The organism is Pseudomonas sp. Irchel s3b2, from assembly GCF_900187445.1.
Classification (GTDB): Bacteria; Pseudomonadota; Gammaproteobacteria; order Pseudomonadales; family Pseudomonadaceae; genus Aquipseudomonas.
Map to the genome: position 1 here is coordinate 57,672 of NZ_FYEB01000005.1, position 114,404 is coordinate 172,075.

General features: G+C 60.1%; 103 protein-coding genes and 2 pseudogenes (2 of these 105 cut by a window edge). 49 read left to right on the plus strand and 56 right to left on the minus strand.

From position 1 onward, the window contains the following. From CKW20_RS13650 to CKW20_RS13685, 8 genes and pseudogenes are all read right to left on the minus strand, one after another. Positions 1–303, minus strand: the 5' end (the start) of a protein-coding gene (locus CKW20_RS13650) for an L-tyrosine/L-tryptophan isonitrile synthase family protein (protein WP_095053373.1). 1,458 nt of this gene lie to the left of the window's left edge; the window shows 303 of its 1,761 coding nt (coding positions 1–303); it begins with the start codon at positions 301–303; its stop codon lies off the left edge, out of view. 27 nt (positions 304–330) lie between these two features. Beyond that, positions 331–1,047: an HAD-IA family hydrolase gene (locus CKW20_RS13655; RefSeq protein ID WP_095053649.1), complete on the minus strand. Its 717-nt coding sequence runs from the start codon at positions 1,045–1,047 to the stop codon at positions 331–333. Beyond that, positions 1,047–2,042 carry an isocyanide synthase family protein gene (locus CKW20_RS13660; protein ID WP_095053374.1) on the minus strand — a complete coding sequence of 332 codons (996 nt, stop codon included), beginning with the start codon at positions 2,040–2,042 and terminating at the stop codon, positions 1,047–1,049. The genes CKW20_RS13655 and CKW20_RS13660 overlap by 1 nt, the downstream gene beginning before the upstream one ends. 175 nt (positions 2,043–2,217) lie before the next feature. Then, positions 2,218–2,679: pseudogene (locus CKW20_RS13665) on the minus strand (GNAT family N-acetyltransferase); the annotation flags it as partial. Positions 2,680–2,979: 300 nt separating this feature from the next. Next, on the minus strand, positions 2,980–3,528 hold the full coding sequence (locus CKW20_RS13670; protein WP_007895886.1) for a cupin domain-containing protein: 549 nt from the start codon (positions 3,526–3,528) through the stop codon (positions 2,980–2,982). A 277-nt stretch (positions 3,529–3,805) separates the two neighbouring features. Next, positions 3,806–5,089 (minus strand): FAD-binding oxidoreductase, encoded by a 1,284-nt coding sequence (locus CKW20_RS13675; protein WP_095053376.1) that lies wholly within the window; start codon positions 5,087–5,089, stop codon positions 3,806–3,808. A gap of 52 nt (positions 5,090–5,141) precedes the next feature. Next, complete coding sequence (locus tag CKW20_RS13680; RefSeq protein ID WP_095053377.1) at positions 5,142–6,632, minus strand: aldehyde dehydrogenase; 1,491 nt, start codon at positions 6,630–6,632, stop codon at positions 5,142–5,144. Between the two features lie 193 nt (positions 6,633–6,825). Continuing rightward, entirely contained in the window at positions 6,826–8,202 is a 1,377-nt protein-coding gene (locus CKW20_RS13685; protein WP_050681361.1) for a glutamine synthetase family protein, read from the minus strand. A gap of 280 nt (positions 8,203–8,482) precedes the next feature. On the opposite strand from CKW20_RS13685, the gene CKW20_RS13690 reads away from it, so the two are divergent. The 5 genes from CKW20_RS13690 (at position 8,483) to CKW20_RS13710 (ending at position 13,778) form a co-directional block, all read left to right on the plus strand. Next, complete coding sequence (locus CKW20_RS13690; protein ID WP_095053378.1) at positions 8,483–9,244, plus strand: gamma-glutamyl-gamma-aminobutyrate hydrolase family protein; 762 nt, start codon at positions 8,483–8,485, stop codon at positions 9,242–9,244. 351 nt (positions 9,245–9,595) lie between these two features. Continuing rightward, on the plus strand, positions 9,596–10,738 hold the full coding sequence (gene potA, locus CKW20_RS13695; RefSeq protein ID WP_008068177.1) for a polyamine ABC transporter ATP-binding protein: 1,143 nt from the start codon (positions 9,596–9,598) through the stop codon (positions 10,736–10,738). A 29-nt stretch (positions 10,739–10,767) separates the two neighbouring features. Then, a complete protein-coding gene (locus CKW20_RS13700; protein ID WP_176466902.1) occupies positions 10,768–11,649 on the plus strand; it encodes an ABC transporter permease subunit in 882 nt (293 codons plus the stop codon). Continuing rightward, positions 11,646–12,530 carry an ABC transporter permease subunit gene (locus CKW20_RS13705; RefSeq protein WP_095053379.1) on the plus strand — a complete coding sequence of 295 codons (885 nt, stop codon included), beginning with the start codon at positions 11,646–11,648 and terminating at the stop codon, positions 12,528–12,530. Before CKW20_RS13700 ends, CKW20_RS13705 begins: the two co-directional genes overlap by 4 nt. 150 nt (positions 12,531–12,680) lie before the next feature. Next, positions 12,681–13,778, plus strand: a complete 1,098-nt coding sequence (locus CKW20_RS13710; protein WP_095053380.1) for a polyamine ABC transporter substrate-binding protein — start codon at positions 12,681–12,683, stop codon at positions 13,776–13,778. Between the two features lie 192 nt (positions 13,779–13,970). On the opposite strand, the gene thpR is transcribed toward CKW20_RS13710, so the two are convergent. Beyond that, entirely contained in the window at positions 13,971–14,510 is a 540-nt protein-coding gene (gene thpR / locus CKW20_RS13715) for an RNA 2',3'-cyclic phosphodiesterase (RefSeq protein ID WP_095053381.1), read from the minus strand. A 126-nt stretch (positions 14,511–14,636) separates the two neighbouring features. Between thpR and CKW20_RS13720 the strand changes: the two genes are divergently transcribed. Then, positions 14,637–14,831, plus strand: a complete 195-nt coding sequence (locus CKW20_RS13720; protein WP_095053382.1) for a hypothetical protein — start codon at positions 14,637–14,639, stop codon at positions 14,829–14,831. A gap of 14 nt (positions 14,832–14,845) precedes the next feature. Here CKW20_RS13720 and CKW20_RS13725 read toward each other — a convergent pair whose 3' ends face one another. Continuing rightward, complete coding sequence (locus tag CKW20_RS13725) at positions 14,846–15,199, minus strand: DUF1428 domain-containing protein (RefSeq protein WP_095053383.1); 354 nt, start codon at positions 15,197–15,199, stop codon at positions 14,846–14,848. Between the two features lie 16 nt (positions 15,200–15,215). Further along, on the minus strand, positions 15,216–16,337 hold the full coding sequence (locus CKW20_RS13730) for a hypothetical protein (protein WP_095053384.1): 1,122 nt from the start codon (positions 16,335–16,337) through the stop codon (positions 15,216–15,218). A 415-nt stretch (positions 16,338–16,752) separates the two neighbouring features. Here CKW20_RS13730 and CKW20_RS13735 point away from each other — a divergent pair, with 415 nt between their 5' ends. Then, on the plus strand, positions 16,753–17,022 hold the full coding sequence (locus CKW20_RS13735; RefSeq protein ID WP_095053385.1) for a hypothetical protein: 270 nt from the start codon (positions 16,753–16,755) through the stop codon (positions 17,020–17,022). A gap of 19 nt (positions 17,023–17,041) precedes the next feature. Here the strand turns inward: CKW20_RS13735 and CKW20_RS13740 are convergent, their stop codons facing one another. From CKW20_RS13740 to CKW20_RS13780, 9 genes are all read right to left on the minus strand, one after another. Next, positions 17,042–20,242, minus strand: a complete 3,201-nt coding sequence (locus CKW20_RS13740; protein ID WP_177434532.1) for a glycogen debranching N-terminal domain-containing protein — start codon at positions 20,240–20,242, stop codon at positions 17,042–17,044. Positions 20,243–20,446: 204 nt separating this feature from the next. Further along, positions 20,447–21,169 (minus strand): DUF2238 domain-containing protein, encoded by a 723-nt coding sequence (locus tag CKW20_RS13745; RefSeq protein ID WP_095053387.1) that lies wholly within the window; start codon positions 21,167–21,169, stop codon positions 20,447–20,449. Positions 21,170–21,270: 101 nt separating this feature from the next. Next, a complete protein-coding gene (locus CKW20_RS13750; protein WP_095053388.1) occupies positions 21,271–21,900 on the minus strand; it encodes a PQQ-binding-like beta-propeller repeat protein in 630 nt (209 codons plus the stop codon). 37 nt (positions 21,901–21,937) lie between these two features. After that, positions 21,938–23,158, minus strand: a complete 1,221-nt coding sequence (locus CKW20_RS13755; protein ID WP_095053389.1) for a helix-turn-helix domain-containing protein — start codon at positions 23,156–23,158, stop codon at positions 21,938–21,940. 96 nt (positions 23,159–23,254) lie between these two features. After that, on the minus strand, positions 23,255–24,055 hold the full coding sequence (locus CKW20_RS13760; RefSeq protein WP_095053390.1) for an energy transducer TonB: 801 nt from the start codon (positions 24,053–24,055) through the stop codon (positions 23,255–23,257). Continuing rightward, entirely contained in the window at positions 24,052–24,498 is a 447-nt protein-coding gene (tolR, locus tag CKW20_RS13765) for a protein TolR (protein WP_095053391.1), read from the minus strand. The genes CKW20_RS13760 and tolR overlap by 4 nt, the downstream gene beginning before the upstream one ends. 13 nt (positions 24,499–24,511) lie before the next feature. Beyond that, positions 24,512–25,222, minus strand: a complete 711-nt coding sequence (tolQ, locus tag CKW20_RS13770; RefSeq protein ID WP_095053392.1) for a protein TolQ — start codon at positions 25,220–25,222, stop codon at positions 24,512–24,514. A gap of 96 nt (positions 25,223–25,318) precedes the next feature. Continuing rightward, on the minus strand, positions 25,319–27,232 hold the full coding sequence (locus CKW20_RS13775) for a phytase (protein WP_095053393.1): 1,914 nt from the start codon (positions 27,230–27,232) through the stop codon (positions 25,319–25,321). A gap of 63 nt (positions 27,233–27,295) precedes the next feature. Next, positions 27,296–29,824 (minus strand): TonB-dependent receptor, encoded by a 2,529-nt coding sequence (locus CKW20_RS13780; protein WP_095053394.1) that lies wholly within the window; start codon positions 29,822–29,824, stop codon positions 27,296–27,298. 472 nt (positions 29,825–30,296) lie between these two features. Here CKW20_RS13780 and CKW20_RS13785 point away from each other — a divergent pair, with 472 nt between their 5' ends. Both CKW20_RS13785 and CKW20_RS13790 read left to right on the plus strand, forming a co-directional pair. Beyond that, positions 30,297–31,211 (plus strand): GGDEF domain-containing protein, encoded by a 915-nt coding sequence (locus tag CKW20_RS13785; protein WP_095053395.1) that lies wholly within the window; start codon positions 30,297–30,299, stop codon positions 31,209–31,211. Between the two features lie 9 nt (positions 31,212–31,220). Further along, positions 31,221–32,258: an AraC family transcriptional regulator gene (locus tag CKW20_RS13790; RefSeq protein WP_095053396.1), complete on the plus strand. Its 1,038-nt coding sequence runs from the start codon at positions 31,221–31,223 to the stop codon at positions 32,256–32,258. Positions 32,259–32,353: 95 nt separating this feature from the next. Here CKW20_RS13790 and CKW20_RS13795 read toward each other — a convergent pair whose 3' ends face one another. Continuing rightward, on the minus strand, positions 32,354–33,208 hold the full coding sequence (locus tag CKW20_RS13795) for a LysR family transcriptional regulator (protein WP_095053397.1): 855 nt from the start codon (positions 33,206–33,208) through the stop codon (positions 32,354–32,356). Between the two features lie 94 nt (positions 33,209–33,302). Here CKW20_RS13795 and CKW20_RS13800 point away from each other — a divergent pair, with 94 nt between their 5' ends. Beyond that, entirely contained in the window at positions 33,303–33,944 is a 642-nt protein-coding gene (locus tag CKW20_RS13800) for an FMN-dependent NADH-azoreductase (RefSeq protein WP_095053398.1), read from the plus strand. Positions 33,945–34,525: 581 nt separating this feature from the next. Beyond that, entirely contained in the window at positions 34,526–34,906 is a 381-nt protein-coding gene (locus tag CKW20_RS13810; protein WP_095053399.1) for a RidA family protein, read from the plus strand. Between the two features lie 110 nt (positions 34,907–35,016). On the opposite strand, the gene CKW20_RS13815 is transcribed toward CKW20_RS13810, so the two are convergent. Continuing rightward, complete coding sequence (locus CKW20_RS13815) at positions 35,017–36,000, minus strand: GlxA family transcriptional regulator (RefSeq protein WP_176466893.1); 984 nt, start codon at positions 35,998–36,000, stop codon at positions 35,017–35,019. A gap of 499 nt (positions 36,001–36,499) precedes the next feature. Between CKW20_RS13815 and CKW20_RS13820 the strand changes: the two genes are divergently transcribed. From CKW20_RS13820 to CKW20_RS13845, 6 genes are all read left to right on the plus strand, one after another. Further along, positions 36,500–36,721 (plus strand): hypothetical protein, encoded by a 222-nt coding sequence (locus CKW20_RS13820; RefSeq protein ID WP_095053401.1) that lies wholly within the window; start codon positions 36,500–36,502, stop codon positions 36,719–36,721. Positions 36,722–36,880: 159 nt separating this feature from the next. After that, the gene (locus CKW20_RS13825) at positions 36,881–37,732 is read left to right on the plus strand and encodes a putative selenate ABC transporter substrate-binding protein (RefSeq protein ID WP_095053402.1); all 852 of its coding nucleotides are present in this window, start codon (positions 36,881–36,883) and stop codon (positions 37,730–37,732) included. Next, complete coding sequence (locus CKW20_RS13830) at positions 37,729–38,526, plus strand: phosphonate ABC transporter ATP-binding protein (RefSeq protein WP_095053403.1); 798 nt, start codon at positions 37,729–37,731, stop codon at positions 38,524–38,526. The genes CKW20_RS13825 and CKW20_RS13830 overlap by 4 nt, the downstream gene beginning before the upstream one ends. Further along, on the plus strand, positions 38,520–39,347 hold the full coding sequence (phnE, locus tag CKW20_RS13835) for a phosphonate ABC transporter, permease protein PhnE (protein WP_095053404.1): 828 nt from the start codon (positions 38,520–38,522) through the stop codon (positions 39,345–39,347). The genes CKW20_RS13830 and phnE (CKW20_RS13835) overlap by 7 nt, the downstream gene beginning before the upstream one ends. Then, positions 39,344–40,111 (plus strand): phosphonate ABC transporter, permease protein PhnE, encoded by a 768-nt coding sequence (gene phnE, locus CKW20_RS13840; RefSeq protein ID WP_095053405.1) that lies wholly within the window; start codon positions 39,344–39,346, stop codon positions 40,109–40,111. Before phnE (CKW20_RS13835) ends, phnE (CKW20_RS13840) begins: the two co-directional genes overlap by 4 nt. 600 nt (positions 40,112–40,711) lie before the next feature. Then, a complete protein-coding gene (locus CKW20_RS13845; protein WP_095053406.1) occupies positions 40,712–42,088 on the plus strand; it encodes a hypothetical protein in 1,377 nt (458 codons plus the stop codon). Positions 42,089–42,463: 375 nt separating this feature from the next. Here the strand turns inward: CKW20_RS13845 and CKW20_RS13850 are convergent, their stop codons facing one another. The 5 genes from CKW20_RS13850 to CKW20_RS13870 form a co-directional block, all read right to left on the minus strand. Further along, positions 42,464–43,783 (minus strand): outer membrane protein transport protein, encoded by a 1,320-nt coding sequence (locus tag CKW20_RS13850; RefSeq protein ID WP_095053407.1) that lies wholly within the window; start codon positions 43,781–43,783, stop codon positions 42,464–42,466. 162 nt (positions 43,784–43,945) lie between these two features. Further along, positions 43,946–45,847 carry an acyl-CoA synthetase gene (locus tag CKW20_RS13855; RefSeq protein ID WP_095053408.1) on the minus strand — a complete coding sequence of 634 codons (1,902 nt, stop codon included), beginning with the start codon at positions 45,845–45,847 and terminating at the stop codon, positions 43,946–43,948. Further along, a complete protein-coding gene (locus CKW20_RS13860) occupies positions 45,847–46,803 on the minus strand; it encodes a fumarylacetoacetate hydrolase family protein (protein ID WP_095053409.1) in 957 nt (318 codons plus the stop codon). Before CKW20_RS13860 ends, CKW20_RS13855 begins: the two co-directional genes overlap by 1 nt. A gap of 175 nt (positions 46,804–46,978) precedes the next feature. Continuing rightward, the gene (locus CKW20_RS13865) at positions 46,979–48,070 is read right to left on the minus strand and encodes a VOC family protein (protein WP_095053410.1); all 1,092 of its coding nucleotides are present in this window, start codon (positions 48,068–48,070) and stop codon (positions 46,979–46,981) included. An 84-nt stretch (positions 48,071–48,154) separates the two neighbouring features. Next, on the minus strand, positions 48,155–48,769 hold the full coding sequence (locus tag CKW20_RS13870) for a TetR/AcrR family transcriptional regulator (RefSeq protein WP_095053411.1): 615 nt from the start codon (positions 48,767–48,769) through the stop codon (positions 48,155–48,157). A gap of 355 nt (positions 48,770–49,124) precedes the next feature. On the opposite strand from CKW20_RS13870, the gene CKW20_RS13875 reads away from it, so the two are divergent. Next, positions 49,125–50,360 (plus strand): NADH:flavin oxidoreductase/NADH oxidase family protein, encoded by a 1,236-nt coding sequence (locus CKW20_RS13875; protein WP_095053412.1) that lies wholly within the window; start codon positions 49,125–49,127, stop codon positions 50,358–50,360. Positions 50,361–50,382: 22 nt separating this feature from the next. On the opposite strand, the gene CKW20_RS13880 is transcribed toward CKW20_RS13875, so the two are convergent. After that, entirely contained in the window at positions 50,383–51,027 is a 645-nt protein-coding gene (locus CKW20_RS13880) for a TetR/AcrR family transcriptional regulator (RefSeq protein WP_095053413.1), read from the minus strand. A gap of 2 nt (positions 51,028–51,029) precedes the next feature. Continuing rightward, the gene (locus tag CKW20_RS13885) at positions 51,030–52,688 is read right to left on the minus strand and encodes a bifunctional 3-(3-hydroxy-phenyl)propionate/3-hydroxycinnamic acid hydroxylase (protein WP_095053414.1); all 1,659 of its coding nucleotides are present in this window, start codon (positions 52,686–52,688) and stop codon (positions 51,030–51,032) included. Positions 52,689–52,964: 276 nt separating this feature from the next. Here CKW20_RS13885 and CKW20_RS13890 point away from each other — a divergent pair, with 276 nt between their 5' ends. From CKW20_RS13890 to CKW20_RS13935, 9 genes are all read left to right on the plus strand, one after another. Continuing rightward, on the plus strand, positions 52,965–55,862 hold the full coding sequence (locus CKW20_RS13890) for an AAA family ATPase (RefSeq protein WP_095053415.1): 2,898 nt from the start codon (positions 52,965–52,967) through the stop codon (positions 55,860–55,862). Between the two features lie 254 nt (positions 55,863–56,116). Further along, positions 56,117–56,332 carry a hypothetical protein gene (locus tag CKW20_RS13895; protein ID WP_095053416.1) on the plus strand — a complete coding sequence of 72 codons (216 nt, stop codon included), beginning with the start codon at positions 56,117–56,119 and terminating at the stop codon, positions 56,330–56,332. Between the two features lie 117 nt (positions 56,333–56,449). Beyond that, a complete protein-coding gene (locus CKW20_RS13900) occupies positions 56,450–57,964 on the plus strand; it encodes an efflux transporter outer membrane subunit (protein WP_095053650.1) in 1,515 nt (504 codons plus the stop codon). Positions 57,965–57,993: 29 nt separating this feature from the next. Further along, entirely contained in the window at positions 57,994–59,106 is a 1,113-nt protein-coding gene (locus CKW20_RS13905; RefSeq protein WP_095053417.1) for an efflux RND transporter periplasmic adaptor subunit, read from the plus strand. Beyond that, positions 59,103–62,198 carry an efflux RND transporter permease subunit gene (locus CKW20_RS13910; RefSeq protein WP_095053418.1) on the plus strand — a complete coding sequence of 1,032 codons (3,096 nt, stop codon included), beginning with the start codon at positions 59,103–59,105 and terminating at the stop codon, positions 62,196–62,198. Before CKW20_RS13905 ends, CKW20_RS13910 begins: the two co-directional genes overlap by 4 nt. Before the next feature lie 362 nt (positions 62,199–62,560). Beyond that, a complete protein-coding gene (locus tag CKW20_RS13915; protein WP_095053419.1) occupies positions 62,561–63,433 on the plus strand; it encodes a GNAT family N-acetyltransferase in 873 nt (290 codons plus the stop codon). Beyond that, positions 63,433–64,341 carry a polysaccharide deacetylase family protein gene (locus CKW20_RS13920; RefSeq protein ID WP_095053420.1) on the plus strand — a complete coding sequence of 303 codons (909 nt, stop codon included), beginning with the start codon at positions 63,433–63,435 and terminating at the stop codon, positions 64,339–64,341. Before CKW20_RS13915 ends, CKW20_RS13920 begins: the two co-directional genes overlap by 1 nt. A gap of 188 nt (positions 64,342–64,529) precedes the next feature. Beyond that, the gene (locus tag CKW20_RS13925; RefSeq protein WP_218228003.1) at positions 64,530–65,363 is read left to right on the plus strand and encodes a GntR family transcriptional regulator; all 834 of its coding nucleotides are present in this window, start codon (positions 64,530–64,532) and stop codon (positions 65,361–65,363) included. 462 nt (positions 65,364–65,825) lie between these two features. Continuing rightward, on the plus strand, positions 65,826–66,320 hold the full coding sequence (locus tag CKW20_RS13935; RefSeq protein ID WP_095053421.1) for a YbhB/YbcL family Raf kinase inhibitor-like protein: 495 nt from the start codon (positions 65,826–65,828) through the stop codon (positions 66,318–66,320). A gap of 272 nt (positions 66,321–66,592) precedes the next feature. Here the strand turns inward: CKW20_RS13935 and CKW20_RS13940 are convergent. The 11 genes and pseudogenes from CKW20_RS13940 to CKW20_RS13990 all read right to left on the minus strand — a co-directional run bounded on the left by CKW20_RS13940 (position 66,593) and on the right by CKW20_RS13990 (position 79,167). Continuing rightward, positions 66,593–67,967, minus strand: a pseudogene (locus CKW20_RS13940) (DUF1329 domain-containing protein). A gap of 27 nt (positions 67,968–67,994) precedes the next feature. Next, positions 67,995–69,887: a DUF1302 domain-containing protein gene (locus CKW20_RS13945; protein ID WP_095053422.1), complete on the minus strand. Its 1,893-nt coding sequence runs from the start codon at positions 69,885–69,887 to the stop codon at positions 67,995–67,997. Between the two features lie 163 nt (positions 69,888–70,050). Beyond that, entirely contained in the window at positions 70,051–71,151 is a 1,101-nt protein-coding gene (locus CKW20_RS13950; RefSeq protein ID WP_218228004.1) for an SMP-30/gluconolactonase/LRE family protein, read from the minus strand. A gap of 168 nt (positions 71,152–71,319) precedes the next feature. Further along, positions 71,320–72,480: an acyl-CoA dehydrogenase family protein gene (locus CKW20_RS13955; protein ID WP_095053423.1), complete on the minus strand. Its 1,161-nt coding sequence runs from the start codon at positions 72,478–72,480 to the stop codon at positions 71,320–71,322. Then, positions 72,477–74,273, minus strand: a complete 1,797-nt coding sequence (locus tag CKW20_RS13960; RefSeq protein WP_095053653.1) for an acyclic terpene utilization AtuA family protein — start codon at positions 74,271–74,273, stop codon at positions 72,477–72,479. Before CKW20_RS13960 ends, CKW20_RS13955 begins: the two co-directional genes overlap by 4 nt. Continuing rightward, positions 74,270–75,034 (minus strand): enoyl-CoA hydratase-related protein, encoded by a 765-nt coding sequence (locus CKW20_RS13965; RefSeq protein ID WP_095053424.1) that lies wholly within the window; start codon positions 75,032–75,034, stop codon positions 74,270–74,272. Before CKW20_RS13965 ends, CKW20_RS13960 begins: the two co-directional genes overlap by 4 nt. Beyond that, positions 75,031–76,278, minus strand: a complete 1,248-nt coding sequence (locus tag CKW20_RS13970) for a CaiB/BaiF CoA-transferase family protein (protein WP_095053425.1) — start codon at positions 76,276–76,278, stop codon at positions 75,031–75,033. The genes CKW20_RS13965 and CKW20_RS13970 overlap by 4 nt, the downstream gene beginning before the upstream one ends. Positions 76,279–76,301: 23 nt before the next feature. Then, positions 76,302–76,850, minus strand: a complete 549-nt coding sequence (locus tag CKW20_RS13975) for a 2,4'-dihydroxyacetophenone dioxygenase family protein (RefSeq protein WP_095053426.1) — start codon at positions 76,848–76,850, stop codon at positions 76,302–76,304. Between the two features lie 51 nt (positions 76,851–76,901). After that, positions 76,902–77,627, minus strand: a complete 726-nt coding sequence (locus CKW20_RS13980) for a cupin domain-containing protein (RefSeq protein ID WP_095053427.1) — start codon at positions 77,625–77,627, stop codon at positions 76,902–76,904. 394 nt (positions 77,628–78,021) lie between these two features. Then, on the minus strand, positions 78,022–78,183 hold the full coding sequence (locus CKW20_RS13985) for a DUF2986 domain-containing protein (RefSeq protein WP_095053428.1): 162 nt from the start codon (positions 78,181–78,183) through the stop codon (positions 78,022–78,024). A gap of 111 nt (positions 78,184–78,294) precedes the next feature. Then, complete coding sequence (locus CKW20_RS13990; protein ID WP_095053429.1) at positions 78,295–79,167, minus strand: DNA/RNA non-specific endonuclease; 873 nt, start codon at positions 79,165–79,167, stop codon at positions 78,295–78,297. Positions 79,168–79,528: 361 nt separating this feature from the next. On the opposite strand from CKW20_RS13990, the gene CKW20_RS13995 reads away from it, so the two are divergent. Together CKW20_RS13995 and CKW20_RS14000 are read left to right on the plus strand one after the other, a co-directional pair. Next, positions 79,529–79,930: a hypothetical protein gene (locus CKW20_RS13995; RefSeq protein ID WP_095053430.1), complete on the plus strand. Its 402-nt coding sequence runs from the start codon at positions 79,529–79,531 to the stop codon at positions 79,928–79,930. 211 nt (positions 79,931–80,141) lie between these two features. Beyond that, positions 80,142–80,423, plus strand: a complete 282-nt coding sequence (locus CKW20_RS14000; protein WP_095053431.1) for a DUF3303 domain-containing protein — start codon at positions 80,142–80,144, stop codon at positions 80,421–80,423. Between the two features lie 43 nt (positions 80,424–80,466). On the opposite strand, the gene ligD is transcribed toward CKW20_RS14000, so the two are convergent. Genes ligD through CKW20_RS14020 form a run of 4 tightly spaced genes read right to left on the minus strand, consistent with a single transcriptional unit; the run spans position 80,467 to position 86,645 of the window. Next, on the minus strand, positions 80,467–83,094 hold the full coding sequence (ligD, locus tag CKW20_RS14005) for a DNA ligase D (protein ID WP_095053432.1): 2,628 nt from the start codon (positions 83,092–83,094) through the stop codon (positions 80,467–80,469). Beyond that, positions 83,091–84,257: a carboxylate-amine ligase gene (locus CKW20_RS14010; RefSeq protein ID WP_095053433.1), complete on the minus strand. Its 1,167-nt coding sequence runs from the start codon at positions 84,255–84,257 to the stop codon at positions 83,091–83,093. The genes ligD and CKW20_RS14010 overlap by 4 nt, the downstream gene beginning before the upstream one ends. Beyond that, a complete protein-coding gene (locus CKW20_RS14015; RefSeq protein ID WP_095053434.1) occupies positions 84,229–85,230 on the minus strand; it encodes a class I SAM-dependent methyltransferase in 1,002 nt (333 codons plus the stop codon). The genes CKW20_RS14010 and CKW20_RS14015 overlap by 29 nt, the downstream gene beginning before the upstream one ends. 26 nt (positions 85,231–85,256) lie before the next feature. After that, on the minus strand, positions 85,257–86,645 hold the full coding sequence (locus CKW20_RS14020; protein WP_095053435.1) for an iron-containing redox enzyme family protein: 1,389 nt from the start codon (positions 86,643–86,645) through the stop codon (positions 85,257–85,259). Between the two features lie 193 nt (positions 86,646–86,838). Here CKW20_RS14020 and CKW20_RS14025 point away from each other — a divergent pair, with 193 nt between their 5' ends. From CKW20_RS14025 to CKW20_RS14045, 5 genes are all read left to right on the plus strand, one after another. Beyond that, complete coding sequence (locus tag CKW20_RS14025; protein ID WP_095053436.1) at positions 86,839–87,303, plus strand: cupin domain-containing protein; 465 nt, start codon at positions 86,839–86,841, stop codon at positions 87,301–87,303. A 91-nt stretch (positions 87,304–87,394) separates the two neighbouring features. After that, positions 87,395–87,766: a VOC family protein gene (locus tag CKW20_RS14030; RefSeq protein WP_095053437.1), complete on the plus strand. Its 372-nt coding sequence runs from the start codon at positions 87,395–87,397 to the stop codon at positions 87,764–87,766. Between the two features lie 212 nt (positions 87,767–87,978). Further along, positions 87,979–88,701: a phosphatidylcholine synthase gene (gene pcsA / locus CKW20_RS14035; protein ID WP_095053654.1), complete on the plus strand. Its 723-nt coding sequence runs from the start codon at positions 87,979–87,981 to the stop codon at positions 88,699–88,701. 11 nt (positions 88,702–88,712) lie between these two features. Then, positions 88,713–89,099, plus strand: a complete 387-nt coding sequence (locus tag CKW20_RS14040) for a DUF488 domain-containing protein (RefSeq protein WP_095053438.1) — start codon at positions 88,713–88,715, stop codon at positions 89,097–89,099. A 213-nt stretch (positions 89,100–89,312) separates the two neighbouring features. After that, positions 89,313–90,239 (plus strand): universal stress protein, encoded by a 927-nt coding sequence (locus tag CKW20_RS14045; protein ID WP_095053439.1) that lies wholly within the window; start codon positions 89,313–89,315, stop codon positions 90,237–90,239. A 138-nt stretch (positions 90,240–90,377) separates the two neighbouring features. On the opposite strand, the gene CKW20_RS14050 is transcribed toward CKW20_RS14045, so the two are convergent. From CKW20_RS14050 to CKW20_RS14065, 4 genes are all read right to left on the minus strand, one after another. Continuing rightward, positions 90,378–91,190, minus strand: coding sequence for a class I SAM-dependent methyltransferase (locus CKW20_RS14050; RefSeq protein ID WP_095053440.1), 813 nt, complete (start codon positions 91,188–91,190; stop codon positions 90,378–90,380). Positions 91,191–91,227: 37 nt separating this feature from the next. Next, entirely contained in the window at positions 91,228–91,500 is a 273-nt protein-coding gene (locus tag CKW20_RS14055) for a DUF4242 domain-containing protein (protein ID WP_095053441.1), read from the minus strand. A 187-nt stretch (positions 91,501–91,687) separates the two neighbouring features. Next, the gene (locus CKW20_RS14060) at positions 91,688–92,899 is read right to left on the minus strand and encodes a cytochrome c biogenesis protein DipZ (RefSeq protein ID WP_095053442.1); all 1,212 of its coding nucleotides are present in this window, start codon (positions 92,897–92,899) and stop codon (positions 91,688–91,690) included. A gap of 171 nt (positions 92,900–93,070) precedes the next feature. Beyond that, positions 93,071–93,334: a DUF2790 domain-containing protein gene (locus CKW20_RS14065; RefSeq protein ID WP_095053443.1), complete on the minus strand. Its 264-nt coding sequence runs from the start codon at positions 93,332–93,334 to the stop codon at positions 93,071–93,073. 296 nt (positions 93,335–93,630) lie between these two features. Here CKW20_RS14065 and CKW20_RS14070 point away from each other — a divergent pair, with 296 nt between their 5' ends. After that, a complete protein-coding gene (locus CKW20_RS14070; RefSeq protein WP_095053444.1) occupies positions 93,631–94,371 on the plus strand; it encodes a response regulator in 741 nt (246 codons plus the stop codon). Further along, entirely contained in the window at positions 94,368–95,687 is a 1,320-nt protein-coding gene (locus CKW20_RS14075) for an ATP-binding protein (protein WP_095053445.1), read from the plus strand. The genes CKW20_RS14070 and CKW20_RS14075 overlap by 4 nt, the downstream gene beginning before the upstream one ends. Positions 95,688–95,806: 119 nt before the next feature. Here the strand turns inward: CKW20_RS14075 and CKW20_RS14080 are convergent, their stop codons facing one another. Further along, a complete protein-coding gene (locus CKW20_RS14080) occupies positions 95,807–96,565 on the minus strand; it encodes a DUF2063 domain-containing protein (RefSeq protein WP_095053446.1) in 759 nt (252 codons plus the stop codon). After that, entirely contained in the window at positions 96,558–97,397 is an 840-nt protein-coding gene (locus CKW20_RS14085; protein WP_095053447.1) for a DUF692 domain-containing protein, read from the minus strand. Before CKW20_RS14085 ends, CKW20_RS14080 begins: the two co-directional genes overlap by 8 nt. Before the next feature lie 269 nt (positions 97,398–97,666). Here CKW20_RS14085 and CKW20_RS14090 point away from each other — a divergent pair, with 269 nt between their 5' ends. Then, complete coding sequence (locus CKW20_RS14090) at positions 97,667–98,713, plus strand: class I SAM-dependent methyltransferase (RefSeq protein ID WP_095053448.1); 1,047 nt, start codon at positions 97,667–97,669, stop codon at positions 98,711–98,713. A gap of 169 nt (positions 98,714–98,882) precedes the next feature. Here CKW20_RS14090 and CKW20_RS14095 read toward each other — a convergent pair whose 3' ends face one another. Next, entirely contained in the window at positions 98,883–99,782 is a 900-nt protein-coding gene (locus tag CKW20_RS14095) for a LysR family transcriptional regulator (protein ID WP_095053449.1), read from the minus strand. A gap of 142 nt (positions 99,783–99,924) precedes the next feature. Here CKW20_RS14095 and CKW20_RS14100 point away from each other — a divergent pair, with 142 nt between their 5' ends. The 5 genes from CKW20_RS14100 (at position 99,925) to CKW20_RS14120 (ending at position 104,131) form a co-directional block, all read left to right on the plus strand. Continuing rightward, positions 99,925–100,623 (plus strand): CoA transferase subunit A, encoded by a 699-nt coding sequence (locus CKW20_RS14100; protein ID WP_007896014.1) that lies wholly within the window; start codon positions 99,925–99,927, stop codon positions 100,621–100,623. A 36-nt stretch (positions 100,624–100,659) separates the two neighbouring features. Continuing rightward, positions 100,660–101,325: a CoA transferase subunit B gene (locus CKW20_RS14105; protein ID WP_052965168.1), complete on the plus strand. Its 666-nt coding sequence runs from the start codon at positions 100,660–100,662 to the stop codon at positions 101,323–101,325. 11 nt (positions 101,326–101,336) lie between these two features. Next, positions 101,337–102,515: an acetyl-CoA C-acetyltransferase gene (locus CKW20_RS14110; protein WP_095053450.1), complete on the plus strand. Its 1,179-nt coding sequence runs from the start codon at positions 101,337–101,339 to the stop codon at positions 102,513–102,515. A gap of 186 nt (positions 102,516–102,701) precedes the next feature. Next, entirely contained in the window at positions 102,702–103,457 is a 756-nt protein-coding gene (locus tag CKW20_RS14115; RefSeq protein WP_095053451.1) for a hypothetical protein, read from the plus strand. Positions 103,458–103,543: 86 nt separating this feature from the next. Beyond that, positions 103,544–104,131 carry a hypothetical protein gene (locus tag CKW20_RS14120; RefSeq protein WP_095053452.1) on the plus strand — a complete coding sequence of 196 codons (588 nt, stop codon included), beginning with the start codon at positions 103,544–103,546 and terminating at the stop codon, positions 104,129–104,131. An 11-nt stretch (positions 104,132–104,142) separates the two neighbouring features. Here CKW20_RS14120 and CKW20_RS14125 read toward each other — a convergent pair whose 3' ends face one another. Next, on the minus strand, positions 104,143–104,859 hold the full coding sequence (locus tag CKW20_RS14125) for an alpha/beta hydrolase (RefSeq protein ID WP_095053453.1): 717 nt from the start codon (positions 104,857–104,859) through the stop codon (positions 104,143–104,145). Positions 104,860–105,049: 190 nt separating this feature from the next. Continuing rightward, on the minus strand, positions 105,050–105,829 hold the full coding sequence (locus CKW20_RS14130) for an ABC transporter substrate-binding protein (RefSeq protein WP_095053454.1): 780 nt from the start codon (positions 105,827–105,829) through the stop codon (positions 105,050–105,052). Between the two features lie 320 nt (positions 105,830–106,149). On the opposite strand from CKW20_RS14130, the gene CKW20_RS14135 reads away from it, so the two are divergent. Beyond that, positions 106,150–106,794 carry a type 1 glutamine amidotransferase gene (locus tag CKW20_RS14135; RefSeq protein WP_095053455.1) on the plus strand — a complete coding sequence of 215 codons (645 nt, stop codon included), beginning with the start codon at positions 106,150–106,152 and terminating at the stop codon, positions 106,792–106,794. A 73-nt stretch (positions 106,795–106,867) separates the two neighbouring features. On the opposite strand, the gene CKW20_RS14140 is transcribed toward CKW20_RS14135, so the two are convergent. After that, a complete protein-coding gene (locus tag CKW20_RS14140; RefSeq protein ID WP_095053456.1) occupies positions 106,868–107,302 on the minus strand; it encodes a rhodanese-like domain-containing protein in 435 nt (144 codons plus the stop codon). Positions 107,303–107,403: 101 nt separating this feature from the next. Between CKW20_RS14140 and ftrA the strand changes: the two genes are divergently transcribed. Then, positions 107,404–108,378: a transcriptional regulator FtrA gene (ftrA, locus tag CKW20_RS14145; protein WP_095053457.1), complete on the plus strand. Its 975-nt coding sequence runs from the start codon at positions 107,404–107,406 to the stop codon at positions 108,376–108,378. 113 nt (positions 108,379–108,491) lie between these two features. Here ftrA and cobF read toward each other — a convergent pair whose 3' ends face one another. Continuing rightward, positions 108,492–109,247 carry a precorrin-6A synthase (deacetylating) gene (cobF, locus tag CKW20_RS14150; protein ID WP_095053458.1) on the minus strand — a complete coding sequence of 252 codons (756 nt, stop codon included), beginning with the start codon at positions 109,245–109,247 and terminating at the stop codon, positions 108,492–108,494. Beyond that, positions 109,247–109,819: a histidine phosphatase family protein gene (locus tag CKW20_RS14155; RefSeq protein WP_095053459.1), complete on the minus strand. Its 573-nt coding sequence runs from the start codon at positions 109,817–109,819 to the stop codon at positions 109,247–109,249. The genes cobF and CKW20_RS14155 overlap by 1 nt, the downstream gene beginning before the upstream one ends. Before the next feature lie 341 nt (positions 109,820–110,160). On the opposite strand from CKW20_RS14155, the gene CKW20_RS14160 reads away from it, so the two are divergent. The 5 genes in view from CKW20_RS14160 to CKW20_RS14180 are tightly spaced (at most 58 nt apart) and all read left to right on the plus strand, a layout consistent with a single transcriptional unit that may run on beyond the window. Then, on the plus strand, positions 110,161–111,012 hold the full coding sequence (locus CKW20_RS14160) for a MurR/RpiR family transcriptional regulator (protein ID WP_095053460.1): 852 nt from the start codon (positions 110,161–110,163) through the stop codon (positions 111,010–111,012). 5 nt (positions 111,013–111,017) lie between these two features. Continuing rightward, entirely contained in the window at positions 111,018–111,662 is a 645-nt protein-coding gene (locus CKW20_RS14165; protein ID WP_095053461.1) for an isochorismatase family cysteine hydrolase, read from the plus strand. Beyond that, positions 111,659–112,990 carry a glutamine synthetase family protein gene (locus CKW20_RS14170; RefSeq protein WP_095053462.1) on the plus strand — a complete coding sequence of 444 codons (1,332 nt, stop codon included), beginning with the start codon at positions 111,659–111,661 and terminating at the stop codon, positions 112,988–112,990. Before CKW20_RS14165 ends, CKW20_RS14170 begins: the two co-directional genes overlap by 4 nt. Further along, positions 112,974–113,726: an N-formylglutamate amidohydrolase gene (locus CKW20_RS14175; protein WP_095053463.1), complete on the plus strand. Its 753-nt coding sequence runs from the start codon at positions 112,974–112,976 to the stop codon at positions 113,724–113,726. Before CKW20_RS14170 ends, CKW20_RS14175 begins: the two co-directional genes overlap by 17 nt. Before the next feature lie 58 nt (positions 113,727–113,784). Further along, on the plus strand, positions 113,785–114,404 hold the 5' portion of the coding sequence (locus tag CKW20_RS14180) for an APC family permease (RefSeq protein WP_095053464.1). Its footprint extends 730 nt past the window's final position; only the first 620 of its 1,350 coding nucleotides appear in the window; it begins with the start codon at positions 113,785–113,787; its stop codon lies beyond the right edge, outside the window.

Below are 114,404 nucleotides of genomic sequence, written 5' to 3' on the forward strand. Positions count from 1 at the left end.
CGAGACCACACAACCCGGTGCGTGCAACGCGGCGATGGCTTGTCCGAGCTGGTCGAGGCGCTCGATGGCGATTACCTCGCCATAATCCGGCAGCACACCGAATGTCTGGTCGGTGGCGTTTGGCGACTTGCAGGGAAAACCTGGCAGTACCAGACGCACCGGCAGGCTCTGATCGAAGCAATGCCCCAGGCGTAGCGCGAGATGCGCTCTGCCTTGTGGGTCGAAACAATCATCCGTGCCTTTGAGCAGATAACCTGCGAGCAAATCGCTGACGGCAGCGATCCATGCGTCTCTATGTTCCATAGAACAACTTCCTTGAGAGTGTGTGTATCAATAGGATTTAACGGTGTCGCCCTGCTCGGTGAACGCATGCGCTGTACCGCAGACTTGCTGCAGGATGCGCAACAACCCGGCAGGCTGTTCGCAGCAGAAGTTCGGGGCCTGGGCCTGTAATGCAGGGGTCAGGCCATAGCCCCAGGTGACCGCTGCCGAGTACATACCTGCAGCACGGGCGGTCTTCAGATCGATCTCGGTGTCACCGACAAACAAACAGCATTGCGGATCAACCGACAATCGCCGGGCGGCTTCCCATGCCACCTCCGGCTGAGGTTTGAGCGCCCTGCCCGCGCGATGTCCCAGAATCGTCCCGAAGGTATTCTGTGGAAGCAGCGCATCGACAACTTGCCGGGCCATTTCCTCGGTCTTGTTGGTGACGATTGCCAGCGGCACCTGCAATTGGCGACAACCTTCGAGCAAGGCAAGCACACCGTTGAAGGGCCGGGAAAATTGAACAAGGTTGTTTTGATACAGCGCCACATAGCGCTGGTGCAGCGCGACCGCATCGGCTATGCCGAACTGCGTGGCAAGCTGCTCGATCATCGCCGTGACCCCGCCGCCGATATAACCCTGCACCGTTTGCGCTGTCTGCGCCGGGCAACCGTGTTCGAGCAACACCTGGTTCAGGCACCAGGTGATGTCAGGCAAGGTGTCGACCAAGGTCCCATCCAAATCGAAGAGTACGGCTTCGACCCGCAACCGAGACGTCATCATTGAGCACTGGCGTAGTGACAAGGACGCCCCTTGCGAAACACCAAGCGGTGGTAGCGCTCATCGACATTGCTGCGTTTTTCGAGGGTGACCACACCCCGCCGCTTGATAGCCACCGAATGCCAGGGCGTACGCCACAGGTCACTGGTTGGCACCAGTCGAATACCGATCTTCGTCGACACCGCCAGTTGCGGGTGAATCGACAGGCGCAGGCAATGCGGGTAGCGCGCCTGTAACAGCGCACTCCAGGCCTCACTGCGCTGGATCACCCGCTGCGATGCCGGCTTGGCGACTTTCTTCACCGCATTAAGGCTCATCCCGGCGAATACTTTGAGCCCCGAGTAATCCTCGGAAAGAAAGCGATGGATGCCGCAGTACATCAACATCATGTGCGGATCATCCTTGAAACGCTGCTGCAACAAGACCAATGACTGACCGTGCTCAATCATCATTTCCTCACGCATGGCGTCCAGACAATCAAGCGGAGGATAGGCATCCCTGAGGTCGAAATGGGCGAACGTACCGGGATAGTGCTGTTCGGCGTAGTCCTGGATAGCGTCGGTGTAGGCCTTAACGTCCGCATCGGGAACATGCACCAAGTCAGAGAACACATAGCCATCGGAGCAGATATGAATCAGCGCTCCCGGTGCGTAGATCTCCTGGATCTCATTGCACAGGCGGTGTAACTCGTCGATTGCGTGATGCTCAGCAAGATCGGGTAGATGGCTGAGGGTTTTCTTGCGGCTGGGCGACTTGCCGGGAAAGGCTGGCAAGACCATTTCGATCTGGCGACCGTTCTCGATCGCCTGCATGACCTTGGTCAGATGGGGTTCCAGCACCTGCAACGAAAGTTCGTGATCCTGCCCTGGGGCAAGGTTACGACGTCGAAACAGGCATTCGAGGATTTGCTGAGCAATGTTCATGTGCGCGTTGTTCTGATGCTCATGCACCAGCTGACCGCACACCTGTTGAGCAACGGTGTTTGAACCCTGCATAGACAATCCTTTGTGTGGTGAATAACGGCCATTTTTTGGCCGTCAGCAGATATTCCTTACCTGCGGGCGGCTAAATTCCTACAAGTCGTGAGGGCTGTCAATCGTGGCAATCAGGAATATTACGGCCTGCACGAGCCCCTCCGGGTCTGCTGTCGGTGAAGCAACCAATCCTGTCTAGCGCTTTCACCATCGGCACACAAGCCAGCTGAAGCCCGGAGGGCGAATGGTAAATAGCAGGTTTGTCACCAACGAAACCGCAGCGCCGGTAAAAGTCAGCGGCGTTCAACGTGGCGTCCAGATTGACCTCCCTCAGCCCCAGATCTCGCGCCAGGCATTCAAGGTAGTTCAAAACTCTCAAGCCAATGCCTCGCTGCATAAAGCTCGGGAGGACAAAGATCGCGCCGATTTCGCTCCTCTCCAGATCAAGCATTCCTGTCGCCACCGGCTCACCCTGGATACAGCCCAGATAAAAGTGTTTATCCATCAGGTCGCTATACCCGTCCTTGGCTGCTCCTGCCGTCCAGGCCAGCATTTGCTCCGTGGTATAGGCGCCGATGCATTGATGCCGTATCGCTTGAAGGCGAATGTCGAACGCCGTTTGGGCATCGCTGTGCGTGGCGCGTCTAATCTCGAACATTTCATTCTCCACTAGCCATCGGTAGACGGAGAACTAAAAAGCCCCGTCCATTTCTGGCGGGGCCTTGGGTAATTACGTCAAATTCTACGAACGCATGACCTCATGGCCCGCCAGAAGCGGTCATGTAGAAGCACATCATGTTCATGCGGCGTGTGTAGGTCATGGGCTGATAGTGTTTTGGATGATCCGGGTTGTCAATCGTGGAGTGGAATGATCAGGAACAGTACCCGGATTTACGACTGCTTCGCAGCCGAACGCAGCCTTCGGCAGCTGCTACAGGTTTGATATTCGCTATCGATATCAGAAGTTAGCCGGGGTGTTGGCGCTGATGATTTCCGCCTCATCGGCCCCAATATTCCGAAACCGATGTGGCAAAGTCGTCGGAAAGTAATACCCATCCCCGGCATTCAGCACACTAATCTGCCCGTCCACCGTCAACTCGACCGTGCCACGGGTAACCAACCCACACTCCTCTCCCTCAGAATGCACAATCGGCTCTTCCCCCGAACTCGCCCCAGGCGCGTACTGCTCGCGCAAAAGCCGCATCTGTCGACTCGGCACTGAAGCGCCAATCAGTAACAACCGCAACCCATGACGCCCGAGATCCGGCTGTTCATTGGCGCGGAACACGTATTGGTGCTCGCGAGGCGGTTGGTCGAAGGTGAAGAAGTCCGCCAAGGACATGGGGATGCCTTCGAGCAGTTTTTTCAGGGAGCTGACGGAGGGACTGACGCGATTCTGTTCGATCAGGGAGATGGTGGCATTGGTGACGCCGCTACGCCGGGCCAGCTCGCGCTGGGACAGCTTGTAGCTTTCGCGTACTAATTTGAGTCGTGAGCCCGTGTCCATGACAGCCTTATGCGAAGAATACTTAAGGGGTAATGGGGGTGGGTGGCGGGCGACTGGTGGCCGCGGATTACGCCGTTTCCCGTCCCGGAACCGTGAAAGGCGGGTATTAAATCACGTTTGTTGGTGTTGCTCAGCAGGTTCGATAAACGGCAATTAAAAAAGCCGGCGAGCCTCTGATGCCGGCCAGTTCAGGCGCGGAAACCGTGGGAGTGGTGCCCTGCTATGACTGGCATTGGCCGGCGGCACATTTTTGGGATGGCCGCCGCCAAGGTTCTACTTAGATGCCGAACCGGTCGCGCAGCGCGTAATACGCAGCGCCCATGGCGGTAAGTGGGGCCTGGAAGGTGCGGCCGCCGAGCATGGGCATGTGCGGCAGGGAGGCGAAGGCGTCGAAGCGTTCGGCGTCGCCGCGGATCATTTCCGAGATGAGTTTGCCGGCCAGGTGTGAGCAGGTGACGCCGTGACCACTGTAGCCTTGCATGTAGTAGGCGTTCTTTTCGATGCGGCCGAATTGCGGCATGCGGGACATGGTCAGCAGGAAGTTGCCGGTCCAGCGGTAGTCGATTTTTACGTCCTTCAATTGCGGGAAGGTCTTGAGGATTTTTGGTTTGATCAGTTGTTCGATGTCGTCCGGCTCGCGAGCGCCGTAGACCACGCCGCCGCCGTACAGCAAGCGATTGTCCGCGGTGAGGCGGTAGTAGTCGAGCAGGTAGTTGCAGTCTTCGACGCAGTAGTTGTTGGTGATCAGGCTGCGGGCGACTTTTTCGGACAACGGCTCGGTGACGACGATTTGCGAACCGCAGGGCATGCTTTTGCGCGTGACGCGGTTGTCGAGGTCTTGAGGCAGGTAGGCGTTGCCGGCGATCAGCAGGTACTTGGCCCGCACCACGCCTTTGGCGGTGCGTACGGTGATCGGTTCGCCGTAGGTGATTTCCACGGCGGCGGATTGTTCGTAGATTTTGCCGCCCAGGCTGATGATCGCGGCAGCTTCGCCCAGAGCCAGGTTCAGCGGATGGATGTGGCCGCCCTGCATGTCGAGCAGGCCGCCGACGTAGTTGTCACAACCGACTTCGCGCTGGATGTCAGCCGCGTCAAGCATTCTCAGGCTTTTATTGCCGTAGCGCTCCCAACTGCTCTTCTGCTCGGCGAGGCCGTTGAGTTGCTTTTTGTTCAGCGCTGCGAAGATGCCACCGGGGCGGTAGTCGCATTTGATGTCGTATTCCTTGATGCGCGAACGGATGATGTCGGCGCCTTCGAAGATCATGCTGCCGAGCACTTCGGCGGTTTTGTCGCCGTAGCGTTCTTCGATCACATCGACGTCGCGGCTGTAGGAATTGACCAGTTGACCGCCGTTGCGACCGCTGGCGCCGAAGCCGACTTTCGCGGCTTCCAGTACGGTGACGCTATAGCCCGCTTCGCTGAGGAACAGCGCCGAGGACAGACCGGTGTAGCCGGCGCCAATCACGCAGACGTCGCACTCCACCAATTCTTCAAGAACCGGGTAATCACCGATCTGATTACGAGTCGCAGCGTAGTAGCTGTTTACATGAGTCTGTTTCATACGTTTCTCCGAGGGCCGCCAACCTATGCCGGCGACCGCCGCTGTAAAGGTGTTAGAGCTTGATCCAGGTCGCTTTGAGTTCGGTGTATTTGTCGAACGCGTGCAGCGATTTGTCTCGACCGTTACCTGACTGCTTGAACCCGCCGAACGGCGCGGTCATGTCGCCGCCGTCGTACTGGTTGACCCAGACGCTGCCGGCGCGCAAGCCGCGAGCGAAGGTGTGGGCTTTGCTGAGATTGCTGGTCCACACGCCGGCGGCGAGGCCGAAGATGCTGTCGTTGGCGATCTGCAGGGCTTCTTCAGCGGTGTCGAAGGTGATCAGCGACAGCACTGGACCGAAGATTTCTTCTCGGGCGATGGTCATGGCGTTGGTCACGCCGTCGAAAATCGCCGGCTCCACGTACAGGCCACCGGTGGCCTCGAGGGTGCGGCTGCCGCCAGCGATCAGTTGCGCGCCCTGGTCTTTGCCGACCTGGATGTAGCGCAAGACCGATTCCAGTTGGCGCTGATCGACGACTGCGCCAACAGTGGTTTCCGGGTCCAACGCATGCCCCGGTTTCCAGGCTTGCAGCGCTTCCACCAGCAGCGGAATGAACGGCTCGCGAATCGAGCGCTCCACCAGCAGACGTGAGCCAGCAGTGCAGACTTCGCCCTGGTTGAAGGCAATCGCGCTGACCGCTGCCTGAGCCGCAGCACGCAAGTCCGGCGCATCGGCGAACACCACGTTCGGGCTCTTGCCGCCCGCCTCCAGCCAGACCCGTTTCATGTTGCTCTGCCCGGCGTAGATCAGCAGTTGCTTGGCAATTGCGGTCGAGCCGGTGAAGGCCAGTACGTCGACGTCCATGTTCAACGCCAGCGCCTTGCCGACGGTGTGACCGAAGCCTGGCAGGACGTTGAACACGCCTTTGGGGATGCCAGCGTCGAGGGCCAATTGCGCGATGCGAATCGCGGTCAGTGGTGACTTTTCCGAAGGCTTGAGAATGAACGAGTTGCCCGCCGCAAGGGCTGGGGCGAACTTCCAGCTGGCCATGATCAGCGGGAAATTCCACGGCACGATGGCCGCGACCACGCCGGCTGGTTCGCGGGTGATGAGGCCCAATTGGTCGTGCGGTGTGGCGGCGACTTCGTCGTAGATTTTGTCGATGGCTTCGGCGCTCCAGCGGATCGCGTTGGCGGTCGCTGGAATGTCGATGCTCATGGAATCGCTGATCGGTTTGCCCATGTCGAGGGTTTCCAGCAGCGCCAGTTCTTCCTGGTTCGCCAGGATCAAGTCTGCGAAGCGAATCAAAATGCGCTTGCGTTCTGCGGGTGCCAACCGCGCCCAGATGCCGGATTCGAATGTGCGGCGCGCTACCTGCACGGCGGCATTGGCGTCGGCCTCGTCGGTGCTGGCGATGTTCGCCAGGAAGCGGCCGTCGACCGGGCTGATGCATTCGAACGTATCGCCGCTGAGTGCCGGGCGGTATTGGCCGTCGATGAATGCGCGGCCTTCTAGTGTGAGGGACTGGAAGCGTTGCTCCCAGTCGCTGCGAGTGTTTGTCATGGTTGTGACTCTACGCAGAGGAATAAGTAGTCGTTGGATTGAGCTGGCGAAAATGGAGTGTCAGGCGATTCCAACGGTGATTGTGCTGCCGTCTTCGCGGGCAAGCCTCGCTCCTACAGGGTTTGCGGTATGCACATTTTCTGTGTCCGACACATCCCCCCTGTAGGAGCGAGGCTTGCCCGCGAAGGGGCCATCAAACCGTATGCAAGTACCAGTTGTACTCAAGGTCGGAGATGGAGTTTTCGAACTCGGCCAGCTCGCTTTCCTTGCACGCGACGAACACGTCGATGTACAGCGGGTCGATGTAGCGCGCCATGACTTCGCTGTCGTCCAGCTCACGCAAGGCGTCGCGCAGGTTGTTCGGCAGACTCTGTTCGTTCTGCTCGTAGCTGTTGCCTTCCACCGGGGCGCCCGGTTCGATTTCGTTGGTCAAGCCGTGGTGAATACCGGCCAAAACAGAAGCCATCAATAGATACGGGTTGGCATCGGCGCCGGCAACGCGGTGTTCGATGCGCACGGCATCCGCCGAACCAGTGGGCACACGCACCGCTACGGTACGGTTGTCGATGCCCCAGCTTGGCGAGTTCGGTACGTAGAACTGCGCGCCGAAACGGCGGTACGAGTTGACGTTCGGGCAGAGGAACGCCATCTGCGCCGGCAGGGTCTCGAGCACACCGCCGATCGCGTGACGCAGTGCGGCGTTCTGCTCGGGATCCTCGCTGGCAAAGATGTTGTTGCCTTCTTTGTCGAGAATCGAAATGTGTACGTGCAAACCATTGCCCGCCTGGCCCGGATACGGCTTGGCCATGAAGGTGGTGTCCATCTCGTGGTCGTAGGCGATGTTCTTCACCAGACGCTTGAGCAACACCGCGTAGTCGCAGGCCTTTATAGGGTCGGAGACGTGGTGCAGGTTCACTTCGAATTGCGCCGGGGCGCTTTCCTTGACGATGGCGTCAGCAGGAATGCCCTGCTCTTTCGCGCCTTCGAGGATGTCTTGCAGGCAATCGACGTATTCATCCAGATCGTCGATCAAATACACCTGAGTCGAATGCGGACGTTTGCCGGACACCGGCGAGCGTGGCGACTGCGGACGACCGTTCACATTGTCCTGGTCGATCAGATAGAACTCGAGTTCGAAGGCTGCGCAAATGGTCAGGCCCATGTCATCGAACTTGCTCACCACCTGACGCAACACTTCGCGCGGGTCAGCGAAGAACGGCTGGCCTTCGAGTTCGTGCATGGTCATTAACAGTTGCGCGGTCGGGCGCTTCTGCCAAGGCTCGATGCTCAGGGTATTGGGGATGGGGAAACAGATTCGATCCGAGTCGCCGATGTCCAGCCCCAGGCCGGTGCTTTCCACCGTAGAGCCGTTGATGTCCAGAGCAAACAGCGACGCCGGGAGGTTAATGCCTTTTTCGTAAACCTTATGAAGACTGGTGCGTTCGATGCGCTTGCCGCGCACCACACCGTTCATATCCGCAATCAGAAGGTCGACGTACAAAACCTCAGGATATTTCTTAAGGAATGCGTTTGCTTCGTTGAGTTGAACGGCACGCAGAGGGACCGACATGATGCACCTATTAGCTGTTAATTATTATGTTCACTACCCTTTCACGAGCCCAGTCAATCCGAAAGGCAAAGTGAAGTCAATAGCGAACACCTGGCCTTTCAACCTTTATTTTCTGGCCTTTTTTGGGCCAAAGAGTGCCAAATAAGTCTTGTGCACCGCGTAAATCCTGAAGATCGGGTGTACGCCGTTTAGAATTTTTTACATGAGAGTTGTTAATTAAAATCAACAAGGCTAAGCTCCGGAAAAGCTCGTTCAAGTGTGAAACTTCGAGGTGATAAAAATGGCATTCAAGCCATTGATCGGCGTTACTGCGTGCGTCAAACAGATTGGCCTGCACCCCTACCACGTCAGCGGCGACAAGTATTTGCGTGCTGTCAGCGTCGCGGCTTTGGGGTTGCCAGTGGTCATTCCTTCCTTAGGCGATCTGACCGAAATCGATGACCTGCTCGCGCAGCTCGACGGTCTGTTGCTGACCGGCTCGCCATCAAATGTGGAACCCTTCCACTATCAAGGCCCGGCCAGTGCCCCCGGCACGGATCACGATCCGCAACGAGACGCCACCACCCTGCCCTTATTGCGCGCAGCCATCGCCGCCGGTGTTCCGGTGCTCGGCATCTGCCGGGGCTTTCAGGAAATGAACGTGGCGTTCGGCGGCAGCCTGCATCAGAAGGTGCACGAACTGCCCGGCTACCTCGATCACCGCGAAGCGGATCACCCGGACCTGGCTGTGCAATACGCGCCTGCTCATGCGGTCAACGTGCAGCGAGGTGGCGTGTTCGAAGCGCTGGATTTGCCGCAGGTGTTCCAGGTCAATTCGATTCACAGCCAAGGCATCGACCGACTCGCTCCCGGCTTGCGCGCCGAGGCGATCGCGCCGGATGGTTTGATCGAGGCGATCTCTGTCGAGCGCAGCAAGGCCTTCGCCGTTGGTGTGCAGTGGCACCCGGAATGGCAGGTGCTTTCGAATCCCCCCTACTTGAGTATTTTCCAGGCGTTTGGCGATGCGTGCCGGCTAAGGGCGGCGCTGCGTAATACGCGCTGACGTCAAAAAGCATTCAACGATTTAACTGCCCCCGTGAGTCAGGCGGGCGTGCCTTTGCGCGCCGGTCGCTCACGTAATAGATGAACCGCAATAACAACAAGTACGACCAGGCAGCCAGGATGGCGGTGCCGAATAAGCCCTCCGGTACGGGTAAGCGCAAATCCCTGTAGGAGCGAGGCTTGCCCGCGAAGGCGGTGTGTCAGGCAACGATGATGTCGACGGATACACCGTCTTCGCGGGCAAGCCTCGCTCCTACAGGGGTCGCGTTGGCACCGTACGGCTTGGGCTTGCAATCAACTAACTAAGTCAGGCCGCGTTGGCCCGACGACTGAAACCTGTTGGGAGTTTCATATGGCAAACGCCTCCAGCATCTACAGGAAGGCTCTTGAAGGTCACCAGGCACCGAAAAAGGTGTTGGTGAAAGTCGACCGCGTCACCAAGAAATTCGACGAAACCACCGCCGTGGACGATGTGTCCCTGGAGATCCATCAAGGGGAAATCTTCGCCCTGCTCGGCGGTTCCGGCTCGGGTAAATCGACGCTGCTGCGCATGCTCGCCGGCTTCGAGCGCCCGACCGAAGGGCGGATTCTGCTCGACGGTGTCGACATCACCGACATGCCGCCGTACGAACGGCCGATCAACATGATGTTCCAGTCCTACGCGCTGTTCCCGCACATGACGGTGGCGCAGAACATCGCCTTCGGCCTCAAGCAGGACCGTTTGCCCGCCAGCGAAATCGACGCCCGTGTCGAAGAGATGCTGCGGCTGGTTCACATGACCCAATACGCCAAACGCAAACCCCATCAGTTGTCCGGCGGCCAGCGTCAGCGTGTCGCCCTCGCCCGTTCTTTGGCCAAGCGGCCTAAGTTGTTGCTGCTCGACGAACCGATGGGCGCACTGGATAAAAAGCTGCGCTCGCAGATGCAGCTGGAGCTGGTGGAAATCATCGAGCGCGTCGGCGTGACTTGCGTGATGGTGACCCACGATCAGGAAGAGGCCATGACCATGGCCGAGCGCATCGCGATCATGCACCTGGGCTGGATCGCCCAGATTGGCAGCCCGGTGGACATCTATGAAGCACCGGTCAGCCGCATGGTCTGTGAGTTCATCGGCAACGTAAACGCCTTCGACGGCACCGTGGTCGAGGACCTGGAAGGTCACGCGATCATTCACAGCCCAGACCTTGCGCAGAAGATCTACGTCGGCCACGGCGTAAGTACGTCGGTGCAGGACAAGTCGATCACCTATGCCATCCGCCCGGAAAAAATGCTGGTCAGCACCCTCAAGCCCGAAACTCGCTACAACTGGTCCGAAGGCAAGGTGCATGACATCGCCTACCTCGGCGGCCACTCGGTGTTTTACGTGGAATTGCCCGGCGGCAAAATTGTGCAGTCGTTCATGGCCAACGCCGAACGCCGTGGCGCACGCCCGACCTGGGACGATCAGGTCTACGTGTGGTGGGAAGACGACAGCGGCGTGGTACTGCGCTCATGAGAACCTTCAATCAGCAGTTCCTGCGCCTGGTGCCCAGCGGCCGCAAACTGGTCATCGGCATTCCGTTCCTGTGGCTGTGCCTGTTTTTCCTGTTGCCGTTCTTCCTGGTGATGAAGATCAGTTTCTCGGAAGCGGCGCTGGCCATTCCTCCCTACTCCGAGATTTACACCTTCGCCGAGCAGAAATTTCAGCTGCTGCTGAACATCGGCAACTACTCGCTGCTGACCGAAGATGAGTTGTACATCTCGGCTTACTTCGGCTCGTTGAAGGTCGCGTTTTTAAGCACGCTGATGTGCCTGGTGATCGGTTTCCCGATGGCCTATGCGATCACCAAGGCCAACAAGGAAACGCAGAACGTTTTGCTGCTGTTGATCATGATGCCGACCTGGACCGCGATCCTGATCCGCGTCTATGCGTGGATGGGCATCCTCAGCAACAACGGTTTGCTCAATGGGTTCCTGATGTGGACCGGGCTCACGTCGCAGCCGATCGAGATCCTCAACACCAACACGGCGGTCTATATCGGGGTGGTTTACGCATACTTGCCGTTCATGGTGTTGCCGCTGTACGCCAATCTGGTGAAGCACGATCACAGCTTGCTGGAAGCCGCGTCGGACCTGGGTTCGAGCAACTTCAACAACTTCTGGAAAATCACCGTGCCGCTGGCCAAGAACGGGATCATTGCCGGTTGCATGCTGGTGTTCATTCCAGTGGTGGGTGAGTTCGTGATTCCGGAACTGTTGGGCGGCCCGGAAACCCTGATGATCGGCCGCGTGCTGTGGCAGGAGTTCTTCAACAACCGCGACTGGCCGGTGGCATCCGCCCTGGCGGTGGTGATGCTGGCGATTCTGATTGTGCCGATTCTGCTGTTCAACCGCAGCCAGGCCAAAGAGATGGAGGGACGGGGATGAAACGCTTCGGATTTTCAAAGTTCATGCTGATTTTCGGCCTGTCGTTTATCTACCTGCCGATGCTGATTCTGGTGATCTATTCGTTCAACGCCTCGAAACTGGTGACGGTGTGGGGCGGCTGGTCGGTGAAGTGGTACGTCGGCCTGCTCGACAACTCGCAACTGATGGGCTCGGTGGTGCGCTCCCTGGAAATCGCCTGCTACACCGCTATTGCGGCCGTGGCGTTGGGCACCCTCGCCGCTTTTGTGCTCACCCGCGTTACGCGTTTCAAGGGTCGCACGCTGTTTGGTGGTTTGGTGACGGCGCCTCTGGTGATGCCCGAAGTGATCACCGGTCTGTCGCTGTTGCTGCTGTTTGTGGCCATGGCGCAGTTGATCGGCTGGCCGCAGGAGCGTGGCCTGGTGACGATCTGGATTGCGCACACCACATTCTGTGCGGCGTATGTGGCGGTGGTTGTCTCGGCGCGCTTGCGTGAGCTGGACCTGTCGATCGAAGAAGCGGCCATGGACCTGGGTGCGCGTCCGTTCAAGGTGTTCTTTCTGATCACCATTCCGATGATCGCGCCATCACTGGCGGCGGGCGGCATGATGTCGTTTGCTCTGTCGCTGGATGATCTGGTGTTGGCGAGTTTCGTCTCTGGGCCGGGCTCGACGACGTTGCCGATGGAAGTGTTCTCGGCGGTGCGTCTGGGCGTGAAGCCTGAGATCAATGCCGTGGCCAGTTTGATTCTGTTGGCGGTGTCGCTGGTGACGTTCCTGGTCTGGTACTTCAGCCGCAAGGCCGAAGCCACGCGCAAACGGGCGATCCAGGAAGCCATGGACCAGACCGCCAGCGAGTCTTGGCAGCAACCGAAAAACCACACGGCAGAAGCGACGGCCTAGTGGCTGCGACGAAAATCCTGTAGGAGCGAGGCTTGCCCACGAAGAACGCACCGCGGTTTTTTCAGGTATTACGCGTCATCGTTCTTCGCGGGCAAGCCTCGCTCCTACAATCGGTTTTGTGTTCTATAAAAAGAAAATGGAGTTGTACCGATGAAAATGTTTGGCAGGACTCTGCTGACACTGTCCTTATTGGGCGCAATGGCTACCGGTGCCCAGGCCAATGACAAGGTACTGCGCGTCTACAACTGGTCGGATTACATCGCCCCGGACACCGTCAAGAAGTTCGAAGACGAGACTGGCATCCGCGTGACTTACGATGTGTTCGACAGTAATGAAACCCTTGAGGCACGCTTGCTGGCCGGTAAATCCGGCTACGACATTGTGGTGCCGTCCAACAGTTTCCTGGCCAAGCAGATCAAGGCTGGGGTCTATCAGCCGCTCGATAAGTCCAAGCTGTCGAACTGGAAAAACCTCAACCCGGTGCTGCTGAAAAACGCCTCTGCCAGCGATCCTGACAATGGTCATGCTTTCCCGTACATGTGGGGTTCGATCGGCATCGGTTACAACCCGGCCAAGGTCAAGGAAGTGCTGGGCACCGATGCGCCGGTGAACTCCTGGGACTTGCTGTTCAAACCGGAAAACGCCGCGAAGCTCAAAGCCTGCGGCATCAGTTTCCTTGATTCGCCAACGGAGATGCTCCCGGCCGCCCTGCACTATCTGGGCTACCCGGTGAACTCTCAGGACAAGGCGCAGATCATCGAAGCCGAAGCGCTGTTCATGAAAATTCGGCCGTCGGTGGCTTACTTCCATTCGTCGAAGTACATCTCGGACCTGGCCAACGGCAACATCTGCGTCGCCGTCGGTTACTCCGGTGACGTGCTGCAAGCCAAGGCCCGCGCCAAGGAAGCCGGCGACAAGGTGAAGATCGAATACAGCATCCCGAAAGAAGGCGCCGGCAGCTTTTACGACATGGTCGCCATCCCACGAGACGCGGCTAACGTCGACAACGCCTACCTGTTCATGAACTTCCTGATGCGCCCGGACATCATCGCCGACGTCACCAACAACATCGGCTACAGCAACGCCAACGCGGCGGCCACGCCACTGGTGGATGAAGCGATTCGCGACGACCCGGGTTCCTACCCGCCGCAAGCGGTGATGGCGACGCTGTATGCCATTCCAGATATGCCGATCGGTATTCAGCGGGTGATGACCCGGGGCTGGACGCGGGTGAAGCTCGGTAAGTAAATGCGCCGGACACAACATATGTGAATGCACCAATCAGATCTGATCGTTCCCACGCTCTGCGTGGGAACGATCATGTAGAACCCGTTCACGCAGCGCCTTACCACCGCTGCACTCCTCTCAGAAGAACGGCTTCACCTGGCTTCCTCGGTCAAGGTGAATTTCAGGCGCTCTCGGGCGCCTTTTTTTGTGGGCTTATGCACAAACCAGCGGCCATTCGGCCAGCGCCCGATACCGCCCTTTATGGGATTCGAACAAGGTAAAGCGATCCGCACGCAGGAAAAACTCTGGCGGCGTAGCGGATTCAGGAACCGGCGCCCGGTAGTCGCGCATGAGGGTCAAATGCGGCCGAAATTCGCGACGGGTGTCTTCGAAGCCAAACGGCAACATGGCCTGCTCCAGCGCATACACCAACCGCAGCAACTCAGGTTCTGCCTGCTCGGGCGCCAGCAACAAAACCCCGGAGCGACGCCAGACTTCCAGACGATCAAGCACAACCGTCAACGGCACGCCGGGCATCCGCACATTGGCGGCAGCCTCGCAGACGCGCGCTATCTGCGCCATCCCCACCGTGCCGAGAAACAGCAGCGTCAGATGAAAGTTTTCCGCCGGCACCGGGCGTCCGACATTGAGTTCCAGCGCGCTGCGCCATTGGGCGATGGCCCGGCGTTGTTCGGGGGCGCAGTTCAGGGCGAAGAACAGCCGCTTGAACGGCTCACGGGATTCATCGCTCATGTCGGCCACCTCAAGGCTTCGGGGACCCTTTGATTTTACAAAGGGAAACCGCGCCAGCAAGTGCATTTCTGGCACGTGACGGCATGCGCGTTATAGTTGAAGCAACCGAATCGACGGGAGGGCGCCATGCGTCAGATCATCAGCAAAGAGCCATGGTGGGCCGTGCCACCGAAGCCCGGCCAGGATGAGTCCGAGCTGGAATGGGGCTGGCTGGTTCACTATAACGAAGGCGAGCCGCGCTTCGAGTTCATCAAGGAGCGACCAACGGACAGCGAGATTCGTAACCGCAAGAGTTGCAGGACCACCCCGACGCCGGAGTGATCCTGCTGCTCGCTTCAAGCTTTGACGATCATATCGAAACCGCCAAAAATCATGCGCTGACCGTCAAACGGCATTGGATTGACGTCGGGTTGCATCCGCGGATCGCTCATGAGTTTCGCCATCCCGGCGTCACGGGTGGCCTTGTCCGGCCAGACGATCCAGGAAAACACCACGGTTTCGTCTTCCTTGAGTTTTACCGCCATGGGAAATGAGGTCACTTTGCCATCAGGCACATCATCGCCCCAGCATTCAGCGAGGCTCAGGGCGCCGCTTTCCTTGAAGATCTCGGCGGCGGATTGCGCGTGTTGCTTGAATTTTTCGCGGTTGGCGGTGGGTACTGCTGCGACGAAGCCATCGACGTAAGCCATGATCGTTTTCCTCAGGTTATGGGTTGATCCGCTGGGTAGTCGAATCAACGTGGCTAAAATCGACAGATCCCGCGTTCTGATCGACCGACGGCTCGACTGGCTGTTCGACTCGCCGTTCGACTGACTGTTCGACTGGCTGCTCGACCGGCTGTTCGATGTTGGCGGCCAGGCTGCCCTCGATCTGCCTGGCCATGTACAGCGTTCCGGCCATGACGCCGGTGGCGGGGTTATCCACCAGCTTCACCCATGCCTTGTCGAACGAATTGCCCAGACTGCTGCGAATCAGTGCCTCGCTATCGGGCCGGTCGTTGGCCTGAATAATCGCGCGCACCCCCGCCACCCCCACGGAAATCAACGCCCCGGCCGCCTTCCCCGCCACTGCCGCCACGGCACTGGCCGCGCCTCGGGGGGCCATTTCGGCTTGTATTCGTCGGCTGGCACGCTTGGCCACCGGCGCCATGCCGGCATCCGTCGAAGCAATGCCCTTCTCGCCGCCCGCCGTGTGGATCTTCTCGATCAGCGCCTGGTAGGCCGGCAATTTGCTCAGTTCGGCATGCACCACCTGATACAGCGAAGCGTCACGGGCGGTTGGCGGGCCCAGTGAAATTGCCGGGATTTTCTGAATGCGACCGTTGAGCTGCGCCATTGGCACACCATGACGTTTGGAAATAACTTCGAGTTGCTGCCCCATCAGTTGCACATAAAACTCTGTCGCCTGGCTGAGGATCGCGTCCGGATCGATCTCCACCGCCACCGGTTCCAGCACCCGCTGGTGATATTGCTCCAGCAGATAGGCCGCCAGGCGTTTGGTCGTCGCATCCTGCTCGTCTCCGGCATTGATGGTGTACCAGCTGACTTTCATCGACAGCCATTCCTGGGTCCAGTAACTGCTGAACCACGGAATGAAGACTTCTTCGGTTTGCTGATAAACCCGCGTGCGCCAATGCTCCATGGACCCGCGGGCGTAGACCCTGGCTTGTTCGGTAGCCTGTTGCGAAGCGGCGACAATCTCCCGGTCTACTTGCTGCCAGGTGCTCTGGGATACCACTACTGGCACCACGATTACCGGGGCACGCGTGGGCGTGGCGCATCCCGCCAATATCACTAACACAGCGACGATCAGCGAACGCAGGTTCAAGATCGCGGTGTCCTACAGTCCTCGTCGAACGGAGTGTTCGACGCTAAAGAGCGTGCTGATTTGAGTATAGGTCGGGGGCGGGCTCCGTCCGTCAGATGAATGGATGATGCCCTCAAAGACGCCTTCGCGAGCAAGCCCGCTCTCACCCTCAGTCTAATTCCTGCGCAAGACACAAGCGGGCTTGCTCGCGAATAGGCCCTCAAGACCAGCAGATCGCCATCATCATTCACGTCAATATTCACCATCGCCGCGAATGCCTTCCGCAAAAAAACCATCAGGTGCAGGATCAATTTCATCGCTATTTAAACCCCGCACCGGAGGGGCAAACAATGTTGATCCATGCCCTGACGGCCGTCACCCTGACCCTGTTTTCCCGCTTGGTGCTGGATATCGGTCAAACCGAGGAGCGAAAATCATGATTCATTCTGTCAGCCTCGCCGTGAGCTTTCCGGTATTCGGCAGCAACTACTATTCGCAGCAGGTCGTGTCTCGCAAAGCAGTCGCGCTGGTGTTCGACGAGCACTTCGAGTCCTTGCTGATGCCGGCAGCGGCCAACCACTTCAATAACGAAGTGGTCGGGCTCAATGATCAGTTCCGCTTTTTGAATGACGTACTGGTTGAGCATTTGCTGGAGACTGAAATGGCTCAGCATCCGTCACGGGCGGGACAAGCGTTCACCTTCTGACATGCTCGCGCCCCTCTTGCTAACTGGTACTCAAAATCCGCACCGGGCCCTGGCGATTGAGAACCTCGATCATGACGTTTTCCCCCGAGCGCCGGAGCATCAAGTCCACGCATTCAGCCCCCACTGCCAAACGCCGCAAGGCGATGGTGTCCAGAAACGCCGGGAGCACCGGTTCGTCGAACAGGATGTTGAGTTTCCTCGGCCGAAAGCTCATCCCCAGACACGACTGAATCATCGACAACGGCGCAGCGGCGGCCCAGGCCTGGGGCATGCAGGCGACTGGATAGAACGTCGGCCCTTGGGTGCGTTGCCGGGCAAAGCCGCAGAACAGTTCGGGCAGGCGCCGCAGATCGATGTAGGTCGACGCGGCGAACAGGCCTTCGAAAATCCGCGCCGCGTCCCGACGGTAACCATAGCGGGCGAAGCCGGCAGCGATCAGCGCATTATCGTGGGGCCAGACGGAGCCGTTGTGATAACTCATCGGGTTATAGCGAGCCTGGGAAGACGCAACGGTGCGCACGCCCCAGCCTGAAAAGGATGAGCGGTCCATCAGGGCGTCGACGACCGATGCCGCGCGTTCCGGGTAAGCGATGCCCGCGAACAGGGCATGGCCGGCATTGGAGGTACGGATTCGACAGGGCTTCTTGTTACCGTCCAGCGCCAATACATAAGTGCCCAGTTCTTCGTCGAAGAAGCGGTTATCGAATTCTTCGCGCAAGCGTTGAGCCTTGTATTTCAAGCGTTGGGCCCGGTCCGGATCACCCAGCCGACGGGCGATTTTTGCGGCGCCGGTCCAAGCGCCGTATACGTAGGCCTGAACTTCGACAATCGCAATCGGGCCCACGGCCAGTTGCCCATTGGCATGGAAAACCGAATCGTGGCTGTCTTTCCAGCCCTGATTGATCAGCCCCTCGGCGGATTGCCGGCCATATTCGATAAAACCATCGCCATCCCGGTCGCCGTATTCCTCGATCCAGGTCAGCGCCGCTTCGATATTGGGCCAGAGCTGACGCAGTGTGCCCAGGTCATTGGTGCGCTCCAGATACGCGGCGGCCAGCATGACGAACAGTGGCGTGGAATCGATGCTGCCGTAGTAGCGTCTGAACGGCACCTCGCCCAACTCGGCCATTTCCCCCAGCCTTATTTCGTGCAGGATTTTACCGGGCTCAGAATCAGCGTGAGGGTCCACAATGGTTGCCTGGTTGGCGGCCAGATGCCCGAGTACGCCTTTGGCGATACCGGGATCGAACCACAGCATCTCCCATGCCGTGATCAGCGCATCTCGTCCGAAAACAGTGCTGAACCATGGAATGCCGGCATAGGGATACAACCCCTCGGGGGTTTTGGTCATGAGCATGTAGAGGTCGGAAACGCTGCGGCTGACCGCCTCGTTGAACACATCGTGGGAGGTCACCACAGAGGCCGCCCGCGAAGAGAATGTGCGTAACTCACGCCGGGAATCGCGCAATGAAATAAAGAACCCGTGGCGCACCGTAAACGGCGGGTTTTGCACGCCGCAATTGATGTCCATGAACAGCGACTGGCTTTCCCCCGGGGCCAGACGGACTTCGAACAACGCCGAATCGCAGGTCAGGCTGGCCGGCACCGGGGCGAAACGCAAGCGGGTCATGCGCCGTTTGTGGTCCAGGCCGGTGTAGGAAAGCACCACCTCTTCATCGGTAATCTCTGCCCTATGCCCTTCTCCGCGTTGCGGGCGCCGGGCACCGCGAACTTCGAACAGGTCTTTGAAGTCGGCCGCGAACTGGATTCTCAATTGCAGATGCTGCGGCGAATCGTCGAAATTGCGCAGGGTCAGGCGTTCGTAACAGGAGCCCTTCCACAAGAACCGTGAGCGGCGCAAATGGATCAAATCGTGGTGCAGAATTTTTTCACCATTGGCATCGAACAGGTCCGGATTGGTCAGGTCGCAGGTCAGCATCGCGTTGTCATCACGCAGCGTGGAACTGAGCAACAACGGCCGCGCGCCGTTAAGTGTCAGATAGAGCCCGGACAGGTGTCGGGTATCGGTATGAAAAATCCCTTGCGGGCTGTCGTCCGCAAACAGCACGTCGCCATTGGGATCGAACACCGCGAAGGTGTCGTTGTTTTTCAGGTTGCGCAAGCGCAACTCTTGCAGCGACGCGGTGGCCGGAATATCGAAGGGTGTGGAGGGATGGCCATAGGTGTTGCCCGCCGTCAGATGGCGATACAACTCCAGATAGTGATGGGTCATACACTCGACCGTGAACCGTTCGTCGAACCTGGCCCGCACCTTGCGCCGATCCAGCTCTGACAATCGTTGCACCGCCGCTACAGCCCCTGGGACGCCATCGACGATGTAACCGGACACGCCCTCGTCGATCACTTCCGGCACGGAGCCCTGACCAAACGCAATCACCGGCGTGCCGCAGGCCATGGCTTCGATCATGACCAGACCGAACGGCTCGGGCCAGTCGATGGGAAAGATCAATGCGCGGGCATTGCCCAGCAAGTCTGCCTTTTGCGATTCATCGATCTCGCCGAGAAACTCGACATTCGGATGGGTCGCGATCATCGGTGCGATGACTTCTTCCCAATAAACCTGATCAGCCTTGTCGACCTTGGCTGCGATCTTCAATGACAACCCGGTCTTTGAGGCAATCTCGATGGCCCGGTCCGGGCGTTTTTCTGGAGAGATGCGCCCCAGAAACACCAGATAGTCGCCGCTCGGTTCAGGATTGAAGGTCAGCAGATCGCCCGGAATGCCATGATAGACATTGCCCACCCAATTGACGTCACCCTTCACCGGGGTGCGTTGCGCCTTGGACACCGAAACCAGCGGCACCTCGGGAAAGTGAGGATAAAAGGATTGGTAATCCCCAATATCCAGACGCCCGTGAAGCGTGGTCACGCTGCGCCCGGCCAAGTGTCGAATCAAGGGAAAATGGTAGATATCGACATGAAAATGCATCACGTCGAATTGATCCGCCTGATGCAGGACATGATCGAGCATCAGGATGTGATGAGGTAACCCGTCCTTGACATGTGGATCGAACCGCAGGGCCTGGGGCGCACCTGACTCCAGGCGTGCCGAGGTTTGCGAATCGCCGCTGGCGAAGAGCGTGACATCGTGGCCCTGGCGCACCAGCTCTTCGGTCAGATAAGACACGATCCGCTCAGTGCCACCGTACAAACGGGGCGGACAACGTTCGGTGAGCGGCGCGATCTGAGCGATCCTCATGGAGAGGCCCTCCGTCATGGGGTCGAAGGATAATGGCCTCCAGCACCTCGGTGTTTCCTCTCACTCGGATCTGGCGGCCCTGTCCTCGATTGACGGTACGCCTGCTGCAACAGTTCCATCCGGTTATACGCCTTGGGGCTCACCGGTCGCCGCTCTCCAGACTTCTGAGCAATTGGCGGCTTATCGACATCATTCAATGAGAACTTATGAATTTTTTTCGAAGATATTTAATTGAGCATTTCGATGAAACAACCGTCGCCTGAACCAGGCAACCAATAGCGTGAAGAAGGCACCTGCCACTGCCAGCGCCATGTCAGCCTGAGAGTCCCATGGGTCATTTTGTGCAGCGACAAAAGCTTTCGCCGTGTCTTTCCCCAAGTACTGCCCCCCTATCCATTCCACGATTTCATAGACAGCCGAGGTCGACAGCACGATGTTCAGCGCGATGAAACCAACCCAAAAACCGCGCAGCGGCGTGATTCGCACAAGCACTTCCCGAATCGGATACACCATCAAGAGCCCATAGGTCAGATGGACCAGCCGATCGTAATGATTGCGTTCAAACCCAAGGGTTTTGTTCAGGCTGATCCCGGTCAAGGCTGAGCACCAGCGGTCGTAAGGCACCAGCGCATAGGTGTAGTGCGACCCCAGCTCATGAATACACAGAAAAACGAACACCAGGCTGATGGAAACGGCAGACAGACGGAACCGTCGGTAAACGCCCACCAGGACCATCACCAGCAGCAGGGCCAGCAGGTTTTCCAGGACCCAATCCACTCGACTATGGGGTGAAATCCCCAGCGCTGCGACGATGAGGAGAAATGCAATCAACAGCACCAGGTCGTATCGCGGATGCTCCTTGGGCGTCATGACCGGCAGAGGTCTGCTGTGAGTACTCAGGTCTTTTGCGCCTATCGACTTGCTCATTGGGCGCCTTCTTCTCGAGTCTTTTAAATTCGAGACACGGCCGTTTCGCAAGTTCGTTTTTTCTGGGCGGGTTGCGGCCCAATACCCGCCCCCCACGCTTATTAAGGCCGGCGCACCGCCCTCACCTTCCCGCTGTTGCCGCCGCCACAGAAAAACCGGTCGCGGCCATCGAACTCAAGGCCGGAGACCCCGACGCCTGCCGGCATCTGGATGCTCTCCAGCACCTCGCCCGTTGCCGGATCGACTCGCCGCAACTCGCTCTCGTCCCCTTCCCAGGTGCCGTGCCACAGATCGCCCTCGACCCAGGTCACCCCGGTGACGAAACGGTTGGATTCGAGGGTGCGCAGCACTGCCCCGGTCTGGGGATCGACCTGATGAATTTTGCGCTCGCGATATTCACCGACCCAGAGCGTCCCTTCGGCCCAGGCCAGCCCCGAGTCGCCACCGCCGCCGGGCGCGGGGATGGTGGAGAGCACACGGCCGGTTTGTGGGTCGATTTTCTGGATGCGATCCTCGGCGATCTGAAACAGGTGCTGGCCGTCGAAGGCTGTGCCGGCATGGGCGGCGACATCGATCGAGCGCAGCGTTTTGCCGCTCGCAGGATCCAGGGCGTTGAGTTTGTCGCCGGAGGCAAACCAGACCTGCTGGCCGTCATGGGTGACGCCGTGCACGCTGTCGACGCCTGGAAAGGGTCCGTATTCGCGGATGATTTCGGCCATTGAATGTTTCATGTCTTGCTCCTCGTTCACTAGGGTGGTGAAGTCGATGCTAGTCACCCGGCAGCAATCCCGTGAGTAACAATACCGTCGCGAATCCCGGAACCTGCGGGGTCATCCAGCGACGCGCCCGGCCATGACCGAACGACTGCACCTTGCCGGCAACCGCCAGCGTGTCGAGAGCCCGTTGCACGGTGCGCTGACTGGCGCCAAGCGCTAACGCCAGGGCCGAACTTGACCACGATTCGCCGTCAGCGAGGAAGGCGAGCAGCGTCGCATGCGGCTCTTCGACAGGCCGCGCCAGCACCACGACGTCACGCGCAACGTGCGGCACCAGCGCAAACCCTCGCGAGGTTGCGACTACATCGGCGATCAGGTGCAGCGCCCCGCGCAACCGCCCGAGTTCGACGCGCAAGCGCGCGCGATGGGAGTCATCCGCGACTTTCATCCGAAAGGCTCGCGCAATCAGTGTCTCCCTCGGCACGTCGGCGGGCCACGCTTCGCCCAGCGCCCGGGCGAGCGCGAACAACACCGGACGCCGGGCGAGTGAAACCGCCGAGCCAGCGTCGCGCACGACATACCGGCATGCGTCCACGACCAGTGTGGGGGATGCCAATAACGCTTCAATTTCATCCAGCAGCAGCGGCCGTTCCTGACCACCGACAATCAGTCGTGCCGCCGGCGTGTCGAGGATGCGGGAAGCGCTTTCGATCTCTGCCGTCAACGCGGGGATACCGGCGTGTCGTGCGGCACGCTCGGCACGTTCAAGTGCAGCGCGCGCCATCTTTGTTTGCAGGCGGCGCATCGCGATCCCCGCCACGACCAGTTCGTAGATCGCCCTCGATGCGGGCGGTAGTGGCGTCGGATCAAGCTCGGCCAACCGGTGCTCAGCCTCGTCGAGGTGCCCGATCAGCAGCAAGCGGCGGATCTCGAGGTACCGCGCATGGGCGGCGTTGACCCAATCGCCGTGCGCCTGAAGCGTTGCCCGCGCGGCATCGAGTGCCTTGGTTGGCCAATTCAGGTCCCGCGAGGCGAGCGCGATTTCGGCTTCGGCGACGACACATCGCGCGCGGGCCAGGGCCTCCTTCGGCCCGAAGGCACGTGCGGCGCTGCGCACCAGCGCCTTCGCGCGCACAAGGTCGCCCAGCTGCGCCATCGCGATGCCGCGAAGCGCGAGGGCTGGCGCATCGTCGCGCAAGGCGATGCGGTTCAGCGCACCAAGGGGATCACCCGCCGCGAGCGCACGCGCCGCCGCCGTGATCAGCGAATCCATCTGAAACGCGCCACCTGTCACCCCCACCGTCCGATGCCCGCTGATCAGTCTATCTCACGACCGCTTAGCCGCACGCCAATCCGCTAGGAGTGCCGCTTACTTGATCCGGTAGTGAAAGGTATTGCGCACGGCCGGCACCGCAACCGCGTGGCCGTCGACGATTCTCGGCTGGTAACGAAAGGTGTTGGCGGCGGCCAGCGACGGGCGCATGAACAACGGATGGCAACCGTCCAGCACCTTGGGGTTCTCGATTTTGCCTTGCGGATTGACGGTGTATTCCACGGTGCAATCGCCTTCGATGTTTTTATCCAGCGCCCGTTGCGGATAGTCCGGCGCGTCCTTGCTCAGAGGGAGGTACTGGCGGCTGTCAGCAGCTATTTGGGCGGCCTGCTGACGCGCGCGTTCGGCGGCCAAACGGGACTGTTCGGCGCGTTGTGCCTGCTCTTGGGCCTGACGTTGCTGCTCGAGGTCATGAGTGCGTTTTTCTGTCTCCTGACGCTGGCGTTGTTGCTCGGCCTGGCGTTCGCGTTTTTTGTCTTCGACGCGTTTGCGCGCAAGGACGGCCTGTTCAAGTTTTTGCGCCTGGATCTGCGGATCGATCGCAGGTTTGACGGGCTGGATGGGCGCCTCGGCAACCGGCTCCGGCTCCGGCGTCGGCGCCGCTACCGGTTCAGGCGCCTGTGGCTGCGGCGCCGGAGGCAGCATCACCAGTTGCGTTCTCAACACCGCCGGCTGTTCGACCGGTGGTTTCTCCAGCGACCAACCATGCACCAGCAACGCCAGTACGATGGCATGCAGCCCTACCGCCAGGCTCGCCGCCAGACTGTTTCTCCAGAACCCGCTGCGGGCAGCGCCCCGCAACGTCATGGATGGACTGGGCATGATCATCGCCGTCATTGCGGGGCCTCGGTCACCAGCCCGAGGTTGCTCACACCGCCCTGCTGCAGCGCCGCCATGGCCGCGACCACGCTGCCGTAGCCGGCGTCCTTGTCAGCGCGAATGTAAACCTGAGTGTCACGGCGTTCGGCAACGATTTGCGCGACCTTGGCGCGCATCTCGTCGAGCGCCACCGCACTGTCGGTCTGGTGCTGCGTATCCAGTTCACCGCCGAGGTTCCAGTAGTAGCCGCCCTCGGCCTTCACCGACAAGGTAAGGATTTGTTGGCGGGTATCGGTGGTCAACGCTTCACTCGCGACTTTGGGCAGTTCGATCTTTACGCCCAGGGTCAGCATCGGCGCGGTGACCATGAAAATCACCAGCAGCACCAGCATCACATCGATGTAAGGCACTACGTTCATTTCGGCCTTGGGCCCGTGCTTGCGTTGCGGTCTGACGAGCATCTGCATTCTCCTCTCAGGCAGCGACGGCCAGGTTCATCGGCGTGCTATGCAAGGTGCGATGCAAACGCACCTGCAATTCATTGCCGAAGGCGTAGTAGCGAGTCAGCAGGGTTTGGCTGCGCGCCGAAAAACGGTTGTAGGCAATCACTGCCGGGATGGCGGCAAACAGGCCGATGGCCGTGGCGATCAGCGCTTCGGCGATGCCCGGGGCGACGGTGGATAGCGTCGCCTGCTGCACCTGGGACAGGCCGAGGAAGGAATTCATGATCCCCCACACCGTGCCGAACAGGCCGATATAGGGGCTGACGGAACCGACCGTGGCGAGGAACTGCAAGCCCTTCTCCAGGCGGACTTCTTGCTCGCTGATGGCCACGTACAACGCCCGTTCAACGCCTTCGAGCACCACGTTGGCCGCATTCCCCGAGTGCTGTTTGAGGTGGCTGAATTCCTGAAACCCGGCGTGGAAAATCGGCTCGACACCGGCTTCGCTGTCAGTGCTCTGTGCGGTTTCGCGGTACAGCGGCAACAGGTCCGCAGTGCTGCGAAAGCGCTGCATGAAGTTATTCAGCTGCCGCTCGCGACGTTGCAGCACGCCGCTGCGCTGGATGATCAGGTACCAGCTGAGCACCGACGCCAGCAACAGGATGAGCATGACGGCTTTGACCAGCAGGCTGGCGTCACTGATCAGGCCCCAGATGGTCATGTGTTCCAGTGTCGCTTGCATGGTGAAACTCCTTGTCTGGCGCTCTCGGGCCGTCGATGCGCGACGGCCGTTGAGCTATTCGATGAAATAGTGATGACAGGTTGATGACTGGCCGGGTCAGGGCAATTTCAACGCCTTGGTGACCTCGGCCCAGGGCACGAATTTGAAGTTCTGGGTTTGCTCGGGCATGCGTTTGCGGCCGTCCTGCACCACCAGCATGCCGTGGCTCCAGGGACCGCCGAGGTTGGCCGAAGTGACTTCCAGGCCATCGGTTTCCGAAGCGCCGTCGATACCCGCCGCCGCGTTCAGCCCGACACGGAATGCGCCGCGAGACGCGAACGGCGGTTCAGCATCGAGCACCACATAGCTATCGTTGCCTTGGCTTGAGATCACCAAATAGTCCTGCGCCGCGCTTTGATAGAGCGCCAGCCCTTCAACATCCGCCTGCAACTGGGCACCGACCTTGATCACGCTGCTGAGCGTCGGCGGCTGATCGGCGCGGGCATCCACCGCCCAGACGCCGACGTCCTCTTCACCGAGAAACAGGCGCTGGCGCTGGTCGTCGGCAACACAGCCTTCGGGCTGGCTGTCGACCTTGAACTGACGCACCAACTCGCCCTGTACGCTGCCGTTCGGCGCGCTCAAGCGGTATTGCAGGAAGGTGCCGTCCTTGCCGTTGGCGATCGCGTAGATTTCGCCGCTGGCCGGTTGAAACAGGCAGATGCCGTAGATGTCCTTGAGCGGCGTGGGAATCTCCCCGGCTTTGCGCAACTCACCGTTGGTGCGGTCGATGCTGAACAGGCTGAGGCTGTTGTGATCGCGATTGCTCGCCACCGCGAGGTCGACGGTCTGCTGACCGAGCTTGAAATTCGGCCGTATATCGACGTTGTTCAGCCGCCCCACCGGCAATTCCTGCAACAGCTTGCCTTGCAGGTCGTACGCCATCAGCCCCTGCTTTTTATTGGTGCCCAGCACCCGACTCAGGGCTGCTTGCTGCGGATGAATCCAGATCGCCGGATCATCCGCGGCATCGCCCTGGCGCCCTACCGGGTCGCTTTGGCTGATTGCTTTTACGTTCGCCAGCACCGGCGCCAAGGGCACCTGTGTGGCTTGCCAGTCGAGCTCGCCCTGATACAGACGACCGTCGTCATCGTCGCGCAGCAGTACTTGCAAGCCTTTGGCCGTTGGGCGCAGGGCGAGGTTTTCCGGCTCGTTCAAGCCTGGCAACGCTAAGGTGGCCTGAGCCGTCCAGCGTTCGCCCTGCTGCTGATAAAGATGCAACTGCGCGGCTTTCGGATCGAGTGCGACGATGCCACCCGGCACCTGGGCCATCGCACCCGCTGCCTGTTTGATCTCGCCGAACGGTTCGCGCATGGCCACTGGTGCGCGCGTTACATCGGCTTCGGCATGCGCCGGGTAGGCCCACCAACCGACGTTCTCTTCATTGACCACCAATTGATTGGTCGCGTCGTCGACCTGGCAGAACTGTGCCGATGGCGGCAGTGGCAGACCGCGCACCCGTTGCGGTTGTGGGTTCAAAATGGCGCCATTACCCACCAGCCATTGCTCACCCTTGCCCTCCTCGCCCACCAGAAACAGGAACAAATTGCTGGCTTCGTCGCGGTACAGGCACAAACCGTTCACCGGGTAATCCCGCGTCGGCAAATACACCGGTTGCCCCCAACTGCGCTTGGCTGGATCGAGGCTGACCAGCAACGCTTGTTGACGGGCGTTGTCGAGGCTGGCCACCAGGACTTGTTGGCCGGCGGCGCGGCTGTCGAGGCTGCTGAACGAACCTTTCACGCGTGCCAGCTCTTTGCCTTGCGCGTCGAGCAGCAGCAAGCCGTCACGCTCGCTGGCGGCCAGGCGTTCGGGGCCGAGGTCGGAGGGCAAAAACGCCACTGCGTCGACCGCCAGGTTCGGCGCCCAGGGTGAAAGGCTCAGGTTCGGCGCGGCCGCCAGGGTCTGGCCGATGGTCAAGCTGATCAGTGTGGTCAGCAGACCGTGTTTGGGTAACCACGAAATACTCATGAACAGGCAAAGTCCTTGTCGTGCATCCGTCACGGCGGCAGCACCGGGCTGCCGCCCCGGGGCTTAGAAGTGGGTGAAGGTCAGGCCGAGCTTGTAGGTCGGGCCGTATTCTTCGTATTGGCCGTTGTAGGAGCGGTTGCCGGTGTAGACGAAGTACGGCTCGTCGGTGAGGTTCTGCGCCTCGAAGCTGACTTGCAGGTTTTTGGTCAGCGAATACCGCGCGCTGAAATCGACGAAGGTCTGGGCATCGACGTGCAGGTCGTGGGCCTTGTCGTTGATCGAGGCCAGCTCAAAAAGGTAATCGGACTTGTAGTTGGCCGACAGGCGCAGGCTCAACTTGTCGTCTTCCCAACCGAGCATCAGGTTGCCGACGGTGTCCGATTGGTTGGGCAAATCGATGCTGCGCTTGCGGTTGATACCACTGGCGGCGTCGAAGCCTTCGATCTCGGCATCGGAGCGGCTGAAGGTGGCGTTGGCGCCTAGCAGCAGACCGTTCCAGGGCGCTGGCAGCCAGTCGAATTTCTGCGAGTAGGCCAGTTCCAGGCCATAGAGTTTGGCGCTGTCGCCGTTGGCGAACGTATGAGCCTCGGAGAAATCGGCCCAGGCGCCGGTGCCGGCCAGGTCAGTGTTGTAGACGAAGTTCTTGATGTCTTTGTAGAACACGAACGCCGAGACCGTGCCGGCATGGCCCATGTAGTGCTCTATGCCCAGGTCGAGGTTGCTGGATTCCAGTGGCTTGAGGTCCGGGTTGCCGAAGGTCGCCTCGTCATCGTCGATGACAAAACCCGGCGCCAGTTGGCCGAAGGTCGGGCGCACCACGGACTTGGTCCAGGCCGCGCGCACCTGGGTGTTCTTGTCCAGTTGATAGCGCGCATGCAGGCCCGGCAACCAGTGGTGATAACGGCGTTTGGTTTCGGTGGACTGGAACTCGCCATCGGTGGCGCCCGTGCCCTTGGCTTCGAACTCGGTGCCTTCGTAGCGCATGCCGGCAATGAAACGCCAGTCATCGATATCGATGGTGTTCATCAGGTAGCCGGCGTTGATGTCTTCGCTGATCTTGAAGTCGTTGACCCGCGATTCGGTCTCGTCATAGAAGTCCGCCTGATTCAGGCCACCGATCAACTGCTTGATGGCGCTGCCACTGATGCCCGGACCGAACTGGCCGAGGCGGTAATCCACGGTGCCTTTCTGGAATCGGCTGAGGTTGAGCTGTTCATCGCTGAAACCCAGATCGTCGAAATCTTCATAGACCCAGGCGTCGAGGTTGTTGTCTTTGTTGCGGCGGCTAACCTTGCCGCCGAATTTGACCTGGGACGCATAGCCGCTGAAGTCGTAGTCGCGAGCAAGGTCCAGGCGCAGGTTTTTCTCGGTGTCGGTGGTTTTCTGTTTTTCCCAATCGACCTTATCGAGGCTGAAGTTGTCCGGGTTGTAGAAGCTCTGACCGATGATGGGCCGCGGCTTTTCGGTGTCGTAAAAACCGCTGTCGGCGAAGTCGTCGGTGCCATTAAACGCGGCGTTGGCGATGTGGCCCGGGCTGTCTTCGCTGGAACGGCTGTAGCCGGCCTGGCCGCTGAGGGTCCAGAGGCCGAACATGCGCTCGCCGCCCAATACGTAGGACTGGATTTCCTGGGTCTCTTCCCGTTGTTTGAGTTTGCGTGAGCCTTCGGCGTCGCCCAACTCCCCCGCCGCCAGCGGATCGGCGAATTCGAGGCTAGTGGAATTGCGCGTCTCGCTGTCCTTGTAGCGGCTGTACAGGGTGCGCAGGTAATAGCTGCTGAGGTCGTCGGGTTTGTAATCGAAGTTCAGGCCGCCACCGGCGCGTTCACGGCTGATGTCGTAATCGCGTTGCTCGAACTCCTGCAGTTTGGCGCCTTGCTCGAAGTCCCAGGCACCGCCGGTTTCGACGTTGTCCGAGCCGAAGTCGCGCTTCTGCCAGCTCAGCGCCGCAGCGACGCCGAAGTTGTCGATGCCGTCGCCAAGGCTGAAGCGATCACTGATGGCGCCGGAAAATTTCGGACTGATCTGGTGGGTACTCTTGTCGTAACTGGCTTCGCTGCTGCCGGTGTAGAACAGCCCTTTGTGATCGAAGGCCGAGAGGCTTTTCACATCCACGGTGCCGCCCAAGGAGTTGGCGTCCATGTCCGGGGTCAGGGTTTTGATTACCGACAAGGACTGCACCAGCTCCGAGGGCAGCACATCGAGGGCCACGGCCCGACGCTCGCTTTCCGGCGATGGCACCAGTGTGCCGTTGATGGTCACGCTGTTCAGATCCGGACCGAGGCCGCGCACGCTGACAAACCGCCCTTCGCCCTGGTCGCGCTCGACGCTGACTCCCGGCAGGCGCTGGACCGCTTCGGCGACGTTTTCGTCCGGCAACTGCGCCACGCCGTCGGCATGCACCACGCTCTTGATGCTGTCGGAACTGCGCTGCTCCTTAAGCGCCTGGTCAATGCTCGCCGCCTGGCCCACCACTTCGACGTGTTCGGTGTTCGCCACGGTTTCGGCGGCGCTCAGGCGTTCACTGGCGATCGCCATGGCCAGGGCGGTGAGCGTGAAACCGACCACTCCTGCGGTGCTGCTGCGCTTGTACATGAATGTCCTCCCCCAGGAGTCCGTTAACGCCAGGCAAGAGGCCCGGCAACTGGGAGGGCACGCTAGGGACGGGGGATGACGGTTCTGTGACAGGGGCTGACGGGAGGGGCGGTAAACCGGGGTTTTGCGGGGTTTCGGGGAGGGAAGTGAGCTGAAATGACTGGTTCCTGCTGACAATGCTTCTGTGGTGAGGAGGCTTGCCCACCTGTCAGTCAGCTAAGCGCAATCCATGTGGGAGCGGCGGTGCGACGATTCGACTTGCTCGCGAAGACGGCGGCACAGTCAACATTGATGTCGACTGACACACCGCTTTCGCGAGCAAGCCCGCTCCCACAGGTTCTGCGCCAGCCAGAAAACCTTGCTGCACCATGAGCTGATTCGACCTCACACCTGCCTCACACCCCAGTCACCCGACTGTCACAAACATCTGCTGTGCTGGCGCGCATTGCTTCTTCGCCAAAGGATCGCGGCCATGTTCTCAGTGCTCAAACCCCACCGTTGGAAACTCGCCCTGCTGCTGTTGGCCGCCAACCTGGGGTTACTTCTGCATCTGGCCTGCGGCGAGGTGAAACCGGTCAGCGAATGGGTCTGGCTGGACATCGTCGGTGAAGGCGGTTCGGCGCTGCTGGCGTTGGTCTGGCTGGGGTTGGTGCTCAAGAGTCGGCCGGCCGGGCGCGTCACCAATTACCTGGCGCTGGGTTTGAGCGGGATCTTTTTTTCCTGGTGGATCGACAGCCTCGACGAGTTCATCCGCCTGCCCGACAGCATCACTTGGGATCACTGGCTGGAGTCCGGGCCGATGCCGGTCGGCATGATCCTGCTGACCATCGGCATCTATCACTGGCACCGCGAACAACTGGCGATCAGCGCACAGATGGAGAAACGCGAGCGGCTGTTCCGCGAGCACCGCTTGTTCGACAAACTCACGCCATTGGGCGGCGCCGATTACCTCAAGCGGCAACTGGCCGGCAGCCTTGAGGAAAGTCACGGCCAACAACAGCCGATGTCGTTGTTGGCGCTGGACCTGGACAACTTCTCGGCCATCAATCAGGCCTTTGGGCATGCCGAAGGCGACGCCGTGCTGCAAGCGCTCAGTCATTTATTGCTGCTCAATCTGCGGCGCCAGGACTTGCTCTGCCGACTGGCCGGCGATCGTTTCGTGGTGCTACTGCCCAACACCGGCGAGAGCCAGGCACGGTTGCTGGCGCTGGAACTGCAACAAGCGGTGCAGGGCCTGGCGCACAAAACCCGGCAGCACGGCGAACGCTTGCAATTGTCAGCGAGCACGGCGGTGGTGATGGCGCTGAACGAGTCGCCGGACGACCTGCTCAAGCGCCTTAACCTGGCGTTGGCCCGGGCCAAGCAGCCTCTGGCAAAAACGGCCTGAGGCGCGGCCATGACCCTGAAAACCACTTGGTACGAAACCGACAGCCGCTTCATTCCCGGGCATTATCAGCCGGCAACCCTGATCGATCTGGCACTGTCCCGGGATATCGACAGCCATCGTCTGCTACGCGGTACGGGGCTGTTTCATGAAGACATTCTGGCTGGCCAGACGCGCCTCAGCCCTCAGCAGTTTTTTGGGCTGATCGGCAACACTCGACGCCTGCTGGATGCCGATGACAGCAGCTTTCTTTTTGGCCAACGCCTGTTGCCCGGACACTACGGCGCCGCCAGCCACGCCCTGCGCCATGCACAAAACCTGCACCAGGCACTCGACACCCTGGTGCAGCAACAGGCGCTGCTCAGCCCGTTAATGACGCCGCGATTGGTGCTGGATGAAAAACACGCCTATCTCTATTGGCTGGACAGTTGCGGGGCCGGCGAGCAATGGCGTTTTCTGCTGGAAGCGAGCATGACCTCGCTGGTGGCCATGAGTCGCGCGCTGAGCGGTCAGCGTCTGTCGTGGGAGTGCAGTTTCAGCCATGCAGAGCCCCGTTATGTCGAGCAATACTGGGTGCATTTGGGCGAGCACACTCAATTCAACCGACCTTTGGACCTGATGCGCATCCCCCGGGAATTTCTCGCCCAGCGATGGCCCGATGCGTCGGCCATTGCTGGCCAGGTCGCCCGTCAAGAAGCTCAGGGGCAACTGGAGCAATTGGGCAGTACGTCGAGTTTTCTCGACTGCCTGTACCGCTATTTACAGCGCCACGTGCGCCACACTCCAAGCCTGGAACAAGCCGCCCAGGCCTTCGCCATGAGCCCCGCGACCCTCAAGCGCAAACTGCAAAAACACGACACAGGTTTCCAGCAACAGGTGGATTTGGTGCGCAAACACGTGGCCCTGTACTTGTACCAGATCAAGGGGTTCAGCAACGAAGCAGTGGCCGACTACCTGAGTTTCAACGATGCGGCAAACTTCCGCCGCTCGTTCAAGCGCTGGACTGGCAGTACGCCCAACCTGATCCGTCAGTTGTTCAACACCGGCTGAAGAGTCATGCGATCCGTAGGAGCTGTCGAGCCCGCGAGGCTGCGTTCGGTGCTTGTAGGAGCTGTCGAGCAATGCCTCAGTATCGACCCAGGCAGTCAAGCCCTTCGCGTGGAGCAATACTCCACAATGAGCTGAGAGAGCGCTGCCACGATCGCCTGATCCGCTTCAGCAGAGGTAAACAACCGAAACTGCGCATCCGGCAAATCCGGCAACCCTTGCTCCGCACCCAGCGCCGCCAGTCCCTGCCCCAATTGACTGACCGTCATCGGCGCCACCGCGAAACCAGCCAACGCCGCCGCTCGCAACCCGGCGGTGCTGGTGCAGGACATCGCCGTACGTTGGGCGATCCCCGCCTGAGCCAGCCGCCTCAACGCTATCTCACGATAAGGACAGGGCTCAGGAAACAGCGCCAACGGCAACGGTGTCGGTAACCGGGTGACGGGTTGCGCCGACCAGGCCCACACCAGCGGTTCTTGCCACAGTAGCAACCCTGCTTCGCTGGTTTCGCACAGAGAACCGATGACCAACTCAAGATCGCCTTGCTTCATCAGGTTCAGCAACGTGCCAGGAATGCCCACCTGCACATCGATTTCCATGCCCGGGTACTGCGCCGCAAAATCCTGAAAACCCCGCAGCAATCGCGGTTCGACAAAATCCTCCGACACCCCGATCCGCACCCGCCCGTGAAACGGCGTGCGCGTCAGTTGCGCCCAGGCATCACGGTTCAGCGCGAGGATCGTCCGCGCATAAGCGATCAGGCGCTCGCCATCGGGCGTCAAATGCTGGGAGCGGGTCGTACGCTTCAACAGCGGTTTACCGACCTGTTCTTCCAGTCGCCGCAAATGACCGCTGACCGCAGATTGGGTCAGGTGCAGTTTTTCGGCTGCGCGACTGAAACCTTCTTCATCGACGACCGTGACAAATGTTTTGAGCAGCACAGCATCGAACATAGTTTTATACGTAATCAATAACTAATTTATTCACGATTTATATTCCAGATACAACTATGTTGCAATGCGTCCATCTCACCCATCCGAGGCACCCATGACCACCCTTCTGCATATCGAATGTTCCCCGCGCAAACAGCGGTCGGCCTCCCTTGAAGTCGCCCGCAGCTTCATTGCGCGTTATCAAGAAAACACCCCAGACACCGAAATCATCACCCTCGATCTTTGGAACATGGTTTTGCCGGAATTCGACGAACTGGCAATGGATGCCAAATACGCCGGGCTCAATGGCACGCCCTTGACCCCGGCGCAGCAAGACGCCTGGAACACCTTGAAAGATCTTGCCGCGCACCTGCATCGCGCGGACGTGCTGGTGATGTCCGTACCGCTGTGGAATTTCAGCATCCCGTACAAACTCAAACACTTCATCGATCTGGTGTCGCAGAAAGACATCCTGTTCAGCTTCGACCCGGAACGCGGTCTGCAAGGCATGCTGCATAACAAAACCGCCGTGGTGATGTACGCCCGCGGCCTGGATTTTTCGGCGCAGTCAATCACGCCGGCGGAGCGCTTCGACTTTCAGAAGCCCTACGTGGAAGCCTGGCTGCAATTTATCGGCGTGAGTGATGTGCACTCGGTGAGTGTCGAGAAAACCATCCTGGGGGAAGACGTTGACCTTGGTGCGCGTAAGGCCGCGATCCAGCAGGCCATGAGGCTGGCAGATAGTCTCGTTGGTTGACGCTTCAAGTGTTCTCGCTGGTTGATCCCGTTAAGCAAAAAAATGGGCGATCTCTAGAGATTAATGCCAATCAGTTAAGTAATTTCAGCCGCGACGCATTTCCTTGTAGCAGCTGCCGAAGGCTGCGTTCGGCTGCGAAGCAGTCGTGAATTCGGCTAACGCGGTCCACCTGACGCACCGCAGTGGCTGATTTTACGACTGCTACGCAGCCGAACGCAGGCTTCGCCAGCTGCTACAGATAGCATTGCAGCTTAATTGACGGGCATTACCCCCAAGCTGTCCTGTTCGACCTGACAAGCCAGCCACGTGCAAAACAGATCCAGTTTCTTATTGTGTTCCGGACTTCGCTTCGCAACATAGGCGTAGTCACTTTGGTGAAAACCGAACGGTGCCAGTAAACGGCCAAGACGAATGTCGTCGGCCACCAGATGGCAAAACCAGCATTCAGCTGTAGCAGCTACAGAGAGTGCGTTACAGTTGAAAATGATTAACTTATCGGCATCAGGGCTTGGCTGATCTGGCCCGCTGCCAGCCGCCCCATACACAACCGCCCTCTCACCCCCTCAAGCAAGAGATCCCCCATGGCAAACCGCGACCTCACCTTCCTACCCGACCCAGACCCGGAATCCATCTCCTCCGACGTCGCCGGTTTCGGCGGCCTGCTGGTCTCCACTCAAATCCCCACCCGCGCCGACGGCAGCCTGGAGCTGGGGAGCATCACCCTGCAGAGTGAATGCACCCTGCAAGCGCTCAAGGTTGCGCTGGAACTAGCCGGCAGCTCCATGGACCGGGTTCTGCATCTGACCATCTACCTCACTGACATGGCCGACCGCGCCGATTTCAACGAGGTCTACAAGCGCTTCTTCGCAAAGCCCTGGCCGGTTCGCGCTGCCGTTGGTGTGGCATCCCTTGCAGTCGAAGGGATGCGCGTGGAAGTGACCGCGATGGCGGCCAAGGGCTGAGTCCGGGACTTATCCGGTGGCACTGTTCCAGCGAGCGGCCGCCACCGGGCCATTCCCGACAGCAAGTTTTTTGCCGTCGGGAATCCTCGCCGGTACTCAAAGAGCGGCTTTTATTTGACCAGCCGCTTTTCCTTGGAAGGCCTGTAGCCGAAGTACGAGCTATAGCACTTGCTGAAATGACTGGGCGACACAAAGCCACAGGCAACCAGCACGTCTACCTGTGACAGCTCTGTGTGCTGGAGAAGTCGACGCGCTTCGGTGATGCGCAGCTCCATGTAATAGCGCTGCGGGGTTGTTCCGAGTTGCTCCTTGAACAAGCGTTCGAGTTGTCGCCGGGAACGGCCGGCGTAGACCGCCAACTGCTCCAGCTCCAGCGGCTCTTCGAGGTTGGCATCCATCAGCTTGACCACCTCTCGCAACGGCGCGCTCACACAGATATTTTCAGCCGGTTTGATGCGCCGATAACGAGACTCTTCGAAAGCCAGGATGTCCTCGATACCCTCGACCAGGGCTTTATCGTGCAGCGCCTTGATCCAGTCCAGCGCCATATGAAAGGCCCCCGAAGGACTAGAAGCAGTGAGCCGGTCTCTATCGATGACATAGGGCTCACTGGTGACATGCGTCGCCTTGGAGATTTCCGCGAGTGCGGGACGATGTTCGGGGTGAATGGCGCAACGGTAACCATCGAGCAAGCCTGCGCTGCCCAGGAACCATGCACCATTCCACAACCCGGCCAGACTGACACCGTGGTCTGCTGCCATTCGCAACAGGCTGATCAACTCATCAGTCGCCTTCAGTTCTGTCCTGTAGCCGCCGCAAATGACCAGCAGGTCCAGATTGTGAATAGCTGAAGAATCGATACGGGCATCGGGCCGAATGACCAGGCCCAGATCGCTGATGACCTCTCCTTCATTCAAGCCGAACGTTCGGGAAGAGAACAACCCGGGGCGCAGAAGATTGGCGGTGACAATCGTGTCCAGCGCTTGCGTGAACGCGGGCAGCGAGAAATGCTCGAGCAGCAAAAAGCCCGCCCGAGTCATTCGAGCAGGCTCGCCTGGGTTTTCATTCAGATAGCGGAGGTTTTTCCCTTTCATGCCCCCGCTGAATTGACGTCGCTCGATCAATGTTCGACCCACTCGGTTACGTTAACCAATCTGCCATTTGGTGCGCTAATAAAGCGTCATGCTACCTGCAGAAGCTCAAAAAGCCCTAGGGGGCGTTCTCAATTAGTTTCACCGCCGCGCCGGGTCTGCTGTTGTGCAGGGCAAGGCGCGAGAAGCGTGGTTTGGTCATTCCAAATAAGCTTCGAGCAACGCAGCCCTGCACAACAGCAGGCCCGGCCCTTCGGGTTGTGCCTTAAAGCGGGCCAGGCTGCGTTGCAGGCATTGGAAAGGGAACAACCATTCCCAGCGGCCTGCGCCTTGCCTGGCCCGCTTTAAGGCGACAACGCGGCGGTGAAACTAACTAAGAACGCCCCCTAGCACCATTATGCGACCGATCAGGCCAGTTGAAAGCCGTGACGAAGCGGGTCTTTATCATCGAACTCCCTCCATAGCGCTGAATCCAATGGGTAGGCCAATGGAGGTGAGCGAAATGAACAATGATGACCGTGTTAATGATGACGAATCAGAAACGACCTCGAACGTCCCGCCTACCGATACGTCTGGCAAACCCGTCGATGTGGTCGAAAGAGAACTTGAGGACAGCGACAGTGACGCCGAAAGTTTAGATGAAGCGCGAAACCAGGAGCGGGAGGCTGAAGAGCTCAGGCGAAAAATAGCGGAGATAGAACGGAAAGTGGCGGACGGTAATTAGCAAAATGCCGGAGGGGCGAGACCCGGTTAATACAACAGATTGCAATTGGGCCAAAACCGGTCAATATCGCTCCTTTCGTCTACCCTCACAAAGCGCCAGGCAGCCATCAGCGTGTGCTTGGCGCCTCGACATTCTTTCGTTAATACCCGGAGATTTTCCATGCTCAAGCGCACCCTGGCATTGGCCGTCGGCTTGACCCTGTCTTTTTGCACCCTGCTGACGCAGGCCGCCGATACGCTGAAAGTCAGCGCGATTCCCGATGAAGCCCCTACCGAACTGCTCCGCAAGTTCAAGCCACTTGGCGCCTATCTGGAACAACAGTTGGGCATGAAGGTCGAGTTCGTGCCCGTGAGCGACTATCCGGCCGTGGTCGAAGCGCTGGCCACCGATCGAATCGACCTGGCCTGGCTGGGCGGCTTCACGTTCGTGCAGGCACGCCTGAAAACCGGCAATGCCATTCCACTCGTGCAGCGCGAACAGGACGCCCAATTCACCAGCAAATTCATCACCGCCGACCCTGCCGTCAAGTCCCTCGCCGATCTCAAGGGCAAGACCTTTGCATTCGGCTCGGTGTCCTCCACGTCGGGCAGTCTTATGCCGCGCTACTTTATGCTCAAGGACGGCATCAAGCCTGAAACCTACTTTAGTCGCGTCGGCTACTCCGGCGCCCATGACGCCACCGTCGCCTGGGTCCAGGCCGGTAAGGTAGACGCCGGGGTACTGAACGCCAGCGTGTGGGAAAAACTGGTCGCTGCCGGCAAGGTCGACACCACCAAAGTCAAAGTGTTTGCGACCACCCCGGCCTACTTCGACTACAACTGGACAGTGCGCGGGACCCTCGACCCAGCGCTGGCGGCCAAGATTAAGGCTGCCTTCCTGGCTCTCGATCCGGCGAAGCCTGCGGACAAGGAGATTCTGGATCTGCAGGCCGCCAGTCGATTCATCGAAACCAAGCCTGAGAACTACAAGGGCATCGAGGAAGCCGCCCTCGCCGCCGAACTGCTCAAATGACATTGCGTCTGACCCAGGTCAGCCTTACCCACGCCAACGGCGTCCATGCGCTGCGTGGCGTGGACCTGCACATCGGTGCAAGCGAACAGGTGGCCATCATCGGCCCGTCCGGCGCCGGTAAGTCGAGCCTGCTCAATCTGCTGGCCACCGCCCTGCGACCGGGCAGCGGCGAGCTGCAGGTGCTCGGCGAGCGAGCCTGGCAGCTTTCTGCCCGTCAGCGCCAGCGTCTGCGCGCGCGCATCGGCCTGATCCATCAGTCGCCTCCTCTGCCACCGCGCCAGCGCGTGGTCACCGCGGTTCTGGCCGGAAAGCTGGGTCAATGGGGGCTGGGCAAGAGCCTGTTGAACCTGTTGCATCCACTGGATATTCCGGGCGCACGCGCGGCATTGGCCAGGCTGGACCTGAGTGACAAGTTGTTCGCGCAATGCCAGCAACTGTCCGGTGGACAGCTACAGCGCGTGGGTATTGCCCGTGTGTTGTACCAAGCACCCGAGGTGTTGCTGGCCGATGAACCGGTATCGGCCATGGACCCGGTGTTGGCCCAGCACACGCTTTCGGTGCTCTGTCGCCATGCCCGGCAGCACAACGTCACCCTGGTCGCCAGCCTGCATGCGGTGGAGCTGGCCTTGGCGCACTTTTCCCGCATCATAGGCTTGCGTGATGGACAGATCCTGTTCGACCTTGCGGCCAGCGAAGTTGATGGAGAGTTGCTCGACAAGCTCTACGCCAACGAACAACTGCTGTCCCCACCGATTGCTCCGGCACCCTTGAGTGTGCAGATTCCCCGATGCTGACCCGTGATACCCGAGATCCCGCCACCCGGCCCCGCCTGCTGCTCACCTTGCTGGCCCTTGCCTTGCTGTGGCCGGGCATCCACTTCAGCGAGTTGGACCTCAGCGTGCTGGTGGCGAGTGACAGTCAGAGCGAGATGGGCCGGTTTGTATCCGCCTTCTGGCCACCGGCCCATGGCGAAGAATTCATTGATCTGTTGTTGCAAGCCACCCTGCAAACCCTGGCCATCGCCACGGCCGGCATGGCCCTGGCGTTGCTGTTGGCAGTCCCCGCCAGCCTGTTGGCCAGCCGTGCTCTGTCGCTGTCTGCTGCCTCTCGCGCCGGCCATCCGAGCTATTGGGGTCAGCTGCTGCGTTGGCCTGTACGTGGTTTACTGATCTTCCTGCGCAGCGTGCCGGAAATCGTCTGGGCCCTGCTGTTCGTGCGCGCCGTGGGCCTCGGTCCGACTGCCGGGGTACTGGCCATTGCCATTACCTACAGCGGCATGCTGGGCAAGGTCTACGCGGAAATTTTCGAGTCGGTCGACCAGCGCCCGGTCCACGCGCTACTGCAATCGGGCAGCGGTCGGCTTGCTGCCTTTTGCTACGGGATTCTGCCCAATGTCGCTGCGGAACTGCTGTCGTACACGGTGTACCGCTGGGAATGCGCCATCCGTGCCTCGGTGGTGATGGGCTTTGTCGGTGCCGGCGGTCTGGGCCAGCAAATGGATCTGTCGTTGCGCATGTTCGCCGGCGGTGAAGTGGCCAGTTTGTTACTGACGTTTCTCGTACTGGTACTGCTCGCCGATCAACTCAGCCGACTGTTGCGCTGGAGGCTGACATGAATCGCCTGATCAACCTGGCACTGCTGCTCTGCATCGGCGCAGCGGTGATCGCCTCGTTCAGCTACCTGGGCATCGACCTCGGTGAGCTCGGCGGCACCGGCAATCTGAAGCAGATGGGTGCTTATGCGCAGCGTTTTCTCAGCCCGGACCTGAGCGCCGGCCATTTGCAAGCCATCGGCCACGGCGCCCTGGAAACCATTGCCATGTCTGCCCTTGGCACCCTGCTCGCGGCGGTACTCGGTCTGCTATTGGCATTGCCTGCGGCCGGGCGCTTCGGCTGGCCATTGCAGAGCGCATCGCGCCTGGTGCTCAACGCCTTGCGCGCGGTTCCGGAACTGGTGTGGGCCGCGCTGATGGTCCTTGCCGCCGGTCTCGGCCCCAATGCCGGTACCCTGGCATTAGCCCTGCACACCACCGGCGTGCTCGGTCGACTGTTCGCCGAGGCGCTGGAAAACACCCCTCCAGAACCGGCCGAAGCCATTCGCCTGCAGGGCGGCAATCCCGTATGGGCTTTCTGTTACGGCACACTGCCTAACCTGTTGCCGCAGCTACTGGCCTACGTCCTGTACCGCTGGGAAAACAATATCCGCATGGCCAGTGTGCTCGGCTTCGTCGGCGCCGGTGGTTTGGGGCAAATGCTCTATGTCAGCCTCAGCCTGTTCCAGGAAGCTCAAGCCAGCACGGTTATTCTGGCCATGCTGTTACTGGTACTCGCCGTCGATACATTGAGTAGCTGGAGCCGTCAACGCTGGGTCAAAGCTTGACTGCTTTCGGTGCCGGGCAATCGTTCAGTGGGTCTTCGAAGCTATGCAAACCCGAGGAACGACAGGATAACCACGACGATCACAACTACTCCAACGATGTAGATGATGTTGTTCATGAAGGCCACCTCTCAACCTGGACAGGACTGCGATACGAGGGTGCTACAAATACAAGGTACTGCACCTTTGCGCGCAATTCCATTCGGAACAGACAGAGGCCCCGCTCTCGCCGAAACCTTGGTTTGATGCCGGGGCAAAGGGCGACGGATTCGTTTTCCCTGAACGTCAGCCCGAGGGATTTCGGCCAGTCACGACAGCCTGGGTCAAAAGCGGCCTCCCAAAGCCAAGGGGGTGCACTCAGTTTCCTCGACCACCGATTGATCGCGGTCTGTCATCGGCTAGTGGTATTGGCGACAAGATACAGAAGTCGCGCAATTCACAGCTGAGGTGTTGGGCGTGAAATATAGACCTATGATTTATATGGACTTTTAAAAAAAAGTCGGAATCGGTAGCGCAGAGTTATCTAGAGACTTCTATTATTTCGTTATCGCCGAATTCGGTCTAATCACTGGTATACGTTAGCGACAAAGCCAGGAGAGTAACATGTCGATAAGAAAAAGAACTACCTTACTCGTGCTGGCTTTTAGCTTTTTCGGAGTGACAAGTTGTGCCAACATAAGAAACTATTCAGAAATCTCGAGCGAAAGAAACAATAGCATTGTTTCTGATATTGACTATTATGACTTTGCATACAATGTAGATGTTATTGTGCTTCCTGCAGAAATAAAAAACCAAAAAAATGTAACCATTGACAATAGTTTTTCAGGTGAATTACAGATTTCAAACTGGGGGAATGCTATCAAGAATGCGACCCAGAAAGAAATTCATAACAGTGAACGCTTTATCGAATTTGGACATTACAGTGGCCGCATTGAAATAAGCGCAGAAGTATCTTCAGTGTCTATAAGCAATGTATGGGGTGGAACCCGATCGAAGTGCAATGTTGCTTACACCTATAAGGATTTAGTGGCAGGAAAAACACTCGCCAAGCATGATAGCTCCATTGAAATAATGACACTCTCCCCTGCCACACCAAAATCAAGCAATAGTTTCGTTTACAACTTTGATCAACTTACATATGCCATTGCTCGCGAGGCAATTATTGGTCTCATTCGGTTGCCGCCTATTGCTGATATTCAGCTAACACAGAAGCAAGTGAAGCTTTATAACTCGAACATCAAAAGAAAACCCAACCAAATTATTAGCTACGTTCCAATTGACAATCTTATTCGCAACAATAAAAAGGAACTGAACTCTGCTTTTTCACCGACTAAGAAAATGCAAAAAAATAGTAATAAATTGGCGAAGAAAAATAAATCAAAAGTTAAAGTAGAGACCACCTCTGCTCCCGCCACCCCCACCCTGGAATCTAACACAGCTAGTGATACACCCACCGCAGACACCGCTAAATCGAGTGAAAACTCTGTCCATCAGAACTCAAGCCAGGCTGCGACTGAAACTAAAAATGACGATAGAAGCTTAAGAGGCATTGCTGGTTCATCGGAGCGCTTGAAGGATGGCACCGTTAAAAACGATGACCCCACTTATGACGGCAGTGGACATATAGCCACTCCGGGGCACTATCAACCTCAAAACGAGGTATCGGCAGAGCAAGAAAAAGCAATGGATGCATGGATTAAGGAAGAAAACGCAAAGTTACAGGGAGCGACTGGCGATACCGCTTCACCTACCGGGCACACAACCATACCGCGACTCTATCAACCTCAAAACAAGGTATCGGCAGAGCAAGAAAAAGCAATGGACGAATGGTTGAAAGCGGAAAAGGCAAGGTTACAGGGAGCAACTGGTAATGCCACTTCACCTACCGGGCACACAACCATACCGCGACTCTATCAACCTCAAAACAAGGTATCGGCGGAGCAAGAAAAAGCAATGGATGAATGGACAGAAGGGCAATAAAGCAAACTCCGCAGCCAACGCCAAAGAGTGCGGACCGGAAAATCGGAGTCATAGTCCTGGCTATTCTCAACCGACAGCGCGTTCAAGCGAATGCGTGCCTGTGGCCAAACGATTGATCCCCACCATTCCCAACCCACCCACGGCTAAAGTGATTAGGGCGCAGATGACGAACGAGGTCAAAAGCTTGGTCGAGAATTTGGACTGATTCAGAAGGTTCACACGGAAAACTCAATGGAGATGAATTAGAGGTAATGAAATGACTACCCACCCACTACCGCGAAAGTATTCGCAACAGTGGGTGCTGATTGACGGGCAGAACTGCATCACGCCCCGTTGGCATAGTTGCTTATCGATTAACGGTGGAAGTCGTGTCGATCAGTACCGATAGGTTGCCTGCACTGAAATTCCATTCGCACTATTTTCGTAATTGGCACTGTATTCCGGTTGAAGACCGGAGTTGTTCGAGTGCTTTACGGACACTTTGGAATCCCACAGATAACCATAAGCAAAGTCTATCGTCAGGTCAGGGTTCGGCGAATAAGCGCCGCCCAAGGTCACGGCCTGGCGATTCCCGACCGGAACGCGCACGCTGCGATCGGCATTTCTAATGGGCGACGGATCATAGGCGTAGCCTGCGCGCAGTAGCCATTGCTGGTTCAATTGATAGGATGCGCCAACTGCGGTGGACCAAGTGTCGCGCCAGTTCATTTCTTCAGTCACACGCCCCAGGCCAGCCGCCTGGCCCAGGGGGGAAAGACCGCTGTTGACTGCCTCGACCTTCTGGATCCGACTCCAGCGTGTCCAGGTGGCCCCCAGGTATCCGGTCCAGCGATTATTGAATCGATGGGTGATGGACGTATCCACTGATTCGGGCATAGTCAGGTCTATCGTGTTGTCATACTTTCCGTCCAGCGGGATAACGCTCGGGGAGCCGGTAACCTCAGTATGCCCTTCGAGTTCATAGCTCACCTTCGAGTGATAGGTAATCCCCCAACGGGTTGCATCACTCAAGTCAAACAAGACGCCGACGTTGTAGCCAAGTGCCGTGTCATCGCCTTTGATGGTAACCAATGTGTCCTGGCCGTTGTTCAGGGCGCCGGTGGCCAGGTAATTCTGAAGCTTTGCATTGAAACGGTTTATGGTCGGTCCGCCACCAATGGACACGTAATCATTGATCCGATAGGCAATGGTGGGCTGCAGGGTTATTTCCTTGGTCGTGCTGTAGGAGCCATGGTAGCGGCCCTGAAAAGAGCCCTCGTAATCATTGATCAGACCACTCGGAGCATAGAGGCCCAGACCCATCGAAAAACGATCATCAAGCGGCGTCGACATATAGGCGAAGGGCACGACCACCAAAGGTACCGAGTCCCCCTCATTCGTTCCTGGGGCACTGCTCTGCGCATCACTAATGTCGTTGCTCACCGAGACGACCGCCGCCCCGCCGGAAATCTCACTGCGCTTCAACTTGGTCAGGCCTGCAGGATTTCCATAGATCGTGCTGGCGTCCAGCGCGGATGACGACCTTCCCGCATAAGCAGTTCCCGCACTGCTTGCACTTTGTTCGTTCACGCCAATGCCATTGGCGCCTGCAATTGTAGAGGCGCTGAGTAGTGTCATGACACTGGTGAACTTAATCCAGACAGCACACTTTCGCTGTGCAGAGAGGCACGGGATCACACGGCTATTCAGTTTCATTTTCCACCTCTTGTTTATTGTTTTTGTTGATTGCACGCAGGCAAGGCTTCGCCTTCCTGTGCACTTTTCAGTGCTGGTTGGAGTTGATCGAAGTTGTGTTAAACGCCCTGGCCGAACAGCGCCAGGGCACGACTGCTGGACTTACAGATGTAAATCAGAAACTCAATTAAGCCACTCGACTTGAAAGCTATAGCGCCCCAAGAGCGGAGCCAGGACTTCCTGGCCAATTCCGGCCCTGATGCAGGCGACATGCCCACGGCGATTGTCCTGCACGACCTCAACAGCAATATCCAAAAGCCCCAGGCGTTCCACTTCCTCCTGGACTACTTTGGCAATCTCCCGCTGTTGCAAAGCGGGCTTGAATATCTTGCCCACGGCAGTCAGTGGCAACGCATCGAGGATTTCAATGCGCTTGGGAACTGCTGCCCGCTCGCTGATATTGAGATGAGCGAACGCCTCAAGCTCTTCGGCGTTGCAAACTTGCCCGGGGCGCAGTTGAACGTAGGCAACTGGCACCTCGCCCGAGTAGGCATTGGGGCTGCCGATTGCAGCGGCCAAGGCGACGGCGGGATGCGCCTGCAGAGCCTCCTCGATTTGCTTGGGATCGATGTTGTGGCCGCCGCGGATGATCAACTCCTTCTTGCGTCCGGTCAGCCAGAAATAACCCTGCGCATCCTGACGACCCAGATCGCCCGTATTCAGCCAGCGCTGACCGTCGATATCGATCCAAAGGCCCTGGTTATGACGCTCCTCCAGATAGCCATTGAAGAGGTTCGGACCACTGATCGTGATGAGGCCGATCTCATCCACGCTGGCGTCGCGCAGGTACTCTCCAGAATCATTGAGCACGACCGCGCGCATATTCTGGTAGGCGATCCGTATCCCGATAGAGCCGATACGACGCTCGCCATGGGGCGGATTGACTGAGGAAACGCAGGCGCCTTCGGTAAGACCGTAACCTTCAAGGATCTTTAGCCCGGTCCGGCGCTCGAACTCCCGGAAAAGCTCTGCCGGCATGGGTGCGGCGCCACACATTGCATAGCGAAGGCTGGACAGGTCGCGGCCCTCACATTCATTTTGCAGAAGTGCGGCATAGACCGTTGGCACGCCGGAAAAAAAGTTGATACCGAAGTGCTCGACCATCTCCCAGAATCGCGAGATCACCCCCTCGCCACGATACCCATGAGGCGTCCCGAGGATCACATGGTCGCCTTGAGTCCAAGGCATCAGTCCGGTGACCAGTTGCCCATTGACATGAAACAGCGGCAGGCCACAAAAGATAACCTGGCCACCGCTGCGTGGCTGCATATGAGCAGCCATGGCCCATGCATTGAATACTTCCGAGCCATGGGTACGCGCGGCGATCTTCGGGAGCCCGGTGGTGCCGCCCGTACAGATGTAGGAGGAGCACTCATCCTGGCGGATTTGCCGACCACTCTTCAGGTATGTGTGCGGTTGAGTACTCATCAGCGATTGCCAATCGTGGATCGCGATATCTCGGTGTAAGTCTCGTTCCTTCAGTGCCGCTGCTTTCAGGGCCCCACGCACGGGTTCGGCGACATAGGGCTCCATGCTGACCCAAACGACAGACCTGAGCGTAGGCAACTGATCCAGCTGCGAAGCCAGTTTGGGCCACAGATCGCTGCCCGCCGTCGGCGCGAGCGTCACTACCACGGATGCCTTCGCGGCATTCAGCAAGCCAGCTATCTGCTTGGCCTCGAGCAGCGGATTGATCGCCATGACGATGCCCGCCGCCTCCCCGCCCCATATCGTGAAATGGGTTTCCGGCAGATTGGGCAAGATAAAGGCAAGCACCTCGCCCGGTTTTATACCCAGGTCATCGAAGGCATTCGCCGCGCGGGTGATATCCGCGAAAAGCTGCGAGTAGTTCCACTTGTAGGTGCGCCTGAAATCCGCGGCATCGGCGAAGAAGCTAAGCGCCGGTGCCTGGGGGGAGCACCGGGCTGCCTGTCGCAGCGCTTCATAAGTGCTGCAAGCCAGGCCACGCTCCGACAGGGGGACTTGTTCGAGGCTTTCAATGTCATTCAGAGTCTGTACGACCATCAGGCTTCCCCCACGACTCGGTTGCGTTGCACGCCGAGGTCGATCACGCCATCGGCGCTGCGAATACGCGCCTCAACCACGTCACCTGCCTTGAGATATTGCGTCCGGCCCTCCTGCGCCTTGAGGAAAAGCTTCCATTTGGTGGCTTCTGGCATCAGGGCCGCAATACGCTGTTTGGCAGGCGAAGGTACCGTCAGAGCGCAGCCGGCAGGCGTACCGGTGGCGATCAGGTCGCCAACGGCGAGATCTTGCACGGAAGAGAGTTCGGTAAGGGTTTCAGCGGGGCCATAAACCAGGTTGGCCGTGCTGTCGTTCTGTCGCACCTGGCCGTTGACCGTCAGGCGCAGATGCAGCTCTTTCAGGTAACGAATGTTCGTGGCATCCAGAAGGCAGAGGTACGGGCCGACCGGGCCGAAAGTGCGGAAGCTCTTGCCCTTGTAGAACTGCATCTGGGGAATCTGAATGTCACGAGCCGAGTAGTCATTGACGATGACGACGCCTGCGATGAACTCATGCAGATTGGCGTCGGTGACAGCAACAGCGCCGGTGATCGCGCGCTTCATCACAAGCCCCAGTTCGATCTCATAGTCAAGGAAGCGCACGGTGCGCGGCTTGATCAGGTCACTGTCAGCCGCCACCAGGCAACTCGTCGCCTTGGTGAAGATCATGTTGAATTTCTTCGCGTCCGGGTCCATGCCCGATTCGATCATGTGCTGACGATAATTGGCGCCCTGGCAAACGAACTGCTGGTTACGGGTCACCGGCGACAGCAGTTTCACTTCGCCCTCTGCAAGCTCCGTACCTTTCAATTGAGCGAGGTCGTCGATACTGTTCTGGCTAATGAAGTCACCGGTGGTTTCAAAAGTACCGGGAACAACCGTGATACGGCCCTGGCGTAGCACGCCCCAATGGATACCATTCTGAAATTCAAAGCGGACTACGTGTACTGCAGACATTGAAGGCACTCCTGGAGCAGTCTTTGTCTCGCGCTCATCGGCACGAGAATTATGGTGTTGTTCTGAGGGGGGGCTGGCAACGCTGTAGACCAACGAGCCGCCGACGATCAAGGCGCCGGCTTTGAGCACATCCCGACGGCCATACCTGGTTGCATTGCGCGACATGGCGGCAGCTCTACCCGAACATCCGCATGAGTGTTATCAACTTGCGAATGCTCAAGTCCGGACTGCGTCGCAGGTTGCGGAACAGCGCACGCAGATTGGCCAGGCTCATCTTCGGTTTTGTAAAACGCTTGGGCATGCGCTGCCCCCACTGCGCCATTGCCTCGGGGCTCACCGGATGAATGCCCGTAGGCTGTGCAGCCGTAAAAATATCCCCGTCGCAGTAATGCTCGTGCTTATCGCCCCAAGGGTCTTGCCAGTAATCGAAGATCTGACTGCCCAGAATGTGTCGGCCGATGCCCCATGAGTGCTCCCAACCGCGCTCGCGCAGGACGCGCTGCCCCATGCCCACAGCGTCTGCATCGACGACCTCATAGGCGCTATGGCTATAGGTCGCCATGAACCCTTGCGCTATCGCGAGCGTATGGTGAGCCGCGGGAATTTCACCGAGGTCAAGGCGCATGAAGGCGACGATCGGTGTGCCATCGGGGAGTACCTGCACATCGCTGGGAATAAACCCGAAATGCTTTGTATACCAGGCACAGGTCGCCTGGTAGTCAGCCACTTCGATCACGATGTGGCCCAATTTGAGGACTTCAGACGGAGCAATCGGCGGGCGCTGCGTGGCGTTGATTCGCGGCTGCTCCTGCGCCAGATTCCAGGAAAGAGGAGTTCTGTGTCCCAGCGTTATACCTGCAGTCTGGTCGCAAACAGCTTCCACAATGAACCCGGAAGGATCGGTCAGCCTGACGTGATACCCGCCACCAGGATGTTCCGATTTCTCGACCGGTGACGCGCCCGGGACTCGCGTCAGTTTTTCCAGGTCCTTGAGCGACTGGACTGCCAGTCCGAACCCGATAAAACGTGCATGTTCTGCACGATGAACACGGTAACAGTATGCAGTGGCGTCGATGGCGCGCAGGTAAAGTGTATCGGCGTCCTGCTGACTGACCGTCAGGCCGAAGTCCGTCAGGAACCGCGCCGCCTCGTTCAAGTCCGGCCGTTGAAAGATCAGATGAGTCAGATCCTGAGCCTTCACCGTCGGTTGCGGATGCCGGGCAGGTTGTGGTGTCGCTAACCGGGGCATTTCATTTTTGTGGTTCATTGTTCTTGTTTTCCGGGTTTTTAGAGCAAAGCCGTCCCCGCACTCCTGAAAATCAGGGGTGTCTGGTTGGGTCAGTTAACTAACTCAGTCGAGAGAAGGAAGTGCTGGCAACTCTGTGGTTGCCAGCGCACGCGCCTCCTCTGGTGATACACCCAATGCCCGCAGCACTAGCTCGGCCGTGTCAGAGCCCGATTCGCGCCACGTTCTGTGCCCTTCCAGCACCAGGAAAATCGAGCCGAGAACGCTGCTCGATATCAGCGTCAGTACTGAGAGCAATTGCTCCTTTTCAAACGTGTACCGCCCACTGGACAGTCCGCTCAGAAGATCCGTCGTCGCTTGGCTGCTGAACATTTCGCGCAACGAAGAATTGCTCATGGCGAATTTATGTATGAAGGCCCCCCACTGGGAGTCTTCGTGAGCCCGACGAATGAACAATCGAATGCCATTGGCAAGGCGCTGAGCCGGATCAGAGAGGGAATTGAAGCTCTTGTTGACGCGCTCATGCATCTCCTTCGCGAGATGGCTGGCGACCGCCTCGAACAGGCTTTCCATGCTGTCGATGTTGCTATAGACCGTTCCGCGCGCCACGCCGGCCTCTTGTGCGAGGTCGAGAATGTTCACTTGTGAGGTGCCTCTTTCAGCGAACAGGCGAAAGGCGGCTTGATGAATGCGGCGCTGTGTTGGATTTAGGGATTCCACGGTTCTCTCTCCAGGATTACCTTATGGCCTGATTGAACACCCGTGTTCAGTTTACGTCAACAGCGTTTTTTGAATCGAATACGTTTTTCTCAATGAGATCCTTTCTATGGCGCAAAAAGCCGGGTAGCTGGATTGGACATGGCAGGATCGTTGAAGGGTTCTATACATTGACACAATTGAACACGCGTGTTCAGCTATAGCGTGTTTATGGCTCGCCGTCCCGGCAGGTCATAAAGCCGGCCCATCGATGCAAACCAGGACCTCAGCAACCTGAGCAAGCACTGTGCAGACGGTGCTCAAACGGTATGACCCTTAGCGATGGCTGGCCGAATTTTCATCAGCTGAAGGACAGAACATGACCGGCTCAAAGCTCTTCAAACCGCTTCGTTTGCCTAACGGCACGGTGATTCCAAACCGAATCGCCAAGGCTGCCATGGAGGAGAATCTTGCCAATGAGGATCACGCTCCAGGGGAAGCGCTGGTTAAGCTCTATCGGCGTTGGGCGGAGGGTGGTGCCGGCCTGATCATCACTGGCAACGTCATGGTTGATCGCCACGCCTTGACCGGACCGGCTGGCGTGGTGCTTGAGGACGATCGAAACCTGGGCCAATTCAGGCTATGGGCCGATGCTTGCCGCAGTCGCGGAGCCCAGGCCTGGATGCAAATCAATCATCCCGGACGGCAGCTATTGGCTTCCATGGGGCAATCGGCACGGGGCCCCTCCGCGGTGGCTGTCGACATTCCCGGACTATCAAAGGCCTTTGTGCCGCCCAGAGCCTTGAATGAGCAGGAGATCGAAGAGCTGATCGAGCGCTATACCCAGGCTGCAGTGCTGGCTGAGCGTGCCGGATTCACCGGCGTGGAGATTCATGCAGCGCATGGTTACCTGTTCAGCCAGTTCCTTTCGCCCTTGACCAACCGGCGTAGCGACCGCTGGGGTGGCAGTCTGGAAAATCGTGCGCAAATTCTCTTGCGAACCATCGACGCAATACGCCTGCGAGTAGCACCGATCTTTTGCGTCGCGGTGAAGCTCAATTCCGCGGACTTTCAGCGCGGTGGTTTCGATGCCGAGGATGCGGCTCGGGTGGTGGAAATGCTCAACGCCAAGGCGGTCGACCTGGTCGAGTTGTCCGGTGGCAGCTATGAAAGCCCGGCGATGCAGGGGCAAACCCGCGATGGCAGCCGCTTGGCTCGAGAAGCGTATTTTCTCGAGTGCGCGGAAAAAATAGGAGAAATAGCGCGTATGCCGCTGATGGTCACCGGCGGCGTGCGCAGAAAGGAGGTCGCGGAGCGAGTGGTGAGCGGCTCGGTGTCGATGGTGGGCCTTGCCACTGCGCTGGCAATCGAGCCGACCCTGCCAAGCCAGTGGATGGCAGGTCAGGACACCGAAGTGGAGCCCATCGTCGTCCGCTGGAAGAATAAGGCGCTGGCATCGCTTGCAGTGGCCTCGGTGATCAAGAAGCAACTCGGCTTGTTGAGCCAAGGCAAACAGACAAAACCCAGGACGTCGCCACTCATGGCATTGATCGGCAATCAGCTGAAGTCTCGTCGCCAGGCGAAGAACTATCGGCAATGGATTGGCCGGGCTTAGCCGGCCGAGGATGACATCAGGACTAGGGTAGCGGCTTATCGGCGATTTTCTTGGCTTTGGCAGGTGTTACGCCCAGAGCCTTGAGAATCATCTCGGCGACCCGCTGGTCGTGCTCCGCCACCACGCGCCCTTCGACAACCGAGCGCATGGCGCCGGTTGTGCACGATACGACCATGTCCAGGGCGATCCCTTCGTCCTCGTAAGCGAAAGTGCCCGCACGCAGACCATCACGCAAGTCGCCCAGCACATGGGCAGCCAAGCGCGAACGCATGGCCTGATCGGAATGGATGATGCGCAGCAGTGCGTTGGCCCATTGATGGTCGTACGCAGCCCGGCATACGAACATGCGCACGCCAATCGAAAGCCGCTGTGCGCCGCAGCGCACGTCCGAACTCAGGGCGGAAATGGCATCGGAGAACTCGCTCGCCATGGCGATGCCAACCGCCTCGAGTACTTCGTCGCGCGTTCGAAAATAGTTGTAGATGGTGCCGTTGGATACTGCGGCCTCCGAGGCGACATCAAGCAGTGCAATCTCCCCCACTTCCTTACGTGCGACAAGACGCAATGCCGCATCCACCAGGCCGCGACGGGTGCGTTCACGCTTCTTGTGGCCCCGAGTGAGAGGCTCTTGCTCAGTTGCTTCTGAAGGAAAAGTGGGGGAAGGCATCTTCAGGCTCTTAATCGAGGAGGTTCATTGAGGGTAATGGAAACGCTATCGGCAGTGGAATCGGCGCTCCCCATCAGCATCAGGCAGTCTCGAACCAGGCTGCCTGCATCGAAGCCGGGAGCGTGGTGCATAATGATACGGTCGGGGCGGATCGCGACGAGTGTGCCTTTGGCAGCCAGCGGCAGGATGTCATGGTTCAGGTCTTCAATGAAGTCGCAAGCGCCGTCGGAGCGCTGACCGCAGGGTCCGATCTGCAAGAAGTCACCTCCCATCTTTGTCCAGGAAAAGACCTCAGCAGTGCTCAGCAGTGACAATGGGTCAACACCAAATCCAACCAGGGTCAGGTTGTGTCCAAGAGCATCGTCGCTCAGTTGGATCTGCTGTTGCGTGTTGCGAACCCAGGCCTGGGGAAACAGACTGCCACGGACCAGCTTGTCGCCATGACGGTGCTGCACGAACAGGCCGTTTTTGAAGATATTCTTCGGCTTGATATCCAGTTGCTCGAAGTACCTTCTGGTAGCGGGAGTCAACGCCAGCGTGCGCATCAGGCCATGGACGAAGAAAGCTGCGATCTTGTTTCTGGGCATCACCAGGCGGCCCATGAGTTTCGCCAGATTGATCATCGCCTGGGCATGGGGGCGGCGCTCTACGTCATAGCTATCGAGTACTGAAGGCGAGGCTTGGCCGTGAAGGACCCAGGCCAGTTTCCAGGCAAGGTTGGCGCCATCTCGAAGTCCCGCTACGAGACCCTGTCCAACAAAGGGAGGGGTGATGTGGGCGGCATCACCTGCAAGGAAGACTCGCCCCTGGCTGAATTTGTTGCAGCAGCGCGCGTGGAATCGATACACCGCCTTGCGCTCGATTTCCAGCTCCTGCGGATTGACCCATGGCGCGATCAGCCGGGCGATGCTTTCCGGGCTTTCCAGCTCTTCCCGGGATTCGCCTGGGTGCAGCATGAACTCCCAACGCTCCCTTCCGCCGGGCGCGGGCATGTGCGGCGTTGGGCGCTGTGGATCACAGAGAAACTCAACGTGATCAATGGCTGACTTGTGCCGGTTCCTGGCATCGACAATCAGCCAATCCTCTGCATAGGTCTGCCCTTCGAATTCCTGGCCAATCAAGGCCCTGACCTTGGAGCTTGCACCATCCGCACCGACCAGATATCGGGCGCGAATGAAATGCAGATGGCCGTCCTGGTCCCGGACGGAGGCGACGACACAATCCGATTCCTCGACCAGATTCTCGAGCTCGAATCCACCCAGGCTGGTCACTGACTGCAGCCCAGAGACCTGTTTACGCATCGCGTGTTCGAGGTCGGGTTGATAGAAAGTCACCAGTTTGGGGTGGCCGTCGATGCACCCGGCGGTATTGGCCCGACTGAATTGCCCGAGGACCGGGGAGTGCATCTTCACTTCAGGGATAACGATCTTCTCGAAAGCATCTTCCGACAATCCGGCGAGTTGCAGGATGCGAAGCGCCTCGTTGTCCAGAGCGATGGCGCGGGGCATTAGCAAGACCTCATGGGTCTTGTCCAATACCAGTGTCTTCATCCCATAGCGGCCGAGCAGCGCCGCGATTGTCGCCCCTACCGGACCGTTACCGACGACCAGCACATCGACGGCGGTGGGAGGCAGTTCCGTACCTTTCTTGTTGTTGTTCATCTCGAGCCCTTGTTGTGATTGGAGTCGTGAGACGTGGAGTTCTCATTCTCAGGCAAGGTGAAGGTAAGCAATATTGAGATATTTTTCAATATTGATATTTTTGTCATTAGTTTTTTGGGATCATTACCGCACAGTGGTGAGGCCATGTGGGCTGTGTCGAGTGCCAGTTTCCGACCGGTGAGGCTTGGCTTCTGAGCCGATCAGCGTTGTTATTGGAGTGACCTCGTGCCATGCCTCACGGGGGCACACCCATGTTTTAGTCTTCAGGAATCCAACGTGGCGCGTCCGCAGCCCCATCCGAACCCAGTCCAGCTCTGCTTCGTCGAGTTCGAACTCGACGAAGCCAACGCCTGCTTGTTACGTAACGGAGAAGCTGTGGCGTTGGCACCAACGCCCTTCACTCTGCTGTGCGCACTTGCACGCCAACCAGGATCGCTGGTGACCAAGGATGCCTTGCTCGATGCCGTGTGGGGACATCGGTTCGTCAGCGATTCAGTGCTGAAGACGGCCATCAGCGATCTGCGCAAGGTGCTGGGCGACGACTCCAGGCAGCCTCGCTTCATCGAGACTGTGTCGCGGCGCGGCTATCGCTTTATCGCCGCGCCCTCCCCTGGCCCTTCGATGCCGTCGGCATCCGCGACGGTGCCAGCGGCCGATGCGTATCCGTCGCCGCCATTCATTGGTCGCACCGACAAGCTCTCAAGACTGCAGCGGGCGTGGGAGCGGGCTTACGGCGGGCAACGTGCAGTGGTCTGGCTTGCCGGAGAACCGGGGATTGGCAAGACCACGTTGATCGAGCATTTCCTCGCCAGCCTTGGCGACATCGCCTGCGCACGCGGCCATTGCGTGGAGCACTACGGCACCGGCGAGCCGTACCTGCCGGTGCTGGAAGCGTTGGCCGATCTGTGCCGCAGCGACCCCGCCCTGCCGACGCTGATGCGCGCCGTGGCGCCGACCTGGCTGCTGCAACTGCCGTGGCTGAACACCGCGCAAGAGCGAGATGCGTTGCGGCGCGAGCTTGCCGGCATCGGTCCGGATCGCATGTTGCGGGAAATGGGTGAACTGCTGGACCGCTACACCGAGCAACGGCCGCTGTTGCTGATAACCGAAGACCTGCATTGGAGCGATCGGGCGACGGTCCAGCTCATCGACTATGTGGCGCGGCGACGTGGCCGCACGCGGCTTATGTGGCTGGCGAGCTTCCGCGTCGCCGAGGTGGTGGCGCTCGATCACCCGCTCAACTCGTTGCGCCACGAACTGCGCCTGCAACGTCTGTGCGAGGAAGTGGTGCTCGATCCATTCTCGGAAACCGAAGTCGCTGACTATGTCGCGCTGCGTTCGGCCTCGCTGTCGCGCGATGAAGACTTCGTGCGTGCCCTGCACGAACGCACCGACGGTGTGCCGCTGTTCGTGTCGTCAGTCATCAGTGAGGTGATGGACACCACGGACGACGACGCCACCATCGAGGCCCGGCTGGCGGGAATGGCGGTTCCCGAAAACCTCGCGGCCATCATTGATCACTACATCACCAAGCTTGGGCCTGAGCAGCGTGCGCTGCTCTCGGCGGCAGCGGTATGCGGAGTCGAATTCCGGGTCGAGACGGTTTCGCTGGCTCTCGAGCGCGACCTCGCTTCTGTGGCCGACAGCTGTGAGGAACTGGTGCGCGAGCAGGTATGGCTGACGCGGTCACGGGCCGCCGAACTTGAAGAAACGATGGAGCTACCCTACTCGTTCCGGCATGCCCTCTTCCGCCAGGTACTGTACGACCGCACGCCGCGCTCATTGCGCACCCACCTTCATCGCCAGGTTGGCGCTGCGCTCGAACGCGAGCGCACGGCCGGCGTGCCGGTTGCTGCCTCGGAGCTGGCGACGCACTTCGACCGGGCCCGGCAGCCGATGACCGCGCTACGCTACTACGCCGAGGCCGCGGAAGCCGCGCTGCTGCACTTCAGCCCGGCCTTGTGCATCGGCCTCACTGAGCGCGCGATGGTCCTGCTGCGCCAAGCGCCAGAAGGGATAGAGCGCGATACGCTCGAAATCACCTTGGCCACGCTGCAGGGCGTGTCGGCTTTCCACACACTCGGTGTCGGCAGCGAAGCCAGGAACGCGTTCGAACGCGCCTACACGTTGCTAGCGGATGTACCCGAGCATCCGATGCGCGGTCGCCTGCTGCATGGGTTCGGCTATCTGCTCGGTCTGCGCGGCGACTATACGCAGGCGCTGGCGGTAGCGGAACGCGCCGAAGCCCTCTCGTCGGAGGCGAACGATCCAGCGCTCATGCTGGTGGCGTGCATCGTGCAGGGCGAGGTGCATCATCTCCAGGGGCGCACGCAGGCGACCCGCCGATGGCTGGAGCGCGCACTCGCAATCGCCGAGCCGCTAGACATCGGGGCGAACGAGATCTTTGCGGCCGATCCTCAGGTCATGCTGCACGGTATGTTAGCCATAGAACTTGTGCGTTCTGGCCTGGTTGAGCAAGGCCGCGCTCACATGCAGCAGGCGCGGACCCGCGCACAAACACTTCGCCAGCCTATGACCTGGTTGGTCGCCACCTGGCAGGAGGTGTTGATCGAGGTGCGGATGGGAAACCCGCTGCGGGTGGCAGCGCTGGCTGACGACATGCAGACATTGGTCGATGAGTATTCGCTCGCGCTGGGGCGCACGGCTTGCCGCTGGTGGCGCGGCTGGGCCAACGCGCGCAACGGCGCGCCGCGCGATGGCTACCGCAGCATCCGCGAGGCCTACGACGAACACAGCGGACTCGGCATGCGCTCCGGTGCCAGCGAGGTGCTCGGCTATGCCGCCGAGGCGTTGCTGCTGGCGGGTGATTGCGACGCTGCGCAAGTCGAGCTACAGGAAGCCCTACGGGTGGGGGAAGAACTGGGCGAGCGCGTGTACCTGCCGCAACTGTTGCTGCTGGAAGCATCGATTGCGCGGATGCAGGGCCGGATCGATGCCGGCAGCATCGCCGTGCGGCGTGCGGTTGAGGAGGCTCGCATCCAGGAAGCACCGTGGCTGGAACTGCAGGCGCTGGTAGAACTGTGTGAGCAATACGACGCCACGACCGAGGACCGCCAAGCCCTGGCGGCGCTGGTTGACCAGTTGCCCGAAACAGATGGAACCGAGCTGGTGAAACAAGCGCGCTCGCTGCTTCAGGTTGCAAAGTCTGATTGAAAAGTTAAGGACACAGACCTGTGGGAGCGAGCCTGCTCGCGATGGCGGCGGGTCAGCCAATATTGATGCTGAATGTACCGCCGTCATCGCGAGCAGGCTCGCTCCCACAAGTTCGCGGTGTTCAAGTCCTTAACTTACCGGCATTAATTTCTGTGGGAGCGGCGCTGTCCCGACCGAAGTCTGACCTTTCGCTTACGACTCGCCCAAGGGGACGGCCTACGCTGTCGTCGAACTTTCTTGCCCCCTGGTCTGCGATGAGCCTGAACCCTGAATCCAAGTACCCGAACCGCCGCTCGTACGTCGTGAAGCTGCGTAGCGATGCCACGCCCGGGGCCCTCGCGGGCCGTCTTGAAAACCTGGTCACCGGGCGTCAGCACGAGTTTTCGTCCGCCGATGAGTTGCTGGAGTCGATTGACTCGGACCTCATGTCGGCGGCCGGCGAGCACCCGACAGATGCCGACGGCGAGTGACGCCTCCAACATGAATGAGTGCTCGATATGGCGACCGAACGGCGACGCTTCGCTGACGATTTCGCGCACACCGGGCCCTACGCTGATGCCACCTCGAATCTACACGAGTCCAATCCGATGCCGCGACTTCCAACCTCCCATCCGCTGATCCGCCACGCCGGGCAGACGCCCCTGCAACATGCCGAACGCCTGCTCGGCGTCGTCGTGGGCGCGGCGCTCGCCGCGTCTATCGCCCTGCTCTTGACCGGTTGTTCCACAGAGGTCGCCAAGCCGTCGGTAGACCTGCCGGGCAAGTTCGCCGCAAGCACGGCCTCCGAAATGGAACCCGAAGCCGCGTGGTGGGAGACGTTCAACGACCCGGTGTTGACGGATCTGGTGCGCCGCGCGATGCACGAGAACCGTGACATCAAGATCGCCGCCGAGCGTGTGCGCACCGCTCGCGCCGGTGAGACGATCAGTCGCTCCTGGCTCTTTCCGAGTATCGGAATGTCCGCGTTCGGCTCCGACCGTAGCAGCGGCTACGACACTACCAAGAAGCAGGCTTATCCAGACACCAAGACTGTGGGCGCAGGCTTGGACGTCTCGTGGGAACTTGACCTGAGTGGACGCCTGCGCGCTGGCGCGGAAGCGGCCGAAGCCGAAGCACTGGCCGCAGAGGACGGCGTGCGCGGCGTGCGCCTGCTGGTGATGAGCGACGTCGCCAGCAACTACTTCACGCTGGTCGGCGCACTGCGCCAGGCCGAAACATTACGCGCGATCTCGACGGCGCAAGACGAAACACTGCGCCTGGTTAATGCACGCCACCGTGTAGGGTTGGCGACCTCCTTCGACGTCGAGCGTGCGCAAACCGATGCCGCATCGGCGCGCGCGCAGATCCCACCTCTGGAGACGCTGGCAGCCGTATCGCGACACCGCATCGCGGTACTGATCGGTGACCAGGCCTTTAATGCCACGAGCATCCAGCCCTCCCGTAGCAACTCGGTGGCGCCCGAAGCCCGCCAGGGCCAACCCGCCACCCTGCTACAGCGCCGGCCTGATGTATTGGCGCTGATGGCGCAGCTCGATGCCGCCAATGCACGCCGTAAACAAGCCGCGGCTGAGTGGTTCCCGCGACTGTTCCTCGGTGCATCCTACGGCCGCCAGGGCCTTGAGCTGAACGGTCTGGATCTGGGTGCCGCTCGCTTCACCAATGTGGCCGGCCTGCTCGCGATGCCGATCTTCAACGCCGGGCGCACACGCGCCATCAACGAGGTCGCCGAGAGCGGCCAGCGTGAGGCGCTACTGCGCGCCGAGGACGGCATTGTGCGCGCGCTCGAGGATGTGGAGAACGCCCTCGTCACGCAGACGCAAGAGCGTCAGCGCGCCCAGTCGTTGCGGTCGGCCACCGAGTCTGCGGAAGCAGCGCTGAGCCACGCGCAGTCGCTCTACGACAGGGGGCAGATCGACCTGTTGCCGCTGCTGGACGCGCAACGGGTGCGCTTGTCGGTGCGCCTGAGCGCCAACGACAGCAACACCCGCCTGCTGCTCGATAGCGTGCAGCTCTACAAAGCACTGGGCGGAGGCTGGCAGGTGTTCGAGCAACCCGTCACTCCCACCGCAGCCACCAAAGCCGACCGGCCACCACTTTCTTAAGAAACTGCCTTTTTCAAAGAGGAACCGCCTTGAAAACCTCCCTTACTGCGGCCGGCGCTTTGGCCGTAGCCGTCATGCTGTCCGCGTGCAGCCCGGACCAGCCGACCGTTCAGGCACCACGACCGGTACGCACCGTTGAAATCAGTTATGACAACGCCCGCGACATCAGTCGCTACGTGGGCACCGTACAGTCGCGACATGAAGTCGACCAGGCCTTCCGCGTGGGCGGCAAAGTCGCCCAGCGCAACGTCGATGTAGGCCAGTTTGTGCGCGAAGGCAGCATCCTGGCTGTGCTGGATGACAGCGACTACCGCCTCGCTGAGGAAGCCTCGCGACAACAATGGGCGGTCGCCGTCGAGCAGACGCGCCAGGCCGACTCGGACCGTCAGCGCCTGACCGCGCTGAAGGCTGACGGCTCAGTCAGTGCAGCCGACGACGAGCGCGCACATACAAATGCCCAGACCGCGCATGCAACCGCTGAAGCCGAGGCGCGAAAGCTCGAGCTTGCGCGCAACCGGCTCAAGTACACCGTGCTGCGCGCCTCGCGTAGCGGCGTCGTCACGGCCGTGCGCTTTGAGGCCGGACAGGTCGTTCCGGAGGGCCAACCGGTTGTCTCGATCGCGAATCCGGATGAATCCGAGATCGTCATCGATGTGCCCGAGGATCAGCTGTCCGCCTTCAAGGAGGCGCGTTTCAAGGCCTCGCTGGCCAGTGCGCCGAATGAGATCTTCGATGTCACGCTGCGCGAGCTGTCGCCGCAGGCCGCGGCGCAAACGCGCACCTATCGCGCACGGCTCAAACCGATGCAGGCGCTGCCGCTGGGCGCCACTGCCACTGTAACGGCCGAGCGCGTGATGACCAGTGTCTCGGTGGCGGCAGTGCCAGCCACGGCACTGACGCAAAGCGGCGGCCAGCCTGCGCTGTGGGTGGTCACGCCCGTGGGCAAGGATCCGGTAGGCGTCGTCGAACTGGTGCAGGTGGCGGTGTTGGGCTACCGCAACGACGAGGTGCTCGTCTCCGGGCCGCAGGCCGGCGCATTGGTCGTCACCGCCGGGGTGCAGAAGATGGCATCCGGACTGAAGGTCGCGCTTCCCGGCGCGGCGATTGTTGACGCGAACACCACGCAGCAGGCCACCCGATGAACAACATCAACCTCACCGACTGGGCGCTGCGCCATCGCGCCATCGTCCTGTTCATGCTCCTCATTGTCGCGGTGGCCGGCGCCTTCAGCTTCACCAGGCTCGGTCAGCTCGAGGATCCGAACTTTTCCGTGCCATCCATGACCGCCATGGTCATCTGGCCAGGCGCCACCGCCCAGCAGATGCAGGACCAGGTCCTCAACCGCATGGAGAAGAAATTCGAGCAGATCGACAACTTCGAGAAGGTTGTCACCTACGCGCGGCAAGGCTACGCCGGCATGACGCTGACCGTGCGCGGTGGCACCTCCAAGGCAGACCAGCGCGAGGCCTGGTACCAGGCGCGCAAGAAACTCAACGACCTGAGCCGCGAGCTGCCTGACGGTGTGATCGGCCCGATCGTAAACGACGAATACGGCGACGTGTATGGCCTGATGTACGCGGTCAAGGGCGACGGTGTCGGTCACGCCGACCTGTCGGATGCGGCCGAGGACATCAAGCGCCGCATGCTGAAGGTGCCAATGGTCAAGAAGATTGATCTCATCGGCAAGCAGGCCAAGCGTATCTACGTCGAGTTCTCGCACGAGCGCCTGGCAGCGCTGGGCATTACACCGTTGGCCATCGCCGAAAGCCTCAAGAGCCAGAACGTCATGTTGCCTGCAGGCCAGATCGACACCCGCGGCGACCGTGTCATGGTGCGCGTGAGCGGCCAGTTCGCCAGCGAAGAGGCTATCCGCAACGTGCCCATCGCCGCAGGCGGCCGGCTGATCAAGCTCGGCGACATTGCGACGGTTACACGTGGCTTCGAGGATCCGCCGACCTACACGGTGCGTCACAACGGCCAGCCAGTGCTGATGCTCGGCATCACGATGACCAGCGACGGCAACATCGTGGACCTTGGCAAGGCGATGGACACGGCAGTCGCCAACATCCAGTCGGAGCTTCCACATGGCGTGGAGCTTGAGCTCGTGGCCGACCAGCCAACCACGGTGAAGGATGCAATCCTGGACTTCGGGCGCGCGCTGGCCGAGGCGCTGATCATCGTGATCGCGGTGAGCCTGGCCAGCCTGGGCTGGCGCGCCGGCCTCGTGGTCGCCACCACGGTGCCGCTAGTGCTGGGCGGCGTGGCACTGGTGATGCTGGCGATGGGCTGGAACCTGGAGCGTATCTCGCTCGGCTCGCTGATTATCGCGTTGGGACTGCTGGTGGATGACGCCATCATCGCCATCGAGATGATGGTGGCGAAGATGGAAACCGGCATGGACCGCGTAAAAGCGGCTGCCTTCTCCTATCAGTCCACCGCCATGCCGCGCCTGACCGGCGCACTCATCACCGTCGTGGGCTTCCTGCCGATCGGCCTCTCGAAGTCCACCACCGGCGAGTACGCGGGTGGCATTTTCTGGATCGTCGGCGCCGCGGTGCTGTTCTCGTGGATTTGTTCCGGCATCTTCACGCCGTACCTGGCGGTCAAGATGCTGCCCAACGACTTGGGCAAGCATCAGCACGGTGATCTGTACGACACGAAGTTCTACCGCACCCTGCGCCGCCTGATCGACGCCGCCATCGAGCGTCGCTGGGTGGTCATCGGTGCGACGTTTGGCGCTCTGGTGCTTGCCCTGGCCTGTATCAAGCTGGTGCCGCAGCAATTCTTCCCCAACAGTTCGCGCCCTGAACTGGTCATTGACCTGCGCGTCAAGGAAGGCGCCTCGTTCGCCGCGACGACCGAGCAGGTCAAGCACATGGAGGAGATCCTAGCGAAGGACGAGGACGTGCGTTTCTACACCGCCTACACCGGCGCCGGCGCACCGCGCTTCTATCTCTCGCTCAACCCCGAGTTGCCGAATCCGGGATTCGCCCAGTTCGTTGTGATGACCAAGGACCTGGATGCACGCGAGCGGGTACGTGCACGGCTGGTGACCTCAGCCGACCAACAATTCCCACAGGCGTGGGTGCGCGTGACCCGGCTCGAGTTGGGGCCGCCTGTCGGCTACCCGGTGCAGTTCCGTGTCGTCGGTCCCGATACCCAGGTGGTACGCCAGATCGCCCGCGACGTGGAGAAGGTGGTTGCGTCCAACCCGAAGGTGCGCGACCTCCAGCTCGACTGGAATGACCCGGTGCGTACGCTGAAAGTGGAGCTTGATCAGGACAAGGCGAGCGCGCTTGGCCTCACGCCGGCCGACGTGTCGCTGGCGACCCAGACCGTGATGAACGGCGCAACCCTGTCGCAACTGCGTGAGCGCGAGGACCTGATCGACATCGTGGCCCGTGCCGTGCCTGAAGAGCGCTTGAGCCTCGACACACTGAAAGACATCAACCTTTACACGCGCCAGGGCACGGTGGTGCCACTGTCGCAAGTCGCACAAGTGCGCTCTGGGCTGGAAGAACCAGTGCTGTGGCGCCGCAACCGCGACATGGCGATCACGGTGCGTGCCGACGTGAAGGATGGTGAGCAAGGTGTATCGGTGACGCAGGAAATCCAGCCATTGCTTAAGGATATCGAGGCGAAGCTGCCGTCGGGCTACCGCATCGACGTGGGCGGCGCGGTGGAGGAAAGTGACAAGGCCAACAAGGCACTGCTGGCGGTGGCTCCGCTGATGCTGATCAGCATCCTGCTGCTGCTTATGCTGCAACTGCAGAGCTTCTCTCGCATGTGGATGGTGGTGCTGACCGCACCGCTGGGCCTGATCGGTGTGGTGCCGGCGCTGCTGGTGTTCCAGTCGCCGCTGGGCTTCGTCGCAATCCTGGGCATCATCGCACTGGGTGGCATGATCATGCGCAACTCGGTGATCCTGATCGATCAGGTACAAACCGAGATCGCCGAAGGGCGCGACCCGTGGAATGCTGTGCTGGATGCCGCCATTCACCGAGCCCGTCCGGTGATGCTGACGGCGCTGGCTACCGTGCTCGCAATGATCCCGCTAACACGCAGTGTGTTCTGGGGGCCGATGGCAATTGCGATCATGGGCGGCCTTACCGTGGCGACGCTACTGACAATCTTCTTCGTCCCGGCGTTGTACGCCGCATGGTTCAAGGTGGGTCGCCAGCCTGCCGCCGACACCCAACAGGTGATGAGGGACGCCGCGCTCGCTTCTGAGTGAGGGATGCCGTGACACCCCGACGTCTCCGCTGTTAGAAAGGCTTGCTCAGCGCTGTTTCTGAAAACAATCGAGGTCAGCCGCGAGGTTCTGCGAACGTTACTTTCTTTCGCTCCCTCGCGGCTTACAGGAAATCCTGATGGGCAAAGAAGCGGCTGACGACAGACCGCTATCGGCTCCTGCAAGTGCATGTTCCACCCTTGCTGACAGCAACCGGGCCTCGCGCGCGAGACAATTCAATGGCAACGAGCATGTTCCGCAGGTGACGTGACGACCTGGATCAATACTCGGGTTGAAGCTATACAGAAAGGGCTCAGAGTGGGGATGGACCACACGCTGGATTAGCGACTGAGGAGAACTTCGCGGTGTCGAATCATCTGGTCATACGCAACATGACCCGTCCCGAGTTGGACGAGCTCGTCGATTGGGCTGCCCGAGAGGGTTGGAATCCCGGCCTTCACGATGCCGAGCTGTTCTGGGCTATGGACCCTGCCGCCTTCATCGCGGCGTCCCGGGGTGGCGAATTGATCGGCGGCGGTGCCATCACCTCCTACAATGGCGAATTCGGTTTCATGGGTTTTTTCATCGTTCGGCCTGAGTATCGCGGTCAAGGTCTGGGCAATACCCTCTGGCACGCACGCCGCGAGCGACTCCTCGCCCGCCTGCACCCAGGCGCGAGCATCGGCATGGACGGCGTCTTCGCGATGCAGGACTACTACGCCAAGGGTGGTTTCGTCTTCTCCCATCGCAACATGCGTTTTCGTGCCAAGATTACCGAACGCCCGACGACCTCGCAGGTAAACGACCAGGACATCGTCCCGTTGGCCACCTTCCCGTTCGATCAGGTTGTCGATTACGACCGCACCTGCTTCCCCGCCGCGCGCGAAACCTTCCTGAGCGGGTGGATTACCCAAGCCGATGCACTCGCCGTGGGTTGTCAGCGCGAGGGCAGGCTAAGCGGCTATGGCGTAGTAAGGCGCTGCCGGGAAGGCTACAAGATCGGCCCCTTGTTCGCCGATGACGCCTTGGCAGCCAATGCAATCTACGCGCGCCTGGCGGAATTTGCGGAGGGTGGCCCGCTGTTTCTCGATGCCCCGGAGAATAACCCCGCCGCGATGGCGCTCGTGCACCAACAGGGCATGATCGAGGTTTTCGGCTGCGCACGCATGTACCTCGGCCCTCCTCCGGCGATCGCGCACGAACGTGTGTTCGGCGTCACGACCTTCGAGCTGGGCTGATGTCCGCTCGCGACCTCATTGGTTATGGCGGCTGCCCACCCCACCCGCGATGGCCCGGTGAGGCGCGCGTCGCGGTCCAGTTCGTACTCAACATCGAAGAGGGCGCGGAGTCATGCATCCTCAATGGCGATGCACAGTCGGAGGCCTGGCTTCACGAGCTACCGGGCCGCCCGCCGCGTGTGGGGGAACCGGACTTGAGCGTCGAGGGCATGTACGAATACGGATCGCGCGCAGGTGTGTGGCGCATTCTGGAGCTGTTCAGCGCCCGAGGCCTGCCGCTGACCGCCTTCGTCGTCGGCCGAGCACTGGAACTCACCCCGGCGATTGGCCATGCGCTCTGCGCTGCCGGGCATGAGATTGCCGGGCATGGCTACCGCTGGCTGGACTATCGCGACATGCCTGAAGACCAAGAGCGGCGCCATATCCGCCTCACCATCGACGTGATCGAGCAAATCTGCGGTAAACGCCCCGTAGGTTGGTACACAGGAAGGGTCAGCCAGAACACCCGCCGCCTGTTGCGTGAGGAAGGTGGGTTTCTCTATAGCTCAGACGCCTACAACGATGATCTGCCCTATTGGCTCCCAGGCTCGCCCGCCCACCTGGTGATTCCTTACACACTGGTCAACAACGACGCCCGCTATCTGCTGCCGAATGGTTTCACCTGCGGTGAAGACTTCTTCCGGCTGCTCAAGGATGCTTTCGACCTGCTGTGGCAGGAGGGCGCGCAACACCCGAAGATGATGAGCGTCGGTCTGCATGGACGGATCAGTGGCCATCCTGGTCGTGCGATGGCGCTGGCGCGCTTTCTCGATTACGTACAAGGCCACGACGCGGTGTGGATCTGCCGACGCGAAGAGATTGCCATGCACTGGATAGCCCAATTCCCTGCCTTGCCTCCACAGCATTGAAATCTTGTGTATACCGCTGAGCAAATCCCACTACCCTTGGCGCCCTCGCGGATCGACAGCGGCGGTCGAGCGCACGATGATGGCAACCTCGCCAAGGGCAAGGTCAGCAGCCTCACGGCACACAAATGACGGCCAACGCCGGTCCTGATACCATAAACCTAATGTTAGGCACTTGGGTGAAAGACAGCGTGAACAAGCGCAATAATGATGCAGACATCAGGACCGAGCGACCGATGCTGGGGGCCGAACGCGGCGTTACCCAATATCAGCGGTTAGCTTCCCTGCTGAGGCACCGGATCGCGAAGGGCGAGTATCCGCTCGGCACACAGCTGCCGACAATCACGAAACTGGCGGATGACTTGGGCGTCGCGGTCGTGACTGTCCGGCAAGCATACGAGATGCTTTCCAAGGAAGGGCTAATCCGCAGCCAACGGGGTGTCGGCACCCACGTGGCCGCGCTGCCCGCCGCCACCGGCGACCTCGAACTGACGATCAACGATCCGTTCGCCGCGCCGCAGGCGCTGTCCTTCGAGATACTTGAAGTCCGGTACCACACTCAATTACCCCAAGAACTGCTTGGCGCGAATGATCGGTCGGCGGACGACAACGTGTGCGTCCGCAAGCTGCATACCTATTCCGACGAGGCGTTCTGCTATGCCGAGATTTACGTGTCCACAACGGTCTTCGAGTCGCTGCCCAAGGACATCGCCAGGAAAAGGAAGCTGCTTGCCGCGGTGCTCGACAAACTGGGCACCCGCGGCAAACGCGTGAGGCAACGGATTACTGTGATGCCTGCGGATTTTCCTCTGTGCGACCTGCTGAAGATCCCGTTTGCCTCTCCCGTGGCGAAAATGTCACGGTGCCTGGTCGACGGTAAAGGCAATGTGCTGTACGCCGGTGTCACCTGGTATCGGGGCGACCGCTACGTCGCCGAGATCGACTTCCCTGCGTCTACATTGAAGACCATGCCCGGGATGACCGAACCCCAACCGGGCCTGGTGGGTGAGCGCAAGCGGGACTAGAAGCGTTCGTGCGGACCTCTGCGTAAACCCGGCACGCCGCTTCCGCCCTCTTCTTTGAGCAGTCACCGCTAACTCGACCTACCCGGTACGCGAGATCTCATATCGCCCGGCCAGCATCTCTGCACTCCCCCTCTGAGGTGCTTGACGAGGGTTTTTTTTCATGGCAAAACTCCTAACATTAGATCTTTGGACCGATATAAAATCGGAGATTCGATGCTTACGCGAAACGCTCAGGATTCAGCCGTAATGCCCACTGTGATCAGGGCGGCGGACCTAGCCGCCTACTCGCCGGCGAACCACACCGGCACCTCCAACGTGCGCGTGATTGGCCCTGAGACCGTGGGCGCCACGGCAGGCTTTCTCATCAAAGAACGGCTTGCGTCCTCTATTTCAAACCAGTGAACTCTGGCTCCCGGCTGCGAGCTGCCAATCCACTATCAAGATCAAATGAAAGGAAACGGCATGGGTAACTTCACAGTAACGTCGTCTGAATTTAAAGATCAGGAACCGCTGCAACTGGTGCATGAGTTCGATGGCTTCTACGGCACTGGCCAGAACCGTTCGCCCGCGCTGCAATGGCGGGGCGCGCCGGAAGACACCAAGAGCTTCGCGCTGACGCTGTACGACCCGGACGCGCCCACCGGCAGCGGCTTCTGGCACTGGATCCTGTTCGACATCGATGCGTCCGTCACCCAGCTCGCCGCGGGGCTGGGTTCCACCGATGCCACGGACCTGGGCGCCAGCGGTACTCAAGTCACCAACGACTATGGCACCGCCGGCTACGGCGGTCCCTGCCCGCCCGCTGGTTTGCCCGCGCACCGCTACATCTTCACTGTGCACGCATTGGGGGTGCCCAAGCTGGAGTTGCCGGCCAATCCGACCAACGCAGTGGCGCGCTTCTTGATCCACCAGAACACACTCGCCACGGCCACCCTGACCGGCCTATACAAACGCTGAATTAGCCGTTTTATCGTATCCAGCATCGAGCATCCGAGTTGATCCACAGCTTCTGCGGTAGCGCCTGATTCAGGTGTGGCGCTTCCTTCGGATTCGCAGTCACCCACGACACCCTTGCCTCTGACTTACACTTCCCCTTGCCGGGTGTGTCGAGTCATCAGCATGACCACCATAGCCATGCTGGTTACGCTTCGCGCAGTGCACCATACCGGGTGCCCCCAATAAAAAGCCGGCCCCGAAGGCCGGCTTCCTTAACAAGGTATTGCGCAACGTTAGCGAACACCTTCCTGACGCAGCGCAGCCGGCGTGTAGTCGCTTTCACCGGCGGCGTAGCTGAAGTCGTAGGACTGTTTCTCCTCGTTCTTCATGCCCAGCGCCACATAGCGACCGGACACCAGATCGTAGAGGCTCTCCAGCGTGTACCACGGCACTTGCTTGTCGTAGTAGAACTGGGCATGCCCCTCGGCCACGCGCCACAGGATGCCACGCCCGTCGTAATGGTCGATGGCAGCGGCTTGCCAGGTGTCTTCGTCGATGTAGAAGTCACGCTTCTCATAGACGTGGCGTTCGCCGGGCTTCAGGGTGGCCACCACGTGCCACACGCGGTGCAACTCGTAACGGGTCAGGTCCTGATTAATATGACCGGCTTTGATGATGTCGCTGTACTTGAGTTTCGGCGAGTCCAGTTTGTAGGCGTTGTAGGGGATGTAGATCTCCTTCTTGCCTTCCAGCTTCCAGCTTCCAGTCGTAACGATCGGGAGCGCCGTTGTACATGTCAAAATTGTCGGAGGTACGCAGGCCATCGGTAGCAGTACCCGGGCCGTCGTAGGACACCTGCGGGGCACGCCGCACACGACGCTGGCCAGCGTTGTAGAGCCAGGCAAGGCGCGGCTCCTTCACTTGGTTCAGGGTCTCGTGCACCAACAAGACGTTACCCGCCAGACGCGACGGTGCAGTCACGCGTTGCTTGAAGTAGAACAGGACGTTGCTCGGTTTGCTCGGGTCGTAGTCCTTCAACTGGTCGCGGAAGGTGAACTCGTCCTGGAAATACACCAGGCTGTAGGAACCGTTTGTCTGCGGAGTCACCTGGGTCACAAAGCGGCTCACGCTGCCACCGCGATAACGGGTGATATGGTTCCAGATTGCTTCGAGGCCGTCCTTCGGAATCGGGAAGGGATTGGAGCTATGGAAGTCCTCCAGGCCGTTACCGCCTTCCACCAGTTTGGTGTGGGTGGCGTTGTACTTGGTGGCTTCGATCACCTTGGCCGGAAGCATGGCCGTGCGGTGGGTCTTGTACACCGGTATTTTGTAGGTGTCGGGGTAGCGTTTGAACATCGCCAGCTGACCGGGGGTCAGCTTGTCCTTGTACTGGTCGACGTTCTTCGCGGTGATGGTGAACAGCGGCTGCTCGTTGGCGAAAGGATCAGGCAGGAAGCCCGCGGCGTCGGCGCTACCGACATTCTGCGGCAGGCCGCCGGTCCATGCAGGGATGGAGCCATCGGCGTTGCCGGATTTTTCGGCACCTACCGGGGTCAGGCTGGCACCCAGTTTGGCCGCTTCATCAACAGATACTGCGGCCATGACGCTGGAGGCCATCAGGGTCAGCGCCAGGGCGCCGGTTTGCAGCAGACTCTTTGTTGTTTTCATTGTTGTTTCCTCAAGATTCCAGCCCACTTAGAAATTCATGCCGAAGCTGAGCGCGAGAAAATCGCGGTCGATCGAGGTGTTGTACTTGCCGCCGAAGAAGTCGGTGTAAGAGAGGCTCGTCGTGTAGGTATTGTTGTACTCGGCATCCAGGCCCAGGCTGGCTGCCTTGGCGCCTTCGGTGAACAGACCATTTGGACCATAACCATCGACGTCATGGGACCAGGCGATGCTGGGTTTGAGGTTCACACCGGCGAACACGTCGTTGTAGTCCCACAAGGCGCGCATGCGGTAACCCCAGGAAGTGCTGGTGACGAAACCATCGTCTTCGCAGTACTTGCTGACGTTCTGCGCAGTGGCGCTGCCCAGGGCGCCAGTGTTCAGCGCCACGCACGTATTGATTGACCCAGTGGCCGGCAACGGGCCAGGACCGAAGACCGGGTCACGGCCATAACGGACATCGGAAGTGCTTTCCAGGCCGCCGACATGAGCGACGCCGATCTCACCCACCAGGGTCAGACGGCTAGCCCCCATGACTTGGTCGAAGAAGTGCGTGAAGGTGGTCTGGAACTGGGTCACTTCCTTGCGACGATAGCCGTGCACGTCCTGTCCCGCAGGACCTGGCAGCAGCGAAGCGTTGCTGAACAATCCGCCAAGGGAATCGACGCCCGTGAAGAGGATGTCCGTGGTGTTCATCTGAACCGGCAGGTTAGGACGGTAGCTGACCTCGCCGCTCCACGCAGTACCGGTGGGCAGCGTGGTGGAGAAGCTCAGGCCATAGAGATGAATGTCCTCTGGGTACTCGACGAAGTAGTTCGAGGAACCGGCGACGGCCAAGGAGCGAAGGTTGGCCGGGTTGCTGGCGCCAAGGGCTGGAACGTGCGGCAAACCGGCGTTGATGGTATTGAGTTGCGCCTGGGTAGCGCTCGTGCTGCTGAAAACCGGTGACCGGCTGTGGTAGTTGACCAAATAGGCGCCGAACTCGGTATTCATCGGCTCGGCGAAGTAGCGAAAAGACAGGCCGTATTGGCCATCGTCATCCGCATCGCGATCCGGACCGCGGGGAACCAGCACGCCTTCCTCGTTCACATTTACCCCAAACTGACTCAGGGCCCCCAAGGCAGCAGGACTCAGGCTCGATGCCTTTCTCAGGACGCGCAGGTTATCGGTGCAGCCGTCGGCAATCGTGTCAGGCTGAGAGAAAAAAGTGCCGCAGTTGTCCACCACCGTCTGGTCCCACTCCAGCTGATAGAAGGCCTCGGCCGACAGGTGTTCGGTCAGGCTTTGGGACACATAGAACATGTTGACCGGAATCAGGCCTTCCTTGATCTCGGCGCCCGGACGGCGGAATGCCGATACGTCGATCGGGTTGATCGTGTTGATACCGCCGCCGATGAACGTACTTTCACCCCAGCTCACGACCTGCTTGCCCAGACGCACGGACCCTGGCTGTTCGGCAATGGCGTAGTTGTGGTAGACGAAGGCGTCGAGGACCTGGCCGCCAGCAGACTTCGCGCCTTCCTTGCGGTTGTGATCGTCGATGTCTTTGAACAGACGGCTCTCGTCCTTGAGCTCGAAGTCGTACCAATACTTGCCACGGACGAAGGCGCCGGTGTCGCCGTACTTGAGTTCGAGGTCATGAATGCCCTTGAAGATCTTCGAAAAGGTTTCGCCTTTCTTGAAGTTCAGGTGGGAATCGTCGGTGGCCTGGGACAGGCCATTGCCACCATTGTTGACCCCGATGAGGTCCGGATCGCTCCCACGCATGGACCAACTGGCGCCCACGGAAAGCGCGGAGTCGAACTGGCCCTCAATCTCCCCGATGTTGAAGGTAACTCCGAATGCCGGAGCGACGAATGTGGAAGCGAGGCTGACGGCCAAGGGCAATCTTGCCAGCCGCCAGAGCCGGGGGTTTTTTGTCATTGACGCTACTCCATCTATGTTTTTTTTATGGATTGGTACGCGCAATACTTTTGCCGGCAGCGCCGACCACGCTCACGACCTAGCCCTCAAACGTTGTGATGAAACTGTCCTCCTGGCTTTTTTAATATTCACGCCGCTCGCAACGCGGTGCGGGCAACGGTTGTCACTTCGTTGTCCCGGAAACGTCCATTGCTGCAGGTATGCGCTTCTTGATTTTCGATATCGTGTGAACCTTTATCTGGCGAGCCCACGGTCCATCGATGGTCCGCAGAGTCTTGGGTACGAGATGCGTCAAGCCGAGCTCATCGCTAAGCTGCGATAGAACCGTCTCGATATCGAACGACAGGTTGGTAACAAGAACATCGTCGCCGTGAAACACGAGGCTGTTGGACCAAAGAAAGCCGATGGGCATCCCGTCGGGATTGATTCCGCCGAAATCGCCGAGCTTGGCAACCACACGACCCAGGGTCGGTTCCAGCACGAGAATCTCGTTGGACTGGTTGCATGCGACCCAAAGGTTGTCGTGCTCGTCGATGATCAGACCGTCGGGACCGCCGCCGACACGGTTGACGAAGACTTCAGGCGTGCCGGGTTCGAGCGTCGGACCGGTCACCGGTATCCTGATAATGGTGTCGTTCGCCGTATTGGCGATGAACACCGCCGTCTTCTGGTTATTGAACTTCAGACCATTGGCGCCGATGGTGGGCGGTATCCGCGTCGGTTTGAGCAGAGGGCTGGTGACCCATGCCGACGCTTCGCCGCCGTCGGGTCCGACTTTCCAGATGATGCCCTGGTGCGCATCGGTCACGTACACGTTGCCGGCGGGGTCGAACGTTATACCGTCGAGGCCGGGGTGCTGGCCCGTGACCGTCATGAACACGGACGAGGCACCCGACTTGGGATCGACGCTCAGGACCTTCGCGGCCTTGAAGTCGACCACGAGCAACTGGCCGGTCTGGGGATGAAAGCCGAGGTCAAGCAACAATCTGCTCGATCCCTTGATGCTGACTGTGCGCAAATGCTTGCCCTGCGGGTCGAACACGAGAAGCACTCCCTCGCTCGTACTGGGTTTGTCCGCCGCTACCGTGACGACGTAGACATTGCCCTCGCGGTCCACCGTGATCCCCTCGGGATGTGCCTCACCGGCGGGCAACGTGGCGAATGTCTCTACCTTGCCCCGCTCCCAGGCCATTGTGGCGAGCGGCGTCGCCAGGAACGCCAGCACCAACAACATCGGAATCGTCTTCGCTCTGTTCATGTTCATGTCGTTCTCATTGTTATATGCGTTTCTGGACGCGCTCCGCGGCCAATGCCGCCTGCGAGCGAGCTACAACACTTTGCGAGTCAAATCCTGCACACAGGTGCGCCGTAACCCGGGCGACAGCAGGGCCCGTGCTCAAGCTCGGATGCGGTTTATCTCGCGTTGCTCAGATCAATATGACTTCGGCAGGCCAAGCGCCTGTTCGGCGACGTAGCACAGCGCGAGCTCCTGGGTCACCGGCGCGACCAGCGACAGCACGCTTTCTCGCAGGCCTCGCTCGACGTGGTACTCCGTGGCGTAGCCGAATCCGCCATGGGTGCGCACCGCACGCAATGACGTCTCGAAACTGGCCTCGGCCGCCAGGTACTTCGCCGCCGTGGCCTCGACGCCGCAGGGCTTGCCGGCGTCGTAGAGCGCAGCCGCCTTCCACATCAGAAGCTCGGCCGCTTGCAGACGCATCCAGCATTCGGCCAGCGGATGCTGGATCGCCTGGTTCATGCCGATCGGCCGCCCGAACACGACGCGCTCCCTGGCATAGTCCGTCGCACGCGTCAGCGCCGTCTGCGCGGCACCGAGCGCAGAAGCCGCAACGAGGATGCGCTCCGGGTTCAGGCCGTGCAGCAGGTACTTGAACCCCTGGCCTTCCTCGCCGATGCGATCCTCGACCGGGATCTCCAGCCCGTCGATGAACAGTTCGTTCGAGTCCACGGCCTTGCGCGCCATCTTCTCGATCTCGCAGATGCGCACATGCGCGCGGTCGAGGTCCGTATAAAACAGCGTGACGCCGTCCATCGGCCTCACGCATTCCTCGATCGGCGTTGTCCGGGCTACCAACAGGATCTTGTTGGCGTGCTGCGCGGTCGAGGTCCAGACTTTCTGGCCGTTGACGATGTAGCGGTCGCCCGCGCGGCGCGCGAAGGTTCTGATACGTGTGGTATCAGAGCCGATGTTGGGCTCGGTCACGCCGAAGCAAGCGCGATCCATGCCTTCGATCAATGGCGGCAGAAAGCGCCGCTTCTGCGCCTCGCTGCCGAATACGACCACAGGCTGCGGGCCGAACAGGTTCAGATGCACCGACGACACCGCCGCCGAGCCGAGCTTGCCGATGGTGCGCATCACCATTGCGGCTTCCGAGAGGCCGAGGCCGGCGCCACCATGCTCCTTGGGCATGGTCACGCCGAACCAGCCGCCGCGCGCGACGGTGTCGCAGAATTCACTCGGCCAGCGCCCGTCGCGCTCGCACCCGAGCCAGTAATCCGCACCGAAGTCGGCGCAGATCGCCTCGACGGCGTCGCGAATCGCGAGCTGGTCGTCCGATAAATCGAAATTCATGCGGGCAGCTCCTGCAGCAGGCTTTCGGGCACCTCGACCGACAGGTCGAGCAGCATCTGCGCCATACCCTTGCCGAGCGGATCATTGCGCAGCGACGCCATCCCACCGCCGCCCAGCGCGCGCTCGCACAGCAGGTTGATGGCGTGAATGCCAGGCAGTTCGTATCGATGCACCGGCCCCTGCACCAGGTGGCCGAGGTAATCCTTCACGCGTTCGGGCGTCACCTGCTCGATCAGCACCGGCAACAGCGCCGGATGGCGGGCGATCAGGCCGATATTGGACGTGTCGCCCTTGTCGCCGCTTCGCCCGAGCGCGATTCTCACGAGCGGCACGGTCTGGCGAGGACCGGCGGGCAGCGCACCCTCGATGGGAGCCAGCCGTTCCGGCGACTCCTGCGGTGATGACGGCGGCAATGTCACGGTGAACGTCATCTCGCCGAGCGTGACCGTCTGCGTCACCCGCTCCTTCGCAATGAGCCAGGCGAACTGCCGCAAGACCGGCGACACGGAGGGACGGCCACTTGAACCGGTCGTGCCCGGCGACCAGGACGTGCCGGGGGCGGCGAACTCGCGGCTGAACATCTCCAGCGCACGCCGGTCCGCATGCGTTACGGTCAGGCGCAGCACCACTTCGCGCGTCGGCAACGGCCGGGCGAGCGGGCCATAGGCCGATTCGGTGCCGAGCAGCTCGATGTGCGTCGCGAGGAAGTCCGCGAATCCGTTCTCGCGCAGCAACCGGCAGCCACGCTCGAGCAGCGCTTCGCCGGTGCGCTTGGCTTTTGCGGGGGCATCGATCCCGACAATGGTGAGCTGCCCGGACACTTTGAAGCCTGCCGGCGCAGTGGCGCTGACCTTATAGGTAGCGGTCGGCGACAGGCCGCGCGCACCGGTCACCAACACGCGATGCGACCCGACTTGCTCCAGGCGCACTTGGCGGAAGTCGCAGATGACATCCGGTAGCAGATAGCAGGCCGGATCGCCGATCTCGTACAGGAGTTGCTCGCCGACCGTCCCGGGAGAGACGAGCCCGCCGGTGTCCGCGGGCTTGGTGACGACGAAGCTGCCATCGTCGCGGCACTCCACGATTGGATAACCGATGTTGGCCCAGTCGGGCACCGTGGCCCAGTCAGTGTGCAAGCCGCCGGTGGCCTGGCAGCCGCATTCGATAATGTGGCCGGCGAGGCTGCCCGCGGCCAGCCGGTCGAAGTCGTCAGGCGCCCAGCCGAATTCGTGCATCAGCACGCCGAGGGTGACCGCGCTGTCGACGCAGCGGCCGGTGATGACGATGTCGGCACCGGCGTCGAGCGCCTGAGCGACCGGCAGCGCGCCAAGGTAGGCATTGGCCGTCACCAACCGTTCCGGCATCGGTTCGCCGTTGGACATTCCGACCGTGCCGGCCGCCCGCATGGCAGCCGCGAGTGGCAGCACATCGTCGCCTTCGACAATCGCGATGCGCACCGCCACGCCCAGTTCATCGGCCAGAGCCTGCACCGCCGCGGCGCAGCCCTTCGGGTTCACGCCGCCGGCGTTGCTGACGATGCGAATGCCCTTCTCTACCGCCTGCTTCAGCACCGAGCGCAGTGCCACCGTGACGAAGTCGATGGCATAGCCTTCCTCGGGACGCTTCATGCGTGCGCCGGCGAGGATCGACATCGTCAGCTCTGCGAGATAGTCGAACACCAGGTAGTCGATGTCGCCCTGGCGCACCAGTTGCATAGGTCCGAGGCTGCTGTCGCCCCAGAAGCCCGAAGCGCCGCCGATGCGCACGAGCTGGTCCGCGGCTTGCGAATTCATTTGTTGGTCCATTGCGGTTTCCTTTTTTCCTTAAATGCGGCGATGCCCTCGCGCGCATCCTGCGTCATGGCCAGCAGGCCAATCTGGCCTTCGCCGAACGCGATCGCCTCTTCGAACGCCATCGAGCGCATTGCCTTCATCGCATACAGGCCGCGGCGTAGCGCGGTGGGTGAGTTGCCGAGCAGTCGCGACAGCAAGCGCTCGAGTGCACCGTCGAGGTCATCCGCCACCTCATTGATCAGGCCGATTTCGCGCGCTCTCGCGGCATCGATCGGGTCACCCGTCAGACAAAGTTGCACCAGGCAGCGCTGCGGCACCTGAGCCTGCAGCACGGCGAGCACCTGCATCGGGAACACGCCGACCTTTGCCTCTGGCAGGCCGAAGATCGCGTGCGGGGCAGCGATGGCGAGGTCACACATTGCGAGCAGGCCCATACCGCCGGCCATACAGGCACCGTTGACCCGCGCGATGAGCGGCACGTCGAGCGTGCGGGCAGTGCGCAGCAGGTCGGCATAGGCGATGGTTGGCGTGGCGTAGTCGAATGCGAAGGCATCCGCGCCCAGATCGGCACCGGCGCAGAACGCCTCGTCGCCTGTGCCGGTGAGCACGACAGCGCGAATCGAGTCGTCCGCCCGGGCGCGCTGCATGGCTTGCTGCAGCGCCGCGATGACGTCCGCGTTGAGCGCATTGCGGCGCTCCGGGCGATCGATGGTGAGAATCAGCCGACCGTCTTGCCGGTTTTCTTGAAGGACCGTCGTCATGCCCTGACCTCCGTTTCCTTGGGGACCGTCGTCACCTGGGTCACGCTGGTCAGTACCATCTTGCGGATCTGTTCGCACGAGTAGCCAGCCTCCGCGAGCACTTCCTCGCTGTGCTCACCCAACAGCGGCGGCGGGCGAAACGCCGGCAGCGGCGATTGCGGCCATTCGCTCGGCACCGCCATGGTCCGCAGCACGCCCTCGGTGGGGTGGTCGATTTGTTGGAAGAAGCCGATGTCCTGCAGGTGCGGATCCTCCAGCAGGGTCTCGAAGGTATGCGCCGGGAGTACCGGAATGCCGAGTGGCTCCAGCAGCTCGCGCCATTCTTTCGTGGTCTTCGACTTCAGGTTGTCGGCGAGGATTTCGTACAGCACCTCGACGTGCTGCGTACGTGATTCGCCGTCGGCAAACCGCGGGTCGCTCTCGAACCGCTCGGCCTCGCCGACCACGCGCATGAAGGCCTTCCACTGCTCGTCGGTGTAGACGACCAGGCAAACAAGACCGTCCTGCGTGGCGTATGGCCGGCGCTGCGGGTTGAGCAACCGCGGATAGCCGAAGCCACCGCGCGGCGGGATAAACGTGTGGCCGTAGAGGTGATCGCCCAGCATCATCTGCGCGGTCGTCTCGAACATCGGCACATCGACCGACTGGCCGCGTCCCGTGCGTTCGCGCGACAGCAGCGCCGCGCAGATCACCCCGAACGCGTACAGGCCCGTCGCCCGGTCCGAGAGGTTGAGCGGCGCATAGCGCGGTACCTCGGACCCCGCCCGCACGCTGGCCTCGGGGATCGCGACGGCGGCCTGGATCAGGTCGTCGAAGGCGCGCGAGGCTGCATAGCGGCCGCGCTGGCTGAAACCGAAGGTGCCGACATAGATAATGCCCGGGTTCACCTGCCGTACCGCTTCGTAATCCAGCCCGAGCCGCTGCATGGCTTGCGGCCGCACGTTGTAGATCAGCGCGTCGGCCGTCTGCGCCAGCTTCAGCAGCGCCTCCTTGCCGACAGGATTCTTAAGGTCCAGCACGATGCTGCGCTTGTTGCGGTTGAGGTTGAGGAACAGCGGACCGGCGCCGGCGCGGCCACCGGGCCCGGTGGCGCGCAGCATATCGCCACCGGGCGGCTCCACCTTGATCACATCGGCGCCAAGGTCAGCCAGCATCTGCGTGGCCGAAGGTCCCATGACGACTTCGGTGATGTCGATAATGCGTAGGCCGGCGAGCGGCCCACCCTGGCTTGAGTTGTTATTCATTCGGTCCGTGCTCCTCTTTGCGGTCAGGAACCGGCTATGTCGGCGCTGTTGCCGCGGATGTAGGGCAACGGTGCGATACCGCGCGCCGCCGCGAGGGACTCGAGCGCGTACTGGACCGAAAGCGCGTCATTGAGCGAGTGGAAGGTGCCGTCCTCGTTGAAGCTGACCTGCGCGCCTTCGATCCAGGCGATGGTGATGGTGTCCTCGGTATTGGACTCGGGGGTGTAGAAGGTGTGCACCGAGCCGCCCGGCTCGAACAGGTAGGAGCCCGCGGTCTGAGGCTGGTCAGGGTATTCGCGATACATCCAGCAACCCTGGATTGTCCAGACCTGCGCCGTACCGGTGTGGTAGTGAATCGGCAAAGAGCAACCGGGTTCCACGATGGCCTTGATGACCCACTCGCCGCGCTCCGGGTCCATGCGTAGCGGCTGAATGTGGATGCCTGGGAAGACATTCTTGATTAGTGGGATCTGCTCGACATTGACGGTCAGCAGAGTGTCCTGCGGGAGGCCGACCAACGGCAACGGCGCGCCGCTGGAAGTGGTTTGCTGGGTAGGAAGTTTTGCGTTCATGCGTTGTTTCCTTTTGTTGTTGTGAGTAAAGCGGTTGACGGAAGCTGTTCTTTACGCAAGCCGTCCTTTGATGAGAAAGCCTGCTGCGGGCTGCTCTGGCGGGCAGCGCAGGGCTGTGGTGACCCCGCAAGGAAGAAACAGGAAGTCACCCGCCGCGAGCTGGAAGTCCTGCCCGTCGACGTGCGCCTCGATCTGTCCGTCTTCGACGTAGAGCACCTGCTCGGCCTCATTCTCGGTCGTGCAGGCCAATGCGCTGCCGGCACACATCCGCAGCGCCGAGATGTCGACCCATTGCGCGCCGACGGTGTCGCGATCGATGAGCGGGATGATCGGGAGGGCAGCTTCGGTGGCGGCAAGCACGCGGACTTCGCCGCACTCAGCGACCGCAGGGTCGGGCTCCGTGATCGTGTGCGCCGGGCTCTCGCCATAAGGCGGCGCATAGACGACCAACAGTCGTCCGGGCTGGTCGCTGGTCACGCGAAACGAATGGAATACGCCCGCTGGCGCGTAGGTCCAGGTTCCGGGGGCCATCACGTCGACGCGCCCCTGCGCTTGCGACTCGCCGGTGCCTTCAATCATGTAGGCGCATTGCTCCAGGTGGGGATGCGCATGCGGCTTCGCACCATGGGATTTCACGATCGTACCGACCAGCACTTCGAGTGCCGTGGCACCCACGGTCTCAGGGCCAATCACGCGCACGTTGGAGGTGCCGGTGTGGTTCGCCGGCGAGTAGGCGGCTAGGTCCGCCGCCCTGATCACAGTGGGGATCGCTTTCATTACGGCTGAATCCTGAGCGTTTCGCGTAAGCATCGAACCTCCGATTTGAAATACGTCTAAAGATCTAATGTTAGGAGTTTTGCCACGAAAAAAGACCTTCGTCAAGCACCTCAGGAGGGTGACTGCAGAGATTCTGGCCGGACGGTGATTGGCGGTGTATCCCAAGTTCGGGCGCATCGGGCCGGCTGCGTTGCCAGGGATAACTGGCTTTTGTATCGGGTAGATAACGGCCAAAAGCGGCCAATCAAATGTACCCAGGGAATCTGGTTCGATTCAGAGCCGCGAAGCGGCTACGGCTTGAATGAATTGTCAGGCCGCGTCCTCGCGGTACGTGCCATCGGAATGAATAGGCCAATCAAATTCGTAAATTCCGGTGGAACTCAAGCTCCATAGATCAGCTCTCAGAAGAAATGATTGAGTCCTGACTGGATTCAGCAGCCAGCTTCAATCGGTCAGCTTTACTAATGTATTTGGACTTGCTTGGCGGTGCCAATTTGGCACTAGCCTTTTTGGCGTGAGCCTTTAATAACTGCTTTATTTTTTTACGACGATTCATATTTTTCTACTCGGTTTGTAAGCTCTTGAATGATATCAGCTTAAAATATTGGGCCAGAATGAAACACCCCATCGGTTGTATCCAGCCTTTGGGGTGTAATGCATCAAGCCATCAAGAGCGCCCTACAGAACCTGTGACCGGTAGATTTCCAAGCAATTTGAGCCCGGTAGTCTTCACGAAAGCGTCATAGTCCATCGGTCTCTCGATGCGAGTTTCAGCGTTGGGTAGTACGTAGGCCCAGGCACGCTTGGACGATGCGTCGTAAACCAGCTTGAACAGGCGGCTCGGCACCCAGACCTTGTTGTCGCCGATGGTGGTGTGGCCCGCGTCAAAGAGCGGGCCGGTAAAGACAAAAACATTACCATCGGCTCGCTTGGCGAACTTTCTGACATCGGCCTCGACCTTGCTCCAGATCTTCCGGTTGTTGGTTGGGTCTTGCGGCACCATGTTCGACAGCGCAAAGGATTGGGCCATTGCATTGGGGTTCGGAGCATCGGCTGCCGGGGATTGATGGCCGCGGTCCACGGCCGGATGTTGGCTACGGTAGTCGCTCAACTCTGCCCGCCCACTCTTGGGGATGCGTGGGTCCGGGTAGAACTGATTGGTGCGCTCCTCGCCTTTGGCATCCTGCAGTTGCGCGGCATTGAGGCGTTCGACCACTACCAGTGGCGTCTTGCTGGTTTGCGAGTACAGCACCGCAAAGTTGTCGGAGCACAGGGCCATGGGTTTCATTGTTGCAGGCACAGAGGCCATGTTGATGGGTTTCGCAGCCGGGAACAGATCTGCGCAGCCATCAAACGATGCCTGTTTCTGTTTGTTTGAATAGAGGCCAAGGGCCGCGTTCTGGCTGACCGAGCCCGAGCGGGACACTTGTTCCTGATGCTGGGTGGGCGGCTTGACGAGATCCAGCAGACTGCGGGCTTCTGCCCCGGTCGAGAGCAAAACAAGGGCCGACAGCCCAACTGCAATTTTGCGTAGGTGCATGCTTTAAATCTTCGAATTGGATTGAGGGGTAAACGTACGACGAGTCCCGATTCACGGAACCAGATGGAGGCGGTTGCTGATTAAATTGCGGCAAGCATGCTTTCACTGTCCTTGATCAAAATACCGATGCGGATTCGGTCGGTTCCGAGCAGTACGACTGCTGATGGTCGTTGCGGGATTTATTGACCATCACAAGTCACTTTAGTGCTGAGCAGCGTTTACATTCGACTCGCCAATGCTCGTCGAAGAAGCGATCGGCAGAGTACGGCCAAAGCCCGCAAGCCCGAAATGTAGACGTCGCGCTCAACGGCACAACAACCCCATGGGCAAACCCGATCATAGCGCTCTATGATTGAACCCCATGACGACCTCTCTTTCGATCCGCCAACCCTGCCCGCCCGGAGCCTGCATCTGCGAGCGTGAGCCGTTGCTGGAAACCCCCGGCGCGGATTTGCGCATCCTGAGCCTGACCCGGTCGGAGGAGAAGCGCCTGATTGAACGCCTGGAAAATCTCCAGAGCCTGAGCGACCTGGAGCGTCTGCAACGCCGGATGTATGAGCAGTTGGGTCTGCGCGTGGAGATCGTCCCGGGCTTCAATGAAGTGCGCACCATGCGCGGCATCAACATCACCCTCGGCGAACTGCCGGGTCTGTGCCGCAAAACCCGTCAGTCGATTCCGGCGGCGATTCGTCGAGGGCTGGAGAAGCGCCCGGAGATTGCCTACGAGTTGCTCAATGCCAACGACTTGTTGCGTGATGCCTGATCGTTTGCACTGTTATCCCGATATGTTCATTTCAAATGCCTGAAAGAGGATCAGCGGTCGTACGCAAAACGCGGGCCGCTGCTATGCCTTCTCATGGGAGAAAGGGTTTCAGGCCAGCCAGGAGGGTGCTGAAAACAGCGGCGTAACCGTGGCCCCGGTACCAGCCAGGTGCGCGAAGAAAAAAGGTGCCATCCGTAGCAGGAGGTGGCAGATGTTATTCATGGTCCGTTGGTCCATCAGTACGCAAAATCGTAACAGCACGATCGAACGTTTTCTCAAGACCGGTGGCGCGCCACCCGCAGACGTCAAGATGCTGGGGCGCTGGCATGCCGTCGGTGGCTCGAGTGGTTTTGGCATTGCAGAGGCCAATGATCCGGTGTCGATTCAGAAGTGGGTGCTGGAATGGAGCGACCTCATGAGCATGGAAGTCCACGCCGCATTGACCGATGAACAGGTGGCGCCGCTGCTGGCTGCCGCGCTCGGCAAGCAATAGTCGTCGAGGCGGCGAGTACCCTCGCCGCCTTCCTTCTGATTCACTATTTTTTCATCCCGACCCGCCGCCGCATTTCGGCAGTAATCGTCTGTCGGGTTTTCTTCAGGTCGGCCCAGGGTTCGTCACCGATCTCGGCCAGGCGTTCATGCACGTTGTGCACGTTCCATTGATTGCCGCCCTTGAGCTGCGCCACCTCCTCCCGAAAGATCGGCACCGACACCGGCAGACTTTCGCGGGTGCGCACCGCGTAGGCGCAAATAGTAGTGGCGCCCAGACCGTTGCGCAGGTAATCGATGAAGATACGCCCGACGCGGTTTTTCGGTCCGGACACCGCAGAAAAGCGATCCGGCAGTAATTTGGCCATGTGACTGACGATCGCGTGGCTGAAATCCTTGACCTCGTCCCAGCCGTGTTTGCGGGTCAGCGGTACGATCAGGTGAATCCCCTTGCCGCCGCTGGTTTTAAGAAACGCCTTGAGCCCCAGCTCATCCAGCACCGTTAGGGTTAGCTGAGTCGCTTCGATCATGCTTTTCCAGGGCAGCGCCGGATCCGGGTCGAGATCGAGGACAAAGCGATCGGGTTTATCCAGATCGACTGACGTGGCATTCCAGGTGTGCAGTTCCACCGTGCTCATTTGCACCGCGCCAATCAGGGTTTTGGCGTTGTTGATGATCATCACCGGTTGGCCCGTCAGTTCTTTGTCCAGGGTAACAATCCCCGGAATGGCCAGGCGCTCGGCGTTCTTCTGAAAGAACAGTTCACCGGCGATGCCGTCCGGCGCGCGCACCAGCGCCACCGGCCGGTCCTTGAGTTGCGGCAGAATCCATTCGGCAACGCTGGCGTAGTACTCCGCCAGTTGCATCTTGGTAGTACCCGTGCTGGCGTCGATCACCCGGTCCGGGTGCGTGATGCGTACCTTGCCGCTGGCCAGGCCGATCTGCGACGGCGCGACAGTCGATTGGACGGCTTCTGGGTCGGCGGCGTCAGGTTTCTCGGCGGTGGATTTTTTCTTTGCTGCGGCGGTTTTCGAGGCTGATGTTTTCGAGGCTGAAGTGTTCACGGTTTTCGGCAACTCCTCGGTAATCTCTTCGGCAGGCTTGTCATCACGCAAACCATGGAACACGGCGTGGCGCACCGAGCCGTCCTTGGTCATTTCGGCAAAAGCCACCTCCGCCAGTTGAGTGGGTTTGAGCCAATGCACACCCTTGGCTTCAAAACCGCTGGGCGGATTGACCACCGACGGCTTTTTCGTCTGCAGCGGTTTCAACTGTTCGTAAATGCGCTTGAGAGTCACCTCGTTGAACCCGGTGCCAACCTTGCCGGCATAGCGCAATTCACCACTGTCGCGGTCGTGCAATCCCAGCAGCAATGCGCCAAAAGCACTGCGCGAGCCTTTGGGGTCGGTGAAGCCGACCACGATGAATTCCTGCCGATGCTTGCACTTGAGTTTGATCCAGTCACTGGTGCGCCGCGACACGTAAGGCGACCCCAGGCGCTTGCCGATCAGCCCTTCCATCTTCATTTCGCAGGCGCTGTTGAGCAACGCCTCCGGCGATTCGCCGAACGCGTCGGAGAATCGCAACAGCGGATTTTCATTGAGTTTGAGCACGGTCGCCAGCGCCGCCCTGCGCTCCTCGACGGGTACTTCGCGCAGGTCCACGCCATTGAGGTAGGGCAAATCGAACAGGTAATAAACGATGCTACCGCTACGGCCGGAATCGAACGCGTTTTGCAGCGCCTGAAAATCCGGAACGCCCTGCTCGTCGGCCACCACCATTTCGCCGTCGAGCCAGGCCGATTCCAGGCCCAGCGCTGCCAGTGCCTCGGCTTGTCCGGGCAATTTGTGGGTCCAGTCGTGGCCGTTGCGGGTGAAGAGTTTGACCTCGTCGTGGTCGATGCGCGTCATGACCCGGTAACCATCGAATTTGATCTCATAGCTCCATTCGCCGCTCGGCGCAGATTCGACCAACGTCGCCAGTTCGGGCTTGAGCAGCTCCGGCAGCTTGGCTTTACGCGCACCCGTCAGTTGTGGCGACTTTTCCTTACGCGCCCTGGCCGGGGCTTTTTTGATCGGTTTGGGTTTTTCAGCACCGTGCTTTTTTTCCACGATAGTGCGGTCGCTGAGCACGCTGTCCGGTTCGGCGGCGACCACGTCGTATTCGCTGTCGGGTCTGGCGGCGCTGTCCTGATGCTTGATCAGAAACCACTGCTCCTGTTTGCCCGGCATGTGCGTGCGCACAAGGTTCCACAGGCCGCCGAGCTTCTCTCCTTTCAGCTCGAATTTCAGCCGGCCCTTGGTGTACGCCGTGGCCGGATCGTCCAGGGGAATCCATACTCCACGATCCCAGACGATCACGTCGCCGGCGCCGTAATGCCCTTCGGGGATGGTGCCCTCGAACGTGGCGTAATCCAGCGGATGGTCTTCGACGTGGATGGCCAGGCGCTTGACCTTGGGGTCCAGCGACGGTCCTTTGGGCACGGCCCAACTTTTCAGCGCGCCATCGAATTCCAGGCGAAAGTCATAGTGCAGGTGCGAGGCGTCATGCTTCTGAATGCAGAACTGCAGCGTATGATCCTTCGCCGTTTTTTTGCTCGAACGTTTGACGGCGACAGGTTCCGAGGTCGCCGAGAAATCGCGCATGCGGTTGTAATCGTCCAGGTTCTTGTTCATGGCTCACCTACCGCTCGTTGCGGGGCCGGACTGGCGCAAGGTTGCTCGCCGGTTTCCATTAACAGTTGATCGACTGCGCTTGATAGCGCGTCGGACATCGAGCGGCCGTCGCGCAATGCCTGTTCCACCGCGTACCGTTGCCTATCTGCGCTGGTCCCTTCGATCAGCATGCGCCGGGCCTGTTTGAAGACGTCTTGCACGCCCAGTTGCTGCGCGGTCTCGGCAAATGTCACTTGTGCCAGGGCCAGCCATTGCTCGACCGAGATTGTCGGTTCGTGGTCCTGGCCAATGAAGGTGCCATGAATGCCGTAACGCTTGGCGCGCCAGCGGTTTTCCTTGAGGATCCAGTAAGCCGTCCGGTTGAAGTTCGCCCCGGGCAGCGGCTGCGCGATGGCGTCAGCGACCATCAGGCGAAACAGCGAAGCGATGCACAGCGCATCGTCCAGCCGTGGGCAGGCGTCGGTAATGCGCAGCTCCAGCGTGGGAAATCGCGCGGCCGGGCGCACGCTCCACCAACAGTCGCTGGGCTGCCGGATCGAGCCGGTGCGGGTCATCAGCGCGACGTAATCGTCGAACGCTTGCTGATCCTCGAAAAACTCTGGAATGCCCATGCGCGGCCACTCATCGCAGGCGACCTGGCGATAGCTCATGAAACCGCTATCCGCTCCCTCCCAAAACGGTGACGAGGTGCTCAGCGCCAACAACAGCGGCACCCATGGCAAAACTTCGTTCATGACCCGAATACGATCCAGATGACCGGGTACTTCAACGTGTACGTGCAGCCCGGACAACACACTGCGCCGGGCCACTCGCTGGTAGTCGTCGAACAGCTGATGGAAATGCGCCTGATCCGTCGGTTGCTGAATCCGCCAATCCGCCAAAGGGTGACTACCGGCGCTGAGCAGGCCCAGGCCGAACGGCTGCAGAGCACGTCTCAGGGCACTGCGGGTGGTAGCCAGGTAGTCGGCGGCCTCCGGTAAGCTGCTGAAAACCGGTGAGGCGACTTCAATCTGCCCCTGGAACATTTCATAAGCGAAAGACTGACCCAGCGCCGCCCTGCATGCCTCGATCACCGGCACCGAGGGCTGCCCCGGCATACGCCGGGAAGCGAGATCGGTGAGGAAGTATTCTTCTTCAATGCCGAAGTTCGGGCGCCTGCTCATCAACATTTTCCCCCGTGCCTGGGCCGAGACGCGTCACGGTCAGCGCGACGACGGCAATCCGCTCCACTCGTTTGTAACCTGGGGTCAACAACTCTTCACCGAACACATCGGGATCGAGCTCGCGATACGTCCAGCCGAACCCCGGTGCCTCCAAACGCGGAGCGAGGGCCTCCAGAAACGGGTCGCGGCCATCAACCATCGCCGCGCCGGTGTACAGCAACAACGAGCCGCCGGGCGCCAGCCGACCGAGTGCCTGTTCGACAATCCGCAGAGACAGCTCCGCGCCCAACGCGCCACCGCCATGCCGGTAAGTACGCTCGGCCGGGTCGGCCATGTAGGGTGGGTTGGCGACGATCAGATCAAAGTATCCGTCGACATCCTGCAGCACGTCGCTGGCCTCGACGCTGACGTTGGCTACTTCGGCGAGCGCGGCGTTGATGGCCGTCATGCGCAGCGCCGCCGGATTGATGTCCAGCGCCAACACCTCGGATTCGGGACGGGCGCGGGCAATCAGAATGGCACCGACACCGGCGCCGCAACCGATGTCCACGGCGCGCCTGATCGGGGCGAAATGCTGGTGCAGATGGGCGTGAATCAGTTGGGCGAACCGATAAGTGTCGGGACCGAAGAACACTGAATCAGCGGCCTCCGTCGGAAAGGCCGAATGCACGAACAGCAAGTCGTCGAGGCTGGACCAGCGCACCCGGCTTTTCAGCCGCCCGTTGCACTCATCCAGCACCTGCGCCTGTTGCAACTGGCGCTGTTCATCCGCGGACAACAGCCCTGGCTCAAACGGCCGCGACCAGCCAAAGACATCGCGCAGGGTCTCGGCCCGCCGGCCTTCGGCGCGGGTATTGACCCGCTGATGGGTCAGCGGCGTCGGCGTGATGAATCGGTAACCATCCGCCTGCAAACGGCGTCCCAGTTGCACCAACGCCAGGTCAGTGGCGGACAGCTGTTCTTCCAGACTCATAAACTGCTCCCGTTGATAAAGGTGTTCTAGAGAAGACTGGATTTGAGTTCGATAAACCGACGCGTCGCCAACAGACCGGCAGGATGGGAATGCCGATAGGGCGAGAGCCATGGCATCAACACCGACATCTGCTCGTGCTCGCTCAGACCGTTCAGCGCAGCTTGCAGGCGCTGGACATCCGAATCGCTGTCCGACACCGGCGTCTGCGCCATAACGCTGCTGCCGCGTCGTACCGCAGCGGCGGGATGCTCCGGTTTCCAGTCGCCAGCGATCCAGTCATGCAGCAACTGTTTTTCGTAGGGGCTGAATACGCCGAACATCGCCGCACCGGCGCCGTCGATCAATTGCCAGAAACGACTGGCTAGCGGGTCCTGATGGCGTTTGATCCAGCCTTTGTTTTCCATGGCCGCCAGCAAGCCTGGCAATTGCCCCGGTGAAGACAGCCATTGATTGACGGTCTTGCCTTCTAAGCGGCTGTAATCGGAATGCATGTGCTCGCCGAACGGGCGTTTGCGTTCAAGCATGCTCAGTACTTCACTGTCGAGGTCGAACGACTCGATGATCGCCCGGCTGCCCTGCCCTAGACCGTTGAGCCGATAGCCCAGCGCCACTCGACGCAAAAAGTCATCGCGATCGCCTTCCACCGGCAGCAATTGCAGCACCGATTGCACCGCCTTATGGGCATGCCCACTGCTGGCATTGTCGATGGTCACGTGGAGCGTGAAGTAAAGGGGATCGATGCCCAGTTCGCTGAGTTCATAAGCACTGATCAACAAGTGCAGCGGCAGCAGTTCATAGCCGAGGTTGTAGCCGATCACTTCCGGCAAATACTCGTCGGCACAATAGCCGAGTGCCAGTTGAATCGCGCCTTGCAGGTAGCGCTCATCGGCAATCGCCGCGGTGTCTTGCAGGCCATGTTCGGCCAGCAATTTGCGGTAGATCACCACATGATTCTGCGCCGGATTGCCCTCGCCCAACTCTTCCAGATAGGTGCACAACAGGCCGTCGAAACGCGGGTCGCGCCAGTGCCGCACCAGGCCATAAAGCCAGGCGCCATCCACCCGTTTGGTCGGGGCAACCGCCTGCAGGAAAAACAGTGCATGGGCCTTGTTGCTGAAGAACTGCCGCGCCCCGCCCGCCTTGCGCTGCTGAAGGTAATCGGCGTATTGCCGGGCCACGTCGACGCTGTGCTGTTCGACCCAGTTTTGCAGAGCCGAGAGGTCCCGTGGCATTTGTTCAGGCAGGTTCGACGCTTGCTGCAATTGCGCTTGCAGAAAGCGCCCGGCTAGCGCGTGTTTTTGCGCGTCATTGTTATCGCTCAGCAACAATTGTTCGTAGAGCGACTTTACGCCGCCAGCGACAGTTATCGCGTGTTCGTGGGTAGGCCGGGATTCAAGTCGTGTCAGGGCAGTCATGAAATATTTTTCTCGCTCTGAGGCCAGTGGCAGGACGCTGGATCAGCACGTCTCTATCAGCAGAGCGGCAGGGTCGGAAAAAAATTCCATTGGCGTTGAAATTGGCCGGACAGACGGGCCAGCGCCGCGGCACTTGCTCGCGGCGCAGTGAATATACTCAACGGATGGGGGATTCATGCCTCGGAGAGCCATCATGCGAACGGTTCACGTCATCGAAGCCGGGAAAACGCCCGCGCCGGCCAAAGTTGTTGGAGAGACAATCACTATTCTTGCCGGCGGCGATCTAACCAAACCCTTTGAAGTGCACATCCAGGAAGGTGTGCAGGGTGGCGGGCCACCGCTGCATTTTCACCCTTGGGACGAAGCGTTCTATGTCATCGATGGGCAGGTTGAAGTGACCGTCGAAGGGCAATCCACCACCCTCTCAACCGGGGGTTATGTGCACATCCCCGCAGGGTCGATCCATGCTTACAAGAACATCAGCCCTACCGCGAAAATGATCGGCGTGGTTTCCGATCCACGCGGCGGTCAGTTATTTGCGGCGTTGGATCAGCTCAAAGTGCCCGAAGACCTGCCTCGGATACTGGAGATATCTGAAGGCTTCGGCGTTACGTTTCTGCTGTCCTCACCCGACATTCCGCCAACTCCGTCTGGCTGACGTCATGGGTGCTGCCCTCGCCCTTCACACTCCTGACAGAAACTGACACCGCCTCCTTTTATGCTGCGCCCACCTTGAATGGAGCAGCCCTATGATCACTCCCCGTTATATTTTGCTTTTCGTGGAAAACCCCGCCGTCAGTGCGCGGTTCTATGAGTTTCTGCTGGAGCGCAAGCCCGTGGAAGAGTCGCCGACCTTTGCGCTATTTATCCTGGAGGGCGGCTACAAACTGGGGCTCTGGTCACGGCATACCGCCGAACCGGCAGCGCAAGTGACGGGCGGTGGGACCGAGCTGGCGTTCCCGGTGGAGTCTGCCGAGCAGGTCGATGCACTGTTTGCCGATTGGAGCGCGCTCGGGTTGACCATGGTGCAAGCGCCGACAGAGCTGGACTTCGGTCGCACTTTCGTCGCGCTTGACCCGGATAACCATCGGTTGCGCGTGTTCCACCCCTCGCTGCGCTGACACTCGTCCCGACATCGGTCAGGCACAGACGTGCCGCGCTCAATACGCGCCCCGGATATTTCCGGGGTATTTTTTTGTGCGGCGGCTAAGATTCAAGGGTGGTGAACCTTATTCCCAAAAATCCGGTCGATACCTGCAACCCGACCCGGTTTGCCGACGCCCTCAACAGGAGGGTGATCATTGGCTTGCTTCACTTTCTGGAGAACGCCCCCGTGATATCCGCCGTACACATTGCCAGGCTTAAAGCATGGGGTGCCCATGGTTTTACCGCCACTGGCGTGGTCACCGCCTTCCTCGCGACCCTCGCCTTGCTGGAGAACCAACCGACCAATTGCCTGCTGTGGCTAGGCGTGGCGCTGATCGTCGACGGTCTGGACGGCGCGCTGGCGCGCAAGGTGAATGTGCAGTCGGTGCTGCCGAGTTTCGACGGTTCGATCCTCGACCTGGTGATCGACTACCTGACGTATGTGTTTATTCCGGCACTGTTCATTTACCGTTACATCCCGTTGCCGGACTACACCCTGCTGCTGACCGTGTCGCTGATCCTGGTGTCATCGCTGTTTTGTTTCTGCAACGTCAACATGAAGAGCAAGGACAACTACTTCCAGGGTTTCCCCGCCGCGTGGAACGTAGTTGCGCTGTGCCTGTACATCATCGACCCGTCGCCATGGATTACCTTGCTCACCGTCATCGGTCTGGCGCTGCTGACCGTGACCCGAATGAAATTCCTGCACCCGTTCCGCGTGCGCCGGTTCATGCCGATCAACATTGCCGTAACGGCCATCTGGTTGCTGTGCAGCTTGTCGCTGGTGGTCAACCACCCGGTCATCAATCCGCTGGTGATGGGCCTGTGGCTGCTGATGTCGGCGTACTTCCTGGGGATCTGTTTCTGGCGCACAGCGTTGGAGTGGTTCGACAGCTCGCGGCTCAAATAGGCACTGCGATCATGCCCATCCACATTGTCCAACTCGGCTCACCCCGCACCGCGAATGAAGGCCTGCGCCTGGGCACGGTACGCCGCCCGCCTCGGGGCGTACCGAAGGCTGAATTTGCCAGCCGGGATTTCTACGATGTGTGGCAACCGCTGCTGTCCCCCAGCCCCGAATTGGTGGCCGAAGCCAAAGCGGCTGAAGATGCCAAGGCCTGGGGAGCCTTCAAGCGCAAGTTCAAGGCCGAGATGAACCATCCCGCGCCCAGTCAGCTGCTCGATCTACTGGCTGCCCTCTCCCATCAAACATCACTGGCGGTGGGGTGTTATTGCGAGGACGAGGCACACTGCCACCGTTCCGTATTACGGGAATTGCTGGAAGCACGGGGCGCGAAAGTTGTTTAAATCAAGTGAACACTACAAATCCCTGTAGGAGCGGGCTTGCCCGCGAAGAGGCCATCCCACTCAGCATCCATGTTGACTGACACACCGCCATCGCGAGCAGGCTCGCTCCCACATTAAAACTCCGGCATGACACCCATCGCATGAACCCCACGGACGAGAGACCGATCATGGTCAATAATTAAAGGATTGGGTGTATTGAACGGGAGGTTTGTCATGTCTGGTCAAGCACGTTTCATGCTGGTCGCCTCGCCCCTGATGGAACACAGCCCCGCCTTCGACCGGGCCGCAGCACTGGCCAAGGCCGAGGATGCAGCCCTGCACATCGTGGCTTTCGACTATCTGGAGGGTCTGGCGACCGCCGGTTTGGTCAACGAAAAAGCCCTGGAACAGATGCGTCTGGGGTATGTCGAGCGCCACCACCAGTGGCTTGAGGAACAGGCCCGCCCCTTGCGCAAGATCGGTGTGCATGTCACCACCGAGGTGGTTTGGGTCGAAAATCCGCTGGAGGAAATCCTGACTCACCTCAAAGAGCAGCCAATGGATGTGCTGATCAAGGCGTTGGAACACCAATCACGGCTGTCGCGGCTGGTATTCACCCCCCTCGACGTGCATCTACTGCGCGAATGCCCGGTACCGCTGCACTTCGTCAGCCATGCCAAACATGCGTTGCCGCGCAAGATCGTTGCGGCGGTCGACCCCTTCCACAGTGATGATCAATACAAAAGCTTCAACGACCGGATCCTGCACGAAGCGTCAAAACTGGCGAGTTCCTGCAATGCCGAGCTCGACGTGGTCTACGCCTATGACCTTTCGTCTATCAGCTCGGATGAGTTCAGCTTCGAAAACGGCTCGGCGTTTTTCGCTTCGGACAAGGCCAAGACCCTGTTCAATTTCCAGGAGGATGCCTTCAACGAATTGGCCGCCCGCAACGGCATCGCCCCGGAGCAACGGCACATGCTGATGGGCAGCCCGACCAAGGTGCTGACTCGCTACGCCGATACCAATGATGTCGACGTGATTGTCATGGGCCGGGTCGGCCATCGCGGCATGGGCCGGTTGCTCGGCAGCACGGTGGAGCATCTGCTGTACAAAATGCCGTGCAGTGTGTGGGTTGTGTACACCGAGCGGCTGGATGAGTGAGGGGCGGGTCAAATTTTGCACATACCCCTTGTGGGAGCGAGCCTGCTCGCGATGGCGAACCTTCAGTCAACATGCATGTTGAATGTAAGACCCTCATCGCGAGCAGGCTCGCTCCCACAAGTGTTTTGCGTTTCCAACTCAACGCCGGGTAATCACCACCTCCAGGTATTCACTCGGCACCACCAGCGACCGCTCCCCCGCCCGGTTCAGGCGATTCAGCAGTTCGGTCAGGTCGTTTTCCAGGGCGGTGCCCCCTTCGGGTGGCAGGGTCGCAAAGGCCTTGTGAACCGGCCCATACCAGGTACGGAAGGTGTCGATCCAGTGCGCGGCCGAGCGATAGCGGAAATTGAACAACCGCCGTGTCACCTGGAGCTGGAAGTCGCGCTGGTCGAAGTGCGAGTTTAACCAGGCTTCGGTGCCCCAGTTCGAAGGCGGTTGAGCGCCCATCGGTGGCGGCATGTGGCGGCCCAGGATCTTGAACACCTGGCCGATGTAGCCTTCAGGCGTCCAGTTCGCAAGCCCAATCCGCCCGCCAGGACGGCACACCCGCGCCAGTTCCGCTGCTGCCTTGGGTTGATCCGGCGTAAACATCACGCCAAAGGTCGAAAGCACCGCATCGAAACTGGCGTCCTCGAACGGCAAGTCCTCGGCATCGGCCACCTGAAAAGTCACGTCCAGATGTTCCGCTCGTGCGCGGTCTTCGCCGCGTTCAAGCAGCTTGGCCACGTAGTCGGTGGACGTGACCTTGCAGCCCCGGCGTGCGGCTGCGAGCGTTGCGTTACCGTTGCCAGCGGCGACGTCCAGCACCTGCTCATCACAGAGCAGGTCGCAGGCTTCGGCCAGTTGTTCGCCGACGATCTGTAAAGTGGTGCCGATCACGGCGTAGTCGCCGCTGGCCCACGAGGCCATTTGACGGTTTTTCAGGGCAGTGAGGTCAATGGGGGTGCTCATGAAGTCTGCTCCGTTGCGGGTTGGAACGCGTCCCGGCTTACTCCGCCGTAGTGGGATCGATGATGTTCATGACCCGGGAAACGCTGTTGATGGGAAATTCACCCTTTTGGGCATGCTCCCTGATCAGTCCCTCGTTCGGCGCGATGTACACGCAGTAAATCTTGTCACCAGTGATATAACTCTCCAGCCACTGCACCTCGGGTCCCATCTCGCGCAATACATCGCAGGATTTTTGCGAGATCGCTTTGAGCTCCTGTTGCGGCAGTGCGCCGGCGCCTGGAAGCTCGCGTTCAATAATGAATTTAGGCATGACAACTTCCTTTTCTTGAGGGTGATGACAGGATCGGAGGTGATCCCGTCATCCACAAACTATCGCTCTCGGATACGCCGACGTCCTGCCGATCGTCCGGAGAATTCACGAAATATGGCATTCTCCGATGCATGGTCGTCCATTTGTAACGCCGCCATAACAGGTTGGCTTGCTTCGCCGAAACGGATTAAGCCGAAGGTGCTTTGGCCTCTTCCAGCAGCTGCCGAATCGTCTGTTCCTGAGTTTCGTACCGGCCCTCGCCAAAATGGGTGTAACGCACCTGCCCCTTGGCATCGATCAGGTAGTGCGCGGGCCAGTACTGATTGTCGAAGGCGCGCCAGATCGTGTAGTCGTTATCGATCGCCACCGGGTAGATGATGCCGAGTTTTTTCACCTGATCGCGGACGTTGTCGATGATGCGTTCGTAACCGTATTCCGGGGTGTGCACGCCGATCACAACCAAGCCGTCCTTCTCATATTTTTTCGCCCAATCCTTCACGTAGGGCAAGGTGCGCTGGCAGTTGATGCAGTCGTAGGTCCAGAAATCCACCAGTACAACTTTGCCACGCAGGGAATCGTTGCTCAGCGCTGGCGAATTGAGCCATTCGACTGCGCCGGAGAGTGACGGCATCGCGCCTTTGGCCGGGTCCATGGTCGAGTCGGCCTTGACCTTGCTGACGAAGTAATCAACCACTTTCGGTACGGTTTCCAGCACGCGCTGTTCAACCGTGGTGACGCCTTCGGACGAGGTGCTGGCGAGCAGTGTGTTGTCGGTGCCGGTGGCGATGACCGCCGCCGCAACCAACACCGCAGCACCCGTGCCGCGACGCAGCCAACCGGTGAGCGGAATCGACGGTTTCAATCGATTGACCAGGCCGCGACCGGCGAAGATCAAGATACCCAGGGACAACGCGCTGCCCAGGCCGTACGCCAGCAGCAACAGACTGGTCTGCGCGTTGGCGCCTTGCAACATGGCGCCGGTGAGGATCACCCCGAGGATCGGCCCGGCACACGGTGCCCAGAGCAGACCCGTGGCGACGCCGATCATCACCGAGCCTAACGGGCCAGACATTTTGCGAGTATCGGAATCGAGGCGATTGCCCAGCAGTACCAACGGGCGCGCCAGCCAGCCACCAATGCGAGCGGAGATCAGCGACAGGGCGAACAGCACCATCACCATCAGCGCCACATGGCGGCCGGTATTGTTGGCTTGTATCACCCAGTCGCTGCTGACCACGGCCAGGCTGGAGATCAGGGCGAAGGTCAAGGCCATGCCGCCGAGGGTGAGCAGGATTGAGGAGCGTGTACGTTTAACACCAGCAAACAGAAACGGCACGACCGGGAGAATGCAGGGACTGAGGACGGTCAAAATACCGCCCAGGAATGCGATGAGGAACATGGGATCACCTTGAAAATTCACGGCCCATGTGGGGAGCCTGTGAAACCACGGACCCTGTAGGAGCGAGCTTGCTCGCGAAAGCGGTATATCCGGCGACATCAATGTTGACTGTACCGCCGTCTTCGCGAGCAAGCTCGCTCCTACAGGGTGATCTGGGAGGGTTTACAGGACTCAGTTGCCGTCGTTACAGCCGTCAGCGAATTTGCTGTAATCCAGCACCTGGGTTTTGCCCTGGGAATCCAGATAGGTCATCCGGGCATTCACAATCCCGCAGGTAGGGCTGGCGTCCTGTTTCATCGACAGCACTTTCTGAATATCCAGGTGCGTGCCGTAGGTATAGGTTTGAGGGGTAACATCGGCTTCGGCGCGGGCCGACAAAGTGCAGATGTTCAAGGCGGCAAACAGGCAGGCGGCGTAGACGGCTTTGGTATTCATGGTGGTTTCCTCAAGGCTTCAATAGGTCAATCGTTGATTGAGCCGAGGCGGTTTGGGTTTGCCTCGATGGAACCTATTTGAAACCCGCGAGGTATCTCGTCTGTGTCCAGAACAGGCGCGGGTAAATCGCTGTGTATCCACGCCAGCCTGCGATACACAGCGATACAAACCCTGTTTTTTTGCGTTCCCGTGTATCTGCTGGTACGCCAGATACACTGCAATACAATCGACAGCAGGCGTGCGGGACAAGGCTCGATAGACTGCGCGGCAACTCCCATTCAAGAGGCTTGATCACCATGGAACACGTCGATCACATTCTCATCGTGGACGATGACCGCGAGATCCGGGAACTGGTAGGCAACTACCTGAAGAAGAACGGTCTGCGCACCACCGTCGTGGCGGATGGACGGGCGATGCGCGCCTTCCTCGAGACCACGCCGGTGGATCTGATCGTGCTCGACATCATGATGCCGGGCGACGATGGCCTGGTGCTCTGCCGCGAGCTGCGTGCCGGCAAACACAAAGCCACGCCAGTGCTGATGCTCACCGCACGCAACGATGAAACCGACCGCATCGTCGGCCTGGAAATGGGCGCCGACGATTACCTGGTCAAACCGTTCGCCGCCCGTGAGTTACTCGCCCGCATCAATGCCGTGCTGCGACGCACACGGATGCTACCGCCGAATCTGGTGATCAGCGAAAGCGGTCGCCTGCTGGCATTCGGTCGCTGGCGTCTGGACACTTCGGCCCGACATCTGCTGGATGAAGACGGCACCATGGTCGCCCTCAGCGGCGCGGAATATCGCTTGCTGCGGGTGTTCCTCGATCATCCTCAGCGGGTACTCAATCGCGACCAATTGCTCAACCTGACTCAAGGTCGCGATGCCGATCTGTTCGACCGCTCCATTGATTTGCTGGTCAGCCGCTTGCGCCAGCGTCTGCTGGACGATGCCCGAGAACCGGCCTACATCAAGACCGTGCGCAGCGAAGGCTATGTGTTTTCCCTGCCAGTAGAAGTGCTCGGTGCGCCGTCATGAATCTTGCGCTGCACTGGCCCCGTACGCTGGCCTCGCGGCTATCGCTGATTTTCCTGATCGGCCTGATCCTCGCCCAGGCGCTGTCCTTTGGCGCTCAGTATTACGAGCGTTACCAAAGTGCGAAAAACACCATGCTGGGCAATCTGGAAACCGATGTCTCGACCTCCCTCGCCATCCTCGACCGCTTGCCCGCTGACGAGCGCGCGAACTGGCTGCAGCGTCTGGAACGCGCCAACTATGGCTATCTGTTGAATCAAGGTTCGCCGGGCACGCCCATGGCGCCCAGCGATGTGCCGATTGCAGCGACCTCGATTCAGGACGCCATCGGCCATGAATACCCGCTGACCTTTACCGACATCCCAGGCCCGAAAAAACACTTTCAGGCCCACTTGAAGCTGAAGGACGGCAGCCCCGTCACCGTCGATGTGCGGCCTAAGATGGTGCCGTTGTCGCCGTGGTTACCGGCGGTATTGCTGGGGCAACTGGCACTGATGATTGCCTGCACCTGGCTCGCCGTGAGAATTGCCATCCGCCCGCTCAGCCGTCTCGCCCAAGCGGTGGAAACGCTCGACCCCAACACCCATGCCGTACACCTGGATGAAAAAGGCCCGACCGAAGTCGCCCATGCCGCCAAAGCCTTCAACGCGATGCAGGCGCGCATCGCGGCCTACCTCAAGGAACGCATGCAACTGTTGGCGGCGATTTCCCACGACCTGCAAACCCCGATTACGCGCATGAAACTGCGCGTCGAATTCATGGACGACTCCAGCGAAAAAGACAAACTGTGGAACGACCTCAGCGAGATGGAACATCTGGTGCGCGAAGGCGTGGCCTATGCCCGCAGCATTCATGGTGCCACCGAGGAAAGTCGTCGTACTGACCTGGATTCGTTCCTCGACAGCCTGGTGTTCGACTATCAGGACATGGGCAAAGACGTGCAGCTCGGCGGCAAAAGCGCTGCCGTGATCGACACCCGACCCCATGCCTTGCGGCGGGTGCTGGTGAACCTGATAGACAACGCGTTGAAATTCGCCGGCGCGGCAGAGTTGTGGGTGGAAACGAAGGCTGAGGGCAGCTTGTCGGTGAAGGTGATGGACCGTGGGCCGGGGATTGCCGAAGAGCAATTGGCGCAGGTAATGGAGCCATTCTACCGCGTGGAGAATTCGCGTAATCGCAGTACGGGGGGGACCGGGTTGGGGTTGGCGATTGCGCAGCAACTGGCGTTGGCGATTGGCGGGTCGTTGACTTTGAGCAATCGCGAGGGCGGTGGGTTGTGTGCTGAGCTCAGGTTGCCAGGCCAGCGATCCCCTACGTAGGAGCGAGGCTTGCCCGCGAAGAGGCCGGCACATTCAATATGGATGTCGACTGACACTCCGCCTTCGCGGGCAAGCCTCGCTCCTACAGGGATATTGGGTGTTTGGGGAATTGTGTGTGGTCAGACAACGATGCCGATCACCGCTTCCCCGTGCATCTGCCGCAGCAACGCCAATCCGCTGTCGACAAACTCCGGCGACCCAACCATCCCCGCCTCCATCGCCAGCCCTTCCATTTGCGCCCGCCCATCGAGCGAAGGAAACTCCCCGATCCGCTGCAACAACCGCCACGCCAACGGGCTCAGTTCGCAGAAGCGCGCACTCCAGTCCTCGGCCCGACGAACCAACAGCAACGTCGGCTGAACTGGCGGCGTGTCCGGCCGGTAATCCGGCCCCACTAATTGCACCGGCCAGCCATATGCCAACAGCCAGGCCAGCGGCGAGACCTGCAACGGCCGCTCCAACAACAACCCGGCATCGCTGACCGGCAACGGCTCGGCTTCGGATTGTTGCAGCGCCATTTCGACCCATTCGTAATGCACCAGCTCAACCATGAACGGCGGCCACGCTGCATCGTTCAACGCCTGCGGTTCAGAGGCGAGAAACTCGACAAACTCCTGGGCGATCTCGCCGAATTTTGGTGTTTGAGCACGATGATCCCGCAGGAAGATCCGCACCAACACACGCCAATGATCATCGCCGAGAATCTTCACCAGCACCGGAAAAGTGCCGCTGAGCAACGATGACAGGTTCGAAAACACCAGGTCGCGATAAACCTGCGCCCGCGCCACGTCCATCCCGACTGGCGGTGCACAGTGATCAGGGTCGCGCAGGTAGCGAGTCAATGTGTCTTGCTGCTGAAACAATGTCGGCTTAGCCACGGCTCACCGCCTCACCTTGCAGGCGGCGAATGGTCTGCAATTCGGTCACCAGCTCAGAGAACGCCGGAAAATTGAAATCCCGCTCCAGCAGCGTCGGCTGTACACCGAACCGCGCATATGCCTTAGTCAGAAGCGACCAGACCACCGGTTTGACCGAGGCGCCATGGGTGTCGATCTTCAACGTGTCGGACTCATCAAAGTGTCCCGCCACATGCATGGCAACCACCCGCCCCGCGTCGATGCCGGCCAGAAAAGCCTGCGGATCAAAACCGTGATTGATTGAGTTGACGTAGACATTGTTGACGTCCAGCAGCAGGTCGCAATCGGCCTCGCGCAGCACCGCATTGGTGAACGTCAGTTCGTCCATGTCCTGTTGTGGCGCGGCGTAGTAAGAGACGTTTTCCACCGCCAGGCGCCGGCCAAGGATGTCCTGAGTCTGACGAATCCGCGCGGCAACGTGCTGCACCGCTTCCTCGGTAAACGGCAACGGCAGCAGATCGTAAAGATGCCCGTCATCGCTGCAGTAGCTCAGGTGTTCGCTGTATAGCGGCACCTTGTGATGATCGAGGAATACCCGCACTTCCCGCACAAACCCGACGTCCAGCGGCGCCGGCCCGCCCAAAGACAAGGACAAGCCGTGACAGGACAATGGATAACGCTCGGCCAGGGCGCGAAACACCGCGCCATGAGCGCCGCCGATGCCGATCCAGTTTTCCGGCGCGACTTCCAGAAAGTCGAAATCGCCCGTCGGGGCCGCTTGAAGGTCCTTCATCAAGCCGCGGCGCAAGCCTAGCCCGACGGTCGCCTTCGCTGATGTGAGGGGAATCTGCATGGTATCTCTCATTCGGTGTGATCCGGTGGTAGATACAGTTAAGCGCCGCGGTGTATCGGCTCTGTGTTCGCAGGCGCCCCTCTTCTCACCAAACTGTATCGGACAGGCAGTCAGATACAGAGGGATACACGAACTAGACTTATTGATTACCCCCGTCAGGGGTCCAGGACGCGGTTATCGTCCTGTTCATTCCCACGATCACCGCCCAAAGGTGCATGCCTCGACAAACAATGCCTCTGGACCGTGATCCTGCTGAAGGAGCACACGTGATGGACGAGGCCAGACTCAATGATTTCATGGGCAAACTGGTGAGCGACATGGGCGGCGCGGCGATGCTCGCCAACGTCATCCTCGGCGAAGAGCTCGGCCTGTACCGGGCCATGGCCGACAGTCAGCCAGTCACCCCCGAAGCACTTGCCGAGAAAACCGGCTGCAACACCCGCCTGCTGCGTGAATGGCTCAGCGCCCACGCAGCTTCCGGTTACATGGAACACCGCGACGGCCAGTTCCGCCTGCCCGAAGAGCAAGCCATGGCGCTGGCGATCGAAGATTCACCGGTCTATGTGGCCGGCGGTGTCGGGGTGGTCGCGTCGTTTTTTCATGACAAGGACAAACTGGTCAACGCCATGCGCGGCAACGGCGCCCTGCCCTGGGGCGATCACCATCCGTGCATGTTCAGCGGCACCGAGCGATTCTTCCGCCCAGGGTACAAGGCGCATCTGGTCAGCGAGTGGCTACCGGCCCTCGATGGAGTGGTCACCAAACTGGAAGCCGGCGCCAAGGTGGCGGACATCGGCTGTGGCCACGGCGCCTCGACCGTGATCATGGCCCAGGCGTTTCCGAACTCGCGGTTCGTCGGTTTCGACTACCACGCGCCTTCGGTCACCGTCGCCACCCAGCGCGCCGAAGAAGGTGGCGTGACCGGCCGGGCGCGGTTCTTCCAGGGCACCGCCAAGAGTTATCCGGGCGATGACTATGACCTGATCTGCTACTTCGACTGCCTGCACGATATGGGTGACCCGGTCGGCGCCGCAAAGCATGCCTATGAATCGCTCAAACCCGACGGCTCGGTGCTGCTGGTAGAGCCCTTTGCCAACGACACGCTCGACGAAAACACCACCCCGGTGGGACGACTGTTCTACGCCGCCTCGACCTTTATCTGCACGCCCAACTCGTTGTCCCAAGAGGTCGGCCTCGGGCTCGGCGCCCAGGCAGGTGAGGCACGGTTACGCAAGGTCTTTACCGAAGCGGGATTCACCCAGTTCCGGCGGGCCACGGAAACGCCGTTCAACCTGATTCTGGAGGCGCGTAAATAAGAGCAGGCAATCACCCGGGCAGGCCAACCTGCCCGGGTGATTGCCTGCACTGGCGAAACCCAATGCCTGTAGGAGCGAGCTTGCTCGCGAAGGCGTAGTGTCAGACGATATCAATGTTGGATGTACTGGGCCCTTCGCGGGCAAGCCCGCTCCTACAGGGTGACCGTGCTCAGTACACGGACAGGCGCTCGCCAAGGTTTTCGGCCTTGAGAATATCGAACAACGCCTGCGCCGCCGCCGACAGTTCATGCCCCGTGGTCAGCACGCCGATTGCCCGTTCCACCACCGGATCGCGCAGGGTAATGCAACGCGCGCCCAACTCGCGCATCTGCCCGGCGCACAACGCCGGCACCGCGCTGACGCCCAATCCGCTGGCCACCATCCGCCCGACCGTCGCCAACTGATGACTCTCAAACTCCACCGGCAATTTCATGCCTCGCGTCTGTAAATGCTCTTCGAGCATCACCCGCACTGTCGATGGTCGCTGCAAGGTAATGAACGGTTCCTTGAGCAAGGTCTGCCAATCAATATCGCCCAGGTCCGCCAGCGGTGAATCAGATGGCACCACCGCCACAAACCGGTCGATGTACAACGGAGTAAATTCCAGCGACGAGCTCTGGGTCGGCTCGAACGCCACACCCAATTCCACCTGACGGTCGCGAACCATTTCCAGCACTTGCTCATTGATCACGTCGTTCACCGTGACATTGACCTTTGGGTAACGCGCGCGAAAGGTCTTGAGGATCGGTGGCAGCAGATTGCCTGCAAACGACGGCATTGCCGCGAGGGTCACGCGGCCGCGCTGGAGGGTGAAGCGTTGTCGCAGTTCATCCTCGGCATTGTCCCAGTCCGCAATCAATCGACGAGCCAGTGGCAGCAGCGATTCGCCTTCGGCGGTCAGTGCGACGTTGCGGGTATTGCGCGTGAACAGGCGCCCGCCCAAGCCCTCCTCCAGCGCCTTAATGGTCAGGCTCAACGCCGACTGGGACAGGTGCAGCCGCTCGCAAGCCACGGCAAAACTCAAACTCTGGGCCACGGCCAGAAATGCACGGATCTGTTTGACGGTCATGGCCGATGTCTCCAACGCAATACATTGGTGAGTTTTATCTATCAATCAACCTTAAAAATCAACTTAACAAATAAATCCTCCGGCGTGACACTCCCTCCCCATCCGGCTAGCCAGCCGCCCACAAAGAATAAAAGAGGTGCATATGGCAGGGTTCGACAAGCGCGTGTATTCCTACGAGGAAGCGATGGCAGGTCTTGAAGACGGCATGACCGTGATCTCCGGCGGCTTCGGCCTGTGCGGGATCCCGGAAAACCTCATCGCCGAGATCCAGCACCGAGGCACACGTGATCTCACCGTGGTCTCCAACAATTGCGGCGTCGACGGCTTCGGCCTCGGCGTGCTGCTGGTGGACCGGCAGATCCGCAAGGTGGTGGCCTCTTACGTCGGCGAAAACGCGCTGTTCGAGAAGCAACTGCTGAGCGGCGAAATCGAAGTCGTCCTGACCCCTCAAGGCACCCTCGCCGAAAAAATGCGCGCAGGCGGTGCCGGCATTCCGGCGTTCTTCACCGCCACTGGCGTCGGCACGCCGGTGGCCGACGGCAAGGAAGTCCGCGAATTCAAGGGCCGCCAGTACCTGATGGAAGAATCCATCACCGGTGACTTCGCCATCGTCAAAGGCTGGAAAGCCGACCATTTCGGTAACGTGGTCTATCGCCACACCGCCCAGAACTTCAACCCGCTGGCCGCCACCGCCGGCAAGATCACCGTGGTCGAAGTCGAAGAAATCGTCGAACCCGGCGAGCTGGACCCGTCGCAGATCCACACCCCTGGCATCTACGTCGACCGGGTCATTTGCGGCACGTTCGAGAAGCGCATCGAACAGCGCACCGTGCGTAAGTGATCCCCTGCCCCCGGACCGAATGAAGGAATAACAACAATGGCACTTTCCCGCGAACAAATGGCTCAGCGCGTCGCCCGCGAAATGCAGGACGGCTACTACGTGAACCTCGGCATCGGCATTCCGACCCTGGTCGCCAACTACATCCCTGAAGGCATGGAAGTCATGCTGCAATCGGAAAACGGTCTGCTCGGCATGGGCGCGTTTCCGACCGACGCCGAAGTCGACGCCGACATGATCAACGCCGGCAAGCAAACCGTGACTGCACGAATCGGCGCATCGATTTTCTCGTCCGCTGAGTCCTTCGCGATGATTCGCGGCGGCCACATCGACCTGACCGTGCTGGGCGCGTTTGAAGTCGACGTCGAAGGCAACATCGCCTCCTGGATGATCCCCGGCAAACTGGTCAAGGGCATGGGCGGCGCGATGGACCTGGTGGCCGGTGCGGACAACATCATCGTCACCATGACCCACGCCTCCAAGGACGGCGAGTCGAAACTGCTGTCGCGTTGCAGCCTGCCGCTGACCGGCGCCGGTTGCATCAAACGCGTGCTGACCGACCTGGCCTACCTGGAAATCAAGGACGGCGCGTTCGTTCTCAAGGAACGCGCGCCGGGCGTCAGCGTCGAGGAAATCGTCGCCAAGACCGCTGGTAAACTGATCGTGCCTGACCACGTCCCGGAAATGCAGTTCGCTGCCCAGTGAGGAATCCTTCCATGCAAGAAGTCGTGATTGTTGCCGCCACTCGCACTGCCATCGGCAGCTTCCAGGGTTCGTTGGCGAATGTGTCCGCGGTTGACCTCGGTGCTGCGGTGATCCGCCAGTTGTTGGCGCAGACCGGGCTGGACCCGGCGCAGGTCGATGAAGTGATCATGGGCCAGGTTTTGACCGCCGGCGCTGGACAGAACCCGGCGCGTCAAGCCGCGATCAAGGCCGGCCTGCCCTTCGCCGTGCCGGCCATGACCCTGAACAAGGTTTGCGGCTCGGGCCTGAAAGCGTTGCATCTGGCGGCTCAGGCGATTCGCTGTGGCGATGCCGAAGTGATCATTGCCGGCGGCCAGGAAAACATGAGCCTGGCCAATTACGTCATGCCCGGTGCCCGCACGGGGTTGCGCATGGGCCACGCGCAGATCGTCGACACGATGATCAGCGATGGCCTGTGGGATGCGTTCAACGATTACCACATGGGCATCACCGCCGAGAATCTGGCTGAGAAATACAGCCTGACCCGTGAGCAACAGGACGCCTTCGCAGCCGCCTCGCAGCAGAAAGCCGTGGCCGCCATCGAAGCCGGACGCTTTGCCGACGAGATCACGCCGATCCTGATTCCGCAGCGCAAGGGCGATCCACTGTCCTTCGCCACCGATGAACAGCCTCGGGCCGGCACCACCGCCGACTCCCTGGGCAAACTGAAAGCCGCGTTCAAGAAGGACGGCTCGGTGACTGCTGGCAACGCCTCTTCGCTGAACGATGGCGCTGCGGCGGTGATGCTGATGAGTGCGCAGAAAGCCAAAGCGCTGGGGCTGCCAGTGCTGGCGAAGGTCGCCGCTTACGCCAACGCGGGCGTCGACCCGGCGATCATGGGTATCGGCCCGGTCAGCGCCACCCGTCGTTGCCTGGACAAGGCCGGTTGGTCCGTTGATCAACTGGACCTGGTCGAAGCCAACGAAGCCTTCGCCGCGCAATCTTTGGCCGTGGCCAAGGACCTGGAATGGGACTTGAACAAGGTCAACGTCAACGGCGGCGCCATTGCCCTGGGCCATCCGATCGGCGCGTCGGGTTGCCGGGTGCTGGTGACGTTGTTGCATGAAATGATCAAGCGCGACGCCAAGAAAGGCCTGGCGACGTTATGCATTGGCGGAGGCCAAGGCGTGGCACTGGCCATCGAGCGGTAACCCTACTCATGATCGTTCCCACGCTCTGCGTGGGAACGATCAATTTAGTCATCGAGCGCTAATCACACCGCTCGCTCCTACTTCAGGCAAATTTCACCAGGTTCAACCATGAGGCCCGCCCAGCCGCGCTGAGCAATCCATCACCCGCAATGCTAACGTGACCGGCTCATACAGGGAGGTACGTGCGTGCTGATACTCAAACTGCTGGTGATTCCGGGATTTCTCTTGCTGATTTCCCTGGCCGGAAAACGCTGGGGCCCCAGTGTGGCCGGTTGGCTGTCGGGGTTGCCGGTGGTGGTCGGACCGATTCTGTTTTTCCTGGCTATCGAGCAGGGTCAGGTGTTCGCTGCTCAGGCGGCGACCGCAGCGCTATCGGCGATGTTCGCAATGATTGCCTTCTGCGTGACCTACGCCCAGGTGGCACAACGTTTGAACTGGCCGTGGGCGCTATCGATTTCGCTGCTGGTCTGGGCCTTGGTTGCCAGTACGCTGTCACTGATCCCGTCGTCGCTGCTGTTCTCGGTAATCGCGGCCGCTACCGCATTGCTGGCCGCGCCGTACCTGTTTCCCTCGGTGCAGCCCATCGTTTCTGGCCCGGCACCGAAGTCCGACAAACTGTTGCTGCGCATGATGGCCGGCGCCCTGCTCACAGTGGTTGTGACGTTGCTGGCCAGCACCGTCGGTGAACGCTGGAGCGGTCTGCTCGCGGTATTCCCGGTGCTGGGCAGTGTGATGGCGGTGTTCTCCCAGCAGACTCGCGGGCCGGCGTTTACCGCGGCATTGCTCAGGGCGACAGCGACCGGGATGTATTCGTTTGCGGCGTTTTGTCTGGTGCTGGCGTTGGCATTGCCGAGGTTTGGGTGGCTGGGGTTTGTCTTGGGCATAGGCGTGTCGTTGGGGATGCTGGTGATCACCAAACGGCTGGCATTGCGTCCAAGGTGAGAACGTAGCAGCTGCGGCAGCTGCTACAAATCGCGATCCATGGGATCATCGCCGTCAAAGCGCCGATCATTCCCTGGAGAGTTTGAATGTCATTGTTGAGTAAAAAAGCCGTTGTTCTGCTGCTGATGGCGGCTGCCAGTCTGGGAGCCATGAATGCGCAGGCGGCCAAGGCCACTGCCGGCGACAAAGCGCCGCCCCAGAAGGTCTCGATGCTCGGCGGCAAGTTCACCTTCACCCTGCCCAAGGGCTTCATCGCCAACCCGCTGCCGGCTGGCGATGCGGCCACCGGCACTGCCGGGGCGACAGGTACGATGTACACCAACCAGACCACCAAAACCGTGGTGATCGCCGCTGAAAACACCCTCCCCGGCGGCGCCAACGTCAAGGACAACGACGGTGAATTCCTCGACGCCACCGTGTCCGCCTTCGCCACCGAGCAACGCAACGCCTTGCCGGATTTCAACAAAACCAGCGAAAAAAGCCTGACCCAAAAAGGCACAGGCCTGGGCCTTCGGCAGATCGATAGCACCGCCACCCAGGGCGGCGGCATGACACTCGACAGCACTCTAATGGCCGCTTCCGGCACACGCATGGCCATCGTTCAGATCATCTCCCGCCCCAACGACAAAACCGGCCACGAAACGCTGGTGAAACAAATCGTCAGCGGTAAATAAACCCGACCGATTCAGGGGTTGAGGCGCTGCAACCAGGCGCTCAGATCTTGCATCTCGTTGGCGCTGATGCTGTGACCGACACCCGGATAGGCATGAAACTCGGGCTTGAGTGACAGGCGCTGCAACAGGCTGTCGGCCTCAGTACCGTCGTTGTAGGGCAGGAGTATGTCGGCGGTGCCATGACCGATGAAAATCGCCAGCTGCTGGCGTTTTTCATCCGGTTTGAGCTCGGATTCGAGCACCGGCAGAATTCGCCCGCTCAGTGCCGCAATTCCACCCACTGCGCCGGGATGACGCAACGCGACCTCGTAGGACATCATCGCGCCCTGGCTGAAACCCACCAGGAATACCTTGTCCGCTTCGGTGTGATATTTCTTCGCCGCTTGTGCGACAAAATCCCTCAGCACTTGGCCGCTGGCCTTCAGGTCGTCCGTCTCACCGTTATAGGCGCCCTCGCCCTTCTGGCGAAACCACTGGTAACTGCCCTCTTCCATCGTCATCGGCGCCCGCACCGACAGGTAGTTGTACTGCGGCGGCAATTCATCCTTGATGTCGAACAGGTCCTGCTCGTTACTGCCGTAACCGTGCAGGAAAATCACCAAGGGTTGGTCGCGGGATTCAGCGTCGGCCTGCTCCAGGTACTTGAGCGGCAGATCGGTGTGCAGCGGGGTTTGAGCGTGGACGGCGGTGGACGCCAGAAACGTGAGCAGAGCGAGTAACTTCAACATAAACCTTCCTTCACAGAGCGCAGGATTCGGGACAAAGCCTAACACTGTGAAGCATGCTGGGGCATTTTAGGGGTTGCTGATGCCGCCATCGCGAGCAAGCTCGCTCCCACATTAAATCGCGGCTTGATTAGCGAGCATAAAAAAGTGGTCACCGCGTCAACAGTGGCCACTTTTTTCTACGGCGTATTAATTAATGGCCGTACACGTCAAAGTCGAAGTACTTGTCCTGCACTTGCTTGTACTTGCCGTTGGCGCGGATTTCAGTGATGGCGGTGTTGAATTTGTCCGCCAGCTCTTTATCACCCTTGCGCACAGCGATGCCGGCACCGCCGCCGAAGTACTTGGCGTCTTCATAGGTCGGGCCGACGAAGGCGAAGCCTTTACCGGCGTCGGTTTTCAGGAAACCGTCGTCCAGGTTGACCGAGTCGGCCAGCATCGCGTCGAGACGACCGGCGACAATGTCCAGGTTGGCTTCCTGCTGGGAACCGTAACGCACCAGGTTGATGCCCGCCGGTACCAGCACTTCAGTGGCGAAACGATCGTGGGTACTGGCGCGCAACACACCGACTTTCTTGCCTTTGAGCTCGGTCAGCGGATCCTTGACGTCGGTGCCTTCCTTCATCACGAAGCGCGCCGGGGTGTGGTAGTACTTGATGGTGAAATCGACGTTCTTCTTGCGATCGTCAGTGATGGTCATGGACGACAGGATCGCGTCGATTTTCTTGACCTTCAGGGCCGGAATCAGGCCATCGAACTCTTGCTCGACCCAAGTGCACTTCACCTTCATCTGCTCACACAACGCATCGCCGATGTCCACGTCGAAACCGGTGAGTTTGCCGTCAGGGGTTTTCATCGAAAATGGCGGGTAACCGGCTTCGATACCGAGGCGGATCGGCTTGGCGTCATCGGCCACGGCGGTCAGGGACAACATCGACAGTGCCAGGGCACCGAACATCACTCGCTTGTTCATTTATAACTCCTGTGTGGGGAGGCTTTTATTGGCAGCTTTCGATTGATAACTTTCGGTTAGTGAAGACCGAAGTGGCCGGCAGTCTAGAGTGGCTTCAGGCGGGCAAATTGCGCTTAAGCGACAAATACTTATAGAAAACAAGATGAGAAGTTCAAGACGCTTGACCGTGCGCCACGGTGGTGCAAGGGCTGTAGGACAATCCTTGGCTTCAGACAAAACCTACAAGATTTCGGGCGTGATCCGATTGAATAGTCGCACTGGCGATGATCTTTTTTTTGCGGCACATTGACCCCGCCAACCCATCCCGAAAGAGAAGCGTGATGCCCCCGTTGAACCTGATCCAGCACCATCCTGCCGAAGGTCCTGGCGCCATTGCCGAATGGGCTCGGTCCCGTGGCATTACGCTGAACGTGTTTCGCGCCGACCTCAGCCAGTTGCCGCCCGTGAGCGCGGCACCGGTGATCCTGTTGGGCGGGCCTTATGAATCCAACGCCGGGCCGACGTGGCTGGAAGCGGAGCGTCAGTGGCTGGCAGATAGTCTGGATCAGGGCGCGTCGGTGTTTGCGATTTGTCTGGGCGCGCAATTGCTGGCGTTGAGCCTGGGTGGGAATGTGCGGCGGATGTCTCGCCCTGAAACTGGCTGGACCACCGTGACCTTTGCCGATGGCCAGGTGCTGAAGGTGCTGGAATGGCACGAAGATGCGATCGATCTACCGGCGGATGCGCAATTGCTGGCCAGCAGTGACGTGTGTGAGCAGCAGATGTATCGCGTCGGGGCGACGCGGGTGGGGCTGCAGTTCCACCCGGAGTGGAATGCCGAATCGGTGGCGATACTCAATGAGCACTTTGCCGAGGAGTCGCCGTTGCCACGGGGGCCAGAGGACAGCGCTTCCTATGCAGCGGTGTTTTGCTGGTTGCAGGCGACGCTGGATGAGTGGTGGACCGCTTCATCAATTAATCGCTGAATCTAAAAATTGATGGACTTTTGTGGCGAGGGGGCAGGCCCCCTCGCCACAGTCGATCACCTGTGCCTGAATGTCAGCATTCGCAACCAATGACCGTCGTCGCGGTGCGTGCAACCGCAACACTCAATTCAAACCCCTCATCCAGCCACCCCGTCACCCCGCCGATCATCTCCTTGACCGGGTAACCCAGCGCCGCCAGTTTCACCGCGGCCTTGTTGGCGCCGTTGCAGTGGGGCCCTGCGCAATAAACCACGAACAGCGTGGATTTCGAATAAGCCGCCAGGCCGTCAGCCGTGATCAGTCGCCCCGGGATGTTGATCGCGCCCGGCACATGTCCGCGTTCGAACGCCAATGGTCCGCGCACGTCCACCAGGACAAAATCCACCTCGCCGGCCTGTTGGCTGCCGTAGACGTCGGAACAATCGGTTTCAAAGGTCAGACGGTTGCTGAAATGCATCAGGGCAATGGCAGAGGGGGCGGCGGGAATTTCGCGAACCAGGCTGGGCATGGGTTGTACTCCAAAGTCTCGGTGGGTATGGGAAGACTTTATCTGCCCCGCGCTTGCCGCTACAGTGGCGCACAAGACACTCACCGGGAATTTTCCGCCAAATGCAGCCCTCCCCTGGATTGGTCGCGATTCTGGCCTACGACGGCCTCTGTACTTTCGAATTCGGCATCGCCGTGGAGATCTTCGGCCTGGCGCGGCCGGAGTTCGATTTTCCTTGGTATGAGCATCGTATCGTCGCCGTCGACCAAGGGCCGATGCGTGCCATGGGTGGCATTCAGGTGCTGGCCGACGGAGGGATGGAACTGCTTGAAGAAGCCCGGACCATCATCATCCCTGGCTGGCGCGACCGCAGCGCAGCGGTGCCTGAACCCTTGCTCGCCGCGCTGCGCCAGGCTCATGCCCGGGGCGTGCGGTTACTGTCGATCTGTTCCGGGGTATTTGTACTGGCGGCCACCGGTTTGCTGGACGGTCACGGTGCCACGACGCATTGGCGCTACACCACGGAACTGGCCGAACGTTTTCCGGACATTCAGGTGGACCCGGACGTGCTCTATGTCGATTCGGGCCAATTGATCACCTCGGCCGGCAGCGCCGCGGGCATCGATGCCTGCCTGCACCTGGTGGCGCGGGATTTCGGCACTCAGGTAGCCAACTCGGTGGCGCGGCGGTTGGTGATGTCGCCGCAACGCACCGGCGGTCAGGCGCAGTTCATTCCGTCACCGGTCAGCCCGACGCCACGCAGCGATCTGTCGCGGGTCATGCAATGGGCACGGGAACGTCTGCACGAACCGCTGGAGGTTCGCGACCTTGCCAGTGAAGCGGCCATGAGTGAACGCACGTTCCTGCGGCGGTTCACCGAAGCCAGCGGCCTGCCGCCCAAGGCATGGTTGCAACATGAGCGCCTGGCCCGGGCCCGCGAGTTGCTGGAGAGCACCCGCCAGAATACCGAGCAGATTGCCCAGCACTGCGGTTATCGTTCGGTGGAGAGTTTCCGGGTGGCGTTTCGCAGTGTGGTCGGAGTGCCACCGTCGGTGTATCGGGAGCGGTTTGGGCGCGAGGTCAGGGCGATTTCTTGAGGTGTTATTGAGGGCCCCTTCGCGGGCAAGCCTCGCTCCTACAGTAGGGCCACCGTGGTCCAATGTAGGAGCGAGACTTGCCCGCGAAGGTGTAAGTCCAGACACCCGCTATCTCAAGACTTGCGCAACAAATAGGTATCCATAATCCACCCGTGCGCCAGCCGCGCCGCCTTGCGCACGCGCTCGATCTCATCCGCGACATCCTTGAGCTTGCCACTGATCAGGATTTCATCCGGCGTCCCCAGGTAAGCCCCCCAGTAAATCTCCGTCTCCTGATCGGCCACGTGATGGTAGGCATCTTGGGCATCCAGCATTACCACCAGGCTGTCGGCATCACTCACCTGCCCCGCTGCCAACCGCCGGCCGGTGGTGATTTCAATCGAGCGACCGATGCGATTCAGCGGCACCTTATGTTGCGCCGCCAACGCCTGCACGCTGGTGATCCCAGGGATCACCTCGAACTCGAACACACACCGGCCTGACGCCAGAATCGCCTGCAGAATCCGAATGGTGCTGTCGTACAACGCGGGATCGCCCCACACCAGAAAACCGCCGCACTGCTCGTCGGTCATTTCCTCGTTGATCAGCCGCTCGAAGGTCTGCTGCTTGGCGCGGTTCAGGTCTTCGACGCTGGCCTTGTAATCCACATCCCCGCGTTCCCGCTCCGGGCTGTGGGCTTCGACGAAGCGGTAGTCGCGATCGGTGATGTAGCGCTCGCAGATCTCGCGGCGCAGGTCGATCAGTTTGTCTTTGCTCTGGCCCTTGTCCATGAGGAAAAACACATCGACGCGGTTCAGCGCCTTCACCGCCTGCATCGTGATGTAGTCGGGATTGCCGGCGCCAACACCGATGACCAGAAGTTTTTTCATCAACGTGCTCCCTCAGGGTCCGTGCCCATCAAGCGTAGCCGCCAGCGACCGTTGAACCGCAACTCGATGGCCGACAATGGCTCGACGTCGATCTGGTTGAACGCCGCGCCCTGCAGCACCTGCGTCAGTGCGGCGCGAATGACAAAAGGATGGGTAATGGCAACGATATGCCCCGGCGTCGTCTCGAGGGTATTCAACCATGCAGCCACCCGCTCACCGAGTTGCGCCACCGATTCTCCGCCGTGAGGTGCCGACGTCGGGTCATTAAGCCAGGCCTGGAGCGTCTCGGGTTCGGCTATTTGCAGGTCGTCGATCGACGTGCCTTTCCAGCGTCCGAAATCACAATCTGCCAGTGCCGCGACAATCTCAACGTTGTCGCCGAACAGCTCAGCGGTTTGCCGGGTCCGCAGCTCCGGGCCACAGAGCAAACGGGGTGTGCCCTTGAACTGGCGGCAACGCGAACCCTTCGCCGAATGCCCGTCCATTTCTAATGGCTCATTCGTAGGAAAACACGCCAGTTTTTGTGCGACGGTTCGAGCGTGGCACATCAGGGTCAAGCGGGTCGCCTGCACGGAAGATCACTCTGTCGATGGGATGAAAAATGGCACGATGCCGCGGAAAATCGGGTCATTGTGCCGCAAGAAGCGCGATTCAGGGTGCTTCGTTTCAAGCAATCGATCGGATTCACAACCCCATTTCATCCACGAGAAGTAGCGATCCCTGACACCACTATGGGCGATGTCCTACAAGGTCAATCGACATCCGCGTAGCTCTGCACGCACGGGCGTTTCGCCCCATTTTTGGGCTTGGGAAATCCGTGAGATAATTCACTAGACATGTAGCACACGTTACATAAATACTATTTTAGCAGTTTGTGAAATAAAACAGACACATCCATCCAGCAGGAGCCCGGATGCCCCCACTCAGAGACCTGATCACCGATTGCGGCCTGGACTTCACGCTGTCGGAACGCAAAGTCATCCGTGCCTTATTGGACCAGTACCCGCGAAACGGACTGGGCCCGATGTCACGTCTGGCCGAACATGCCGGTGTCAGCGATCCGACCATTGTGCGGCTGATAAAGAAGCTTGGTTTCAGCGGTTATGCCGAGTTTCAGGACGCATTGCTCAGCGACATGGACGACCGCTTGCGCTCCCCCAGTACCCTGTTGCAACCCCGCGCCCATCTCAAGAAAGATGATCCCTGGGGCCACTATCTGGAGAACAGCCATCGGGCATTGGTCGACACCCAGGCGCTGACCCAACCCGAAGATGTACGAATTCTGATCGAATGGCTGCTCGACACCCGCCATCAGGTCCATTGCTTCGGCGGCCGCTTCAGCAGTTTCCTCGCCAACTATTTGCTCAACCATCTGCGCCTGTTGCGGCCCGATTGTTTTGCCCTGGAAGATAACGCGCAATTGCCGGACCGGTTGTTCGACGTGCAGCGTCTGGACGTGGTGCTGGTGTTCGACTATCGCCGCTATCAGTCCCAGGCCCTGCGGGTCGCCAATGCCGCGAAGAGCCGTCATGCGCGGGTCGTGCTGTTCACCGACATCTATGCATCACCGCTGCGGGAAATGGCCGACCTGATCATCAGTGCACCGGTGGAATCGGCGTCGGCCTTCGACTCGATGGTTCCGGCGCTGGCCCAGGTTGAAGCACTGGTTGCCTGCCTGTCCCTGCGCAGCCCCGATCTGGCCGATCGCCTGGAAGGCATCGATGCCCTGCGGACCGACTTCGACACTCACCTGCTGGAGGATTAATAAGGATGTTCACGCTCCCCCACCACTCGCCCCGGGACTTGCCGTTTGCCGCCGACCACACCGCGCTGTTGCTGGTGGACATGCAGCGTGCCTGGCTTGAGCCGCAGTTCGACCCGCACCTCAACGGACCGGATGCCGAATATTTTCTGACCCGTGCCCACATGCAGGTGGTGCCCAATCAACGCCGGTTGCTCAGTGCCTTTCGCGAAGCACGGCAAAACGTGTTGCATACGCTCATCGAAAGCCTTACTGCCGATGGTCGCGACCGCTCGCTGGACCACAAACTCTCGGACATGCACCTGCCCAAGGGCAGCCCGCATGCGCGAATCATCGATGACCTGACGCCAGTCGAAAACGAAATCGTGCTGCCCAAGACCTCTTCCGGGGTCTTCAACTCCACCAACATCGACTACGTGCTGCGCAACCTTGAAACCCGGCACCTGATCATCGCCGGCATCGTCACCGACCAGTGTGTCGACATGGCCGTGCGTGATGCCGCCGACCGCGGCTATCTGGTGACGCTGGTCGAAGATGCCTGCGCCACCTACACCGAACAACGGCATCACGCCTGCCTGAATGCCATCAAGGGTTACTGCTGGATCACAGACACCCAGACCGTGCTCGGCCGGTTGCAGGAGATGCAGCCATGAGCGCTCACCTGTCGCCACTGCCGATGACCACTATCGTCACCACCGACCTGATCGGCGTGACGCGCGGCCGTTCCTTTCCCACTGACGAACTCGATGCCTATCAGGTGGCGGGTTGCGGCTGGGTACCGGCCAACAGCGCCCTGACCCCGCAAGACATCATCGCCTCCAGCAATCCATGGGGTGCTTATGGAGACTTGCGGCTGATCCCCGACTTGAGCAGCCGTGTGACCGTCAACAACGGCCCGGACGCCAATGCCCCGGCGCTGGACTTCATTCACGGCGACATTCGCGAAACCGATGGCCGCCCGTGGGGCGCCTGTCCGCGCACGCTGTTGCGCAACGAGGTGGCGCGTTATCGCGACGAGTTGGGACTGCAGATCAACGCCGCGTTTGAACATGAATTCAACCTCGGCAGTGGCTCGGCTGAGCATTTGGCGTTTTCTCTTGAGGCACAGCGCCAGGGCGCCGAATTCGGCGGCTGGTTGCTCAGCGCACTGCGTGCCGGCGGTGTGGAGCCGGAGATGTTCCTACCGGAATACGGCAAGCACCAATACGAAATCACCTGCCGCCCGGCCCTCGGTGTCGCCGCTGCCGACCGCGCGGTGAACGTGCGCGAGATCACCCGTGAGATCGCCCGCCAAATGGGCCTGGACCTGAGTTTCGCGCCCAAGACCTCCGGGCAGGCGGTGTGCAATGGCGTGCATTTGCACCTGAGCCTGCAGGATCTGGCCGGCCACCCGGTGATGTACGACGCCGGCACCAGCAACGGCCTGTCGACCCTCGGCCAGCATTGGGCCGCCGGCGTTCTGCACTATTTGCCGGCGCTCTGCGCCTTTACCGCGCCGACGCCGGTTTCCTACGAGCGCTTGCAGCCCCATCACTGGAGCGCTTCCTACGCCTGTCTCGGCCAACGCAATCGCGAAGCGGCGCTACGGATCTGCCCGACAGTGAGCCTGGGCGGCAAAGCCGTGGCGGCGCAGTACAACCTGGAATTTCGCGCCATGGACGCCACGGCCTCGCCGCACCTGGCGATGGCCGCGTTGTTGATTGCCGGTCGGCTGGGCATCGAGCAGCGCCTGGCCTTGAACGCGATCACCGATGAAATCCCCGATTCGCTGGACGAAGAGCAACGCCAGGACCGCGGCATCGTCGCCCTGCCCGTCTCTCTGTCCCAGGCTCTGGAGTGCCTGCGCAACAGCGAGGCGTTGATCGAAGCCCTACCGCGCGCCTTGCTGGACACCTGGTTCGCCCTTAAAACCGAAGAACTGAAGTTGACGGAACAGCTCTCGCCCGCCGATCTTTGTGAGCACTATGCGCGCTTGTACTGAGTCCGCCGAACGGGGGCTCTACACCCAGACTGCGTATACCCTGAGCCGGGAAGCCTCCGAGCACCCGCTGATTCTGGTGTGTGAACACGCCAGTCGGTTTATCCCGGCCGGGTTAAATGACTTGGGCTTGAGCCATGAGGCCGCCTGCGAACACATCGCCTGGGACATCGGCGCCCTGGCGTTGGCCGAGGGCTTGTCCGAAGCATTGGGCACCACCCTGTTGGCGGCCAACTATTCACGGCTGTTGATCGACCTCAACCGCCCGCGCCATGCGCCGGACAGCATTGCGTTGCAGAGCGAGATTTATCAGGTGCCGGGCAATCGGGAGCTGGATGAGGTCACCCGCGAATATCGCCGGCACTGCCTGTTCAAGCCGTTTCATGCGCGCCTGCAAACCTTGATTGACGCCCGTGTGGCGCAAGGTCGACCGGTTCGCGTGGTGGGGATTCACAGTTTCACGCCGATCTATTACGGCCAGCCACGAACGCTGGAAGTCGGCGTGTTGTATGGGCAGGCCAGGGAATACGCCCAGCGAGTGATCGACGGGCTGAGCCGACATCCCTTGAAAGTCGCCGGCAATCAGCCGTACAAAGTCGATCCGCTGGGTGACATGACCGTGCCGGTTCACGGCGATGCACGAGGACTGGACTCGGTACTGATCGAGGTGCGCAACGATCTGCTGCGCATGCCCGAGGACATCGGTCGCTGGACCGACTATCTGGCGCCACTGCTGTAGAGCAATAGCTTCAAACTCGCAGCGTGCAGCTGTTTTCACAATCAAGGAGAAGGACTTCATGGAAATTGAAGAATTCGGCTACAAGCAAGAGTTGAAACGTAGCCTGTCACTGACGGACCTGGTGGTGTACGGGATGATCTTCATGATCCCCATCGCCCCGTTCGGCGTTTATGGTTACGTCAACGCCGAAGCACCGGGAATGGTGCCGCTGGCCTACATCATCGGCATGGTAGCGATGCTGTTCACGGCGCTGAGTTACGGCAGTATGGCCCGGGCCTTTCCGGTTGCGGGCTCGGTGTACTCCTACGCACAACGTGGCCTCAACCCGCATGTCGGCTTTATCGCCGGTTGGCTGATGCTGCTCGATTATTTGTTGATTCCGCCGCTGCTCTACGTCTATGCGGCGATGGCGCTGAATCATTTGTACCCGGACATCCCGAAAGTCGGCTTCATCCTGGCCTTTCTGGTCAGCGCCACCTTCGTAAACCTGCGGGGCATTACCTTCACCGCGCGGATGAACATCATCTTTCTACTGGCGCAACTGGTGGTGCTGGGGATCTTCCTGTTCTATGCCTGGAATGCCCTGCACAGTGGCGGCGGTAACGGTCAGCTGACTCTGGCGCCGCTGTACAACCCCGAGACATTCAACTTCGCCCTGCTGATGCAAGCGGTATCGAT

Excerpts from the sequence above, each read along its gene's own strand:
- CKW20_RS13690 (WP_095053378.1), top strand. The coding sequence starts at position 8,483 with ATGGCATTCAAGCCATTGATCGGCGTTACTGCGTGCGTCAAACAGATT.
- tolQ (WP_095053392.1), bottom strand. The coding sequence starts at position 25,222 with ATGCAAGCGACACTGGAACACATGACCATCTGGGGCCTGATCAGTGAC.
- CKW20_RS13735 (WP_095053385.1), top strand. The coding sequence starts at position 16,753 with ATGATTCATTCTGTCAGCCTCGCCGTGAGCTTTCCGGTATTCGGCAGC.
- CKW20_RS14050 (WP_095053440.1), bottom strand. The coding sequence starts at position 91,190 with ATGAGCACCCCCATTGACCTCACTGCCCTGAAAAACCGTCAAATGGCC.
- CKW20_RS13885 (WP_095053414.1), bottom strand. The coding sequence starts at position 52,688 with ATGAACAACAACAAGAAAGGTACGGAACTGCCTCCCACCGCCGTCGAT.
- CKW20_RS13745 (WP_095053387.1), bottom strand. The coding sequence starts at position 21,169 with ATGAGCAAGTCGATAGGCGCAAAAGACCTGAGTACTCACAGCAGACCT.
- CKW20_RS14055 (WP_095053441.1), bottom strand. The coding sequence starts at position 91,500 with ATGCCTAAATTCATTATTGAACGCGAGCTTCCAGGCGCCGGCGCACTG.
- CKW20_RS13810 (WP_095053399.1), top strand. The coding sequence starts at position 34,526 with ATGGCAAACCGCGACCTCACCTTCCTACCCGACCCAGACCCGGAATCC.
- CKW20_RS13670 (WP_007895886.1), bottom strand. The coding sequence starts at position 3,528 with ATGGACACGGGCTCACGACTCAAATTAGTACGCGAAAGCTACAAGCTG.
- CKW20_RS14165 (WP_095053461.1), top strand. The coding sequence starts at position 111,018 with ATGTTCACGCTCCCCCACCACTCGCCCCGGGACTTGCCGTTTGCCGCC.
- CKW20_RS13965 (WP_095053424.1), bottom strand. The coding sequence starts at position 75,034 with ATGACGACGGTCCTTCAAGAAAACCGGCAAGACGGTCGGCTGATTCTC.
- CKW20_RS13815 (WP_176466893.1), bottom strand. The coding sequence starts at position 36,000 with ATGAAAGGGAAAAACCTCCGCTATCTGAATGAAAACCCAGGCGAGCCT.
- CKW20_RS14075 (WP_095053445.1), top strand. The coding sequence starts at position 94,368 with ATGAATCTTGCGCTGCACTGGCCCCGTACGCTGGCCTCGCGGCTATCG.
- CKW20_RS13720 (WP_095053382.1), top strand. The coding sequence starts at position 14,637 with ATGCGTCAGATCATCAGCAAAGAGCCATGGTGGGCCGTGCCACCGAAG.
- CKW20_RS13880 (WP_095053413.1), bottom strand. The coding sequence starts at position 51,027 with ATGCCTTCCCCCACTTTTCCTTCAGAAGCAACTGAGCAAGAGCCTCTC.
- CKW20_RS13920 (WP_095053420.1), top strand. The coding sequence starts at position 63,433 with ATGTCCGCTCGCGACCTCATTGGTTATGGCGGCTGCCCACCCCACCCG.
- CKW20_RS13950 (WP_218228004.1), bottom strand. The coding sequence starts at position 71,151 with ATGAACATGAACAGAGCGAAGACGATTCCGATGTTGTTGGTGCTGGCG.
- CKW20_RS13960 (WP_095053653.1), bottom strand. The coding sequence starts at position 74,273 with ATGAATTCGCAAGCCGCGGACCAGCTCGTGCGCATCGGCGGCGCTTCG.
- CKW20_RS13970 (WP_095053425.1), bottom strand. The coding sequence starts at position 76,278 with ATGAATAACAACTCAAGCCAGGGTGGGCCGCTCGCCGGCCTACGCATT.
- CKW20_RS13660 (WP_095053374.1), bottom strand. The coding sequence starts at position 2,042 with ATGCAGGGTTCAAACACCGTTGCTCAACAGGTGTGCGGTCAGCTGGTG.
- CKW20_RS13975 (WP_095053426.1), bottom strand. The coding sequence starts at position 76,850 with ATGAACGCAAAACTTCCTACCCAGCAAACCACTTCCAGCGGCGCGCCG.
- CKW20_RS13820 (WP_095053401.1), top strand. The coding sequence starts at position 36,500 with ATGAACAATGATGACCGTGTTAATGATGACGAATCAGAAACGACCTCG.
- CKW20_RS14100 (WP_007896014.1), top strand. The coding sequence starts at position 99,925 with ATGGCAGGGTTCGACAAGCGCGTGTATTCCTACGAGGAAGCGATGGCA.
- CKW20_RS14045 (WP_095053439.1), top strand. The coding sequence starts at position 89,313 with ATGTCTGGTCAAGCACGTTTCATGCTGGTCGCCTCGCCCCTGATGGAA.
- CKW20_RS13935 (WP_095053421.1), top strand. The coding sequence starts at position 65,826 with ATGGGTAACTTCACAGTAACGTCGTCTGAATTTAAAGATCAGGAACCG.
- CKW20_RS13675 (WP_095053376.1), bottom strand. The coding sequence starts at position 5,089 with ATGAAACAGACTCATGTAAACAGCTACTACGCTGCGACTCGTAATCAG.
- CKW20_RS14010 (WP_095053433.1), bottom strand. The coding sequence starts at position 84,257 with ATGAGCAGGCGCCCGAACTTCGGCATTGAAGAAGAATACTTCCTCACC.
- ftrA (WP_095053457.1), top strand. The coding sequence starts at position 107,404 with ATGCAGCCCTCCCCTGGATTGGTCGCGATTCTGGCCTACGACGGCCTC.
- potA (WP_008068177.1), top strand. The coding sequence starts at position 9,596 with ATGGCAAACGCCTCCAGCATCTACAGGAAGGCTCTTGAAGGTCACCAG.
- CKW20_RS13725 (WP_095053383.1), bottom strand. The coding sequence starts at position 15,199 with ATGGCTTACGTCGATGGCTTCGTCGCAGCAGTACCCACCGCCAACCGC.
- CKW20_RS13790 (WP_095053396.1), top strand. The coding sequence starts at position 31,221 with ATGACCCTGAAAACCACTTGGTACGAAACCGACAGCCGCTTCATTCCC.
- CKW20_RS13705 (WP_095053379.1), top strand. The coding sequence starts at position 11,646 with ATGAAACGCTTCGGATTTTCAAAGTTCATGCTGATTTTCGGCCTGTCG.
- ligD (WP_095053432.1), bottom strand. The coding sequence starts at position 83,094 with ATGAACAAGAACCTGGACGATTACAACCGCATGCGCGATTTCTCGGCG.
- CKW20_RS14040 (WP_095053438.1), top strand. The coding sequence starts at position 88,713 with ATGCCCATCCACATTGTCCAACTCGGCTCACCCCGCACCGCGAATGAA.
- CKW20_RS13825 (WP_095053402.1), top strand. The coding sequence starts at position 36,881 with ATGCTCAAGCGCACCCTGGCATTGGCCGTCGGCTTGACCCTGTCTTTT.
- CKW20_RS13945 (WP_095053422.1), bottom strand. The coding sequence starts at position 69,887 with ATGACAAAAAACCCCCGGCTCTGGCGGCTGGCAAGATTGCCCTTGGCC.
- CKW20_RS13680 (WP_095053377.1), bottom strand. The coding sequence starts at position 6,632 with ATGACAAACACTCGCAGCGACTGGGAGCAACGCTTCCAGTCCCTCACA.
- CKW20_RS13760 (WP_095053390.1), bottom strand. The coding sequence starts at position 24,055 with ATGACGGCGATGATCATGCCCAGTCCATCCATGACGTTGCGGGGCGCT.
- CKW20_RS13875 (WP_095053412.1), top strand. The coding sequence starts at position 49,125 with ATGACCGGCTCAAAGCTCTTCAAACCGCTTCGTTTGCCTAACGGCACG.
- CKW20_RS13785 (WP_095053395.1), top strand. The coding sequence starts at position 30,297 with ATGTTCTCAGTGCTCAAACCCCACCGTTGGAAACTCGCCCTGCTGCTG.
- CKW20_RS14170 (WP_095053462.1), top strand. The coding sequence starts at position 111,659 with ATGAGCGCTCACCTGTCGCCACTGCCGATGACCACTATCGTCACCACC.
- CKW20_RS13775 (WP_095053393.1), bottom strand. The coding sequence starts at position 27,232 with ATGAGTATTTCGTGGTTACCCAAACACGGTCTGCTGACCACACTGATC.
- phnE (WP_095053405.1), top strand. The coding sequence starts at position 39,344 with ATGAATCGCCTGATCAACCTGGCACTGCTGCTCTGCATCGGCGCAGCG.
- CKW20_RS14060 (WP_095053442.1), bottom strand. The coding sequence starts at position 92,899 with ATGTTCCTCATCGCATTCCTGGGCGGTATTTTGACCGTCCTCAGTCCC.
- CKW20_RS14095 (WP_095053449.1), bottom strand. The coding sequence starts at position 99,782 with ATGACCGTCAAACAGATCCGTGCATTTCTGGCCGTGGCCCAGAGTTTG.
- CKW20_RS14160 (WP_095053460.1), top strand. The coding sequence starts at position 110,161 with ATGCCCCCACTCAGAGACCTGATCACCGATTGCGGCCTGGACTTCACG.
- CKW20_RS14120 (WP_095053452.1), top strand. The coding sequence starts at position 103,544 with ATGTCATTGTTGAGTAAAAAAGCCGTTGTTCTGCTGCTGATGGCGGCT.
- CKW20_RS13850 (WP_095053407.1), bottom strand. The coding sequence starts at position 43,783 with ATGAAACTGAATAGCCGTGTGATCCCGTGCCTCTCTGCACAGCGAAAG.
- CKW20_RS13655 (WP_095053649.1), bottom strand. The coding sequence starts at position 1,047 with ATGACGTCTCGGTTGCGGGTCGAAGCCGTACTCTTCGATTTGGATGGG.
- CKW20_RS14070 (WP_095053444.1), top strand. The coding sequence starts at position 93,631 with ATGGAACACGTCGATCACATTCTCATCGTGGACGATGACCGCGAGATC.
- tolR (WP_095053391.1), bottom strand. The coding sequence starts at position 24,498 with ATGCTCGTCAGACCGCAACGCAAGCACGGGCCCAAGGCCGAAATGAAC.
- CKW20_RS14090 (WP_095053448.1), top strand. The coding sequence starts at position 97,667 with ATGGACGAGGCCAGACTCAATGATTTCATGGGCAAACTGGTGAGCGAC.
- CKW20_RS13995 (WP_095053430.1), top strand. The coding sequence starts at position 79,529 with ATGACGACCTCTCTTTCGATCCGCCAACCCTGCCCGCCCGGAGCCTGC.
- CKW20_RS13985 (WP_095053428.1), bottom strand. The coding sequence starts at position 78,183 with ATGAATCGTCGTAAAAAAATAAAGCAGTTATTAAAGGCTCACGCCAAA.
- CKW20_RS14065 (WP_095053443.1), bottom strand. The coding sequence starts at position 93,334 with ATGAATACCAAAGCCGTCTACGCCGCCTGCCTGTTTGCCGCCTTGAAC.
- CKW20_RS13755 (WP_095053389.1), bottom strand. The coding sequence starts at position 23,158 with ATGGATTCGCTGATCACGGCGGCGGCGCGTGCGCTCGCGGCGGGTGAT.
- CKW20_RS14105 (WP_052965168.1), top strand. The coding sequence starts at position 100,660 with ATGGCACTTTCCCGCGAACAAATGGCTCAGCGCGTCGCCCGCGAAATG.
- CKW20_RS13865 (WP_095053410.1), bottom strand. The coding sequence starts at position 48,070 with ATGAACCACAAAAATGAAATGCCCCGGTTAGCGACACCACAACCTGCC.
- CKW20_RS13845 (WP_095053406.1), top strand. The coding sequence starts at position 40,712 with ATGTCGATAAGAAAAAGAACTACCTTACTCGTGCTGGCTTTTAGCTTT.
- CKW20_RS14110 (WP_095053450.1), top strand. The coding sequence starts at position 101,337 with ATGCAAGAAGTCGTGATTGTTGCCGCCACTCGCACTGCCATCGGCAGC.
- CKW20_RS13980 (WP_095053427.1), bottom strand. The coding sequence starts at position 77,627 with ATGAAAGCGATCCCCACTGTGATCAGGGCGGCGGACCTAGCCGCCTAC.
- CKW20_RS14175 (WP_095053463.1), top strand. The coding sequence starts at position 112,974 with ATGCGCGCTTGTACTGAGTCCGCCGAACGGGGGCTCTACACCCAGACT.
- CKW20_RS13860 (WP_095053409.1), bottom strand. The coding sequence starts at position 46,803 with ATGTCTGCAGTACACGTAGTCCGCTTTGAATTTCAGAATGGTATCCAT.
- CKW20_RS13830 (WP_095053403.1), top strand. The coding sequence starts at position 37,729 with ATGACATTGCGTCTGACCCAGGTCAGCCTTACCCACGCCAACGGCGTC.
- CKW20_RS13990 (WP_095053429.1), bottom strand. The coding sequence starts at position 79,167 with ATGCACCTACGCAAAATTGCAGTTGGGCTGTCGGCCCTTGTTTTGCTC.
- cobF (WP_095053458.1), bottom strand. The coding sequence starts at position 109,247 with ATGAAAAAACTTCTGGTCATCGGTGTTGGCGCCGGCAATCCCGACTAC.
- CKW20_RS13955 (WP_095053423.1), bottom strand. The coding sequence starts at position 72,480 with ATGAATTTCGATTTATCGGACGACCAGCTCGCGATTCGCGACGCCGTC.
- phnE (WP_095053404.1), top strand. The coding sequence starts at position 38,520 with ATGCTGACCCGTGATACCCGAGATCCCGCCACCCGGCCCCGCCTGCTG.
- CKW20_RS13780 (WP_095053394.1), bottom strand. The coding sequence starts at position 29,824 with ATGTACAAGCGCAGCAGCACCGCAGGAGTGGTCGGTTTCACGCTCACC.
- CKW20_RS13795 (WP_095053397.1), bottom strand. The coding sequence starts at position 33,208 with ATGTTCGATGCTGTGCTGCTCAAAACATTTGTCACGGTCGTCGATGAA.
- CKW20_RS14085 (WP_095053447.1), bottom strand. The coding sequence starts at position 97,397 with ATGCAGATTCCCCTCACATCAGCGAAGGCGACCGTCGGGCTAGGCTTG.
- CKW20_RS14130 (WP_095053454.1), bottom strand. The coding sequence starts at position 105,829 with ATGAACAAGCGAGTGATGTTCGGTGCCCTGGCACTGTCGATGTTGTCC.
- CKW20_RS13740 (WP_177434532.1), bottom strand. The coding sequence starts at position 20,242 with ATGAGGATCGCTCAGATCGCGCCGCTCACCGAACGTTGTCCGCCCCGT.
- thpR (WP_095053381.1), bottom strand. The coding sequence starts at position 14,510 with ATGAGCGATGAATCCCGTGAGCCGTTCAAGCGGCTGTTCTTCGCCCTG.
- CKW20_RS13900 (WP_095053650.1), top strand. The coding sequence starts at position 56,450 with ATGCCGCGACTTCCAACCTCCCATCCGCTGATCCGCCACGCCGGGCAG.
- CKW20_RS14020 (WP_095053435.1), bottom strand. The coding sequence starts at position 86,645 with ATGACTGCCCTGACACGACTTGAATCCCGGCCTACCCACGAACACGCG.
- CKW20_RS13855 (WP_095053408.1), bottom strand. The coding sequence starts at position 45,847 with ATGGTCGTACAGACTCTGAATGACATTGAAAGCCTCGAACAAGTCCCC.
- CKW20_RS14015 (WP_095053434.1), bottom strand. The coding sequence starts at position 85,230 with ATGAGTCTGGAAGAACAGCTGTCCGCCACTGACCTGGCGTTGGTGCAA.
- CKW20_RS14030 (WP_095053437.1), top strand. The coding sequence starts at position 87,395 with ATGATCACTCCCCGTTATATTTTGCTTTTCGTGGAAAACCCCGCCGTC.
- CKW20_RS14125 (WP_095053453.1), bottom strand. The coding sequence starts at position 104,859 with ATGTTGAAGTTACTCGCTCTGCTCACGTTTCTGGCGTCCACCGCCGTC.
- CKW20_RS13710 (WP_095053380.1), top strand. The coding sequence starts at position 12,681 with ATGAAAATGTTTGGCAGGACTCTGCTGACACTGTCCTTATTGGGCGCA.
- CKW20_RS13895 (WP_095053416.1), top strand. The coding sequence starts at position 56,117 with ATGAGCCTGAACCCTGAATCCAAGTACCCGAACCGCCGCTCGTACGTC.
- CKW20_RS13910 (WP_095053418.1), top strand. The coding sequence starts at position 59,103 with ATGAACAACATCAACCTCACCGACTGGGCGCTGCGCCATCGCGCCATC.
- CKW20_RS13750 (WP_095053388.1), bottom strand. The coding sequence starts at position 21,900 with ATGAAACATTCAATGGCCGAAATCATCCGCGAATACGGACCCTTTCCA.
- CKW20_RS14135 (WP_095053455.1), top strand. The coding sequence starts at position 106,150 with ATGCCCCCGTTGAACCTGATCCAGCACCATCCTGCCGAAGGTCCTGGC.
- CKW20_RS13800 (WP_095053398.1), top strand. The coding sequence starts at position 33,303 with ATGACCACCCTTCTGCATATCGAATGTTCCCCGCGCAAACAGCGGTCG.
- CKW20_RS14025 (WP_095053436.1), top strand. The coding sequence starts at position 86,839 with ATGCGAACGGTTCACGTCATCGAAGCCGGGAAAACGCCCGCGCCGGCC.
- CKW20_RS14140 (WP_095053456.1), bottom strand. The coding sequence starts at position 107,302 with ATGCCCAGCCTGGTTCGCGAAATTCCCGCCGCCCCCTCTGCCATTGCC.
- CKW20_RS14000 (WP_095053431.1), top strand. The coding sequence starts at position 80,142 with ATGTTATTCATGGTCCGTTGGTCCATCAGTACGCAAAATCGTAACAGC.
- CKW20_RS13685 (WP_050681361.1), bottom strand. The coding sequence starts at position 8,202 with ATGTCGGTCCCTCTGCGTGCCGTTCAACTCAACGAAGCAAACGCATTC.